Raw genomic sequence first — 96,164 nt, forward strand, 5'->3', positions numbered from 1 at the left:
GCTGCTGGCGCACCTGCTGCGCAGCGGCGGGCACCGCACCGCACTGGCCGGCAACATCGGCCTGCCGCTGCTCGAAGTGCTCGAGCCCGAGCTCGCACCGGCGTACTGGGCGATCGAGCTGTCGAGCTACCAGACCGGCGACGTCGCGGCGGGCGGTGCGCGGCCGCAAGTGGCCGTCGTGCTCAATCTCTTCCCCGAGCACCTCGACTGGCACGGATCGCACGAGCGCTACATCGCGGACAAGCTGACGCTGGTCACCGCGGCGCGCCCGCGCATCGCGGTGCTGAATGCGGCGGATCCGCGGCTCGCCGCTCTCGCACTGCCCGATGACATGGACGTCCGCTGGTTCGGCGACGCGCGTGGCTGGCACCTGCGCGGCGACGTGCTCCATCGGGGCGACGAGCCGGTGATGGACACGCTCGGCTTGCCGCTGCCGGGCCGGCACAATCGCGGCAACCTTGCCGCCGTGCTCACCGCGCTCGAGGCGCTGGGGCTGGATGCGCGCCCGCTGGCGCACGCCGCCTTCGACTTCCGGCCGCTGCCGCATCGACTGCAGACGCTGGGCGTCAGGGACCGAATCACGTGGGTCAACGATTCGATCAGCACGACGCCGCATGCCACGCTCGCCGCGCTCGAGTGTTTCGCGGCCCACGACGTCGCGGTGCTGGTCGGCGGTCATGACCGCGGCATCGATTGGGCGGAGTTTGCCGAGGCGATGCGCGCCGGTGCCCCGCGCGCGATCGTGACGATGGGCGCGAACGGCCCGAAGATCCACGAACTGCTGCGTCCGGTCGCCGCAGCCGGGGCGTTCCGCCTGCTGGCCGCGACGGACCTCGGCGACGCGATGGACCTCGCACGCGCCGCCCTCGCGGGCGCGGCGTCGCCGGTCGTGCTGATGTCGCCCGGTGCGCCCAGCTTCGGCGCCTACCGCGACTACACCGATCGCGGCCGCGACTTCGCGCGTCGGGCCGGCTTCGATCCGGAATCGATCAACGCGATCCCCGGCCTCGGCATCGCCTGACGGGGGCGCCGCAAACGGAAGGCCGCGGGCGGCTCAGGCGTCGCGGTTGACGGCGTAGCGGGCGAGCCCGCGCAGCGCGGCGGTATGCGGGTTTTCCGGCAGTGCGGCGAGCGCGCCTTCGGCGGCGGCTGCGTACTCCATCGCCCGTGCGCGGCTGTAGTCGAGCCCGCCGGTGGCGCGGATCGCGGACACGACGTCGTCGAGCGCGTCCACGTCGCCGTTGGAGACGATGTCCCGAAGCCGTGCCGACGTCGTCGCATCGCTGTGCGCGATCGCGTGGATCAGCGGCAGCGTCGCCTTGCCCTCGGCGAGGTCGTCTCCGAGGTTCTTGCCGAGCACGTCGGCCTCCGCGGCGTAGTCGAGCACGTCGTCGGCGATCTGGAAGGCGTAGCCGAGCGCGAGGCCGTAGGCCTCCAGCGCATCGCAGGTCGGCGCATCCGCGCCTGCCCCCATCCCGCCGAGGCGGGTCGCCGCGGCGAACAGCACCGCCGTCTTGCGCTCGATCACGCGCAGGTAGGCGGCCTCGTCGGTGTCGGGATTGCGGATGTGCAGCAGCTGCAGCACCTCGCCCTCGGCGATGCGGTTGGTGGTGTCGGCCAGCAGCTGCATCACCTCCATGCGCTGCAGTTCCACCATCAGCTGGAAGCTGCGCGAATAGAGGAAATCGCCGACCAGCACGCTCGCCGCGTTGCCCCAGACCGCGTTGGCGGTGCGGCGCCCACGGCGCATTTCGGACTCGTCGACCACGTCGTCGTGGAGCAGGGTGGCCGTATGGATGAACTCGACGACGGCCGCCAGCTGGTGGGCGCGCGCGTCGATCGCGGCCTCGCCGCCGGCCGCGCCGGCCGACAGCAGGAGCAGCATCGGGCGCAGCCGCTTGCCGCCCGCGCCGATCAGGTACTCCGCCACCTGGTTGATCAGCAGCACGTCCGAGGCGAGGCGGTCGCGGATCAGCCGGTCGACGGCGCCCATCGGGCCCCGGGCGAGCGCCTGGATCTCGGGCAGGGACGGGGACGGCATGCGCGTCTCGAACGGTGGGAAAAGGGCCGGCGATTATAGGCGTCCGGCACGGGCCCCCGGACAATTCCGACGGGGCGTCGCGGCCTCGACCGACCCACAACGGCCGCCGGGTATACTCCAATGTCGGTCGTCCCAACGATCCCGTAAAGGAAATTCCATGGCACGCGGCGTCAACAAGGTCATTCTCGTCGGCAACCTCGGCAACGATCCCGAGGTCAAGTACACCCAGGGCGGGATGGCGATCACCTCGATCAGCCTGGCGACCACTTCGGCGCGCAAGGACCGCGACGGCAACATGCAGGAAAAGACCGAGTGGCACCGCGTGAAGCTGTTCGGCAAGCTCGGCGAGATCGCCGGCGAGTACCTCAAGAAGGGCCGCCAGGTCTACATCGAGGGCCGCATCGAATACGGCTCGTACGAGAAGGAAGGCGTCAAGCACTACACCACCGACATCATCGCCGACGAGATGCAGATGCTCGGCGGTGGCGGCGAGGGTGGCGGCATGGGTGGCGGCGGCGGCGATCGTCCGCAGCGCGCCCCGCAGTCGGCTCCTGCGCAGCGTCGCGAGGCCCCGGCCGCGCGCAACAACGACTTCGGCAGCGACTTCGCGGACGACGACATCCCGTTCTGATCGGCGCCGGCCTTCCTGACCTTCCCCCCACTTCAGGGAGCTCCACGCTTGACCACCTGGCTCGTGACCGGCGGTGCCGGTTTCATCGGCGGCAATTTCGTCCTGGACGCCGTTCGCCGCGGCGTCCGCGTCGTAAACCTCGATGCGCTCACGTACGCGGGCAACCGCGACACCCTCGCGTCGCTCGACGCCGACCCGAACCATGTCTTCGTGCAGGGCGACATCGGCGATGCGGCGCTGGTCGCCCGCCTGCTGGCCGAGCATCGGCCCGACGCCGTCGTGAACTTCGCGGCCGAAAGCCACGTCGATCGCTCGATCGACGGCCCGGCCGCGTTCGTGCACACCAACGTAGTCGGTACGTTGGCGCTCCTCGAGGCTGCGCGCGACTACTGGCGCTCGCTCGAGGGCGCCGCCGGCGATGCGTTCCGGTTCCTGCACGTGTCGACGGACGAGGTCTACGGATCGCTCGGCGACACCGGAAAGTTCGCCGAGACCACGCCGTACGCGCCCAATTCGCCGTATTCGGCATCGAAGGCGGCGTCCGACCACCTGGTCCGCGCCTTCCACCATACGTATGGCCTGCCGGTCCTGACGACCAACTGCTCGAACAACTACGGCCCGTACCAGTTCCCGGAAAAGCTCATCCCGCTGATCATCGCGCGCGCGCTCAAGGGCGAACCGCTGCCGGTGTACGGCGACGGGCGCAACGTGCGCGACTGGCTGTTCGTCGGCGACCACTGCACCGCCATCGCCCGCGTGCTCGAAGCGGGCCGGGTGGGGGAGACCTACAACGTGGGTGGCAACGCCGAGCGCGAAAACATCGAGGTGGTGCGTGCGATCTGCCGCCTGCTCGATGCACGGCGTCCGCTCGCCGACGGCCGCGCCCGCGAGTCGCTGATCACCTTCGTCGCCGACCGACCGGGCCACGATCGCCGCTATGCGATCGACGCGTCGAAGATCGAGCGCGAGCTCGGCTGGTCGCCGACGCTCACCTTCGAGGAAGGCATCGAGCGCACGGTCGACTGGTATCTGCAGCACCAACCGTGGGTCGACCGGGTGCTCGACGGCAGCTACCGCCTCGAACGGATCGGCCAGGCATGAGCACGACCGGGCGCAAGGGCATCATCCTGGCCGGTGGCTCGGGCACGCGGCTCTATCCGATCACGCAGGCGATCAGCAAGCAGCTGCTGCCGGTGTACGACAAGCCGATGATCTACTACCCGCTGAGCGTGCTGATGCTCGCGGGAATCCGCGACGTCCTGGTGATCAACACCCCGCACGAGCAGGTGCTGTTCAAGAGCCTGCTCGGCGACGGGTCGCAGTGGGGCATGCGCATCGAATACGCGGTGCAGCCGAGCCCCGATGGCCTCGCGCAGGCCTTCGTGATCGGCGAGGAGTTCCTCGCCGGTTCTCCGTGCTGCCTCGTGCTCGGCGACAACATCTTCCACGGGCCCGGCCTCACCGCGATGCTGCAGGAAGCCGACGCGCGCGCCGAAGGCGCCACCGTCTTCGGCTATTGGGTGAGCGATCCCGAGCGCTACGGCGTGGCGGAATTCGACGACGCGGGGCGCGTGGTCGGGCTCGAGGAAAAGCCGGCGCAGCCGCGCTCGAACTATGCGGTGACCGGCCTTTATTTCTACGACGGACGCGCGAGCCGCTTCGCGTCGCAACTCGCGCCGTCGCCGCGCGGCGAGCTGGAGATCACCGATCTCAATCGCCTCTACCTGGAGGAAGGCTCGCTGCACCTGCAGCGCCTCGGCCGCGGCTATGCGTGGCTCGACACCGGCACCCACCAGTCGCTGCTGGAGGCCTCGAACTACATCGAGACCATCGAGGCACGTCAGGGCCTGCGGGTGTGCTGCCCCGAGGAGATCTCCTGGAACAACGGGTGGATCACGGACGAGGACCTCGTGCGGCTCGCGAAACCGCTGTCGAAGAACGGCTACGGCCACTACCTGCTGAGCCTGCCCGAGCGCGGAGTCGTGCCGTGAACGTGATCGAGACGGACCTGCCGGGTTGCCGGGTGTTCGAGCCGCGTGTCTTCGGCGACGACCGCGGCTTCTTCTACGAATCGTTCAACCGCGACAAGCTGGCCGCCCTCGGGCTGGACATCACGTTCGCGCAGGGCAACGTGTCGTCGTCCGCACGCGGCGTGCTGCGTGGGTTGCACTACCAGTGGCCCAAGCCGCAGGGCAAGCTCGTGAGCGTGCTCGAGGGCGAGGTGTGGGACGTCGCCGTCGACATCCGTCGCGGCTCGCCGACCTACGGTCGCTGGACGGCCGTGGTGCTGAGTGCCGAGAACAGGCGCCATTTCTGGATCCCGCCCGGCTTCGCGCACGGCTTCGCGACGCTCAGCGAGCGCGCGCTCTTCACCTACGTTTGCACGGAGACCTACGACGCCGCGGCCGATGCCTCGATCCGCTGGGACGACCCGGACCTCGCCATCGACTGGCCGGTGTCCGCGCCGCTGCTGTCGGGCAAGGACGCGTCCGCGCCGTTCCTGGCGCAGGTCGAGGACGCCCGGCTGCCGGTGTACCCATGACGGTGCTGGTGCTCGGCGCGACCGGGCAAGTGGGCTACGAGCTCGCGGCGCAGCTTGCGGACCGTCGCGACGTACTGCTGACGACCCGTACCGGTGCATCGCCCGTTCCGGGGCTCGAGTGCCGCGCGCTCGACACGAGCGACCTCGACGCCGTCGCGCGCTGTATCCAGGACGCGGCTCCGCGGGTGGTGATCAACGCGACCGCGCACACGGCCGTGGACCGCGCCGAGAGCGAACCCGAAATCGCCTTCCGGCTCAACGCCGAGGCGCCAGCCGCGATGGCGGCCGCCTGTCGCGCCGCGGGCGCGCGGTTCGTCCACTTCTCGACGGACTACGTCTTCGACGGCAGCGGCACGGCCCCGTACCCCGAGGACGCGCCGACCGCACCGCTCGGCGTCTACGGCACGAGCAAGCTCGCGGGTGAGCGCGCGGTGCGCGAGTCCGGCGCGGACGCGTTGATCCTGCGCACGGCCTGGGTCTACGGGCTGCGCGGCCACAACTTCCTCCGCACGATGCTGCGCCTCGGCGCGGAACGCGAGTCGCTCGGCGTCGTCGACGACCAGGTCGGATCGCCGACGCCGGCGTGGTTCATCGCCGAGTCGACGCTGCGCCTGCTCGACACCGACGCGAGCCCGGGGACGCTGCATGTCGTGACCCGCGGCCGGACCAGCTGGCACGGCTTCGCCGCGGCGATCTTCGAGGAAGCGGTCGCCCGGGGCCTGCTCGCGCGCGCGCCGCGCCTCGACGCGATCCCGACGGCGGCGTATCCCACGCCGGCACGCCGCCCGGCCTTCTCGGTGCTCGACACCGCGGCGCTCGCGGCCCGGGGCGTTCAGGTCCCCGAATGGCGTCACGCCCTGTGTCGCACTTTCGAGCGCGCGCGCGGCGAGGCGGCCGGCATCGGGTAGCCTAGCGGCGGGGCTGCAGGCGTGCATCCCGGGCGCCGGAGGCGCCCCGACTCCGCCTGCGGATCATGGACCGACACGCAGGACACCGAATGAAACACCTCAAGATCGCCGCACTTGCGGCCGCGCTCGCCATCACGCCGCGCGTGCACGCGCTCGACATCGAGCCGTACCTCCGCAAGGACAAGTTCGAGACCATCAAGATCTCGCCGAACGGGGACTACTACGCGGCAAGCGTGCCGCTGGAGGACCGCACGGTCCTCGTCATCCTTCGTCGCAGCGACAACAAGGTCACCGGCAATTTCTCGCTCGGCAAGAATTCCGTCGTCGCCGATTTCGACTGGGTGAACCCCACACGCGTGGTCATGTCGATGGGCGAGAAGTTCGGCTCGCTCGACAGGCCTTCGTTGACGGGCGAGTTGTATGCGATCAACGCCGACGGCACGCAGCCGGACATCCTGGTGGGCTACCGCGTGGCGACCAACACCGGCAGCGGTGCGGGCTCGCACATCCAGGCGAAGAAGGTCGAAGCCGTCGTCGCGTTCATGGTGGACGATCTCCCCGCCGACGATCGCAACGTGATCATCTCGGTGTCGGGTTTCGAGGCCGACGCGTACTCGCGTGCCGAAAAGATGGACGTCTACACCGGCCGCCGCGTCCGCGTCGCTTCGGCGCCGGTGCGCAATGCGAGCTTCGTGACCGACCATTCGGGCGTCGTGCGATTCGCGCACGGCCAGGACGTCGACCTCACGTCAAAGCTCTACTACCGCGAGGGCGATGGCAAGCCGTGGCAGCTCGTCAACGACGAGGGCAAGACGAACCGCGACGAGAGCGCCGTTGGCTTCTCCGCCGACAACGGCACCGCCTACCTGATGGTCGAGTCCGACAAGGGGCCCGACCGCATCGTCGCGTTCGACGTCGCATCCGGTACGCGTAAGGAACTGATGCGCGACGCGGTGGCCGACCCGACGAGCATCGTCCGCCAGCCGGGCACCGGTGCACCCGTGGGCGCCCTGTTCTTCGCCGGCCGGCCCGAGACGCGCTTCTTCGATCCGCAGGGGATGGAGGCGAAGCTGCAGCGCTCGCTCGAGTCCGCCTTCGAGGGCGCGATGGTGACGGTCACCTCCGAGACGGCCGACGGCAAGACGGCACTCGTGCGCGTCGCCAGCGACCGCAATCCCGGCGACTATTACCTGTTCGATACGCAGAAGCTCAAGGCCGACTACCTGCTCAGCAACCGCGACTGGTTCGACCCGGACCTGATGCATCCGACGACGCCGGTCGAGATCAAGGCGCGCGACGGCCTGGTGGTGCACGGCTACGTCACCCGGCCCCGGGGCAGCGAAGGCAAGCGGGTACCGATGGTGGTCATGCCGCACGGCGGCCCGTTCGGAATCCGCGACTACTGGGGTTTCGACCAGGATGCGCAGATGCTGGCGAGCGCCGGCTATGCGGTGCTGCAGGTCAACTTCCGCGGCTCGGGTGGCTACGGCCGCGACTTCCGCTTCGCCGGCAGCCGCCAGTGGGGCGGCACGATGCAGGACGACCTGACCGACGCGACCCGCTGGGCCGTGAACCAGGGCATCGCCGACGGCAGCCGCATTTGCCTGTTCGGCGCGAGCTACGGCGGCTACGCCTCGCTCATGGGCGTCGCCAAGGAGCCCAGCCTGTACAAGTGCGCGGCCGGCTACGTGGGCGTCTACGACCTGCCGACCATGTACACCGAGGGCGACATCAAGGGGCGCGTCTCCGGACGTAATTTCCTTCAGGAATGGCTCGGCCCGCGCGAGCAGGTCGCCGCGGTGTCGCCGTCGCGCCTCGCGGACCGCATCAAGGTGCCGGTGTTCCTGGCCGCGGGCGGCGAGGACGAGCGCGCACCGATCGAGCACAGCAAGCTGATGGAGCGCGCGCTGATTTCAGCGGGCGTTCCGGTGGAGACGCTCTATTTCCCCACCGAGGGCCACGGCTTCTACCTGCCGGAACACCGCCGCGAGTTCTACACGAAGCTGCTCGCGTTCCTGTCGAAGAACATCGGTGGCGAAACGGTGACGCCGCCGCCGGCGAAGTCCGCCACGCGCTGACGTTCCAGCGTCGCATCACGAAAAAAGGCGCCCTCGGGCGCCTTTTTTCTTTCCGTGGGCCGGTCACTTCACCCCGTGCATCCAGCGCTTGAGCAACGGCGACACCAGCAGCGCCAGCACCGCGAAGCCGATGCCGATCCACATCATCAGCCAGAAGAGGTGCGCGTACTTGGCACCGGCTTCGGCCATGTCGATCGTCGTGCCTTCCGGAATGTCGAGCGAGGCGAGCTTGCCGAACAGTGCGGCGAGCGTCTCGGAGAACGCGGTGGCGAGGAACCACGTGCCCATCATCAGGCTCATGACGCTGCGCACCGACAGCTGCGTCACCGCCGACAGGCCGACGGGCGACAGGCACATCTCGCCGACTTCGAGGATGAAGTAGGCCAGCACCAGCCACCACACGCTGGCCATGGCACCGGTCGCGCCCGCCTGTTCCGCCGCCCAGGCGAGCGGAATGAAGCTGAGGCCGCCGAACAGCAGGCCGAAGGCGGACTTCACCGGCTTCGACGGATCCATCCCGCGGCGGCCGAGCGCTGCCCAGATGACGCTGAAGGTCGGCGCCAGCAGCACGATGAACAGTGCGCCGAGGAACGTCAGCGAGCCCGCCGTCTGCGGAAGCACGAGCACGTCGCGCACGAGGAAGACGAGCATCGCGACGACGGACAGGCCGAACAGTGCGCGCGGCGCTGTGGAGTCGGGATTGCGATCGGACAGCGAGGCCGACAGCACGAAGGCGAGCGGGGCGAGCAGCAGCGAAATGATCGACCACGGGGCATTGCGGACGAACTCGCCGAAGGTGACGGCCGGTCCGCCGATGGCCTGCACCTCGGGCACCCGATGGACGAGCGAGGGCACGAGGTCCTTCGTGAGCATGCGGTCGGTGAACGTCACCCACGAGCCGTAGCTCTGCTCGTAGAGGGTGAAGAACACCAGGCACATCAGGATCAGGACGATCAGCGCGTACATCTGCTGGCGCTGCACCGGCGTGCACCGCGTCGCGGTGAACCAGAAGAACCAGACGAGCACGCCGGCCATCACCAGCAGCATGAGCATCAGCGCGAGGCTGACGTGCTCGCCGAGCGAGAACGCGCCGTTCGCCACCGCCCACATCAGTCCGGCGACGGGCAGCAGCGCCAGCACCGCGCCGACGTAGATCGCGATCTCGCGCGGCAGGCCGAACACGCGCTCGCGCAGGCGCGCAGGCTCCGGCGGCTCGGCGAGACCCTGCAGGTACTTCTGGCCCCAGAGGAACTGGCCGAGGCCGAGCGCCATGCCGATGCCCGCCGCGCCGAAGCCCCAGCTCCAGCCGAGCGTCTGGCCCAGGTAGCCGCAGACGATCGACGCGAACAGCGCGCCGAGGTTGATGCCCGCGTAGAACAGCGAGAAGCCCGAATCGCGGCGCGGGTCGTCCTCGGCATAGAGCTTCCCGACGATGGTCGAGATGTTCGGCTTGAGGAAGCCGACGCCCATGATGATCAGCGACAGCGAGAGGTAGAACGCGCGCAGCGAGCTGTCGTCGCGCACCACCTGCCCGCCGACCACGTGCGCCTCGGCGCCTTCGATCGTCATGCCGAGGTGGCCGAGCACCAGCAGGATGCCGCCGAAGATCACCGCCTTGCGCATGCCGAGGTAGCGGTCGGCGAGCATGCCGCCGAAGACCGGGATGCAGTAGACGAGGCCGCCGTACGCGCCGAGCACGTCATAGCCCATGTCGTCGCTGAACAGGTGGTGCTTGAGCAGGAAGAGCAGCAGCAGCGCCTTCATGCCGTAGAACGAGAAGCGCTCCCACATCTCGGTGAAGAAGCAGACGTAGACGCCCTTGGGGTGCCCGAAGAGATCGCGGCGCGGGTCCGCGGCGAGCGCGGCGGAACTCGGGATCGACGACACGCGCGACTCCGGCATGTGAAGGAGCGCCGGAGTATAGCCATGGCGGCCGTTGCGCCTGTGGACCCCGGTGTGCCGGCCCCACGGCCGCTTCGCTTTGCCACCACCGGCCGTGGGCCTACCATCGGCGACCTGCCCCCTCCGCGGAGTTCCGATGTCCCGTCGCCTCGCCCTGCTGCCCCTGCTGGTGGCCGCCGCGCTCCCGTTCGCCGCTTCCGCCGCGCCCCACGGCCTGCAGCCGAAGGAACTCGTCACGCTCGACCGCTTCTCGTCGCCGGTGCTGACCCCGGACGGCCGCACGCTCGTCTACGCGCGTCGCGTCGTCGACTTCGACGCCAACAAGTCGTCCACGGCGCTGTGGGTGCAGGACGCCACCAAGGCGTCCGCGCCGCGCCGGCTCACGCCCGAAGGGTGGAACGTGAACTCGCCGGAGGTCTCCGCCGACGGCAAGCGCGTCTACTTCCTGAGCTCGAAGGGTGGCTCGTCGCAGCTGTATGCCGTGCCGGTCGCCGGCGGCGCACCGGTGCAGGTCACGGCGCTCCCGCTCGACGTCGGCAGCTATGCGATGTCGCCCGACGGCCGTCGGGTCGCGGTGAGCCTCGAGACGTATCCCGACTGCGCGGCCGACCTCGCCTGCAACGCCAAGCGCGGCGAGAAGACCGATCTCAAGAAGGCGAGCGGCGTGACGTTCGACCGACTCTTCATCCGCCACTGGGACGCCTGGAACGAGGGCAAGCTCAATCGCCTGTTCGTCGCGGACGTCCCGGCCGCGGGCAAGACCGTCGACACCGCGAAGCTGGTCGGCGGCAACGTGATCGGCGATGTCCCGTCGCGCCCGTTCGGGGACGCGACCGAGTTCGGCTGGTCGCCGGACGGCCGCCAGCTCGTCTTCAGCGCCCGCGACGCCAACCGCGAGGAGCCGTGGTCGACCAACTTCGACCTGTACCTCGTGCCCGCCGACGGCAGCGCGGATGCGCGCAACCTCACGGCGGGCAACAAGGCCTGGGACACCGGCGGGGTGTTCAGCGCCGACGGCAGGACGCTCTACTACCGCGCCATGAAGCGCCCCGGCTTCGAGGCGGACCGCTTCGCACTGATGGCGATGGACCTCGCGTCCGGCACGACGCGCGAGATCGACCCGAAGTGGGACCGCTCCGCCGACGGCATCACGCTGTCGAAGGACGGCCGCACGATCTACACGACCGCCGAGGACATGGGCGAGCATCCGCTGTGGGCGGTCGACATCGCCTCGGGCGGCGTCACCAAGCTCGTCGGCGACGGCACGGTGACCGCGTTCGACGTCGAGAACGGCGTGCTGGCGTTCTCGCGCAATTCGCTCAAGTCGGGCGACCAGCTGTTCACGGGCGGGCTCAACGGCAAGGGCGTGCGTGCGCTCGGGCCGTCGGCCGGCGAGATGCTCAAGGACGTCCGCTTCGGCGACTACGAGCAGTTCGCGTTCAAGGGGTGGAACGGCGACACGGTGCACGGCTACGTCGTGAAGCCGTGGAACTACGAGAAGGGCAAGACCTACCCGGTCGCGTTCCTGATCCATGGCGGCCCGCAGGGCAGCTTCGGCAACGGCTGGAGCTACCGCTGGAATCCCCAGACGTACGCGGGGCAGGGCTATGCGGTGGTCATGGTCGACTTCCACGGCTCCACCGGCTACGGCCAGGCCTTCACCGACGCGATCAGCCAGCACTGGGGCGACCGTCCGCTCGAGGACCTCCAGAAGGGCTGGGCGGCCGCGCTCAAGAAGTATCCCTTCCTCGACGGCGACAAGGCCTGCGCGCTCGGCGCCAGCTACGGCGGCTTCATGGTCAACTGGATCGCCGGCAACTGGAACGAGCCGTGGAAGTGCCTGGTCAGCCATGACGGCGTCTTCGACCAGCGCATGATGGGCTACACCACCGAGGAGCTGTGGTTCACCGAGTGGGAGCAGGGCGGCACGCCGTTCGGCAAGCCGGCCAACTTCGAGCGCTTCAATCCGGTCAACCACGTCGACCAGTGGAAGGTGCCGACGCTGGTGATCCACGGCCAGCAGGACTTCCGCATCCCGGTCGAGCAGGGCATCGGCGTGTTCACCGCGCTGCAGCGCCGTGGGATCGAATCGAAGTTCCTGTACTTCCCGGACGAGAACCACTGGGTGCTGAAGCCGCAGAACAGCGTGCTGTGGCACCAGACGGTCAACGACTGGCTGCGCCACTACATCGGCCAGTAAGCGCGGCCCCGCATCACCCGACGCCCGGCGCGAACCACGCCGGGCGTCGTCGTTTGCGGCCTTGACGGCCCGTAGCCGCCCGCCCCCGCAGGCTGGCGGCATGAACGACACGCAGAAATGGCCGGATCGCCTGTGGATCGTGCGGCACGGCGAATCGGCCGGAAACGTCGCGCGCAACCTCGCGCAGGCGGCGAGCGCACTGCATATCGACTACGGCACGCGCGACGCCGACGTCCCGCTGTCCGACCTCGGCGAGCGCCAGGCCGATGCGTTGGGCCGATGGTTCGCCGCGCTGCCCGAGGGCGAACGCCCCGATGTCTTCCTCTGCTCGCCCTACGTGCGGGCCCGGCAGACGATGCAGCGCGTGCTGCAGCAATGCGATATCGACTGCGACCGCATCCGTTACGACGAGCGCCTGCGCGAACGCGAGTTCGGCATCTTCGACGGCCTCACGCGCCTCGGCGTGCGCGACCGTTATCCGGACCAGGCGCGGGCGCTCGACCTGATCGGCAAGTTCTACCACCGCCCGCCGGGCGGCGAGAGCTGGTGCGACGTGATCCTGCGGCTGCGCAGCATCGTCGACACGATCACCCGCGAATACCGGTGCGATCGCGTGCTGATCGTGGCGCACCAGGTGACCGTGCTCTGCTTCCGCTACCTGCTCGAGCGCATGAGCGAGGCGCAGGTACTGGAGATCGATCGGCAGAAGGATGTCGCCAACTGCGCCATCACCGGGTACGGCTTCGATCCCGCGCAGGGCCACACGGGCAAGCTGGTGCTGGAGCGCTTCAACTTCGTCGCGCCGCTGGTCGCCGCGGGCGAGACGGTGACGACCGAGCCCGACGTGCCGGCGGGGCCCAAATGAAAACGCCGAAGCCGGTCGCGATCACGCCGGCGCGGTTGCGTCGCTGGCCGCTGCCCATGCCCTCGCACGAGGGCGACAAGGACGCGCGCGGGCAGATCCTGATCGTCGCGGGTGCTGGCGAGATGCCGGGTGCTGCGCTGTTGAGTGCGGTCGCGGCGCTGCGGGCGGGCGCCGGCAAGCTGCAGGTCGCGACGTCGGCGAGCGCCGCGCCGCTGGTCGCCGCGGCGGTGCCCGAGGCGCGCGTGGTGGCGCTGCCGGAAACCCGCGGCGGCGCGCTGGCGACGGCTGCGCGTGCACGGATCGAGGCGATGTCCGAACGCGCCGACGCGATCGTGGTCGGGCCCGGCCTGCTGGAGTCGGACGCGACCGCGCGGATGCTGTCGGGCTGGCTCGCCGCGCTGCACGAGGTGCCGGTGGTGATCGACGCCGCGGCGCTGTGCGCGTTCGATCGCGATCCCGACGCGATCGCGAACGGTGCGGCGCTGCGCATCCTCACGCCGCATGCCGGCGAGGCGGCGCGACTGCTCGGCTGCGGCCGGGACGAGGTGGAAGCCGATCCGCTCGGTCTCGGCATCGCGATGGCGCGGCGCTTCGACGCCGTCTGCGTGATGAAGGGGGCGACCAGCTACGTCATCGACGGGCCGGGGCTCGTAGCGGGGCACCGCGACGCCGTCGCGAGCAATCGTTACGGCAACGTCGGGCTCGCGACGTCGGGCTCCGGCGACACCCTTTCGGGCATCGTCGGCGGGCTCGCCGCGCGCGGCGCGACGCCGTTCCAGGCGATGGCCTGGGGCGTGTACCTGCACGCGGCGGCGGGCGATGCGCTCGCCGAACGACAGGGCGGGCCGCTCGGCTTCCTCGCGCGGGAGCTGGTCGACGAGATTCCGCGCCTGATGAACGCGCTCGCCCGCTGAATCAGCAGCAGCGGCTGCGACCGCGACCGTAGCGGGCCTCGATGCGGTCGCGCAGGAAGGCGGCGCGGTCGGGAACGTCGCGCCCGGGATGATGGCGCCGCACGTGCGCCGCGTAGGCTTCGTAATCGGGGATGCCGACCACGGCGCGCGCGATCGTGCACGCGCGCCGCCACGCCGACCGCAGCTTCGCACTCACGCGGCGGCCCCGGCCGCGGGCCACTCGCGCACGCTCGGCGCGGGATCGCGGCGCGCGGCCAGCGCCGCGCGCAGGCCGAGGACGAGCGTCGCCAGCAGCACCGACATGAAGAGCACGCAGAGGCCCGCGTCAAGCATGTTGTTGAAGGCGATGCGGTGCATGTCGGCCATCGACTTGGCGGGCGCGAGCACGTCGCCGCGCGCCGCGGCGTCGGAAAACTTGCGCGCGGCGGCGAGGAACCCGATCTTCGGATCGGGATGCAGCAGCTTCTGCGTGCCGGCGGTGAGCGTGCACACGAGCAGCCAGACGGTCGCGATGCCGGGAATCCACAGGTGGCGCTCGCGCTTCATCCGCACCATCACCACGCAGCAGAAGACCAGCGCGATCCCGGCCAGCATCTGGTTGGCGATGCCGAACAGCGGCCACAGCGTGTTGATCCCGCCGAGCGGGTCGACGACGCCCTGGTAGAGGAACCAGCCCCAGCCGGCGACGGCGAGGGCCGTGCAGAGCACGTTGCCGGCCCAGCTGTGCGTCTCGCGCAGCGGCGCCCAGGCGAGGCCCGCGATCTCCTGGAACATGAAGCGGGCGACGCGGGTGCCGGCATCGATCGTGGTCAGGATGAACAGCGCCTCGAACAGGATCGCGTAGTGGTACCAGAAGGCCATCATGCCGGTGCCACCGCCGAGGCTCGCGAGAATCTGCGCCATGCCGACCGCGAGCGTCGGCGCGCCGCCGGTGCGCGACAGCACGGTCTCCTCGCCGATCTGCCTGGCCGCCGCGGCGAGCATGTCGGGCGTGATCGCGAAGCCCCAGCCGTTGATCGCGGCGGAGGCCGACTCGAGCGTCGGGCCCAGCGCGGCGACGGGCGAGTTCATCGCGAAGTACAGGCCGGGCTGCAGCACGCAGGCCGCCACCAGCGCCATCACGGCGACGAACGCCTCCATCAGCATCGCGCCGTAGCCGATCATCGGGATGTCGCGCTCGTTGCCGAGCATCTTCGGCGTGGTGCCGGAGCTGATCAGCGCGTGGAAGCCCGACACCGCGCCGCAGGCGATCGTGATGAACAGGAACGGGAACAGCGTGCCCGAGAACACCGGGCCGCTACCGTCGACGAAGCGCGTCACCGCGGGCATCCGCAGGTCGGGCATCGCGACGAGGATGGCGACGGCCAGGCCGACGATGGTGCCGATCTTGAGAAACGTCGACAGGTAATCGCGCGGCGCGAGCAACAGCCAGACCGGCAGCACCGAGGCGATGAAGCCGTAGCCGATGAGCAGCCAGGCGAGCGTGGTGGCGTCGAGCCGGAACACCGCGCTCCAGCGCGGGTCGGCCGCGACGTGCCCGCCCGCCCAGATCGACGCGAGCAGCAGCACGAGGCCGATGACCGACACCTCGAGCACGCGACCGGGCCGGAACCAGCGCAGCCAGGCACCCATGAGCAGCGCGATGGGGATCGTCATCGCGACCGTGAACGTGCCCCACGGGCTCTGCGCGAGCGCCTTGACGACCACGAGCGCGAGCACCGCCAGCAGGATCAGCATGATCGCGGCGATGCCGAGCATCGCGACCACGCCGGCCGCGTTGCCCATCTCGCTGCGGATCATCTCGCCGAGCGAGCGGCCGTCGCGCCGGGTCGAGAAGAACAGCACGAGCATGTCCTGCACCGCGCCCGCGAAGACGACGCCGAACAGGATCCACAGCGTGCCAGGCAGGTAGCCCATCTGCGCGGCGAGGACAGGACCCACCAGCGGCCCGGCACCGGCGATCGCGGCGAAGTGGTGCCCGAACAGCACGCTGCGCTCGGTCGGCACGTAGTCCAGCCCGTCGTTGCGGTAGTGCGCGGGCGTGGTGCGTGACGGATCGAGGCCGATCGCGCGCGCGACGTGGCGCGCATAGAAGCGGTAGGCGAGGAAGAACACGCTCGACGAGGCGGCGACCAGCCACATCGCGCTGAGCGTTTCGCCGCGGTGGGTCGCGATGGTCGCGAGCGAAACGACCGCGAGGATCGCCAGCGCCGCCCAGAACAGTCCTGCCAGTCCCCGCATCGCACGCTCCCCGTATGAGGCCGCGAGCGTCGCTCACGGGGCCCGGGGGGGTCAATGTGCGATGCGGCAGCGCCGCGTGCGGATGGCGTCCGTGGCGCGTCCCACGCCGGCATCGGTTACCCGGGCAGTCGGGCCAACTTCACTGCGATGGCGATCGACCTGACGGCTGCGGGACGAAGGCACCGAGGCTGCCGCCCGGTGCTACAGCCAGCGCGCCTTCTTGAACTTCCAGTACAGCCCGGCGCAGACCGCGGCCATCGCGCCGATCAGGATGAAGTAGCTCCAGCGCCCGTGCAGTTCGGGCATGTGCTCGAAGTTCATGCCGTACCAGCTGGCCACCAGCGTCGGCGCGGCAAGCAGCGACGCCCAGGCGCCGAGACGCTTCACGATCTCGCCCTGCTGCACGGTCACCAGCGACAGGTTCACGCCCACCGCCGCGGTCAGCATTTCGCGCAGGGTCTCCGTGCTCGACTGGATGCGGATCGCGTGGTCGTGGACGTCGCGGAGGTAGGGCTGGATCGCCTCGTCGATCAGCGTGCCCGGCATGCGTGCGAGGTGGCTGACGATGTCCTGCAGCGGCTCGACGGCCATGCGCAGGCGGGTGAGGTCGCGCTTGAGCCAGTACAGGCGCTGCACGGTCTCCTTCCGGAAGTTCTCGGCGAAGACGTCCTGCTCCAGCTCGCCGAGCAGCCGGTCGTACTCGTCGACGATCGGCATGTAGTTGTCGACGATGAGATCGAGCACCGCGTACAGCGCCGCACCCGGTCCGTGCGTCAGCATCGCCTGTTCGCGCTCCAGGCGCGCGCGCGCCGGCGCGTAGCTGCTCGAGGCGCCGTGGCGCACCGTCACGATGTAGCGCGGCCCGACGAAGACGTGCGTCTCGCCGAAGCGGATCGCGCCGTCGGTGAGTTGTGCGGTGTGCACCGCGATGAACAGCGAATCGCCGTAGGCCTCGAACTTCGGCCGCTGGTGCGCGTTGCGCGCGTCCTCGACCGCGAGTGGATGCAGGTCGAACTCCTCCTGCAGGACCGCCAGGACCGCGGCGCCCGGCTCGTACAGGCCGACCCAGACGAAGCTGCCGTCGTCGACGGCGAGCACGTCGCTGATCCGCGCGAGGTCGATGTCGCGGCGCGTGCCGTCGGCGGCGTAGGCCGCGCAGTTGACGACGCAGTCGGCGAAGCGCGAGTCGGTCATGCGCCGAGCGTCGCCGCGGGCGGCCGTCCCGCGCCGCGAAGGCCGGCCCACAGGCCGACGTGGACGGGCAGCAGGAGGGCGACCCAGCGCGCATTGTCCTGGTCGGCGGGATCGAGCCAGACGAAAAACATCGCGAGTAGGGCCAGGCCGGCCAGCAGCGGCAGCATGCGGCGGAACAGCCGGCCCGGCGGGCGGCCACGCAGCACGCGCCATGCGCCGGGCAGCGCGAGCGCGGCCAGCGGGCAGGCGACCAGCACGTTGCGGTTCGCCCAGGCGAACTCGTGCGCGGTGCCGGCCCAGAGGAAGAGCATCAGCGCGCCGAGCACGGTCGCCAGCGTCCAGAACGCGATCGCGACCACGGCGACGACGCGCGGCCGTCGTGCGCCAATGCCGGCGAGCGCGGCGGCGACCGCCAAGCCCGCGAGGAACCACGGCCACCACGGGCGCGGGACGTCGGCGGGCTCGGGGGCGATGCGGTGCGGCAGGATCGGCGACTCGCTCGCGACGAGCGGATGGCCGTCGACCTCCACCTCGCGCAGCGCGGCGGCGAGCCGCATCGGCACAAACGCTTCCTCCCACAGCGTGAGCGGGCGATCGGCGCGCGGGCCGAGGCCGACATCGAACCCGAGCCCCATCCACGCGGCGGGGGAGGCGAGGCGCACGGCTTCGCTGCGGTACGTCGCGCCGCGCGAACGGCCCACGAGCTGGCGATGGAGTTCGCCGCCGAGTGCGCGATCGAGCATGTCGCGCACGCGGGTGGAGCAGTTGTCGCGGAAGTAGTCGTAGCTGTAGACGGCGTTTTCGGGCCGCGCGTTCTCCGCGAGGGCCGCCGCGAGCGCATCGGCTTGTGCGTCGCTGAGATGCAGCCACTGGATCGAGACGCCACGGCCTTCATCGCGATAGGTCGACAGGTCCTGCTCGAGCGGCAGCGCGACCAGCCGGTACCGCATCACGCCGCGCATGAAATCGCCGACGAAGCCGGGCTCGGACGGGTCGAAGAAGCCGTAGTTGTACGAGGTCGCCTGGCCGGTGGCTTCGTCGACCACGACGATCGCGTCGTGGCCGAAGCGTTCCCAGAAGATCTCGCCCGGCTGCATCGTCGCGACGCCGATTCGCGGCGCCGCGAGCGCGCCGAACGGCAGGAGCAGGGCGAGCGCGAGCAGCGCGCCCAGGACGGCGCGCACGCGTCGTGCGTCAGTCGTCGCCATGCACGCCGACGTGGAAGGCATGCACGCGGCGCGCGTCGGCGCCGGCGACGCGGAAGACGAAGCGGCCCAGCGACAGCTCCTCGCCGGCTTCCGGCAGGTGCCCGATCGCCGCGGTCACGAGCCCGCCGATCGTGTCGTACTCGTCCTCGTCGAAATCCGCGCCGAAGCGCTCGTTGAAGTCGCAGATCGGCGTCAGCGCGTCAACCACGTACTGGCCATCGGCCTGGGCGGCGATCAGCGCATCCGGGTCCTGCGCGTCGTCGTGCTCGTCGTCGATCTCGCCGACGATCTGCTCCAGCACGTCCTCGATGGTGATCAGGCCGCCGACGCCGCCGTGCTCGTCGATGACGATCGCCATGTGGTTGCGCGACTGGCGGAACTCGCGCAGCAGAACGTCGAGTGGCTTGGACTCCGGAATCAGCAGGGCCGGGCGCAGGAGCTCGTGGATGCTGGCTGGGCCGTGGTCGCTGACAACGCCTCGCAGCAGGTCCTTCGCGAGAAGCACGCCGAGCACCTCGTCGCGGTCCTCGCCATGCACCGGGAAGCGGGAGTGGCCGGACTCGACCACCATCTTCATCAGGTCGATGAAGCGCGCCTCGGCGGGCAGGGACACCATCTGCGACCGCGGGATCATCACGTCGCCGACGGTCATGTCCGACACCGCGATGGCGCCTTCCATCATGCGCAGCGTGTCGGCCTCGATCAGCCCGTCGTTCTGCGCATCGCGCAGCAGCTCGACGAGGTCCTCGCGGTTGGAGGGCTCGCCCGACAGGGCGGAGCTGATCCGTTCGAACCAGGAGCGGCGGTCGGCGCCGCGGTCGTGGTGGTGGTGGGTACTACTGTCGTCCTCGGACATGTCTTCGTTCAGTGCGCCGCTCGGGGCGGCGGCGCCAGTCTAGCCGGTCGAGGCGACCGGCCCGTGGAGATGGGGATGCCGCCGGGGCCTCTCAAGCGGCCGTCAGTAGGGGTCGGCGACGCCGAGGCCCGCCAGGATCGCGCGCTCGCGGGCTTCCATCGCCTCCGCGTCGGACTCGTCCTCGTGGTCCCAGCCCAGCAGGTGCAGCACGCCGTGGACGGTGAGGTGGGCCCAGTGGTCGGCGGGGCGCTTGCCCTGCTCGGCGGCCTCGCGCGCCACCACCTCGGCGCAGACGACGAGATCGCCCAGTTCCGGCAGCTCGACGCCCTCGGGCAGCCCCTCCGGTCGCTCGGCCGGGAAGCTCAGCACGTTCGTCGCGTAGTCCTTCCCGCGGTACTGGTGGTTGAGCTCGCGCCCCTCGTCCGGGCCGACGATCCGGATCGCCACTTCGGTCGGGGCGTCGCGCCCCTCGAGCGCGGCGGCCACCCAGCGCCCGAAGCTGGTGGAGGACGGCACGCCCTTGCGCGCCGTCGCGTAACTCACGTGCACCTCGACCGCCATCGCGTTCTCCGCGCGGTCAGCCCCGGGTGTTGGCGGGGTCCGCCGCGTCGCGCGCATCGTAGGCGTTGACGATGCGGGCCACCAGCGGATGGCGCACCACGTCGCGCGATTCGAAGAACGTGAAGCTGATGCCCTCGACCCCGCGCAGCACTTCGATCGCGTCCTTCAGGCCGGATTTCGTGCTCTTAGGCAGGTCGATCTGGGTCATGTCGCCCGTCACCACCGCGGTGCTGCCGAAGCCGATGCGCGTCAGGAACATCTTCATCTGCTCGACGGTGGTGTTCTGCGCCTCGTCGAGGATCACGTAGGCATCGTTGAGCGTGCGGCCGCGCATGTAGGCGAGCGGCGCGATCTCGATGACGTTGCGCTCCAGCAGCTTCGCCACCTTCTCGACGCCGAGCATCTCGTACAGCGCGTCGTAGAGCGGGCGCAGGTACGGGTCCACCTTCTGCGTGAGGTCGCCGGGCAGGAAGCCGAGCTTCTCGCCGGCCTCGACCGCGGGCCGCACCAGCACGATGCGCTGCACGCGCGACGCGTTGAGCGCTTCGACGGCGCTGGCGACGGCCAGAAACGTCTTGCCGGTGCCCGCCGGGCCGATGCCGAAGTTGATGTCGTGCATCGCGATCGCGTGCAGGTACTTCGCCTGGTTCTCGCCGCGCGCGCGCAGCATGCCGCGCTTGACGCGGATGACGACTTCCTGCGGTTCCACGTCGTCGGCCATGCGCTGCTCGACACCCGATTCCGACAGGCGCAGGTGGATCGAATGCTCGCTCAACGTCTCGTTGACAGTGTCGTCCCAGAGCTCGTGCACCAGGCGGTCGGCGTGCTGCGCGGCCTGCGCGGGGCCGGTCACGCGGAAGACGTTGCCGCGGTTGGCGATCTGCACGCCCAGCCGCAGCTCGAGCATGCGCAGGTGCGCGTCGAACGGACCGGCGAGGTTGGCGAGCCGCTCGTGGTCGGGCGGATCGAGGACGAAGTCGCGGCTGAGGTGTTCGGCCATGCGGAAAAGGGCTCGTGGACGTGGGGAAACGATGCACCGGCCGGTGGCAGCGGCGCGTGAGCTTGCGGGCCCCGGTGGCTTTGCGCAGAGTCGGCCTCCCGGAGAGGAGAACACGATGCGGATCGCGCGCAGGCATGCGGTGCAGGGGCTCGCCATTGTCGCAGCCCTGTGGACGGGCGGTGCGCTCGCCGGCGTCACGGTGGTAACGGCGAAGACGGTGCACACCATGGACGCCCGTCGGCCGCTCGCCGATGCGTTCGCCTACGACGACACCGGACGGCTGCTCGACGTGGGCCGCCGCGAGGCGCTGCTCGCGGCGCATCCCGGTGCACGCCGGGTGGACTTCGCCGGACGCACGGTGGTGCCGGGCCTGATCGATGCGCATGGCCACGTGGCGAACCTCGGCTACACCTTCCTGCGCGCCGACCTCGTCGGCACGGCGACCAAGGCCGAGGTGATCGACCGCCTGCGCGCGAAGGCGAGCGGCCTCGCGCCCGGCGCATGGCTGCTCGGGCGCGGCTGGGACCAGAACGACTGGCCCGAGAAGGAGTTCCCCAGCGCGTCGGACCTCGACGCCGCGTTCCCCGATCGCCCGGTCTGGCTGCGGCGCGTCGACGGCCATGCGGGCTGGGCGAACACCGCGGCGATGAAGGCGGTCGGCCGCGACCTCGGCGGCGACTGGCAGCCCCCGGGCGGTCGCATCGAGCGCAGCGGTGCGAAGGCGAGCGGGGTCTTCGTGGATGCGGCGATGGAACTCGTCGACCGCGTGGTGCCGGCCGTCGACGAGGCCACGGCCACGCGCGCGCTCGAGCTCGGCATGAAGGCCGCCGTCGAGCACGGCCTCACCGGCGTGCACGACGCGGGCGTCTCCCGCGAGGACCTCGCGCGCTACATCCGCCTCGCCGACGCCGGGCGCATGCCGCTGCGCATCGATGCGATGGCCGACGGCGACCATGCCGCGTTCGCGCAGCTCTGCGAGAAGGGCCTCTACCGCCACCCGGGCGGCCACCTGCAGATGCGCAGCATCAAGCTCTACATCGACGGCGCGCTCGGAAGCCGCGGCGCGGCGATGCTCGAGCCGTACAGCGATGCGCACGACAGCCACGGCCTGCTCGTCATCGAACCCGCGAAGCTGCGCGACGTGGTGGCGCGCGCGAAGCGTTGCGGCGTGCAGGTGGCGACGCACGCGATCGGCGATCGCGGGAACCGCGAAGTGCTGGACGCGTTCGAGGCGGCGCTCGGTGCGAACCCGGGCGACCACCGCTGGCGCATCGAACATGCACAGGTCCTCGCGCCGGCCGACCTGCCGCGGCTCGCGAAGCTCGGCGTCATCGCCTCCATGCAGCCGACGCACGCCACCAGCGACATGCCGTGGGCCGAGGATCGCGTCGGCCCGCAGCGCATCGTCGGCGCCTACGCGTGGCGCCAGCTGCGCGATGCCGGCACGCGACTCGCGCTCGGCTCGGACTTCCCGGTCGAGTCCGTCGATCCGCGCCTCGGGCTCTACGCCGCGGCCACGCGCACCGATGCCGCCGGCCTGCCGAAGGGCGGTTGGCGTCCCGAGGAAAAGCTGACCGCCTTCGAGGCGCTGCGCGGCTTCACGCTGGATGCCGCGTATGCCGGCTTCGACGAGGCCCGTGTGGGCAGCCTCGAGCCGGGCAAGCGCGCGGACTTCGTCGTGCTCGACGAGGATCCGGTCGCGATTCCGCCCGAGCGTCTCAAGGACCTGCACGTCCGATCGACGTGGGTGGACGGCCGCGCGGTCTACGAGGCCGCCAGCGACTGAGCGCGCCGAGCGCCGGGTGGCGCGCGAGTGCCAGCCCGAGCACGGCCGTGGCCGCACCGCCCGCGGCGTCGAGCAGCACGTGCTGGCCGGTCGTCACAATCGTCGGCACCAGGGCGACGAGCAGCAGCCACAGCGCCGGTGCGCCGCGCCGATGCTCCAGCGACCACCCCGCGGCGACCACGAGCGGCAGGGTGACGTGTCCCGACGGAAAGCAGTTGGCCGGGCCGTCCAGCGCATGCAGCACGCGCCACGCCGCATCGGTGAGCGGGTCGAGACCCGTCGGTAGCGGCGCGCGCGGCAGCCGCGTGGGCCAGGCGAGCCACAGGGTCGCGTTGAGTCCGAGCGCGATCGCGTAGGCGCGGAACGTCGCCGTGAATGCCTCCCGGCCGCGGATCCCGAGCGCCAGCCACGGCGCGAGCAGGAGCAGCAGCCAGTAGGGCCAGATCGTCCAGGCGTGCCAGCCCAGCGCCGCGTCGAGTCCGGAGCGCTGCATCAGGTGCGGTGCGTCCACGGCGCGCGCGTTGATCGCGAGGTAGAGTGCGGTGTTGAGCGCCACGGCGGTGCCGACGATCGCGGTGCGGCGCGCGGCCGGGAGCCGGGCGGGGGCAGGGCGGTCGGCGGTCGGCGGCGGGCTCGGCATCGGGCCAGTCTGCCAGTGCCCGTTCGTCCATACTGGCCGCGCTCCCGAGGTGCCGCGTCCGCCCGACCATGTCGCCTTCGCCCGTCCCGCCCGTCCCGCCCGCCCGCACCGCACCGCACCGGCCGCTCGACTGGCGCGTCCGCGTGGCCGGCGTCGGCACGTACCTGCCGCGGCGCCGGGTCGACAGCGCGGAGATCGAGGCGCGCGCCGGGCTTCCGCCGGGCTGGGCGCTGGCCCATAGCGGGGTCGCCACGCGCCATTGGGCCGACGCGGAGGAGCGCGCGACGTGGATGGGCGCACGGGCCGCGCTGCAGGCCTGCGAAGATGCCGGCGTCGATCCCGCCACGCTCGACCTCATCCTCAACGCGTCCGGCTCCGTCGAACGCGCGATTCCCGACGGCGGGCCGCTGCTGCAGCACGAGATGGGGCTCGGCACGTCCGGCATCGCGAGCCTGTCGGTCCACGCCACCTGCCTGAGCTTCCTCGCCGCGGTGGAGGTCGCCGCCGAGCGCATCCACCATGGGCGTATCGATCGAGCGCTGGTCGTGAGCAGCGAGGTGGCCTCCGGCGCGCTCGACTTCACGTCGCCCGAGGTCTGCACGCTGTTCGGCGACGGCGCCGCGGCCTGGGTGCTGGAGCGGGCGGGGGAAGACGACACGGGCCGCGTGCACGCGGTCGGCTGGATCACCGAGGGCGCGCACCACGACCTCACCACCGTCCGCGGCTGCGGCACCTACCGTCATCCGCACGGCCCCGACACCGAGCATCGCGACGCCCTGTTCCAGATGCGCGGCAGCGCGACGTTGCGCCGCGCGAGCCGGCTCGTCGCGCCGTTACTCGCGAAGGTGGGGCTCGGCGCCGCGGACGCGCGCGACGCCGTCCGCTGGATCGCGCCGCACCAGACCAGTCGCGCGGGCATGGGCTTCGCCCGCGCGATGGGTTTCGACCGCGCGCACGTGGTCGACATCCTCGAAGGCACCGGCAACTGCATCGCGGCGTCCATTCCACTCGCGTTCGCGCACGGCGTGCGCGACGGCGCCATCCGCCGCGGCGAACGCGGCATGCTCGTCGGCACCGGCGCCGGCCTGTCGGCCGCGGCGATCGTGATGACGTACTGATGGCCGCGCATGCGCCGCGCATCGTGGTGACGGGCGCGACCGGTTTCCTGGGCGGCGCGGTCGCGCGACGGCTGCGCTGCACGCGGCCCCAGTGGCGGGTGGTCGGACTCGGGCGGGACGATGCGCGCGGCGCCGCGCTCGTGGCCGACGGCGTGGGCTTCGTGCACCTGGACCTCACCGACGCAGCCGGCGTGCGCGAGGCGATCGAGGGCGCGGACGCCGTCGTCCACGCGGCCGCGCTGTCGAGCCCGTGGGGGCCGCGACGCGCCTTCGTCGAAGCGAACGTGCATGCCACCGAGCACGTCGCGCGCGCCTGCGCCGAGGCCGGCGTGCGGCGCCTCGTGCACGTCTCCACGCCCGGCATCTACCACGACGGCCTGCCGCATCGCGGCATCCGCGAATCCGACCCGCTCCCGGCGCACGCCGTGAACCATTACGCGGCGACCAAGCGCGAGGCGGAGCGGCGCGTGCTCGACCTCACCGCCGGCACCGAGACGTGCGCGCTGCTGCTGCGTCCGCGCGCGATCTTCGGCCCCGGCGATACGTCGCTGCTGCCGCGCATCGCCGACGCGCTGCGACGCGGGCGCCTGCCGCGCCTCGGCGACGGCACCTGCACGGTCGACCTCACCTACATCGACAACGCCGTCGACGCAGTTCTCGACGCGCTCGATGCGCCCGCCACGCTGCACGGCCGGGCCTACAACGTCAGCAACGGTGAACCCGTGCGCATCTGGTCGGTCATCGACGGCCTGGCCGACGCACTCGGCTGCGCGCGTCCGAAACGGCGGCTGCCCGCCGGCGCGGCGCGGTTCGTCGCGACCGCGCTGGAGTCGGCCCACCGCATCGCCGCGCCCACGGTCGAGCCCGCGCTGCTGCGCTACGGCGTCGAGTTGCTGACGGTCGACATGACGCTCGACATCGCCCGTGCGCGGGCCGAGCTCGGCTACGTGCCGCGCATCGACATGCGCACCGCGCTGGCGCGCACGTTCGCTGCGCTCGCCGCGCCCCACGCCGCATGACCACCCGCATCCGGCTCGGCGTTTCCGGGCACAGCCACGTCGATCCGCGCCTGGCGGGTCTCCCACACGACGCGCCCGGGCGCGAGGCCTTTCCCGCGGGCTGGGCGCTGATCGAGCATCCGCGGCACGGGCGCCTCCTGTTCGACTGCGGCTACGGTCGGCCTGCACGCGACGCGATGCGTCGCGGCCTGCGTCGCGTCTATCGCCATGTGCTGGGTGCCTGCTGTCCCGAGGCGGGGGATGCGGCGACCCTGCTGGAGGCCTGCGGCATCGTGCCCGGCACGATCGACTGGATCGTCGTCAGTCATTTCCATCCCGACCACGTCGGCGCGCTGCGCGAGTTTCCGAACGCGCGCTTCGTCGCCGATGCGCGTGCCTGGGGCACGGTGCGTCGCGGCCCGCTCGCGCGCCTGCATGCGCAGGTCTGGCGCGAGTTGCTGCCCGACGACATGCCGGCGCGGCTGCGCCTGCTCGGCCCGGTCGATCGGCGACTACTCGAGGGTGACCTGGCGTCGCTCGGCCACGGCGTCGACCTGTTCGGCGACGGCGAAGTCGTCACGATCGACCTGCCGGGCCATGCCGACGGCCAGCTCGGGCTGGCGCTCCGCCACGGGGACGAGCGCGTCCTGCTAGTGGCCGATGCATTCTGGAAGGACGCGCAGCTCGACGCGCCGCTGCCGCTGTCGTGGCTGGCGCGGCGCCTTGCGACGCACGCGCCCATCGCGTACGAGGCCACGCTCGATCGGCTGCGCCAGTTCCGCGGCGAGTCGCCGAAAGCCTGGATCATTCCCTCGCACTGCAACCGCACGCTCGCCGCGTGGCGGTCGCGCCATCCGGACGACGTTCTCGAGGCGCGCGGCTGACCGTGGGCCGGGCGCTCAGGCCGGGACGGCTTCGTCCTGCAGCACGACGCGGCCGCGTAGCGAGTTCGTCATCGCCTCGGTGATCACGACGTCCACGAACTGGCCGACCAGGCGCCGCGGCCCGGCGAAGTTCACCGAGCGCATGTTTTCCGTCTTGCCGGTGAGCTCGTTCGGGTCCTTGCGCGACGGGCCTTCCACGAGGATGCGCTGCACGCTGCCGACCATGGAATCCGAGATGCGCCGCGCGTTGTCGTTGATCGTCGCCTGCAGGCGCGACAGCCGCGCGTGCTTCGCCTCGCTGGTCACGTCGTCCTCGAGGTTCGAGGCGGGCGTGCCGGGGCGGCGCGAATAGATGAAGGAGAACGACTGGTCGAAGCCGACGTCCTCGATCAGCTTCATGGTCTTCTCGAAGTCGGCATCCGTCTCGCCCGGGAACCCGACGATGAAATCGGAGGAGATCGAGATGTCCGGTCGCACCGCGCGCAGCTTGCGGATCTTCTGCTTGAACTCGAGCGCCGTGTAGCCGCGCTTCATGGCCGTCAGGATGCGGTCGGAGCCGGACTGCACCGGCAGGTGCAGGTAGTTCGCGAGCTGCGGCACGTCGCGGTAGGCCTCCACCAGCGAGTCGGAGAACTCGAGCGGGTGCGACGTCGTGAAGCGGATGCGGTCGATGCCCTCGATGGCCGCGATCGTCCGGATCAGCAGCCCCAGGTCGGCGACCTCGCCGTCGCCGTACGGCCCCCGGTAGGCATTGACGTTCTGGCCGAGCAGGTTGATCTCGCGAACGCCCTGGGCGGCGAGCTGCGCGACCTCCACCAGCACGTCCTCGAACGGGCGGCTGACTTCCTCGCCGCGGGTGTAGGGCACCACGCAGAACGAGCAGTACTTCGAGCAGCCTTCCATGATCGAGACGAACGCGCTCGGGCCCTCGGCACGCGGGGCGGGGAGGCGGTCGAACTTCTCGATCTCGGGGAAGGAGATGTCGACTTGCGGCTTGCCGGACTCGCGCCGCGCCTCGATCAGCTCGGGCAGGCGGTGGAGGGTCTGGGGCCCGAAGACGAGGTCGACGAACGGCGCGCGCTTGACGATCGCCTCGCCCTCCTGGCTTGCCACGCAGCCCCCGACGCCGATCAGGACCGGCTTCCCGCCCTGCTTGAGGGCCCGCCAGCGGCCGAGCTGGCTGAAGACCTTCTCCTGGGCCTTCTCGCGGATGGAGCAGGTGTTGACCAGGATGACGTCGGCCTCGGACGCGTCGCGGGTGAGCTCGAGACCCTCCGCAGCGCCGAGAACGTCGGCCATCTTCGCCGAGTCGTACTCGTTCATCTGGCAACCGTGGGTCTCGATGAAGAGCTTGCCGCGCGGCGCGGGCGGGGCGTCCGCGGCCGGATCGGCAACGGGAGGCGACAGGTCGGTCATGGGATTCCGGGGAAGGGCGGCGGTTAGTCCGGGCCGGCCGCTCTAGTCTACCGCGGCGCAACAGGCCCGGTGACCGCGTCCGCAGATCAACAATGTGAGTTGGATCAAGGGCTTGTGAAAGTTCCGCAATCCGGGAATGATGGTCCCATGAAGACGCGCACCGCACTGCTGCTTCTTTCCGGCCTGCTCGCGGCCGGTCCCGCCTTCGCCGGCACCGTCTACCGGTGCGATGTCGATGGCGTGCGCAGCTATGCCAGCAAGCGCGTCGCCGGGGCGCAGTGCACCGTGCTCGGCCGCTTCACCGCCGCCCGCGGTGCGCGACATCGCGCGTCCGCGCCGCCGGTCGCGCAAGGCGCCGTGACGCCCGTCAATTTCGTCGCCGGTTCGCCGGCCGCGGCGTCGCTGCCCGCCGTCGAGGCACCCGCACCGGCTGCGCCCGCCTCGGGCGGCCCGCGCCTCGTGCGCGGCCAGATCTACTCCTACATGCAGGACGGTGTCCGGCATTACTCGAGCCGACGCCCCACCGGCGTCGCCGTCGCGAGCGCCGTCCGCACGATCCGCTACAGCTACATGGAGACGTGCTTCGCCTGCGGCGCGCAGCCGGGCGTCAACTTCTCCAAGCTCCGCCTGCGGCAGGACGCCTACCGCAGCGAGATCGCCTCGGCCGCCGCGCAGTTCGGCGTCGAGGAATCCATCGTCCGCGCGATCATCCACGCCGAGTCGTCCTACAACCCGAACGCGCTTTCGCGCGTCGGCGCACAGGGCCTGATGCAGCTGATGCCCGCCACGGCGCGCCGCTTCGGCGTCTCGAACGCCTTCGATCCCGCGCAGAACATCCGTGGCGGCGTGCAGTACCTGGCGTTCCTGCTCAAGCGCTTCAATGGCGACGTCCGCCTCGCGGCCGCCGGCTACAACGCGGGCGAGGGCGCGGTCGACAAGTACCGCGGGATCCCGCCGTACAACGAGACCCAGCGCTACGTCCAGCGCGTCGCGCTGCTCGCCGACCGCTACCGGTCCTCGACCGTCCTGCGCTGAGCCCGGGCCCGTCGGGGCCCTCCGAACGCCAACGCGTTCAAGCTCCCGGGTTTCCGGCGTCCTGGCGGATTGTCGGCTCGTTCACCGTTCCGTTACACTTCCGCGTCTTTATCGGGCGCCCGGCTTCCGCCGTCGGCGGCCCACGTCGAAATCAGTTTTCGGAGTGCCGGATGGCCAACGAAGGGGTTCACGAGCCCATCAACGAGCCGGTCAACCTCGGCCGCCGTCGGTTCCTCACCGCGACGACCGCCGTCGTCGGCGCGGTCGGGGCCGGCTTCGCCGCGGTGCCGTTCATCAAGTCCTGGAATCCGAGCGCGCGGGCCAAGCTCGCCGGCGCGCCGATCACCGCGGACATCAGCGCACTGCCGATGGGCCAGCGCCTGATCGTCGAATGGCGCGGCCAGCCGATCTGGATCGTGCGTCGCTCGCAGGACATCCTGAAGGCGCTGCCGACCCTGGACGGCCGCCTGCGCGATCCCAAGTCGCAGAACCCGGACCAGCAGCCGAAGTACGTGCTGAAGGGCAACCCGGAATTCCGCGCGATCAAGCCGGAGATCTCCGTGCTCGTCGGCCTCTGCACGCACCTGGGCTGCTCGCCGGAGATGAAGGCGGAGATCCGCCCGGAGCCGTTCGATCCGGAATGGAAGGGCGGCTACTTCTGCCCCTGCCACAAGTCGCGCTTCGACATGTCGGGCCGCGTCTTCGAGGGCGTCCCCGCCCCGACCAACCTCGCCGTGCCGCCGCACCACTACGAAGGCGACAACACCATCGTGATCGGCGTCGATCCGCAGGGAGCCGCCTGACATGGCCATGAGCAACGACCAGAAGTCGGCCCCGAACAACATCGCCAAGGGCCTCATCACCGGTCTGACCAACTGGTTCAACGACCGCGCGCCGAATGCGGGCGTGGCGTACAAGAAGCACATGTCGGAGTACTTCGCGCCGAAGAACTTCAACATCTGGTACTACTTCGGCTCGCTCGCGATGCTGGTGCTGGTCAACCAGATCGTCACCGGCATCTTCCTCACGATGCACTTCAAGACCGACGCCGCACAGGCGTTCGCGTCGGTCGAGTACATCATGCGCGACGTCGAGTGGGGCTGGCTGATCCGGTACATGCACAGCACCGGCGCCTCGCTGTTCTTCATCGTCGTCTACCTGCACATGTGGCGCGGCCTGATGTACGGCTCGTACCGCAAGCCGCGCGAGCTCGTGTGGCTGCTCGGCATGGTGATCTACCTGGTGCTGATGGCCGAAGCCTTCATGGGCTACGTGCTGCCGTGGGGCCAGATGTCGTTCTGGGGCGCGAAGGTCATCATTTCGCTCTTCGGCGCGATCCCGGTCATCGGCAATGGCCTGACCGAATGGATCATGGGCGACTACCTGCCGTCCGACGCGACGCTGAACCGCTTCTTCGCGCTGCACGTGATCGCGCTGCCGATGGTGCTCCTCCTGCTGGTCGTGCTGCACCTGGGCGCCCTGCACGAGGTCGGCTCGAACAACCCCGACGGCATCGACATCAAGTACGGCCCGAAGGGCAACCGCTGGTCGCCGATCGCGCCGAAGGACGGCATCCCGTTCCACCCGTACTACACGGTCAAGGATCTGGTGGGCGTCGGCTTCTTCCTGATGCTCGCGGCCTTCATCATCTTCTTCGAGCCCACCGTCGGCGGCCTGTTCCTGGAGCACGACAACTTCAACGAGGCCAACCGCCTCGTGACGCCGTCGCACATCAAGCCCACGTGGTACTTCACGCCTTACTACGCGATGCTCCGCGTGGTGCCGAACAAGCTCGGCGGCGTGATGGTGATGTTCGGTGCGATCGTCATGCTGTTCCTGGTGCCGTGGCTCGACAAGGGCCGCGTGCGCTCGATCCGCTACCGCGGCCTGCTGGCGAAGGTGATGCTCGGGCTGTTCGCGTTCACCTTCATCTGGCTCGGAAAGATCGGCTCCGGCCCCGGCACGGACATCAACGAGACCTACCTCGGCCGCGCGCTGACGTTCTTCTACTTCATGTTCTTCATCACGATGCCGCTGTGGACCAAGTTCGACCGGACCAAGCCGGTGCCCGAGCGGGTGACGATGCATGACTAAGCCGTCCGTTCCGACCACCCGCCTCCAGCCTGCCGGATCCATGAAGATGCGAGTTCTGCGATCGCTTGCGACGCTCGTTGTCGGCTTCGCCGTGTCGATGCCGCTCTGGGCCGCCGAAGAAGGCCCCGCGCTGCAGCAGGCGGGCACCGACATCGCGGACCGCGCCTCCCTGCAGCGTGGCGCCCAGCTGTTCATGAACTACTGCTCGGGCTGCCACTCGCTGAAGTACCTGCGCTATTCGCGCATGGCCGAGGACCTCGGCCTGAGCGAGGACGAAGTCCAGGCGAACCTCAACTTCACCGGCGCGAAGGTCGGCGAGCACATCGAGGCGAGCATGCCGGAGCAGTCCAAGGACTGGTTCGGCAAGCAGCCGCCGGACCTGTCGCTGATCAGCCGCGTTCGCCAGCCGGACTGGGTCTACACGTACCTCAAGTCCTTCTACCTGGACGAGTCGCGTCCGGTGGGCTGGAACAACACGGTCTTCCCGAACGTCTCCATGCCGAACCCGCTGTGGCAGCTGCAGGGCCTGCAGCACGCCGAGTTCGGCAAGCCGAACGCGGCGGGCGAGCGCCCGGTGCTCGGCCTCAAGATCACGCAGCCCGGAACGCTCGACGCCCAGGGCTTCGACCGCGCCGCGCGCGACATCACTGCATTTCTCGAGTACGCCGGCGAGCCTGCCGCCCTCAAGCGCCAGTCCATGGGCGTCTGGGTGGTGCTGTTCCTGGCCCTGCTCACGTTCCTCGCCTGGTTGTTGAAGAAGGAATACTGGCGCGACGTCGAGCACTGACCGCGCACGCGGCGCCCGGGGACATGGGGCGCCGCATCGTCGCGGCTCGGGACCGTTGGCGACCGCCCGCACGGGGTGGGCGGCGCCCTGCGGCCGGCGGTTTCCGGTCGATCGAGGTCGACGATGGCGGCGAGTCCAAGAATGCGTAATACCCTGACCCTGTTTTCCTCCACCGACTGCGTCCTCTGCCATCGCGTGCGCCTCGTGCTCGCGGCCAAGGGCGTCACGTACGACCTGATCCCCGTCGATCCACAGAATCCTCCCGAGGATCTGGTCGACCTCAATCCGTACCAGTCGGTGCCGACGCTGGTCGAGCGGGACCTCGTGCTCTACGCCGCGAGCGTGGTGAGCGAATACCTCGACGAGCGCTATCCGCACCCGCCCCTGATGCCGGTCGACCCGCTGTCGCGCGCGCGGCTGCGGCTCGCGATGCTGCGCCTTGAGCACGACTGGGTGCCGCAGGTGCAGGCCATCCAGCTGGGCAACAAGGCCCAGGCGGAGGCCGGTCGCAAGCGCCTGAAGGAACTGCTCACGGCCTCGGTGCCGCTGTTCAAGGCGAGCAAGTTCTTCCTGAATCCGGAGATGAGCCTCGCCGACTGCGCGATGGCCCCGATCATCTGGCGCCTGCCGGCGTTGGGCGTGCCGCTGCCGAAGGACGGCAAGGTGATCGAGGACTACGGCAACCGCATCTTCCGCAACCCGGGCTTCGCCCGCAGCCTCACCGAGCAGGAGCGAAAGCTCCGCGACATGCCGGCCTGACGGCCTGACGGCGCGATCGTGATCCGACGAAACCCGCCGCCCGGCGGGTTTCTTTTTTGCGTCCGGTCGCCGCGGCGGGCGACGGGGCCTCGCTTACACTGGCGACCATGACGGACGAATTCGAGATGACCAGCCACCGCCCGTACCTGCTGCGGGCGTTGTACGAGTGGATCGCGGACAACGGGCTGACGCCGCACCTGCTCGTCGACGCGACGCGCCCCGCCGTGCAGGTGCCGCGCCATGCGGTAAAGGACGGACGCATCGTGCTGAACGTCGCGCAGCGCGCGGTTGCGGGATTGGAGATGACGAACGAGCTCATCCGGTTCAACGCGCGGTTCGGTGGCGTGAGCCACGCCGTCTCCGTTCCGGTGAGCGCCGTGCTGGCGATCTACGCGCGTGAGAACGGGCAGGGCATGGCGCTGCCGCCGGAGTCGGACGACGACGAGTCGGCGACGGCCATGCCGATCGAGGACGACGGCGGTCCGTCGCTGGAACTCGTGCAGGACGGGGACGGCGGCGACGCACGACCCGATCCGGGCGACGACGAACCGCCGAGCCCGCCGCGCCGCGGGCACCTGCGCATCGTCAAGTAAGGGCCGGCGGCTTTAGTCGATCAGGTGCCGCGCGGCGGGAAGGCGATCGGCTCGGGCGTGGGCGGGCCGGCAAAGCTCACCAGGCGATCGCCACGCAGCACCATCCGGCCATGGTGGCGATCGGCGCCGTCGAGCGAATAGTCGAAACGGAAGGTCCGTTCCCAGCCGAGCCGTCCGCCGTCGAGGCGACACGGTCGCAGCGCGATTACATGAACGGATTCATCTAGCCACTGCACGCGCGCGATGCGGCAGGCGTCGCGCCCGAGGTCGCGCGCGCGCTCGGCCGCCGCGCGTCCGGCGTTCCAAAAGGCCACCGCCGCAGCTGCGACGATCATCAACACGATCACGGTCGGCATTTTGTTACTGTGGCCGCTTCGGACGGCGGCGGCAAGCCGACGCCACGGAACGACAGGGGACGATCGATGAAGCTGGTATTTCCAGGTGGGGAACATCCGCAGGTGGTGTTGCAGCCGGGCGTGAACAGCATCGGCTCGGCGCCGGATGCCAACATCGTGCTCGACCGCCCCGGCGTGCAACCCCGTCACTGCCAGCTGCACGTCACCGCGAACGGCGTGATGCTCGACGTGCCCGCCGAGGCGGCGGTCACGGTGAACGGTTCGCCGGTGCGCGGCCTGATCGCGCTTCGCGACGGCGACCGTGTCTCGTTCGACCGCTTCGAGGCGCGCCTGACCGGCATGGAGAATCTCGCCGCCGGTCGCGAGGCGCGCGCGGCGGCGCCCGCCAACGACGAACTGTTCGCGACCACGGTGCGCCCGGCGTTGTCGAAGTTCGTGCTGCGCGGCATGACCGGCCAGCTCTTCGGCCGCAGTTTTCCGCTCGCCGGCATGGCGTCCGTGGGCCGCGCGCCGGAGTCGACGCTGCGTCTCGACGAGAACGGCATCTCGCGTGCGCATGCGCGGCTGGTGCCCACCGAGACCTGCATCCAGATCGAGGACCTGGGCTCGACCAACGGCACGTTCCTCAACGGCAAGCGCATCCTTCGCGGCGAAGCGCGGACGGGCGATGAGATCGGCTTCGACACGCTGCGCTTTCGCGTGCTGTCGACCGTGCCGTCCGAAGACGCCGATGCCGTCGAACCGCCGACGGGCATGGACCGCCGCTTGGTCTGGGGCCTCGTGGTCGGCGTCGCACTGCTCGCCGCCGCGATCCTCGTCGCGATCTGAGGCGCGCTCAGCCCGGCCGGCGGCCGAGCTTGAGCGAGAGGTCGATCGCGCGCACGTGCTTGGTCAGTGCGCCGATCGAGATGCAGTCGACGCCGTCCTCGGCGATCGCGCGGATGGTCGAAAGATCCACGCCGCCCGACACCTCCAGCGGAATGCGACCGGCGGCGATGCGCACGGCCTCGCGGCGCATCGGCGCGTCGAAATCGTCGATGAGGATGCGGTCGCACGCGCTGTCGAGCGCTTCGGCCAGCTGCTCGAGCGTCTCCACCTCCACGATGACCGGTACGCCCGGGAACCGCATGCGTGCGGCCTGCACGGCGCCGCCGATCGAGCCGGCCGCGCGGATGTGGTTCTCCTTGAGCATCACGGCGTCGTAGAGGCCCATGCGGTGATTCGTCCCGCCGCCGACGCGCACGGCGTATTTCTGCGCCAGGCGAAGGCCCGGGATCGTCTTGCGCGTGTCGAGAATGCGCGCCCGGGTGCCGGCGACCGCGTCGACATAGGCCGCGGTGACCGTCGCGGTCGCCGAGAGCGTCTGCATGAAATTCAGCGAGGCGCGCTCGGCCGAAACGAGCGCGCGCGCACGAGCCCGGAGCGTCGCGAGAAGCGTGCCCGCCGCGACGCGCGCGCCTTCGGCCACGTGCCAGTCGATCCGCACGGCGGGGTCGAGCGCGAGGTGGCAGCGGTCGAACCACGGGCGCCCGCAGACCATCGCATCCTCCTTGCACAACAGGTAAGCCGTGTCGGCGACGTCGGGTAGCAGGGCGGCCGTGACGTCGCCGCTGCCGAGGTCCTCGTCGAGCGCGCGGCGCACGTCCGCGTCGACCGCGTCGCCGGGCGGCGGTGCCCAGCCCCCGCTCATGCGCCCGCGAGCCCGGCCGCGACGAGGTCGATCGAGTCGTCGGCGATCAGCACCGGGATACCGTCGTCCACGCGGTAGGCGATGCGGCCGTCGGCGGTGACGAGCGCGGCATCCAGCGGCGCGGCCTGGGCGATGCCATCCACCCGATGGACGGTGCCTCCGGGAATCGCGGCATTGAGCTGGCCCAGGACGCGGGCGTCCAGCGGGCGCAGCGGCTGGCGGGTGGCCGGGCAGGCCAGCAGGTCGAGCAGCTTGCGGTCCATGTCGGGGTTCGGCGTGCGGGCCGATTAGAATACGTCTTTGCCCCGGAACCGGACGTATGGCCGCCGTGCAACCGTTGATCGGCATCGTGATGGGCTCGCGCTCCGACTGGGAGACGATGCAGAACGCCGCTTCGAAGCTCGAGGAGCTCGGCGTGCCGCACGAGGTGCGGGTCGTCTCCGCGCATCGCACGCCGGACGTGCTGTTCGACTACGCGGCCACCGCGCGCGATCGCGGACTCCGCGCGATCATCGCGGGCGCCGGTGGCGCGGCGCACCTGCCCGGCATGCTGGCCGCGAAGACCGCCGTCCCGGTGCTCGGCGTGCCGGTGCAGTCCAAGGCGCTCAACGGCATGGATTCGCTGCTGTCGATCGTGCAGATGCCGGCCGGCATTCCCGTCGCGACCTTCGCCATCGGCAATGCTGGCGCATCGAATGCCGCGCTGTTCGCCGCCGCGATGCTGGCGGCCGAGTTCCCCGACATCGCCACGCGCCTCGATGCCTTCCGCGAGCGGCAGGCGGCGGACGTCATGCGCAACGACGACCCGCGCCGATGACCACTGTCGGGATCCTCGGGGGCGGGCAGCTGGCCCGCATGCTCGCGCTCTCGGGCGCGCCGCTGGGCCTGCGCTTCCTGGTGATGGACAACGTCGCCGACGCCTGCGCCGGGCAGTTCGCGCCGATGGTGGTGGGCGACTACCGCGACGAGGCCGCGCTCGCCGAATTCGCTTCGCGTGTCGACGTCGCCACGTTCGATTTCGAGAACGTACCGGCGGAGTCCGCGCGCTGGCTCGCCGAGCGTGTCGACGTCTTCCCGAGCCCGCGCGCGCTGGCGATCGCGCAGGACCGCCTGGCCGAGAAGACGCGGTTCGTCGAACTCGGCATCCCGGTGCCGCCGTTCGCGGCGGTCGACACCTTGGACGGCCTGCGCGAGGCGGTCGCGTCGATCGGCACGCCCTGCATCCTCAAGACCCGCCGGCTCGGTTACGACGGCAAGGGCCAGTTCCGCATCCGCAGCGCCGATGACGTCGCCGCCGCGTGGGATGCGCTCGGCGCGCAGGCGCCGAAGGTCGGCCTGATCCTCGAAGGCTTCGTGCATTTCGATCGCGAACTGTCGGTCGTCGCCGTGCGCGGCCGCGACGGCGAATTCCGCGCCTGGCCGCTCACCGAGAACTGGCACGTCGACGGCGTGCTGTCCGCGAGCCTCGCGCCCGCGCAGGCCGACGCGCAGACGCAGGCGCGCGCGACGGACTATGCGCGCCGCCTCGCCGATGCGCTCGACTACGTCGGCGTGTTCGCGCTCGAGCTCTTCCATCGCGACGGCGAACTGCTCGCCAACGAGCTCGCCCCGCGCGTCCACAACTCGGGCCACTGGACCATCGAGGGCAGCGAGACCTCGCAGTTCCAGAACCATCTGCGCGCGGTGCTCGGCATGCCGCTGGGCGACACGCGCCTCGTCGGCCGCAGCTGCATGCTCAACTGGATCGGCGCGATGCCCGACGCCGCGGCCGTGCTGGACGAGCCGGGCGGGCATTGGCACGACTACGGCAAGGAGTCGCGCGACGGGCGCAAGGTCGGCCACGCCACGCTGCGCGCCGACGATGCGGCGTCGCTGGCGGAGGCGCTGGTCCGCGTCGGCGCACGGCTGGAGCGCGCGGCGCAGGTCGAACCCGTCGTCGCGAGGCTCGGCGAGCGATAGACGTCCGCCTCAGGCCGCGGGCGTCGGGGTGCCGGCGCCGACCGCGCGCATCCGTACGAGCAGGCCGATGCCCTGCGCGAGATAGAAGGTGACGACGGTGGCGCCGATCGCCAGCGTGAGCGGGCTCGCAGCCGGCACGCCGGCGAAACTTCCCGATGTGAAACGCCACGCCAGTCGCCCCACCAGCAGGCCGGTCAGCGCCGCGCCGATCCACGGATTGGGCGTGTAGCCGGCTTGGCCGTCGCGCACGTCGATCTTCATGAGGCGCAGCGACACGAACGCGAGGACGGCGCCGGCCGCCATGCCGACCGCGATCGTCCAGTTCTGCGACGGCTTGAGCACGCCGAGGACGGCGAGCGCAACGAAGGCGATCGCCAGCAGCGCGCTGCGCACCATCGTGCGTTTCGGACGCCACGGCTGCCGTCCGAAATGGCTGCGCACGCGCCGGTAGACGGCGAAGGCGATCCCGGCCGATGCGAGATAGGGCATGTAGCCGGGCAGTGCGGTCACGACCATCGTTGTCTCCCCCTGTTGAAGGCGAGCCTAGCGCAGGCCGCGGGTCGCGCAAACGGAAACGGCCGGGTCGCCCCGGCCGTCGGATCGATCCGCGGTGCAGCGGATCACTTCATGTTCGACGCCACGAAGTCCCAGTTGACGAGGTTCCAGAACGCCTCGACGAACTTCGGCCGCGCATTGCGGTAATCGATGTAGTACGCGTGTTCCCAGACGTCGCAGGTGAGCAGCGGGGTGTCGTCGCCGACGATTGGCGTGTTCGCGTTCGACGTGCTCACCAGCGCCAGCGAGCCGTCCGGGCGCTGCACCAGCCAGCCCCAGCCCGAGCCGAACGTGCCGATGCAGGTCTTGGCGAACTCGTCCTTGAACGTGGCGAAGTCGCCGAAGGCGAGGTTGATCGCGTCCATCAGCTTGCCGGTCGGCTCGCCGCCGCCGTTGGGCTTCATGCAGTTCCAGAAGAACGTGTGGTTCCAGACCTGCGCGACGTTGTTGAACAGCGGGCCCTGCGCGCGGCGGATGATGTCCACCAGCGGCATGTCGGCGTACTCGGTGCCCTCGATCATCTTGTTGGCGTTGTCGACGTACGCCTTGTGGTGCTTGCCGTAGTGGAAGTCGAGCGTCTCGGCGGACATGTGCGGCTCGAGCGCGGCGCGGTCGTAGGGCAGGGGAGGCAGTTCGATGGCCATGCGGCAACTCCGGGTGGGGGCGGGAGGCGTACAATTTTGCATTCTATCCCCACGCCACCGCGGCGATCCGTCGCGGCGGTGCAATGCACAGGAGCCGGCCATGACGATCATGGAGCGCATCCAGGCGGACATCGACCGCCACCCCGTCGTCCTCTTCATGAAGGGCACGCCGCAGTTCCCGATGTGCGGCTTCTCGAGCCGCACGGTGCAGGCGCTGAGGGCGGCGGGCGCGACGACGCTCCACACGGTCAACGTGCTGGAGGACCCGGAGGTCCGCGCCAACCTGCCGCGCCTGTCCAACTGGCCGACGTTTCCGCAGCTCTTCATCAATGGCGAGCTGATCGGCGGCTGCGACATTACGCTCGAATTGCTGGAGTCGGGTGAGCTCGCGCGCATCGTCGGCGAGACGCAGGGCCCGTGAGCACGACGGCTCCGCGCGCGCTCGACGGGCGCGTCGTCCTGGTCACCGGCGCCCACGGCGGGTTCGGCTCGGCCGTCGCACTGGCCTCCGCCGAGGCGGGCGCCACCGTGGTGCTGCTCGGCCACAAGGTGCCCAAGCTCAACCGCATCTACGACCGCATCGTCGCGGCGGGCGGGGCGGCGGCGCTCTATCCGCTCGACCTCGAAGGTGCGTCGCCGGACGATTACGCGCAGCTCGCCGAGCGTCTCGAGTCGGGCTTCGGCCGCCTCGACGGGCTGGTGCACTGCGCGGCGGAGTTCCGCGGCCTGACGCCGGTCGCCCATGCGGACCCGGCCGACTTCGCGCGATCGGTCCACGTCGGTCTGACCGCCCCGTGGTGGCTCACGCAGGCCGTGTTGCCGCTGATGGCCAAGGGCGACGATGCCTCGATCGTCTTCACCGTCGACTCGCCGGACCGCGTCGGCGCGGGCTACTGGGGCGGCTACGGGGTCGCCGCATTCGGCCTGCAGGGCGTGGTCCGCATCCTCCACGACGAGCTGGCCAACGGGCCCGTGCGCGTGGCCGGCCTGGCCCCCGGCGCGATGCGCACCGCGCTGCGCTCGCGCGCCTGGGTGGAGGAGACCGATCGGCAGGCGCTGGACCCCTCGGCCTACGCACCGGCCGCGGTCGAGCTGCTGGGGCCGGGTGGCCGGGCGCATCGCGGCACCGTTTGGGCCCCCACCGCGACGGCCGCGCCATGACCATCGCCTCCGCCGCGCTGCTGCTGTTCCTCATCCTGGACCCGCTCGGGAACATTCCGGTGTTCCTGAGCCTCCTGCGCACGCTGCCGCCTCGGCGCCAGCGCGTCGTCCTCGCCCGCGAGCTGATCATCGCGCTCGGCGTGCTGGCGGCCTTCCTCTGGGGCGGCAAGTACGCGCTCGAGCTGATGCACCTGCGGCAGGAATCGGTCTCCATCGCGGGCGGCATCATCCTGTTCCTGATCGGCATCCGGATGATCTTTCCGCCGCCGGAAGGCCTGATGGGCGAGCTCCCCGACGGCGAGCCCTTCATCGTGCCGATGGCGATCCCGCTGATCGCCGGGCCGTCGGGCATGGCCGCCGTCATGCTCATGGGCAGCAACGAGCCCGGTCGCCTGAACGACTGGAGCATCGCGCTCCTGATCGCCTGGGCGGCCACCGCGGCGATCCTGTTCTCGGCCACCGTGCTGTACCGCTTCCTCGGCAAGCGGGTGCTGACCGCCATCGAGCGGCTGATGGGCATGCTGCTGGTGGCGATTTCCGTCCAGATGTTCATGGACGGGCTGTCGACCTACCTGCGCTGAAGGCTTCAGCCGTTCGTCGGTGCGATGGGCGGGAAAATTTTCACGAGGCTGTCATCCATCCGCACCAGCATGTTAATCTGATGTTAACCACGGCGGGGCGGGGAGCCCCGTCGTGCCTTTCCGTTTGCAGTGACCGTCCATCGAGGCCCTTCGTATGACCCACTCCAGCCGCCTGCGGCTGTCCAAGCTGACGCTTGGCCTGTTCACCGCCCTCGCCGCCGCCAACGCGTTCGCGCAGAACACGTCCGCCGGTGTCAGCGGCGTCGTCACCGACGCCGGTGGCAAGCCGGTCTCCGGTGCCGAAGTCACCATCGTGCACACGGAGTCGGGCACGGTCAGTCGCGTCACCACGGACGGTGAAGGTCGCTACTCCGCGCGCGGCCTGCGCGTCGGCGGCCCGTACCGCATCACCACGAGCTCGGGCGAGACGCGCGACAACGTCTACCTGACCCTCGACAAGGTCAACCAGGTCGACATCTCGAAGGACGCCGGCCCGGCCACCCTCGACACGGTCCGCATCGTCGGTGCCCGCGCGCTGGTGTTCAGCCCGGACCGCATGGGTGCCGGCACCGACATCACCGCGCAGCAGCTGCAGTCGCTGCCGTCGCTGCAGCGCAACCTGCAGGACTACGCGCGCCTCGACCCGCGCCTGTCGCAGACCGACAAGGAGCGCGGCGAGATCTCCGCCGGTGGCCAGAACACGCGCTTCAACTCCGTCACCATCGACGGCGTGACGATCTCCGACACGTTCGGCCTCGAAGCGAACAACCTGCCGACCCTGAAGCAGCCGATCTCGATCGACGCGATCCAGTCGGTGCAGGTCAACATCTCGAACTACGACGTCAGCCAGAAGGGCTACACCGGCGCGAACATCAACGCGGTGACGAAGTCGGGCACCAACGACTTCCACGGCTCGCTGCACTACGTCTTCCGTAACGACTCGCTCGCCGGCGACCGTTACAACCGCACCACCAATTCGTACTTCGCGCCGCCGTCCTTCGAAGAGACCACCAAGGGCATGACCTTCGGCGGGCCGCTGATCCAGGACCGCCTGTTCTTCTTCACCTCCTATGAGGACCTGAAGAGCACGCGCGGTGGCCCGGACTTCGGCCCGCTCGGCAGCAGCCGCACGAATGCCGCGATCACCGACACCGCGATCGCCGGCGCGACCAGCATCGCCAAGACGACCTACAACGTCGATGTCGGCGGCGTGGATCCCGAGGGCGACCCCGAGCTGCGCGTCAAGGACAAGCTGGTCAAGCTCGACTGGAACATCAACGACAACCACCGCGCGAGCCTGCGCTGGAGCAAGACCGAGCAGGCCGAGCCGCTGTTCCCGGACAGCTTCAACAACCTGATCTCGCTGAGCTCGCACTGGTACACCCAGGAAAAGACGATCGAGACGTGGGTCGGCCAGCTGTTCTCCGACTGGTCGGACACCTTTAGCACCGAGTTCAAGGCCTCGTACCGTGACTACGCGAGCACGCCGAACAACAACTCGCGTCTGCCGTCCACGCGCCTGAACTTCACCGGCGCGCTGCCGGCGGGTTCGCCGACGGTCTCGTCGACCTCGGCCGGCCTGATCTTCGGCACTGAGCGCAGCCGTCACTTCAACGACCTCGCCACCAAGACGTGGAACTACTACGCCGGTGCGACGTGGTACGCCGGTGACCACACGGTCAAGTTCGGTGCCGACTACGACGACAACACCGTCTACAACGCGTTCCTGCAGGACACGTTCGGCAACTACACGTTCGCCTGCATCAACACGACCGCGACCTTCAACTACCAGTTCAACGGTGGCGCGGCGCTGACCTGCAACACGGCGACCCGTACGCAGGTCGAAGCGGCGGTGCTCGAGAACTTCCGTCGCGGCCGTCCGCAGAGCTACCAGATCCAGGTCCCGGCCCCGGGCTACACGATCGACCAGGGCGCGGCGAACTGGGACTACCAGAACATCGGCCTGTTCGCGCAGGACACGTGGCAGGTGACGCAGAACCTGTCGCTGATGATGGGTATCCGCGTCGACCAGAAGCGCATGGACACGGCGCCTCTGTACAACGCCGCCGCCGCCGCCGCCGCGGTGCCGGGCGCGCTCACCGGCTCGACCACCCCGCAGAACGGCACGACGGTGCGCGCGACCGGCGGCTTCGGCTACCGCAACGACGTGACCCTGGACGGCCGCTCGCTGGTGCAGCCGCGCTTCGGCTTCAACTACACGTTCGAGTCCGAGCGTCCCATGCAGCTCCGCGGCGGCTTCGGCCTGTTCGAGGGCGCGGCTGCCAACGTCTGGCTGTCCAACCCGTACTCGAACACCGGCCTCGCCACGCGCATCATCGGCTGCGGCATCACCGGCTTCGCGAGCTGCCCGGGCACCGACGGCCTGTACAGCGCCGACCCGAACAACCAGGTCACGAGCTTCACGGGCTCGACGCCGGCGGCCAACGTCGACTTCCTGTCGCCGAAGCTTCGCCAGCCGTCGGTCTGGAAGGCGAACCTCGCGTTCGAGCACGAGCTGCCGTGGGCTGGCCTGATCTTCTCGGCCGAGTACATCCACACCGCGGTCAAGGACGGCATCTACTACCGTCACCTCAACCTCGGCGAGCCGACCCGCGTCGGCGCCGACGGCCGCAACCTGTACTACGCGCCGTACCGCTACAACACCGCCTGCTTCAACAACAACGGCTCGGTGATCACGAACGGCGCGTGCGCGACGCCGACCGGCCAGACGGCCACGCGCGCGCTCAGCAACGCTTCGTTCGCGAACGCGCTGCTCGCCGAGCGCACCGGCAAGGGCGGCGGCGACAACCTGTCGCTCAGCCTCAGCGGCAAGGCGTTCCAGGACTTCACCTGGTCGATCGGCTATTCGTACACGCAGGCCACGGAAGTCAGCCCGCTGACGTCCTCGGTCGCGAACTCGAACTGGAACTCGGTCGCGGTGTACAACTCGAACGAGGAAGTCGAGGCGAATTCGGCCTACCTCGTGAAGGATCGCTTCGTCGGCCAGCTGAACTACGAGCACGCGTTCTTCGGCAACAACAAGACGCGGGTCGGCCTGTTCTATGAAGGCCGCAAGGGCAAGCCGTACAGCTGGATCTACAACAACGACCTCAACGGCGACGGCGTCACGAACGACCTGATGTACATCCCGAACGTCAACGACAACAACGTCGTGTTCCGGGACGTCAACGCGAACGGCTCGTCGGCCGACGAGCAGGCGCTGTTCTTCAGCATCGTCAATGCCGATCCGAGCCTGCGTCGCTACATGGGCCGCGTCGTCGAGCGCAACTCGGCGTTCGCGCCGTGGACCAACACGTTCGACCTGCGCATCAGCCAGGAATTCCCGGGCTTCTTCGACAAGAACAAGTTCACGGTGACCCTGGACGTGCTCAACGTCGGCAACCTGCTCAACAAGAAGTGGGGCCGCATCGACGAGGTGGCGTTCCAGTCGCAGGGTGGCCTGGCGCGCAGCTTCGTGAACTACATGGGCCTCGACGCGCAGGGTCGCTACATCTACGGCGTCAATGGCGAGATCGAGGACTACGTGACCCGCCAGGCCCGCGGCGAGTCGCAGTGGGCGGCGCAGCTGACCGTCCAGTACAAGTTCTGATCCTGCTCCATCGCGACACGGAAACGGCCGGGCTTGCCCGGCCGTTTTCTTTTGTGGGGCGGCCTGCGCTAGAGTCCCGGGGCTCAGACGACGAAGAATCCGCGGAATGAATGCAGTCAGCGACATCGCACCCGGCACCACCCTCCCGACCGTCGACGCGCGCGTGTACCCGCGCAACGGTCTCGACATCCTCTCCCGCGTGGAAGTGGCGCGCCTGCGCGACGCCTCCTCGGGCGGCATGCACGAACTGCTGCGCCGCTGCGCGCTCGCCGTGCTGACCAGCGGCAGCACCAGCGACGACCCGCGCGCCGCGCGTGAGCTCTATCCGCAGTTCGACATCCAGGTCCAGCAACAGGACCGTGGCGTCCGTATCGACCTGATGAACGCTCCGGCCATGGCGTTCGTGGACGGCGAGCTGATCCACGGCGTCGCCGAGCTGCTGGCGGCCGTCGTGCGCGACCTCGCGTTCACCGACATCGAGCTCGGCGCGCAGTGCAATCGCAGCCTCGACAGCAGCGACGGCATCACCGACGCCGTCTTCAGCCTGCTGCGCAATGCGCGCGTGCTCCAGCCGGGCGACCCGAACCTGGTGGTCTGCTGGGGCGGCCATTCGATCAATCGCGACGAATACCTCTACACCAAGCAGGTCGGCTACGAGCTCGGCCTGCGCGGCATCGACATCTGCACCGGCTGCGGCCCGGGCGCCATGAAGGGACCGATGAAGGGCGCGACGATCGCGCACGCCAAGCAGCGTCGACGCCGCATGCGCTACATCGGCATCACCGAGCCGGGCATCATCGCCGCCGAGTCGCCGAACCCGATCGTCAACCACCTGGTGATCATGCCGGACATCGAGAAGCGCCTCGAGGCGTTCGTCCGCATGGCCCACGGCATCATCGTGTTCCCGGGCGGCGTGGGCACGGCGGAGGAGATCCTGTACCTGCTCGGCATCCTGCTGCGCGAGGAAAACCAGGGCCTGCCGTTCCCGCTCATCCTCACGGGCCCGACCGCGTCGGCGCCTTACTTCGAGCAGATCGACCGTTTCCTCCGCCTCACCCTGGGCGAGGCGGCGACGTCGCGCTACGAAATCGTCGTCGGCGATCCCGCCGAGGTCGCGCGCCGCATGTCGAAGGGCCTGAAGCGCGTCCGCGAGAACCGCATCGCGCACCGCGACTCGTTCTTCTTCAACTGGTCGATCGACATCCCGCTGGCGTTCCAGCAGCCGTTCGTGCCGACGCACGAGGCGATGGCCGCGCTCGACCTGCACCACGGCCGTCGGCCGCACGAACTGGCCGCGGACCTGCGACGCGCGTTCTCGGGCATCGTCGCGGGCAACGTGAAGGAAGACGGCATCCGCCGCGTCGAGGAGTTCGGTCCGTTCGAGATCCACGGCGACGAGGACATCATGCAGGCGCTGGATGCGCTGCTCCGCGCGTTCGTGCAGCAGCACCGCATGAAGATCGCGGGCGACTACCGGCCCTGCTACCGCGTCGTGACCTGAGGGTCAGGCGACCGGGTCGAGCGGAAGGTCGATCCGGGTGACGAAGTCGCCACCATCGCGTTCCAGCACGACGCTGCCTCGCCCCCAGGTGGCCGCCTCGATCCGCCCGATCGAGGCGCGCAGGCCGACCCCGTGGCCACTGATCGTCGTTCCCGCCGGCGCGACGGGATTCCGCACCTCGATGCACAAGCGGTCGTCGCACATCTGTGCGTGAACCGACACGACGCCGCCCTCGATGCGCGGCTCGATCCCATGACGGACCGCGTTCTCGACGAGCGGCTGGATGGACAGCGGGGGCACTGCGACGTCCGGCAGGTCGTCCGGCACCTGCCAGTCGATCGACAACCGTTCGCCGAACCGGCTCGCCTCGATACCGAGGTATCGGCGGGTCAGGGCGAGCTCGTCGTGCAACGGGATCAGCGCGTCCTTGCCGAGCGCGGCGCGGAACAGGTCGGACAGGTCGAGCAGAACGCGCTCCGCCTCGTCCGGGCGCGAGTGCACCAGCGCCGTCGCGGTGTTGAGCGTGTTGAACAGGAAATGCGGCCGGATCCGCGCATGCAGCACGTCGAGCTCGGCCTGCTTGGCGCGCACCGCCTGCAGCCGCGCCTCCCAGTGGTTCCGGAACGCCGCCAACGCCAGGCCGCCGACCATCGCCACGATGGCGAGCGTGCGCGCCGCGAGCCCGCCCCAGCCGCCGGGGATGTTCTCGCCGAGCGAGGGCAGGGCGCTCGCCGCGAGCACGAGCACCAGCGCCGTCGACGCGAGCAGGGCGCCGAACGCGATCGCGGCGACGCGGCGCGTGGGCACGCTCGCGAGGCGTTCGCGGGCCAGGTACAGGCCGCCCAGGGCGAGCAGGAGGATCCACTGCAGCGCGAGCGAGGCGAGGCCGAAAAACACCCAGCTGGGACGATCGCTGCCCAGCGCGAGCACCGCGGCAAGGCCTTCGCCGAACAGCACCACGCCGAACAGCGCCCGGGGCGACCACAAGGCCATGAGTGACGCCGATCGCGGATTTGCGGGTTGCGCTGAGGTCATCCGAGCCGTCCAGTCCGGTCGCGGGCCCATTCGTCGGTGCATGGTAGCGCCGCGGCCGCCTTCACTTCTAAGGTGACGTCGGGGTTTTCCGGGAGAGTCGCCGCATGTCCGTCCGCAGTGGTCGCGTTCAACCGAGGGAGGTGAGCCGATCGCCCGGTTTCACGTTGGTCGAGCTCGTGGTGACGATCGCGATCGTCGCCGTGCTCGCCGCGATCGCGTATCCGAACATGACGGGCATGATCAACGGGCAGCGCCTGACCTCGACGACGAACTCCCTGGTCGGTGCCATCCAAATGGCGCGTAACGAGGCGATCCGGCGGAACCTGCGCGTCGTTGTTTGCCGCACTGCGACCGGGACGGCCTGCGCGACGGGCAACGCCCTCTGGGGCCAGTGGTTGGTCGCCGCACAGTCGAAGCCCGGCGGTGCGTTCGACAGCCCGATTCGCTCCGGCGATGTCCCGCCCCAGGTACAGGTCAAGTCGACGGTCGCCGACGACACGCTGGTCTTCCGCGCGGACGGGCTCGGCCGCGCAAGCGCCGCTGCTGGCGCGGACCTGCTGAACACGACACTCACCGTCTGCATTCCGAGCAAGTTGCCTCCCGAGAACCAGCGCACCGTCAGCATCGCTGCGGGCAGCCGCGTCAGCAGCGCGCCCGTCGGCACCGGCACAGGCCTTTGTCCATGAACGTCCGCGTCCCGCGTCCCTCTTTCAACGGCGTCCGCACGCAGCGTGGCGTCGGACTGCTCGAAGTGCTCATCGCCGTGCTGGTCATGGCAATCGGCTTGCTGGGCATCGCGGCATTGCAGGCGACGGCGCTCAAGAGCGCCGAAAGCTCGATGGAGCGCAGCCAGGCGGTGGTCCAGACCTACGCGATCATCGATGCGATGCGTGCGAACCCCGATGCGGCGCGGGCCGGCGCTTACAACTACACGCTCTCCACGGCATGCGCCGCGCCTGGCGCCGGCACGCTCGCCAACAAGGACATCACCAGCTGGATCGATGCACTGCAGAAGTCGCTGGGCGCAGGAGCGTGCGGCACGGTCGCCTGCAGCGCAGCCGGCATCTGCTCGGTGACCGTGCAGTGGGATGACTCGCGGACCAGCGCCCAGTCCGAGGCCACCGCCGACAGCACCTTCAAGATCGTCACCGGAGCGCGCCTGTGAGTGCCAAGCCCTTCCGTCGCATGATGGCGGCTCCGCGCCGTCCGATGGGTTTCAGTCTCGTCGAACTGATGATTTCGCTGATTCTCGGCCTTCTCGTGGTGGCCGGCGCGTCGGGCGTGTTCTTGGCGAACCGTCGCGCCTATGCGAATACCGAGACGTTGGGACGGATGCAGGAAACGGCGCGCGTCGCTTTCGAGCTGATGGCGCGGGACATCCGCGAGGCCGGTGGCAACCCGTGCGGCAAGAACGTTCCCGTTGCCAACGTCCTGAATAACAAGGCGACGGACTGGTGGGCGGGGATGGGCACCGGCGTACTGGGCGGTACCGGCGCCCCGTCCGTGGCGGGGTCGGACTGGCTCCAACTCAGCTCCGCGACGACGGGCGTCGAGTACATCACCCGGACGCCGGGGCAGAACGACACGAAGAACGACAAAGACAAGGGTAACAACCAATCCGCACCGATCTTCATGGCCAAGGGCAAGACGGACATGAAGGACGGCGACATCGTCCTCGCCTGCGACGACACGCAGGCCGCCGTTTTCCAGATCACGAACCTCAATCTCAACGGATCGCAGATCGTCGCGGTGCACAACACGGGTACGGGTACGCCCGGTAACTGTTCAAAGCGCCTCGGCTTCCCGACCGGAAACCCGTGCTCCAACAGCACCGGCAACGCCCACGACTTCACCGGTGGCGCACTGGCTCGGATGACCGGGGTCAGGTGGTTCATCCGCGATAGCGGCCGGGGCAATTCACTCTACCGGTGCACGGCGGACGGCTGCGATACCGGCAAGCTCGACGAGATCGCCGAGGGCGTGCAGAAGATGACGCTCGAATACCTGGTCGCGGGCCAGACCGCTTACCAGACCGCGGCGGCAGTGACGGCCGCTGGAACGTGGAGCCGTGTCACCGCGATTCGCGTCACGCTTGACGTCGAAGCGCGCGCCGGTAGCGACAAGGGCGCCAACATCAGCGGCACCGATACGGAAGCCGGAAAGCTGAAGGTGCTGACCCGAAGCATCACCCACGTAGTCACTCTCCGGAACCGAATGGGATGAACACAAATCGATTCCGCTCGGGCGCGCCCCGCGCGCCGCAGGCTCAGCGCGGCGCCGCTCTCGTCGTCGTACTGATCCTTCTCTTGGTCACGACCCTGCTTGGGCTCGCGAGCCTTCGCGGCACACTGCTCGAGGAACGCATGAGCGCGAATCTCTACGATCGCGGGCTCGCCTTCCAGGCCGCGGAAGCCGCGCTGCGAGAAGGCGAGGCGCTCGTGACCGGCATCGATCCGCTCAGCCTGTTCCCCAGCCGTGGCAGCAACGGCGGGGGCTCGACCTGCACGAACGGCTTCTGCACGTCGCCCACCACCGCCCAGGCTGCGGATCCGCGTTGGCTTCTCGACAGTCCGCCCTGGCGGAACGGCGCGGCCGTCGCGAACGGCACCGCAGGGGGAAGCATCACCCCGCAGTTTTTCATCGAATACATGGGCAAGGGCGCCGGCTGGGCCGGCTGCGAAAAACTGCGCCCACGCAATCCGCAGTGCATGAAGTCCCGTTTCCGCGTGACCAGCCAGGGCGGCGATCCGTCTACCGGCCGCGCGGCCGTTCTTCTGCAGACCACTTTTGCAACGCCCTGACCGGTAGGTAGGCGATCATGACCACTTCCTCCTCGATGACGGAACGCTCGTCCGCCCTGCTCGGGGTCGGCACCGCTGCCGCGCTCGCCGCGGCGCTCGTCGGCTTCGTGCCGCTGCTCAATGCGGCGAACGCCCCGTATCCGGCGGTTGGCGTCTCGATTCCGGACAACCCCATCTTCGCGGTGGCCGAGAACAAGCCCAACGTCCTGATGGTGCTGGACAACAGCAACTCGATGGACGAGGCGCCGAACGGCGCGGCCGCGGGCAGCAACAGCCCCGACAGCAAGTCGGAGTCCGCGCGCGGCGTCATCAAGTCGATCCTGACGAACTACAACGGCCGCATGAGCGTCGGCCTGATGGCCTACGGCCAGAAGAACGTCGTCTCGGGGCACCTGTACACGTCGCCGTACGATTCCAGCTACGACCCCGCGAATTACAACCCGGCGTTCACGGGCGACCGTGCGTCGACGACGAAGCGCTTCCGCTTTCCGAATCCCACGTCGGCCGGCAATTACATCTACTACAACGTCGCGCTCCCGTTCTACGACACGAGCAAGTACGCCGGCGAGTTCTGCTACTCGGCAAACTCGGGTTTCCCGACCGGCCCGAACGGCAGCTATACCTGCTACACGACGAAGACCGGCACGTCCGATGCCGCGCCCGGAACGGCCGGCGCGGGCTACTCGGGCACGTCCCACGGCGCGACGTTCTTCCCGACCGATAGCGACTACGCGCAAGGCATCTCGTCGTTCGGTACGCGGATTTCATACCACTACGTTTCGCCGACCTGGAGCAGCAACGTCTCGCCGGGTCGCGGTTACCTGCACGTGCCGGTGAAGCCGCTGGATGACGCGCAGACGAATACGCTGCTCGCGAAGCTGGCCTGCAACATTCCCGGCGCTCCGTCGCCGTGCACGACCACCGGTATCCAGAACGCGGGCCTGACGCCGATCGAAGGCACGCTGCTGACCGCCAGGGATTACTTCTCGGGGACGTTGTCGCAGGCGACCGAAGGCTTCGCGACGGGCGTTTATCCGTTGCCCGCCACGTGTGCGAAGAACTACGTGATCCTGTTGACGGACGGCCTGCCGTCGACCGACAAGGCGGGTAATGCGACGACGGACCCGGCCGCCGCCATCACGGCGGCCGCCGCGGCCGCCAAGGCGCTCTATGACAGCGGCGTCGCGACGTACGTCGTGGGCTTCGCGCTTCCGTACGGCACGGACCCGGCGACGCTCGACAAGATCGCGATCGCGGGCGGCACCTCGAAGTCGTACCTGGCCAGCGACAAGGCTTCGCTTGACGCAGCGATGAACGACATCTTCTCGGACATCGACGCGCAGTCGGGTTCGAGCGGCGCCGTGGCGACCAATACCACCGGCCTCACGGCGGACACGCGCGTCTTCAAGGCGAGCTTCAATCCGTCCGACTGGTCCGGCCGCCTCGAGGCGTTCCCCGTCACCAACAAGGGCACGGGCGCTACCGCCGACTGGGTCGCTTCGACGCCGGCGGAAGCGTCGCGGAAGATCTTCACCTGGAACGGCAGCAGCGCCGTCGAGTTCAAGTGGGGGGTCATGCCGGCTGCGCAGCAGACCGCCCTCGGTACCGCGGACGTCGTCTCGTACCTGCGCGGCGACCGTTCGAAGGAGGGCACTACCTTCCGGCGGCGCAGCACGACCATCGGCGACATCGTCTATTCGGCGCCGGTGTACGTGCGCGAGAACGTGTCCTACGACGCGCTCGGTAATGCCGTGGCGCCGGCGATGGAGATCGTCGCGATCGGCGCCAACGACGGCATGCTGCACATCTTCAACGCCACGACCGGCGTGGAGAAGTTCGCTTACGTGCCCGCAGGCATCGACTTCGCGGCGCTGAAGTCGTACACCACGACGGGCTACGTGAAGTCGCACAAGTATTTCGTGGACGGGCAGATCGCGATCTCGCTGCGCGAGGACACCGGCGGCAAAAATATCCTAGTCGGCACGCTCGGCCGCGGCGGTCGCGGTGCCTTCGCCCTCGACGTCACCGATCCCGACAACGTCAAGGTGCTCTGGGACAAGACGGGCGCCGCGGCGCCGGACGGCATGGGCTTCGTGCTCGGCGCGCCGTTCATCAGCGACATCGACACCGGCAGCTCCGGGGTCGACGTGGTCTTCATCCCGAACGGCGTCACCCGTCCGGGCGCGCTGTACGAGGGCGGCGACAAGGCTTCCCTGTTCGTACTCAACGCGGTGAGCGGCGGCAACTACTATTCGCGTATCGACGCAATCGACGCGACGGACGTGGCGGGCGTGTCCAACGCGCTGTCGTCGCCTCGCGGCTGGGACGACGACAATGATGGTCTCGTCGACTACGTGTACGCGGGCGACCTGCGCGGTAATGTCTGGCGGTTCACGCTAGGCACGAGCAGCGCGACGGTCCAGCGCCTGTTCCTCGCGACGGATGCCACCAGCAAGCGGCAGCCCATTACGGGCGGCATGTCGATTTCGGTGGATCCGGTCAACTACGACATGTGGGTGCAATTCGGCACCGGTGCCTTCCTCAACAGCAACGATTTCAACAACCGTGACGTGCAGTCGATCTATGCGGTCAAGGACGATTTCACGAAGACCGGCATCACCCGGGCTTCGCTGCAGAAGCGGACGTTCCAGTCGCAGGCGGTCGTGAACGGCTACGTCCAGCGATTCCTGGAGCCGAACGGCACGCTGCTGACAGGCAAGAGTGGGTGGTACATCGATCTGGTGAGCCCGACCACGGGCGCCGAGGGCGAACGGGTCGTGGGTACGCCGCAGGAGCAGGCAGGCCAGTTGCGCGTGTCCTCGGGTATCCCGGGGTCCAACGCCTGCGTGCCTGCAGGTGGTGGCTACATCTACGTGATCGACGCCTTCAGCGGCACGAGCACCCCGTACCAGGCGATCGACACGAATGGCGATGGCGTGGTGGACGTGAGCGATACGAACAACGGCGCCGTCACCGGCGGTATCGGACTCAGCGTCGGCCTGGTCGGCGATACCGTGCAGAATGCGGATCTGCTCACGGCCGGTGGCTCGCTGAACGTGATGCAGTCGTTCAAGGTGCGCGACGACGCGGCGCGTGGCCGCCTGTCGTGGCGCGAAATCATCCGGGACTGACCAGTGAACTCGAATAACGTACGCAACCAGGCTGGCTTCACCCTTATCGAACTGATGGTGGTGGTGGCGATCGTCGCGATTCTCGCGGCGATCGCCGTGCCCTCCTACCAGCAGTCGGTCATCAAGAGCCGGCGCAATTCGGCCGCCGGTTGCATGCTGGGCGTCGCGCAGTATCTCGAGCGCTACTACACGACCAAGCTGACGTACGTGGGCGCCGCGCTGCCGACCGCGCAGTGCCTCAACGATCTTGGGGCGTACTACACGCTATCGCTCGCCACGCCGACGGCCACCACCTACACGGTGACGGCGACGCCCAAGGGGGCGCAGCTAAAGGACACGAAGTGCAACGTGCTGACGATCGATCAACGCGGCACGAAGTCGGTGACCGGCTCGTCCCCGGTCAAGGACTGCTTCTAACGGGTACTGAGTGCCCGTTTCCCGCAACAAAAAAAGGCCTGCATCTCTGCAGGCCTTTTTCATTTCGCGATGCTGGCGCCCGAAGTTGGACTCGAACCAACGACCCCCTGATTAACAGTCAAGTGCTCTAACCGGCTGAGCTATTCGGGCGGAGCGCGCATTTTAGCCATTCGGTCCCGGGGGTCAAGTGGACGGGCAGGGCGATTCGTCGCGCTCGCTGCGGACGCGACCCGCATTGTTCATGACGACCTTGGTCAGCCGGGCGCTGCCGACGCAGACGCTCAGTGTGAGATTCGTGCCCGAGGCCCAGCCCGTGGCCAGGTAGCGGACCCGCGTGCGGCCGGCCGACGACCTGATCCGCACGCCTTGGGGAAGCGGGCCGTGGACGATGAACAGGTCCGCGGGATCGCGCGGGGCGCGGTCGCTGGCATCGCCACGGAAGGCGATCCACCCGGCGGTCCAGTCCGATCCATCGCTGCATCCGCGGCCGTCCTGGGACGGGCAGATCGTGGTGCCGCCACGCGTCACCGCATGAATGCGGGCGCTCGCGAGCGTCGCCGTGAGCTCGGCGGCGGCGGACTGGGCCCGGAGGCGGGCCAGCAGGTCTCCGAATGCCGGCGCCGCGAGGCCGAGGACGATGGCGAGTACGGCGACGGCCGAAACGAGTTCGACGAGGGTGAAACCGGATGCGTTCCTTCGCATGGGGCGGTCCTTGGCGGGGTGCCGACAGTCTGGCGGCGCCGCGACGGCGCCTGAATCGGGCGGCTCCGTTCTGCATGGTCGGACATTTCCGATCTTGTCTTCATACGGGCTGGCTACACTTCCAAGGCATGAATGCACGCCTCGCAGAGAGCGCCCCGCCGAGCGGCCGCTTCCAGCTCGTCAGTCCCTATTCCCCGGCGGGCGACCAGCCGCAGGCCATCCAGCGCCTGTCCGCCGGCTTCGAGGCCGGGCTCGCGCACCAGACGCTGCTCGGCGTGACGGGCTCGGGCAAGACCTACACGATCGCCAACGTCGTGCAGCAGATCCAGAAGCCGACGATCGTGATGGCGCCCAACAAGACGCTCGCGGCGCAGCTGTACGGCGAGTTCAAGTCGTTCTTCCCGCACAACGCGGTCGAGTACTTCGTCAGCTACTACGACTACTACCAGCCCGAGGCCTACGTCCCGTCGAGTGACACCTTCATCGAGAAGGACAGCTCGGTGAACGAGCACATCGAGCAGATGCGGCTGTCGGCCACCAAGGCGCTGCTCGAGCGTCGCGATGCGCTGATCGTCTGCACGGTCTCGGCGATCTACGGCCTCGGCGACCCCGGCGAGTACCACCGGATGGTGCTGCACATGGTCCGCGGCGAGCGCATGGAACAGCGTGAGCTGATCCGCAAGCTCACCGAAATGCAGTACTCGCGGAACGACACGGAACTGCGCCGCGGTACCTATCGCGTGCGCGGCGAGGTGATCGACGTGCACCCGGCCGAGAGCGAGAACGAGGCCCTGCGCGTCGAGCTGTTCGACGGCGAGATCGAGCAGCTGTCGGCCTTCGATCCACTCACGGGCGAGGTCTTCCGCAAGCTGCCGCGGTACACCGTGTATCCGAAGTCGCATTACGTCACGACGCGGAAGACGGTGCTCGAGGCGGTCGACACCATCAAGGACGAACTGCGCGAACGGCTGGAGCAGCTGTACGCCCAGAACAAGCTGGTGGAGGCGCAGCGCCTGCAGCAGCGCACGCAGTTCGACCTGGAGATGCTCGCCGAAGTCGGTTTCTGCAACGGCATCGAAAACTATTCGCGGCACATGACGGGGCAGCTGCCGGGCCAGCCGCCGCCGTGCCTGTTCGATTACGTGCCCGCGGACGCGCTGCTGGTGGTGGACGAATCGCACGTCACGGTTCCGCAGGTCGGCGCGATGTTCAAGGGCGACCGCTCGCGCAAGGAGACGCTGGTCGAATTCGGCTTCCGGCTGCCGTCCGCGCTCGACAACCGGCCGCTGAAGTTCGAGGAGTGGGAGAACCGCGCGCCGCGCGCGATCTACGTCTCGGCGACGCCGTCGAAGTACGAGCTGGAGAAGTCCGAAGGCGAAACCGTCGAACTCGTCGTGCGCCCGACCGGCCTGATCGATCCCGAGGTCGAAGTGAGGCCCGTGGCGACGCAGGTGGACGACCTGCTCGGCGAGATCAACAAGCGCGTGGCGATGGGCGATCGCGTGCTCGTCACGACGCTGACCAAGCGCATGGCGGAGAACCTGACGGAGTACCTGACCGAGCACGGCATCAAGGTGCGTTACCTGCACTCGGACATCGATACCGTGGAGCGCGTCGAGATCATCCGCGACCTGCGGCTCGGCAAGTTCGACGTCGTGGTCGGCATTAACCTGCTGCGCGAAGGCCTCGACATGCCCGAGGTCTCGCTCGTCGCGATTCTCGACGCGGACAAGGAAGGCTTCCTGCGCTCGGCCGGATCCCTGATCCAGACGATCGGTCGCGCCGCCCGCAACCTGCGCGGCAAGGCCATCCTCTATGCCGACGTGGTGACGCGGTCGATGAAAATCGCGATCGACGAGACGGACCGACGGCGTGCGAAACAGGTGGAATACAACACCGAGCACGGGATCACGCCGCAGTCGGTGGTGCGGCCCATCAAGGACATCCTGGAGGGTGCGCGCAGCGAGCCCGAGGATGCCAAGGGCAAGGGCAAGAAGGGGCGGAGGATTGCCGAGCCGGAGACCGACTACGCGTCGCTCAGCCCGGTGCAGATCGCATCGCGCATCAAGGCGCTGGAGCAGCAGATGTACCAGCACGCGCGCGACCTCGAATTCGAGGCGGCGGCGAACGTGCGCGACCAGTTGCGCAAGCTCAAGGAAGCCGGCTTCGCGGGCTGAAGGGAGGCCGCATCCTCGTGGCATGATTTGTCTCCTAGGAATGCACGGGGGCAGGGATGCGCAAGGCGAAATGGTGGCTGGGGTGCGGCCTGTTCGCGGTCGTGGCGGCGACGTCGTGGTCGTTGGCCGGGCGACAGGGCGTCGGCGCACCTCAGGGGCATGCAGCATTCGACGCAGCGTCCGGTTCCGCCACGCCGTCGAGTCCGTCACCGGTGATCCCGCTCCAGCCGAGCGCTGCGCCTATCGCGATTGCGCTGGACCCCGATGTGCTCGATCGTGCGCATCGCGCGAAGCGTCTGGCTTTCGTCGCGCCTGGCGGCCGGCCGTTCGTTTTTCGATTGGATGGGCGTGAGCCGGCCCCGGGCGGCGCGACGACACTCACCGGCCGCACGGCCACGCGGCTCGGACCGCAGTCGCTCGTGCTGACCTACCGCGGACGCGCCGTATTCGGCGTCGTGCCGCTGCCGGACGGGCGCCAGTTGCAGGTCGAGACAAGCCGCGGTCGCGTCACGGCGCGGCTGGCGCGCGGGTTGATCCCGGCCGGGGCCGCGTTGCGCGATAGGGCGATCGACGACTTCGCCATTCCGGACCAACGTCGACCCGCGGTTGCCGGTGCTGTCGGCCAGGTGGCTCTTGATCGGCCAGGAGGCGACGTCCACGTCGCGGGCTCCGCTTCGCGCGCCGTCGCTGAACTACCGGTCACACCCGTCAGCATTGACGTACTGGCCGTGTATTCGGACGACCTGGTGACGCTGCGGGGCGACGTGGCGACGGCGGAGACCGACATGGCAAGCCAGTTCGCGGTCGCCAATCGCGCGCATGACGACAGCGCCACCGGAGTCCGGTTCCGCGTCGCCGGCATGCGCCGAGCCACGATCGACCCCGCACGCACCAACGACCAGGTACTCCGCGACGCGACGAACAATGTCGTTGCGGGGCTCGACATCCACGCCCTACGGAACGAGGTTTCGGCAGACCTCGTCGCCGTGATCAGGCCGTACCACGCGGGTGACGGCACCTGCGGCATCGCGTGGTTGAACGGTGCGGCACTTTGGCCGGAAGGGATGTCGGATCGCTACGGTTTCGCGGTCGCCGACGTCGACGGCTGCGGTGCCTACGTGCTGGCGCACGAGCTCGGCCACTCGCTTGGTTCGACGCACGACCGCGCGAACGTGCCCACCAACGGCGGGACGCCTCAATACGGGGCGTACGCGTTTTCCTTCGGTCATCGCCAGGACGGCGCGGTACCGTTTGCCACGGTGATGGCGTATGCGCAGGGGGCGCCCTGGCTCGGTCGGTTCTCCGACCCCGCGGCCAGCGCATGCGGCGCACGGTGCGGGATCCCCGACGAGGCCGACAACGTTCGCAGCATCCGCCTGACGGCGGCCCGGGTGGAGGCGTTCCGCGGACGGCCGGGCACGCTGTCGATCGGCGACGGTTCCATCCTCGAGCCCGACCCGGGCGCGGGCACGACCCTCGTCTTCACCGTCCGCTATTCCGGTGCCGCTCCGGCCGGCGGCATCCGGTTCGATGTCGAGCGCGTCGATGGCACCGCCACGCCCGACGTCGACTACACCGGTTTCCCGGTCCGCGACGTGGTGATTCCCGAAGGGCAGAGCGAAGGATTCGTCTACGCCAACGTGCAGGGCGACGAACTGATCGAGCCGGACGAAACGATCGTGCTGCGGCTCGCCAACGTGCGCGGCGCGGACGTGGAACGCGCGGAGGCGAGGGGAATCATCATCAACGACGATCCACGCGCGCAGATCCGCGGGCGCATACGGTTTCCGGAGGGCGCCACGCTGCCCAACAGCAACGTCCTGCTGAAGATCATGGCGGACGGGCGGGTCGACTCCTACGCCAGCGCTTATCCGCCGGACTTCACCTACCGTGCGTCCGTCGTCCCGGGTAGCGCGGTGACGATCGTCCCCGAAGCGGTGCCCAGCCCGTTCGTGGCGGAGGCCGTCGCGCTCGGGCGCGTCGACCGGTCGCGCGAACGGGACCTGTTCGCCACGCGCGGATTGCGGGTCTCGGGCCGTCTCGTGTTCTCGGACGGCGTCGCGGCCGGTCCGGTGCAGCTGGAGGCCAGCGCTTCATCGGACGGCGTGGTGACCCAAGACCGTTTCTTCCAGCTGGATCCGGCAAATCCGGAGTTCGAGATCAGCGTTGCTCCGGGCGCCTGGGTCCGGTTGAAGGCGGACCTAGCCGGGGACCCGACCCCCCCGCACCTCGCGATCGATACGGACGTTCGTGCCGACTGGCGCCACGATGTCCTGTTGTCGACCTTGCCGAGCATCACCGTCTGGAACACGCCGCGCCTGCCGGAAGGCGCTCCGGGCACGCACGGATCATCCGCCCTCATCGTTCAGTTGTCGGCGCCCGCGCCGGCCGGCGGCGTCGGCGTCCGGTACCGCACCGTGGACGGTCGGGCCAAAGCCGGCGAGGACTACCGGGCCGTCGCCGGCGAGCTGACGTTCGCCGAGGGCGAACGCGTCAAGTCGATCGAGCTGGAGTGGTACGGCGACGACCGCGTCGAGCGCGATGAGGACTTTTTCGTCGAGTTCGACGGCCTGCGCGGCGCCACCGCGGGCAACCTTCACCAGCGGCAGACGATCTTCGAGCCGACGCCCGACGCCTCGACGCCCCTGCCGGCCCTCCGGCTCGGGCCCTGAGCGTTGCCACTCCACGGCCGGCCTGCTAAAGTTCGCGGCCTGCTCCGGCGACGGAGTACGGGCGGTTAGCTCAGCGGTAGAGCACTACCTTGACATGGTAGGGGTCACAGGTTCGAACCCTGTACCGCCCACCACCTACGTGGTCAGACGGCGCGATCTACGGATCGCGCCGTTTGCTTTTTGGGGCCGGCGTGGCGCGGTTCCGATGCGTGCAGTCGACGGTGGGCCGGCCGCCGGGCCGCTGCACGGCGCCGTGCATGGCGCTCCAGCCGCTCCGCCGCGCGGCCCTCGACGTCCAGAAGCGCCAGCCAGCCGATGAGGCAGATGGCGGCAGCCACGGCGGCCATCGCGCGTCCGCCCGCATGCAGCCGACAGGCGGCGGCGATCAGCGCGGCGGTGACGAAGCCCAGCAGAGCGAGCAGGCGACGAAGGCGGCGAAGCGGCCGGGGCGTCGGCGTGGGATGGGGCATGACGGGCTCCTTGCGGTCGCGGTCATTGTTCGAACCGCCCATGACAAGCGGGTGAGCCGGCGCTGAAACTTCGATGACAGCGTCCGCGCGGTCGCGGCCGGTGCATCCGCGAGGCGTTAAGCTGCGTTTCCCCAGAGTCCGCCGGTCGCCCGCCGGCGGCGGAAGGAGTCCGATGTCCCTGCTGTCCGACCCGTTCGGTCGAACGTTCCCCTACCTGCGGCTCTCGCTCACCGAAGCGTGCAATTTCCGGTGCGGCTACTGCCTGCCGGACGGGTACGTCGCCGATGCACCGTCCCGGTTCCTGGACCGCGACGAGGTGCGCCGCCTCGTGGCCGCTTTCGCCGGCGTCGGCATGCGCAAGGTGCGGCTCACGGGCGGCGAGCCGACGCTGCGCAAGGACCTCGTCGACATCATCGACGACGTCGCACGCGTGCCGGGCGTGTCGTCGATCGCATTGACCACCAACGGGACGCGGCTGCCTGCGCACGTCGGGCCATGGCGGCGTGCGGGCCTGACTTCGCTCAACGTGAGCGTCGACAGCCTCGACCCTGCAGTCTTCCATGCGGTGACCGGGCACGACCGGCTGCCGGAGATCCTCGACGGCCTCGACCGCGCGCTCGCGCTCGGGTTCGCGGCCGTCAAGCTCAATGCCGTGTTGCTCAAGGGCGTGAACGACGAGACGCTGCCGCAGTGGCTCGACTACGTGCGCGACCGGCCGGTGAGCGTGCGCTTCATCGAACTCATGCGCACGAACGACAACGTGCCGCACTTCGAGCGCCACCATGTCCGCGCCGAGGCGATCGAACGCGAACTCACGCGGGGCGGTTGGCTGCGCATGATGCGCGCCTCCGATGCGGGCCCGGCGGTCGAGTACCTGCATCCGGACTTCGCCGGACGCATCGGGATCATCGCGCCCTATGCGCGCGACTTCTGCGCGGGCTGCAACCGCCTGCGCGTCACCGCACGCGGCGACCTGCGCCTCTGCCTGTTCGGCGAGTCCGGCGTGCCGCTGAGGCCGCTGCTGCAGCGCGACGAGGACCGCGACGCGCTGGTCGCGCTGATCGTCGACCAGCTCCGCCTGAAGGCGTCCGGCCACGGTCTGCACGAGGGCCTCAGCGGCATGACGCCGCATCTCGCGTCGATCGGAGGCTGAGTGGCGAACGAGGCGTTCCACATGGCCGACATCCGCGGCAAGCGGCCCACGCGCCGCCGCGCCGTCGCCGTCGGTGAACTCCACGCGGGTGCGGCGGCGTTCGCCGCCATCGTCGAGCGTCGACTTCCCAAGGGCGACGCGATGGTCATGGCGGAGATCGCGGGGCTGCAGGGCGCGAAGCAGGCGTCGAACCTCATGCCGCTCTGCCATCCGCTGCTGCTCGAACTGGTGCGCGTGCGTTGCGTGCCCGTCGAATCGCGCCATGCGATCCGCGTGTACTGCGAGGTCGCGACGGAAGCGCGCACCGGCGTCGAGATGGAAGCGCTCGCCGGCGCGACCGCGGCGCTGCTCACGCTGTACGACCTCACCAAGCCGGTCGAGCCCGCGCTCTCGATCGAGGCGGTGCGGCTGCTGTTCAAGGAAGGCGGCAAGAAGGGGCTGTGGCGGCATCCGCTCGGCATGAGCGACGAGGAGACGCAGCACTACAGGCCGCGCGAGATCGCACGGCTCGACGGCGTTCCCTGCGCGGTGATCACGCTCAGCGACCGCGCCGCGGCGGGCGAGGTCGACGACGCGTCCGGCCCCGAACTCGTCGCGGCACTCGAAGCGCTGGGCGCGCAGGTCCGCATCGAACTTCTGGCCGACGGCATCGAACCGCTGCGCACGCGACTCCGGGCGCTCGCCGACGACGGCGTCCGCCTCTGCCTGACCACCGGAGGCACCGGGCTCGGCCCGCGCGACTGCACGCCCGAAGCGCTGCTCCAGGCGGGCGGTGTCGACGTCGAGGGACTCGCCGAGATGTTCCGCAGCGAGAGCCGCCATTTCACGCCGCTCGCCTGGCTCAGCCGCGCGCGCGCGGTGCGGCTCGACCGCATGCTCGTCGTCGCGCTGCCGGGCAGCCCGCGCGCGGTCCGGCAGGGCTTCGGCATTCTCGCGCCGCTGCTGGCGCACGCGCTGGCCATGATCGACGGAGACGGGCACGCGTGATCGATTACGACGTCGCCCTGCAGCGGCTGCTCGAGCTGGCGCGCACCGGCGCGGTCGAGCACGTCGCACCGGAGTCCGCACGCGGCCGCGTGCTCGCCGCGCCGCTCGTGTCCGCGGAATCGCTGCCACCGTTCGACAACTCGGCGATGGACGGTTTCGCCGTGCAGTGCCGCGGTTCGACGTTGCAGGCCGGTGCCGAGTTCGACGTCGTCGGCGCGAGCGCGGCCGGCGACGGCGCGGGCAGGGCGGCGGGCGGCGCGTGGGAAATCATGACCGGCGCGCCCCTTCCGGCGGGATTCGACGCGATCGTGCCGGTCGAACAGGTGACTGCGAGTGGAGAGGGCCCCGACGGTCGCGCCGCGCGGATCCGCCTCGATGCGGGCGTCACGCCGGGCCAGCACGTGCGCCGCGCAGGCGAGGACGTCGCGGCCGGTGAGGTGCTCGCAGGCGCGGGAACGATCGTCGACCCTGCACTCGTGATGCTCTGCGCCGCGACGGGTGTCGCACGGCTGGCCGTCCACCCCCGGCCCCGCGTGGCACTGATCAACACCGGGCGCGAACTCGTCGATGATCCGTCGCGACCGCTGGCGGCCGGCGAGATCCGGAACTCGAACGGCCCGTTCCTTGCCGCGCGCCTCGAGTCGGCCGGCGCCAAGGTGGTGGCGCGTGCCACGGTCGGCGACGACATCGACGCCTTCCTCGACGCGCTCGAGGCCGCCACGGGTGCCGATCTGATCGTCAGCACCGGCGCGGTGTCGATGGGACGTTTCGACTTCGTGCCGGACGCGCTCGCACGCGTCGGCGCGCGCACGCTGTTCCACAAGGTGCGCATCCGTCCGGGCAAACCCATCCTCGCCGCGGTCCTCACGTCGGGCGCGTTGTTCTTCGGACTGCCGGGCAATCCGGCCTCCACGGCAGTGGGCCTGCGCTTCTTCGTCGAGCCCGTGCTGCGCGCGATGTTGGGGCTGCCGGTCGAGCAGGTGCGGCGCCTGCCGCTGCTCGCGCCGTATGCCAAACGCGTGCCCCTGCGCATGCATCTGAAGGCGCGCGTGGCGCTGGACAGCGCCGGTCGCGCCGCCGTCGAAATCCTCGGCGGGCAGGAATCGTTCCGCATCCGTCCGTTGCTCGACGCGAACGCCTGGGCCGTGGTCGACGCCGACGTCGATGCACTCGATGCCGGCGCGCCCGTGCAGGTGGTCACGCGCGGCCACCTCGACGCGCTGGAAATCGCGGCATGAGGTTCGAGATCCAGCTCTTCGGCGCCCTGCGCGAAGCCGAACCGGGCGCGCGGCTGGTGCTGGAGTCGCCTGCGACGACCGTCCGGGAGCTGCGCGCGGCCGTCGACGCACACGCCAACACGCAGTGGACGGCGGCGGCCCGTGCGCTGCTCGCGCGTTCGGCGTTCGCGAACAGCGACGCCGTCCTGCGCGATGCGGAACCGCTGCCCGCCGACGGCCACCTCGCCCTGCTGCCGCCCGTGAGCGGAGGCTGAGATGACGGCCGTGCACACCGCCATCGTCGAGGCCGGCGAGCGTGCGCTCGACATCGGCGCCGCCTTCGATTTCGTCGCGGATTCCGGCTTCGGCGGCTATACCGCGTTCGTCGGACGGATCCGGGACCTCAACCGGGGCCGCGTCGTGCGGGCCGTCGCCTACGACATGTTCGACGCGCTCGCGCTTCGGCGTTTCGACGAGATCGCCGCGGAAGCGGTGACGTCGTTCGGCCCGGACGTGCGCGTCTGGATCGAGCACGCGAAGGGACGGGTGCCCGTCGGCGGCGTCGCAGTGGTGGTGGCGGTGGGAACCCCGCATCGCGACGAAGCATTCCGGGCGTGCCGGCAGGTGATCGAGGCCGTGAAGCACACCGTGCCGATCTGGAAGCAGGAGCAGTACGCGGACGGCAGCAGCGAATGGAGCGAGGGCTGCTCGCTCTGCCACGACGCATGAGCCGCGATTTCGCCGGGATCGTCCTGGCGGGCGGGCGCTCGCGTCGAATGGGTCGCGACAAGGCGATGCTGCTGCTCGATGGCGAAACGCTGCTCGACCGTGCGATCGCGACGCTGCGGGCCGCCGGTGCGGTTGAGGTGCGCGTCAGCGGGGATCGGCCGTCGCACGACGGGCTCCCCGATGCGCAGCCCGAGATGGGGCCGGTGGGGGGACTTGCCTCGGTCCTCGCGCACTGCGCCGACGGCGTTGCCCTGGCCGTCGCCGTCGATCAGCCCCGACTGGACGCCGGGACGCTCCGTCGGCTCCTCGATGCGCTCGAAGGTGCCCCCGCGGCGGCCTACGCGGGCCATCCGCTGCCGCTCGCGCTGCGGGTGGACGCCGTGAGCCGGGAGACTGTCGCGACCGCGGTTCGCGCGTCGCCACGCGGGCCGTCCATCCGCGACCTGCATCGCGCACTGGGCGGCGTCGAGCTGCCGCCGCCGCCGGGCGACGCGCTGTTCAATGCGAACACGCCGGATGACTGGGCCGAGGTCGAGTCATGAAGCTGCAGTTCGACGAGGCCGGACTGCGCATACGGGTGTCCCGCAGCGAGTTCGCCGCTTTGCGGTCGGGCGTGGCCTTGGCCGCCGATCTGGAGTGGCCGGCGATGCCCTGGCGCCTGTCGGTCCGCTCCGGGGCGCAACTCGCGGTCCGCCATGAGCACGGCCGCGTCGTCCTCGATCTTCCGGATGCCGACCTGGCCGCGCTCGCCGGCCGGCTGCCTGCGCGCGACGGCCTCCGCTATCCGCTCGACCTGCCGGCGGGCCCGGTCGAGGTGCGATTCGAGGTGGACTTCCACGACGGCCGCGGCCGCCCGCGTTGACGCGCGCGGCGATCTCGCCAACCATGGACGGCCTGCGCGGGGCCTCGCCCGCGCCCGAACGAGGTGGCCCGCGGGAACGCCGGCCGAGCGTGCGACATGAGCACTACCATCGCCCCGCGCTGATTCCTCCCGCACCGGCGCGCGCCGGTGTCGCGTTTCCTGCCGCCCCCGGCACCGCTTTTCCGGACATCCCATGATCGCCATCACGCTGCCCGACGGCTCGCGCCGCGAGTTCGACCATCCCGTTTCCGTCGCCGACGTCGCGGCCTCCATCGGCCCCGGCCTCGCGAAGTCGACCGTCGCCGGCCAGGTCGACGGCAGGCTCGTCGACGCCTGCGACGTCATCGACCACGACGCGTCGCTGCGCATCATCACGCCGAAGGATCCCGAAGGCGTCGAGATCATCCGCCACTCCTGCGCGCACCTCGTGGGCCACGCGGTGAAGCAGCTCTATCCGAACGCCAAGATGGTGATCGGCCCGGTGATCGAGGACGGCTTCTACTACGACATCTGGAACGAGCGCCCGTTCACGCCGGAGGATCTCGAGGCGATCGAGAAGCGCATGGTCGAGCTGATCGACAAGGACTACGACGTCGTCAAGAAGGTGACGCCGCGCGACGAGGTCATCGCGACGTTCAAGGCGCGCGGCGAGGACTACAAGCTGCGCCTCGTCGAGGACATGCCCAACGAGACCGCGATGGGCCTGTACCACCACGAGGAATACGTCGACATGTGCCGCGGCCCGCACGTGCCGAACACGCGCTTCCTCAAGGCGTTCAAGCTCACGCGCATCAGCGGCGCCTACTGGCGCGGCGATTCGAAGAACGAGCAGCTGCAGCGCATCTACGGCACCGCCTGGGCGGACGCCAAGCAACTCAAGGCCTACATCCAGCGCATCGAGGAAGCCGAGAAGCGCGACCACCGCAAGATCGGCAAGCAGCAGGATCTCTTCCATATCCAGGAAGAGGCGCCGGGCCTGGTGTTCTGGCATCCGAAGGGCTGGTCGATCTGGCAGGTGGTCGAGCAGTACATGCGCCGCGTCTACCGCGAGAGCGGCTACCAGGAAGTGCGCTGCCCGCAGATCCTCGACGTCTCGCTGTGGCAGAAGTCCGGCCACTGGCAGAACTACAAGGACAACATGTTCTTCACCGAGTCCGAAAAGCGGACCTACGCGCTGAAGCCCATGAACTGCCCGGGCCACGTGCAGGTCTTCAACCAGGGCCTGCACAGCTACCGCGACCTGCCGATCCGCTACGGCGAGTTCGGCGCCTGCCACCGCAACGAGCCGTCGGGCGCGCTGCACGGCATCCTGCGCGTGCGCGGCTTCACGCAGGACGACGGCCACGTCTTCTGCGTCGAGGACCAGGTCGAAGGCGAGGTGCGCGCCTTCCACCAGCAGGCGCTGAAGGTGTACGCCGACTTCGGCTTCGAAGACATCCAGATCAAGATCGCGCTGCGTCCCGACAACCGCCTCGGCGACGATGCGACCTGGGACCGTGCGGAGGACGCGCTGCGCACGGCACTGCGCGCCGCGGGCGTCGAATGGGAGGAGCTGCCGGGCGAGGGCGCCTTCTACGGCCCGAAGATCGAGTACCACCTGCGCGATGCGATCGGTCGCACGTGGCAGCTCGGCACCATGCAGGTCGACTTCATGATGCCGGGCCGCCTGGGCGCCGAGTACGTCGACGAGCATTCGCAGCGCCGCCATCCGGTGATGCTGCATCGGGCGATCGTCGGCTCCATGGAGCGCTTCATCGGCATCCTGATCGAGCACCACGCCGGCGTCTTCCCGAGCTGGCTGGCCCCGATCCAGGCGGTGGTCATGAACATCACCGACGCCCAGGCGGATTACGTCGACGGCGTCCGGAAAACCCTTGTGAATCAAGGCCTCCGGGTCCATTCCGATTTGCGGAACGAGAAGATCGGCTATAAGATCCGCGAGCACACGCTGCAGCGCGTGCCGTACCTGCTGGTGGTCGGAGACCGCGAGAAGGAGAACGGCATGGTGGCCGTGCGGACCCGCGGAGGGGAGGACCTGGGCTCGATGACCCTCGACCAGTTCGCCGCGAGACTGCAGGGCGAGGCCCTCTGACGGGCCTGGCTGCCGAATCGACCGGCCGTTCCGACGGCCGGTTCCATCACCGGAGATCGCAACATCAGTACCGCCGAAAAGCCGAATCGCAAGAACGCTGAAATCCGAGTCCCGCGCGTCCGAGTCATCGGAAGCGACGGTGAAATGATCGGCGTGCTCTCGCGCGACGAGGCCCTGAACATGGCCCAGGAGGAGGGCCTCGACCTGGTCGAAATCCAGCCGAACGCGGACCCGCCGGTCTGCAAGATCATGGATTTCGGCAAGTTCCGCTTCGAGCAGCAGAAGAAGGCCAACGAGGCCAAGAAGAAGTCGAAGCAGGTCGAAATCAAGGAAATGAAGTTCCGCCCCGTCACCGACGAGGGGGACTACCAGATCAAGCTGCGCAACATGCGCCGCTTCCTGGAGGAAGGCGACAAGATCAAGGTCAACATCCGCTTCCGCGGGCGCGAGATGAGCCACCAGGAGCTCGGTCGCGAGATGGCGAACCGGATCGAGAAGGACCTGGGCGAGGACATCGTCATCGAGTCCCGGCCGCGCCTCGAAGGCCGCCAGATGGTGATGATGATCGCGCCGAAGAAGAAGCAGCCGTAAGGCGCTTCGTGGTGCAGCAGGCGGCCCGCTTCGGCGGGCCGTCGGCGTTTGGGCGGTCGCTCGGGGGCGGTCAGTAGGCTCCGCGTTGGGTCGGTGGCCAACGGCCAAGGCTCCGGCCCGGCGGCCGTGTCGCCCCGTCCCCGCGGGCCCGCGCGATGCCAAGCCACTGATTTGCACCGCTTTAACGCCTCGTGCACAATATGCGGCCCGGTTCGCGCCGGGTGGTATCAGGACCCGTCACGACCGGCTCGGCCGGCTCGTCGACCACACGCCGGTATGGGCAGGACGGAAAGCGTGGCGCAGGCCACCGCCCAGCCAGTCAGAAACTCCGAACGGACATCGATATGCCCAAGATCAAGACCAATCGGGCGGCGGCCAAGCGCTTCCGGAAGACCGCTTCCGGCAAGTACAAGTGCGGCCACGCCAACAAGAGCCACATCCTCACCAAGAAGGCGACCAAGCGGAAGCGCAACCTCCGGCAGACGAACCACGTTCGTGCCGAGGACGCGGGCCGTCTGGACCGCATGCTTCCGTATCTCTGAGGAGGGCTAGAAAATGGCACGAGTTAAGCGTGGCGTGATGGCGCGTCGCCGTCACAAGAAGGTCCTCGCCCAGGCGAAGGGTTACTACAACGCGCGTCGCAAGGTCTTCCGCGTTGCCAAGCAGGCGGTCACGAAGGCGCTGCAGTACGCGTACATCGGCCGCAAGCAGAAGAAGCGTCATTTCCGCACCCTGTGGATCGCGCGTATCAATGCCGCGGCCCGCATGAACGGCATGAGCTACAGCCGCTTCATCAACGGCCTGCTGAAGGCCGGCATCACGCTCGATCGCAAGGTGCTGGCCGACATCGCCGTGCACGACGCGGCGGCGTTTACCACGCTGACCGAGAAGGCGAAGAGCGCGCTCGCGGCGTAAGAAGCATCAGCGGAGCCCGCGCGCCATGCGTGGGCTTTCGCGGAAAGCCTCACGCATGGGGGAAGGGCGCAAGTCCTTCCCCCATGTTCGTTTTGGAAGCACCGGGCCGCGGCCCTTGGTCGGAACGGAGAGGTGGATCGCGGCCGCGATCGCGCCGTCTGCTGACGAGGGCGTCTGTCGACGGCACCGCATAATTCTCCGAACGGTGCCCCGTGCCGGCCGGAACAATGGAGAGTGGTGGTCCATGAGTGAGATCCAGTCGCTGACGGAACAGGCCCTCGCCGACATCGCGGCGGCGACGTCGCCGGAGTCGATCGAGGCGCTGCGCGTCGCGTTGCTCGGCAAGTCCGGCAGCATCACCGGCCAGCTCAAACAGCTCGGCGTCCTCCCTCCGGATCAGCGCAAGACCGCCGGCGAGGCGATCAACGCGGCACGCGACACGGTGACCGTCGCGCTCGCCGCGCGCCGCACGACGCTGGAATCCGCCGCGCTCGATGCACGCCTCGCCACCGAATCGATCGACGTCACGCTGCCCGGTGCCGACGTCGCACGCGGCGGCCTGCATCCGGTCAGCCGCACGCTCGAGCGCATCGCCGAGATCTTCGGTCGCCTCGGCTACCGGCTCTCGGACGGACCGGAGATCGAGGACGACTGGCACAACTTCGAGGCGCTGAATTTCCCGCCGCACCATCCGGCGCGCGCGATGCACGACACGTTCTACTTCGGCGACGGACGCCTGCTGCGCACGCACACCTCCGGCGTCCAGGTGCGCTTCATGCAGGAACACCAGCCGCCCCTGCGCATGATCGCGGCGGGCAAGGTCTACCGCAGCGATTCCGACCAGACGCACACGCCGATGTTCCACCAGGTCGAAGGCTTGCTGGTCGACGACCGCGCGAGCTTCGCCGACCTCAAGGGCACGCTCGTCGAGTTCGTTCGCGCCTTCTTCGAGGACGACCTCGAGATGCGCTTCCGCCCGAGCTATTTCCCCTTCACCGAGCCGTCGGCGGAAGTCGACATCGCCTGGAAGCAGCCCGACGGCAGCACGCGCTGGCTCGAGGTGCTCGGCTGCGGCATGGTGCATCCGAACGTGCTGCGCAACGTCGGCATCGATCCGGAGAAGTACACCGGTTTCGCATTCGGCCTGGGCGTCGAGCGCTTCGCGATGCTGCGCTACGGCGTCGACGACCTGCGCAGCTTCTTCGAGAACGACGTGCGCTTCCTGCGCCAGTTCGCCTAAGGCTTTTCTCCGATTCCTGATCCGCCGGCGGCAGGCCGGCGCGACGAGCGAGATCCCGATGAAGTTCTCCGAAAACTGGCTCCGCCAGCATGTCCCGACGCAGGCCACGCGCGACGAGCTCGCCGCGACGCTCACCGCGATCGGCCTCGAAGTGGAAGAGGTCACGCCGCTGGGCGACGCGCTGGACGGTGTCGTCGTCGCTCGCATCGTCCGCGCGGAGCGCCATCCAGAAGCCGACCGCCTGCAGGTCTGCGACGTCGACATCGGGCAGGGCGACACGGTGCAGATCGTCTGCGGCGCGCCGAACGCGCGGGTCGGCCTCGCCGCACCCTTAGCCACGGTCGGCACGACGCTGCCGGGCGGCATCGCGATCAAGGCGGCGAAGCTGCGCGGCGTGGAGTCGTTCGGGATGCTGTGCTCGGCGAAGGAGCTCGGCATCGATGCCGATGCGTCGGGGCTGCTCGAACTGCCGGACGACGCACCGATCGGCGCGCCTCTGGCGGATTTCCTCGCCTTGCCGGACGCGAGCATCGAGATCAAGCTCACGCCGAACCGTGCCGACTGCTTCAGCGTGCGCGGCATTGCCTTCGACGTCGCGGCGGCGACCGGTGCGCAGGTCGCGCCGCTCGACATCGCGCCGGTTCCGGCCGAAACGACGTCGACGCTCGCCGTCGAGCTCGACGCCGGTGCCGACGCGCCGCGCTACTGCGGCCGCGTGATCGAGGGCGTGGATGCGGCGCGACCGACGCCGGCCTGGATGGCCGAACGCCTGCGCCGCAGCGGCATCCGCCCGGTGTCGTTCCTCGTCGACGTCACCCAGTACGTGATGATCGAACTCGGTCAGCCGATGCATGCCTTCGACCGCGCAACGCTTCGCGGGCCGGTCGGCGTGCGCGCCGCGCGGGATGGCGAGTCGCTCAAGCTGCTCGACGGACGTGACGCCGCGCTCGACGCGCAGTTCCTCGTCGTCACCGATGCGGATCGCCCGGTGGCGCTCGCGGGCCTCATGGGCGGGCACGACACGCGCGTCACCGATGGGACCCGCGACGTCTTCCTCGAGTCGGCCCACTTCGCGCCAAGCGCCATCATCGGCCGCGGCCGCAGGCTCGGCCTGCATACCGATGCCTCGCATCGCTTCGAGCGTGGCGTCGATCCGGCGCTGCCGCGCACCGCGATCGAATACGCGACGCGCCTGATTCTCGACGTCGCGGGCGGCCGCCCCGGTCCGGTCGTGGAGGCCGCGCTCGACGAGCACCTGCCGCGTCCGGCCGCCATCGGCCTGCGACGTGACCGTCTCGCCCGCCTGCTGGGCACGCAGGTCGCGGACGCGGAGGTCGGACGCATACTCGGCGCGCTCGGGCTGCAGGTGGAGACCGTCGCCGACGGCTGGCGCGTGACGCCGCCGAGCCGGCGCTTCGACCTCGCGATCGAGGAGGATCTCGTCGAGGAGGTCGCGCGAATCCACGGTTACGACGCTGTGCCGGCCACCCTGCCGTCCGGCGTCGTGCCCCTCGCGCCGGCTTCGGAGACCCGCGTCGACGCCGCGCACCTGCGCCGGGCGATGGCGGTACGCGACTACCTCGAAGCGATCAACTACGCCTTCGTCGACGCGGCGTGGCTCGACGCCTGGTCGCTGCAGGACGGCGCCGTCGCGCTGGCCAATCCGCTCAGCGCGGAGCTCGCCGTCATGCGCACCTCGCTGCTGCCGGGCCTCGCGGCCGCGCTCGGTCGCAATGCCGCGCGCCAGCAGCCGCGCGTGCGCCTGTTCGAGCTCGGCAACGTCTTCCATGCGGCGGGCGAGGGCGAAATGCCCCGGCACACCCAGCGCGTCGCCGCGGTCGCCTGTGGCGACGTCGCGGGCGAGCAGTGGAGTGGCGCGTCGCGTCCGGTCGGCTTCCATGACCTGAAGGGCGACCTCGAAAGCCTCGCCGCGGTGTCCGGCGCCCGCCTAACCTTCGAACGCTCGACGAGGCCTTGGGGCCATCCCGGTCGATCGGCCGACGTGCTGCTCGGCGGGCGGGTGGTCGGCTGGATCGGCCAGCTGCATCCGCGCCTGCAGCAGGCGATCGGATTGGACGTCGATGTCGTCGCGTTCGAGGTCGACCTCGACGCCGTGCAACGGCGCGCGTTGCCGAAGGCGGAGGCCCTGTCGCGCTATCCGTCCGTCCGGCGCGACCTCGCGTTCGTCGTCGCCGACTCGGTGCCGTGGAGCGCGCTCGAGGCGGCCGTGCGCGGTGCCGCGGGGCCGTCGCTGCGCGACCTCGTGCTGTTCGACGTCTACCGGGGCAAGGGTGTCGAAACCGGTTTCAAGAGTGTGGCCATGGGCTTGATCCTGCAGGAAAAAACCCGCACTCTGACCGACCGCGACGTGGACGCCGTCGTCGGCGACGTGGTCGCCGAACTGCAGCGTGAGCACGGCGCGACGATCCGCAGCTGAGCCCGAGGAAACGCACCGATGACGCTGACCAAGGCCGAGATGGCCGAGCGACTGTTCGACGAGGTCGGCCTCAACAAGCGCGAGGCGAAGGAGTTCGTCGATTCGTTCTTCGACGTGCTGCGCCAGGCGCTCGAAGGCGGTCGCCAGGTGAAGCTCTCGGGCTTCGGCAATTTCGACCTGCGGCGCAAGAACCAGCGGCCGGGCCGCAATCCGAAGACGGGCGAGGAGATTCCGATCTCCGCGCGCACCGTCGTGACGTTCCGCCCGGGCCAGAAGCTGAAGGAACGTGTCGAGGCGTATTCCGGAGCGGCCGACCATGCTTGATCCGGGCAGCAACAAGGAACTGCCGCCGATCCCGGCGAAGCGCTACTTCACGATCGGTGAAGTGAGCGAGCTGTGCGACGTCAAGCCGCACGTGCTGCGCTACTGGGAAACGGAATTCCCGACGCTCAATCCGGTCAAGCGTCGGGGCAACCGCCGCTACTACCAGCGTCACGAAGTGCTGATGGTGCGCCAGATCCGCGGGCTGCTGTATGAGCAGGGCTACACGATCGGCGGCGCGCGCCTGCGACTCGAAGGCGATGACCAGAAGCAGGAATCCGCGCTCAGCTCGCAGATTGTGCGGCAGGTGCGGATGGAGCTCGAGGAAGTGCTGCAGCTGCTGCGTCGCTGAGCGGTCGCAGTACGCGCTACGGCGCGTGGCGGATTGCCCTCGGGTACGGACGCCAGCGTTTCGATTGATTGCATCCATCCCGCAGGCGCGCGGGCGTCGAGCAGCTGCGCTCGCACGCGGCGCGCATCCGCGAGCGTCAGTGTCGACGACGTGCGCATCCCGCCGCAGACACCCTCGCGACCCTCGAAACGCCGGTCGACCCGCGGCGACCGGTTGCGTGGCACCTGCACGCCGATACGCCGCGATGTTTCGGCCGGTCGGACCTGCGACGTGCCGCCTTCAGCCAACCGGGGACGCAACCGCTGCGGCGCGCTATACTGCGCGCCCGCTTCGGCGGGAGGCTTTCGGGGTATAGCGCAGCCTGGTAGCGCACCAGTCTGGGGGACTGGTGGTCGTCGGTTCGAATCCGGCTACCCCGACCAATTCGATGCATCGCGACGCCCGGCCCCGTGCCGGGCGTCGTCGTTTCCGGCGTCCCGAACGTAGGAAGGCCGCATGGCACATGCAGCGGGTCCGATCGATCGTGAAGATCGCGGAACTTCACGCGCCGCCTCGCGTCTGAGCGGCAGTCCTCTTCATGAACAGGGAATGCTATGCGTTCGATTCCGCTCGTCCTCGCCGCCGTGCTCGTGCTCGCGGTGGGCACCACGTCCGCGCAGGCGCCGCCTTCCGCGACCGCGCCGGCCGATTCCGGTGCCGTGCTCGAGACCGCGGTCGTGCGCGCGCCCGGTCCCGGCATGTGGAAGGTCCAACGCGGCGACCACACCCTCTGGATCCTCGGCACCGTCTCGCCGCTGCCGGCCGGCATGGTGTGGAACTCGGCGCGCATGCGCCGGACCGTGGCCTCGGCGGACGCGGTGCTCTATGGCCCGATGGTGGTGGTCGGGACCGACGTCGGGTTCTTCGGCAAACTCGCGCTGCTGCCGTCCCTGGTGGGCATCCGCGAGCTGCCCGACGACCGCCGCCTGAGCGATGTGCTGCCACCGGCGACCTATGCGCGCTGGGCGAGCCTCAAGCGCCGCTACATCGGCAATGACGCGGCCGTCGAGCAATGGCGCCCGATCTTCGCCGCCGGCAAGCTCTACGAGGAGGCCCTCGAGCAGCGCCACCTGTCCCAGAAGAGTGTCGTCGGGCCGGCGCTGACGGAGGCGCTGAAGGCACGCGGGATGAAAGGCATCTCGCCGGCCGCGAAACTGACGATCGCGAACCCGAAGAAGGTGATCAAGGAATTCAAGGGCACGCAGCTTGCCGACGTGCGCTGCTTCGAGCACCTGCTCGACCGCGTCGAAAACGATCTGGACATGCTGCAGGCCCGTGCGCAGGCTTGGGCGTCGGGCGACATCGCCACGCTGCGCGCGCTCGATCGCGGCGAGCCCGGCGAGGATTGCGAGGACGCGCTGCTCAGCGGTGCCTTCGCGAAGAAGTACGGCCTCGATACGCTGCGAGCGCAGGCGCGCACCAAATGGATCGCCGAGGCCGAGGCGAGCCTCGCGAAGAACCGCGTGACGTTCTCCACGCTGCAGATGCACGAAGTGCTGTCGCCGCGTGGCGTGGTGGCGGCACTGGCGGCGAAGGGCTACGTGGTGGAGGCGCCGTCCGACGTTTCCGCGCCATGAGCGACGACGTGCTTCTCCACGACAGGACGGTGCTCGCGGGATACGCATCCGCTACGCTGCCCGTCGCGTATCTCGACCGCCCCTGATCGGAGAACCGGATGAAAACGTCGCTGCTGCTCCCCTCCCTGCTCGTCGGCCTGGTCGGGGTGGGCGCTGGATGCTCGCGCACGACGCCCGCGCCCGCCAGCGCCGCGGATACGCCGCGCGTCGCGCGTACGGCCGCGCCCGTGCAGGCGCAGGCGCCGGCCACGTCGATGGATCCCTGCGCGATCCTCGACCTCTCCGACGTACGGCAGGTGCTGCCCGACGCGCAGGCGGGTGTCCGGGATCGCGGCGACGAGGCCAACGGCGTGATGCTCTGCAACTGGACGGGTGCCGGGGGCCGGGTGTCGTTGCAGCTCCACGATTCGCCGCAGGGCGCGATCGTACGGGAGGTGCAGGAGCTGGCCCTGGGCCTGGTCGACCTGAAGAACCCGAAGGCCGCGGATGCGGTGCGGGTCGAGGCCGTGCCGAAGGTCGGGGACGCGACCTTCGCGGTCGCCGAGAAGGTCGCTGCGGGGCGTGGCATCCGCCGGGCCGATGCGGTCGTCGCGACGCAGAAGGGCTTCCGCGTTGTGATCATCTCGGCGCCGGTCCTCGCGGCGGGGGATCGTACCGTCGCCCTGTCGAAGCTCACGGGCCTCGCGCAGGCGGCCGTCGCGAAGTTGTAGCGCCGTGGCGCGGGACATGGCCGTGTGGCGCCATGGCAGCGCACGGCGTCGACCCCTGAAAGTGTAAGCCAGTGGCTTCGTGCACGTGGTGCTAGGTAAACCGGTCCACGTGTCGGCAGCGGCATTGTCACGCTGCGTTTGACGGGGCTTCTCCGCAGTGGGCAGCCACTTCAACTCGATGGGGCTGCTTCCTAGCAGGATGCAGCTCCGGGACAGCGGCACCTCTCGCCTTCGTCGCGTACGTGAAGCCGAAGCGGCCCATGGCATGCACGGGCACCGCGAGTACCCACCGACCCTGTTTCAGCCAACGCGTTGCACGATCCAGTACGCCGCGAGTGCGGCGATGGCCAGCGACGCCCCGGGCAGCACGCGCGTCGGATAGCTCCGCACGCCGCGGATGCCGTACAGCACGGGCAGCACCACGGCGACGATCGCGAGCTGGCCGGCTTCCACGCCGAGGTTGAAGCCGAACAGCGCCGTCGCGTTGTCGCCCGGAGGCAGCCCGATCTCGCCCAGCGCGCCCGCGAAACCGAAGCCGTGGACGAGCCCGAAGCCGAAGGCGAGCAGCCACGGTCGACGCGTCACCAGCGGCCACACGTTGTTGAGCGCGGCGAGCAGCACGCTGGCCGCGATGGCGATCTCGACGGGCCGTGGCGCGGGCTGGACCAGACCCAGCGCGGCGAGGCTCAGCGTCACCGAATGCGCGACCGTGAACGCGGTGACCAGTGCGAGGGTATGCCCGAGCGCCTCGCGCGCGGAGCCCACCGGCCGCCATCGGCCCGCGTTGCGCGACAGCGCGGCGGGCAGGAGCAGCGACAGCAGGAAGGCGATGTGGTCGTAGCCGATCAGGATGTGGTGCACGCCTTCGCGCAGGAAGGTGAGGAACGTCTGCAGGCGGCCGCCGGTGCCGGACGCGAAATGCGCGACGCGGGCGCCGTCGCGCGCCACTGCACTGCGCGTGCCCTCCGCCGCGCGCAGCGTGACCAGCGCCGCGTGCGACGGTTCCTCGTCGGCCAGCAGGCGGAAGTCGACGTCGAGGCCTGCGGAAACGTCGCAGGATCCCACCAGCTGAAGGCTCGCGTGCGCGACGCCTTCGCGCGTGCGCGTGGCGAGCCCGTTCGGATGGAGCGGGCAGCGTCGACCGCCGGCGCGCAGGGCGACGGTGCGGGCGACGCGCGCTTCGAGCAGAGGCTGCATCGATCGCAATTCGCCCCAAGTGATCGCGTCGTCCGCGTTCGCGTCGAGCGGTAGGGCGAAGGCGAGGTCACGCAGCGGCACGTCGATGTCGACGGTGACGTCGCGCGTGCGTGCATCGATGTCCACGTGCGAGACCGACAGCGTATGCGCGGCCAACGGGCCTGCGAGCAGTAGCAAGGCGGCGAGGGCCGCGAAGTGCCTCATCGCGCGTCCGCCTCGGGCACCGGAACATGTTGCGACGCGGCCCATGCGCGGAGCCCGTCCAGGGCGCGCGGGCGACGGGCTGCTTTGGCCGTGCGAACGAGCAGCTCAACGTCCTCGGCGTCGCGCTGGCTCTCGAAGTTGCGTAGCGCCAGGTCGAGTGCCCGCGCAGGATTCCGCTGCAGGCTCAACTCATACTCGGCCTCGTCACGCAGCTCCGTCGGTTGGCCCGTAGCGTGTGCAAGCGCGAACCGTCGCCCGAGTTCCGCGCGCAACGCCGCCACCTCCGGAGCTTGCACGTGCTGTGCAGCGAGTGCGTGCTCCAGCAACAGGGTGTCGGTCAACGGTGCCGCGCGGAGCATTTGGATCGCGGCCATGTCGCGCCCATTGCGGCGCAGGTGCCTGGAGAACGCGGCAATAGAACGCACGTCGCCTGAGCCCAGGGTCATGGCGTGCGTGAACCAGCGGTCGGCGTCGGGCTCGCCTGCGCGCGACGCGATTTCACCGCGCAGCAACAGACCGTAGCGCCGCAGCGCGGGATCACCTCCTGCGGCCGAGAGCCAACGATCGGCAAACGTGGCCGCTGTAGTCCATTGCTGGAGACGCAACGAAAGCGACGCGGCGCACAGCATCCCGAGGCCGGCGTCGATTTGCAGGCTCAGCCGTCCGCAGTCCACCCGTGTCCTATCGACGCGGCCCTGAACCAGCTGTATCTGTGCACGGGATAGCAAAGCATCGCCGTCACGGGGAGACAGCGCGAGGAGCCGCTCGAGCTGCATCAGGGATTCGGCGAAATCGTGCCGGTGCTGCGCCGCGAACGCGCGCGCGCGCACGATTTCCGTGTTGGGGGTGTTGCGGGGATAGGCGTCGAGCAAGCGCTGCGCGCGTTCGGACAGGCGTGTGTCACCGGTCGTCGCGGCGAGCGCGAGCATGGACAGGATCTGCTGCGGCGGCGCCGTGCGCCCCGGACGGTGCGCCGTGGCCGCGCTGAACCCCGCCGGGAGACGTTCGAGAACTTCGTCCGGGTTCGAGGGGATGCGGGCGGGTGGCCGCTGGGCGCGCGCCTGTCCGGACGATGCAAGCGCGATGCAGGCCACGAGGAAAAGGATCTGGCGCATACGATGTCCGACTTTGCACAGAAAGACGGCGACGCAGGAGCGTCGCCGTCTGGACGATACGGATGCGCCGGGTTACGGCGCATCCGGAATGCTTATCGGAGGACGCCGTTCTTCTCGTTCGGCGAGCCCGGAAGCGGGTGCTGCAGGTACGGGAACGCATTGCGGAAGTACGTACCGTCGACGTAGGTGCCGTCGGTGTACGGAAGATTGCGCGACGGCGCTTGCGCGTCCGTGAGAAGCACGCCCATCGCCACGCGGAGCTCGATGTCCACGACATCGTCGCCCGGTCGACGCCCGTTCGGGAAGCCGGCGTTGTCGCCCGCGATCACGCCAAGCTCGTTCTGCGAAGTTCCGGGTACCGGGGCGATGCTCGTGTTAAGGCGCATCATCTCCGACGCACGCACGTTCGCCGGCTGGTTGAGCCCCGGGACACCGGTGAGGAACGCAGCCACGAGGTCGGTACGGGGGAACAGGTTAGGTGCCTGCACACCCGGAAACAACAGTTCAATCAGCTCCGGCAGCACCGGATTGGTCACGTACGTCGCGAACTGTCCGTCGTTGACCGGCATCGATGCATTGAACTTGTCCTTGTCGGGCAGCCCGATCACGATCTCATTCACCAACGGGTTCGCGAGACGCGACAGCTGGTCGGGACCTTCCGGGTTCGGTGTACGCGCCGTCGTCCATGCGCCGATGATGGGCCCATTGCCGCCGGCGGTGAGGCAGGAGATCGGCACTTCGATCGCAAGCGTGCTCACGTTCTTGTTGAAGAGCGCGTTGGGTTCGGAGTTGCGGCCGCCGACGGGGTTTAGGTTGATGAGGTCGAAGATCTCGCCGACGTTCACTGCGAAGCCTTCCCGGCGTTGCCCGACGAACACGCGAGCTTCCTGGGCGCAGCCCGGCAGCTGGGTGCGGTAGATGAAGCGATCCGCGTAGCTGGGGTAATCGGGAATGGACTTGTTACCGATGTTGTCGGTCGGCTTGATGAAGATGTCAGAGCCGTTTCGGATGTTGCGCGCCTGCGAGCGCGCGATGCCATCGCCTCGCACGGAGAGCTGATACACCTCGAAAACGTTCTGATTGTCGTGCAGCTCGGAATTACCGAACTGGCCGACGTTGATCAACGGTACAGGAACGTTCTGACCGTTCACCGGTACGGCAAGGTTGCGGAAGATGTTCGCGAACTCGAACTCGTAGACGATATCGGCGACAGCGTCACCGTCGTTGTCGATGTTGATCTCGTAGCTCGCGCGATCGTCAAACATGAAGAAGTTCGGGGCGCCGTACGGATCCTGCAGGGGCTGGTAGTTCGCGAGAATGGTCACGTACCCCTCGCGGCCCGGCTCGTAGCTGCGGAACATGTAAAGGTCCGTGCCGTCGACTTTCGGGTACTTCGTGATAAGCGGTGCTTCGCGATGGCTGGAAGCGCCAGCGCCGCCGATGGAGCCAAGGGCGATGGTCGCCAAGGCTGTAGCAATGAAGAGACGTTTCATGATGGACACCTGTGGTGCGGGGGGGGGCGGCTTGGCAGCCGGCGGACGTCGGCTGACCTCTTCGGTCGGTCGACACGAACGGTGCCCAACGGGATCCGTCCATCTTCAACTACGGTTCATATCGCCGGGCGGATGCAGGGAGGGTGACGAAAGATTCGCCGTCAACGGAGGGTGAATCCGCACAGGCTGTTGGTGCGTATGCTCCTAAGTTGTTCAGCGCCCGTTTCACAGACCGGCCCCGCCGTTGTATACGGAAAGGAAACTTTTCATGCGCCCCTTGCTGCTGGTTCTCGCTGGTGCACTGCTGTTGTCCGCCTGTGCCAAGCCGGGCGAGCCCTCGACTGACGCCGCCCCCGTCGCAGCCTCCGCTACCCCGGACTCCGCCGCGAGTGTCGACCCTCCGCCGACTGCCCGCCTGCGGGAGCGCGCGGCGCACATCGTCCTGCCGGTGCCGGTTGCGACCGGTCCCGGGGACGGCCCGATTTCAGCGAAATCCCTCGCCTTGAGGCCTGAGACCGTCCAGAAGGCGATCGTCGGGGCACTCGGCGAGGGCGCAGCGGGGGTCGACGTCAGCGTCGATCGGGGTATCGTGCATCTGTCGGGCGAGGTGCAAACCGAAGCGGACTACCAGCGGGCGAACTACGTGGCGCGCGCGGTCGACGGTGTCATCGAGATCGATCAGAGCCAGTTGCGGGTCGCGCGCTAACGGAGCGCAGTGAGCGTCGCTACCGACATGAGCCTGCAGCCCCTCGATGTCGTCTTCCGGCTCGCCCGGAGCGACCTGTCGCTCGCGAGCGTGCGTTACCGCGGCCTGGCTCCGGCAATTGCATTGCGCGACCGCGGCAGGCGCGTCGGACTGTCCACCGCGGGAGGCGGCGGCGGGCCGGAGGCGCGGATCGGAGTAGCGGTCAAGCCGCTCACGCAGGCGGATGCCGATTGGGCGGCGCGCCGTCGCGACCGTGCCGAGCCGGTGGTGGTCGATCTCTGCGACAACGTCTTCGTGGACGGCTACGGGGGCGACGGGGGGCGCGCATCGCGCCGCATCCGTGCCTTGCTTCCCGGCTGCCACGTCACGGTACCCACCCACGCGCTGCAGGATGTGGTGGTGCGCGAATGCTCGGTGCCGGCGGACACGGTATCGGTGGTGCCCGACATCGTCGAAACACCCGCCCTGCTGGCCCGCGAGGCCGCGTTGGTGGGCGCCCGTTCCTTTCACCGGGGTGATTTTGGGCGGCTCGGATCTTGGCTCGCGCGCATGCGACGGATGCGGCTGGGTCGCGGCGCAGTGCTGCTGTGGTTCGGGAACGCCGGTGCGCCGTGGGCAGCTTCAGGGCTCTCCGACCTGCTGCTGCTCGAAGATGCGTTGCGCGATACGGCGCGCCGTCATCGGGTCGAGCTTTGGATCGTGAGCAACGACGCTGCCCGCTATCGGGAAATCCGTCCTCGCCTGCCGGTGCCCACGCGTTACTTCGAGTGGTCGCCAGCGCGCCTGGACGCCCTGTTGCCCGCGGCCGATATCTGCCTCGTACCGAACAGCCTCGATCCCTTCTCGCGGACCAAGTCGGCGAACCGCGCAGTGAAAGCGCTGGCGGCCGCGGTACCGGTCGTGGCCACGCCTACGGCCGCTTGTCGCGCACTCGAAGGCGCAATCTGGCTCGACGACCCGGCCGCGGGTATCGACCGCTATCTGCAGGACCCCCCGCTGGTCCGTCAGCACCTGCAGGTCGGCCGTGCGCTGATCGCCCGCGACTACTCAATGAGCGCACTCGGCGCTGCAATGGCCGCGGTCGTGCGCGGCGCGCTGGAGGCCGCATGACGCATGTCGCAAGGCCACTCCTGGTGGTGTCGTTCTATGACCGACGCCCGGCCGAGTCTCTGGAGGTGCTGCTGGACAGTCTCGATCGTCGACCCGCTGGCGTCCCGTACGACCGCGTGCTCTGTGTCAATGCGACCGGCGCCGCGGTGCTGTTCGCGTCGATCCGTTGCCGGTTCGACGATGTGCTGGAACGGCCAAACGATGGCATGAACATCGGGGCCTGGGACGCGGCCTGGCGTCGGTGGCCGGGGCGGTCCGCCTATCTCTTCGTCCAGGATGAATGCCGTGCGATCGCGGACGACTGGTTCGCACGGTACCTGCACATCCTCGACCAACCGGGCGTCGGACTGGTCGGCGAGTGCTTCAACGCGGCTTGGGATGCCGCGTGGGACTCGCTGCGCAACGGCCCCGGGCGCGACCGGCTGCCCGAGCATAGGCTCGACGGCCGTGACGCAAATCGCGTCGACGTCTACCTCGATGCGATGCGCCGCTTCGGCATCGAACCCGGTCCGCGCGGACGCCACCTCCGCGCACTGACTTGGGCCGTGTCGGGAACGACGATGCAAGCGATCGGCGGTTTTCCGTCCGGGCGCAACTACGGCGAATGTATCGCCGCCGAGATCGCGGTGTCGAGGGCGGTCGAGTCGCAGGGCCTGGCCCTGCGGCAGGTGGGCGATGCCCCGTTCGACGTCTTCCGACACCGGGAATGGAACCAGGAGCACGCCGGTGGTGCGTTCACACATCGCGCCGTGTACCTGCGCGAGCGCGACGCCCTTCGCGAACAACTCGCCCGGCTGCAGCGTGAAGCGGCGCCGGATTGGCGGCGGTGGCTGCGCGCGGTGTTCGCACGGGCCGGCGGTGACGTCGGATGAACCGCTGGCCTCCCGAGGGGCTCGAGGAGTTCGCCGCGGCGCTGCCGTTCGGGCACCTGTTGCGCGGACGCCCGCCGATGGAGGCGGTCGCACGGTGGCGCTCCGAGTCGGATGCCTTCACCAGAATCGCGGCGCCCCGCCGAGTCGCGCTGCTGGTCGAGCCCACGGGTGACGACGCAGCACTGGCCGCCACGCTCGCGAGCTGGCGCCTGCAGACCTGGCCGGATACGCCATGGATCCTTTGTGATGAGGCGCCATGCTGCGGCGATTCGCAGCCCCTGCCGCTGTTCACTAGGCCGGCGCCGGATGCCGTCGAACTTCGCGCCGCCCAAATCGACTGGGTGATTCCGGCCGTGGCCGGCGATGTGCTGCATCCATCGCTTGCCGGCATCGTGGCGCTCGCCGACGGTGACGCGGACCTCGTCGGCTGGGACTGGCTCGACGCACAGCGTGATGCTGCGGGTGGGCTGAGGCCCGTCCGATTGAGGCGCGCACCGGCGCGCGATGGCGTCGCCGAGCGGCATCACGATCGCCGCGGCCGCGCGTTCGCGATCCGCGCGGCGAGCTGGAAGGGACGTCCGCGCGCCGATGCCTGGCACTGTCGCATGGCGCCCGTCGCCTTGCGGGAGCACGTGCACGCGGAGCCACTGTCGCTCCACGCGGTCATGCAACCCGTGCCACCTGTGGACGCCGCGGTGCTCGCGGCATACTGGATGCACCCGTTCGATGTCGCGTCGGACGGTGCGCTCCATCCCGTGCACGACGACACGTCGGTATCGGTGGTCGTCATGTTCCGTGACCAGTCGGAGCTGACCATCGCCGCCATCCGCTCACTCGTGCGCCAGCGCCTGGTGGGCACGCTGGAGTTGATCCTCGTCGACAATGGCTCCTCCGACGCCTCGCGCGATGCTGTCGAGCAAGCCGTGCGCAGCGAATGTACGGGCGCCGTTCGGTTCGTCCACTATCCGGGACCCTTCAACCACAGCGCGCAGGCCAATGCCGCTGCGCGAGCCGCGACCGGCGAAGTGCTCGTCTTCCTCAATAACGATGCCGAACTGATCGACGACGATGCATTGGACCGACTCGCCCGCTGGGCGCTGTTGCCGTGCGTGGCGACCGTCGGCCTGCAGCTGCTCGACGCGGATGGGGCGTGCATCGGTGGCGCTTTCCATGCCCGGGCGCGTCCCGGCCACGAAACGGATTCGCCGGTCGAGGAAGTGCGTGGCGAGAGCGGCGCGCTGTCGCGTGAGGTGGTGGGTAACACGTTCGCCTGCGTTGCCATTCGCCGCGAAGTCTTCCAGACACTTGGCGGGCTCGACGAGGTGGCGTTCCCGGCTGGCTACAACGACGTTGACTTGTGCCTACGGGCCCGCGCGCTGGGGTGGCGGCATGTGTACCTCGGGGACGTGCGTGCACAGCACCGCGTCGGCGCCTCGCGCGCGCGGCAGGACGAAGTCGCGCAGAAGCTCCTGCTGCGGCGGCGCCATCCCGGCCTTCAGGTAGATGCCCTTCGGCAGTACGACGCAGTCCCGGTGGCGCTGCCGCCGCTCGCTGCGGTCGCTCCCGCACCATTCTCCGAGGCCACGACCGTTCCATGACCGACATCCCCGACATTATCGAATGGTCCCGCAGCCAGCGCATGGGCGAGCGCCCCTGGCTGATGCTCGGCAAGGGCCCGTCGTTCCGGAAGCTCGCAGGCGTAGACACATCGGCCTTCGGGCTCCTCGCGCTGAACCACGTGGTCCGCGAGCGCCCGGTGGACATCGCGCACGCGATCGACCTGGACGTCGTGCGCGACTGCGGGGATGCGATTCTCGCCAACGCGAGCGTGTTGTGGATGCCTATGCATCCGCACGTGGAATGCAAGCCGTCGCGCCGCACACTGTACGACTGGGCGGCCGAAATGCCGGTGCTGCGCAGGCTCGTCGACGAAGGGCGACTGGCTTGGTACAACGCGGCCAGTTCGAAGATCCGCGTGCCGGGATCCCCGGTGGTCAACGTGCGCTTCTTCAGCGCGGAGGCCGCGCTCTATGCGCTGGCTCTGTGCGGCGCACGTACCGTTCGCTCGCTGGGCATTGACGGTGGCGCGAGCTATGCGGCGGAATTCGACGACCTTCGGGATTCCACGCTGCTGGCGAACGGCCATCCCTCGTTCGACCGCCAGTTCGCGCAGTTCGCCGCGATCATCCGCTCGACCGGCGTGTTCTACGCGCCGCTACACGTGCATGCCCCGGTGCGGGTCTTCGTCGGCACCGATCGGACGCAGCAGATCGGCTTCCGGGTGCTCGAGTACAGCATCCGACGGCACGCGAGCATGAGTGTCCAGGTCCAGGCCATCGACGACACCGACATCCCCATGCCGCGCGATCCCGCACAGCGGGCCCGCACGGGCTTCTCGTTCTCGCGCTTCCGCATCCCCGAGCTGTGCGGCCACCGTGGTCGTGCCCTGTACATGGACGCGGACATGCAGGTGTTCTCGGACGTCCTGCGCCTGTGGACGATGCCCTTCGAAGGCGCCCGCGTGCTCTACGCGGAAAGCGATGCGGCGGGCCAACGGTCACCGCAGTTCAGCGTGATGCTGCTCGACTGCGCGGCACTTGACTGGGACGTCGCGCGGATCGTCGGCGGGCTGGATAGCGGCGAGTACGGGTATGCCGACCTCATGCAGCAGCTGTGTATCGTCCCCGAAGCGGCGAAACGGGCCGGGCTCCCACCCGAGTGGAACTCGCTCGAGCATTACCAGGCGGGCCGGACGCACCTGCTTCATTACACCGATATGCCGACTCAGCCCTGGATTTGCCGCGGCAACCGCAACGGCGCGCTGTTCTACGCGGCGCTGCGCGATGCAGTAGACGAAGGGGCGATCGAGCGCGAGCTCATTTACGACGAGGTAGCGCGGGGCCATGTCTCCCCCGATCTGCCCAAGTGGATCGGTTTGCCGCCGGTGCACGACGACGCAAGGCTGCTTCGCGAATGGGTGCCGCCATACAAGCGACTGCTGGCGCCGTCCCGCACGGCCTCGGGGCAGGCGGCGTGAACCTCTACGACCTGCTGGCACGTGGCGACCGCATGGTCGATGCCCCGCGCGCTGGCGTCTCGGCCTGTGTGCTGAAGTTGCCGGCAGGCACGCAGCGTGCGGTGCACCTGGAGGACGGCGCCATGCTCCGCCTGCGCGGCGCGCATGAGGCAACGGCGCTGCGTGCGTTCCCATCGTCGCTGGATTGGCGTTGCCACTTAGGCCCTGGTGCCTCGCTGGCAGTCTGGATCGAAACGGCCGGCGGCGACCGTCATAGGTTGGCAGACGTCGCTGCGCCGCCGGCCGTGAAACCGCCGGAGCCCGCTCGCGGGCGGTGGTGGCCGCGCTCAGCGATCACACCCTTGCCTGCGGCGCCGGGGACTTCGTCGCGTGACGTCACGCTGGACTGGCCACTGCCCGTGCCGCCCGCGTTCGACCTCTGCCTGGAGCCGAAGGGGGGCGGCGTGGACCTCGCTGTCGGAGCCCTCTTCGACGGTCGGCTGCGCCTTCTGCCCATGCTGCGCGGGCATGGCATCGAGATCGGTCCGGGTCTGCATCCAGCCGTGCGGCCCGACGCGACGCGCACGGTCAAGTACGTCGAGAAATGCACGCCCGTTCAGTGGGAAGCGATGTATGCGAAGCAGGGTCTCGACACGGATCAGCGTGCGCTCTGGGACGACTACATCGTGGATTCCGCGGAGCGGCTCGATTCCTTCGACGATGCCTCGCTTGACTTCGTCTTCAGCAGCCACGTCGTCGAGCACCTGGTCAATCCTGTTGGCGCGCTGGAGACGTGGTGGTCCAAGCTGAGGCAGGGGGGCGTGATCGCAGGCATAGTGCCCGACGCGCGATACACCTTCGACCTGCGGCAACCGCTCACCACGCTCGACGAGCTGATGGCGCAGCATCGTGATGGCCTCGACCGGCCCACCGCGGCGATGTACGCGCGCTGGTGCCGGTACACGGCAGTCGACAGCCGGCCGGGGTCGCTCGCCGAGCGCGACTATGCCATCCACGTCAACTACTTTTCGCCTATGGTGTTCCGCGCGCTGCTCGACGCGCTCGCCGAGCTGAGCGGTGGCACCGCGGGCGTCTTCATCGAGTCCGTTCCCAACGGAAAGGACTTCGGTTTCGCGGTGGTGAAGCCATGAGTGCGCCGGGCTTCGTGCGGAGCGCCCCGAAACTCGACCGGTGTCTGCCGTGGGCCGAGGCACGTGTGTTGCTGCTCACTGCCTGCGATCGCGGCTACCTGCCCCATGCGCTGGCTCTCGCGCGCAGCCTCGACGCATTCAGTCCGGGCGCGCACCTGATGCTGCATCTGGTCAATCCGGACGAGCCCGCGCTGGCGCTGATCGAAGCCGAACGCGGCTTGCTGGCACAGACGCAGCTGCACCTGTCGACGGAAAAGGTCGCGCTTCCGCCGCGCGTGCCCAAGGCCGCCTACTACGCGAGCGCGCGGTTCCTTCGCATGGCCGAGCTCCTCGACCTTCGCAGCAGCGTGCCGGTGCTGGCCCTGGACGCCGACACCATTGCGGTCGCCCCGCTTACGTTCGACTTCAGTGACAAGCCCGAGGCGGAAATCTGCCTGCGCATGCGGGGCGAGGACGTGCCGGGGCACCTGCAGGTCGCGGCCGGGGCGGTCTGGGCACGTTCAACGCCGAGGTCACGCGAATTCTTCCAGGCTGTCGCCGGGGACCTCGTCGAAGCCTTTGCGTCGGGGGAGGCGCGCTGGTTCGTGGACCAGGTGGTGCTCGCCCGCCACGTTGCCGCAGGCACCGCAGCCGCCAAGGTGCGCAACCTGAAGACCCGTTTCGCCGACTGGGACCTCGGTGATGACGCGGTATTCTGGATGGGCAAGGGCGATCGCAAATACAGCGATGTCCGCTACCTGCTTCTGCGCGACGGATTCGATGCCGATCCGGCGCTTCGCGAGGCCGGTCGGCTGCTGCATGCACGCTGCCTCGCACGGCTACCTTCGGCGGACGCCGGCGCCGTGATGGAGCGGGCCGGGCGCCACTTCGCCGCCTCGCGCCCCGTCCAGGCTGCGATTTTCCTGCCACGACTCGACCTCCCATGGAAGCCCGAAAGCCTGCGTCCCGGCAAACCGCCGCCGGATCTCGCGCCCGACACGCTGGAGCTCCGGCTGTGGTGGAAGCGTTTCGCGATGACGCTGGCCGCGTCGCTGACCGGCCGTGGCGTCGACGTCCGGATCGTGGAGATCCCGGCCTGGGCAATCACCCCGGAGCGGGTTGACGCAGAAGGCGTCGATATGGCGTTCGTGCCCCACCGCAGCCACCTCGACTTCGGGCCCACGCGCACACTGCGGCGCTTCTACATGCAGCAGTACCTCGCGCAAGTCTTTGTCCTCGACCGGTCCGGCTGGGGCCCGGCGTCCTCGCGCTACCCCGTCCGGCCAGAAACGCTGCCCGCGGCGGTGCTGGGTGCCTGGGACCAGTACACGTCCACGATGGCGACAGGAACGCTGGCGTCGAAATTCGCCCAGCGACCCCGCCAGTCGCGGTCGGCGCTTCTCGCCCGCGGGCAAATACCCGATGCACCGTTTCTGTTCTTTCCGCTCCAGCTACCGCACGACCGTGCGATTGCGCAGTTCAGCGACGTATCCATGGAACTGGCGTTCGACGCGGTCGTCGCATTCGGCGCCAGGCGTGGGCTTATCGTGGTCGCCAAGGAGCACCCCGCGAACCGCGCCAGCATGCAGCCGTTTCGCGAACGTGCGAATGCCTTCCCGGTGCTGTGGTCGGAAGCGCACGTCCACGATCTCCTGTGCCATGCCGGGGGCATCGTCACAGTGAACAGCGGGGTGGGCTTCGAGGCGCTGCTCGCGGACCGGCCTGTCGTGTGCCTCGGACGCGCGGACTACGACAGGGTGGTGCACTCCACCGGGCCCGATGGTCTCGACACCGCCTGGGACAACGCACTTGCGGAAGATCCCTCGCGCCGCCGTGCGCGTTATGCGCGTTTCGTCGATTGGTTCCTGGGCCGGTACGCCGTCGACCTTTCGCGGCCGGCGACATCCGCTGCCGTGCTGCGTCGTGAAATCGACGCCGTGCTGGCCGAAGCGATGGGCCGCCGCGCTGGGCACACCTCCGACGGGCTGCCCGCGCATCACCTGGAGTTCGCTGGATGAGCAGCTTGGTCCTTCCGCGCCACGCGGGCCGCGTATCCCGCGCCCTGTCCACCGCATGGCTCCTGGCCTCGCGTGAGTGGCTCGGCGACTATCGCCGTTCACGCACGAACGCGATCTGGCCACTCCTGCATCCGATCGCCTATACCGCGCTCTTCGTCGCGCTGCGACCGGTTATCGGGCTCCGGAACGGCGACGTCGCCGGATATGCCCTGTTCGTCTTCATCGGCTTTTCGCTGTGGCAAGGCTGGATCGACGTCCTGCGCACGCAGCTCAACGGGATCAGGAGGCACCGGGCGCTCGTCGTACGGGGGGAGCTCGGGCTGGGCACGCTGATGCTGTCGACCACGATGCTGTCGGCGATCGCGGTGCTGCCGAGGCTGCTCGTCGCGGCCGTGGCGGCCTGTGCGATGTTTCAACCGCCCGCCGCGGGAATCGCAGCCCTTTTCGTTGCCGGTGGGCTGCTGCTCGCGAACGGATCACTCATCGGCGCGGTCCTGCAGCCTTTCGCAACGCTGTCGCCCGCGGTCGACCGTGTCGTGCAGGCCGCAATGCTTGCGCTGTTCGTCACCGGAGGCGTGTTCACGGCGGCCCCTGCGTCGGCCGCACCGGCGCTGCGCGTGATCCTCGCGGTTAATCCGCTGGCTTCCCTGATCGATGCTGCACGTGCGCCACTGTTCGGGGAGGCGCCGGAACATGTCGGGGTCGCGATCGGCTGGTCGCTCTGCACGTTGGTGGGCATCGTGGGATGGCCGCGCCTCGGGCGCCGCCTCGTGCCGATCGTCGTCGAGCGACTGGGAAACTGACATGGCCGACGTGCTGGTCACGGCCGATGGCCTCGGCAAGAAATATGCGCGCAGCCTGAGCCGCGCGCTGCAGTACGGCACGCGCGACCTCCTATCGGCGACTTTCGGTCGGGCGCCCGGTACGGTTCTGCGGCGGGACGAGTTCTGGGCGCTGCGCGACGTGGGCTTCGAACTCGCGCGCGGCGAATGCCTTGCGGTGCTCGGCGCCAACGGCGCTGGCAAGTCGACGCTGCTTAAGCTGCTGTCCGGCGTATTGCGCCCAGACGCGGGCCGCGTGGAATGTCGCGGCCGCGTAGAGAAGATGATCGAACTGATGGCCGGGTTGGCGCCTTCCCTGAGCGGCCGCGAGAATGTGCTGCTGCGTGCACGGATGCTCGGGCTCGGTGCGACTGAAGCCCGGCGCCGCCTGGATGAGGTCGTGGCCTTCGCCGAGCTCGACGACGGCATCGACATGCCTGTGACCTACTTCAGCTCCGGCATGAAAGCGCGCCTCGGCTTTGCGCTGACCGTCGTGATGTGCCCGGACGTCCTGGTGATCGACGAAGTGCTCGCGGTCGGCGACCTTGGTTTCCGGATGAAGTGCTACCAGCGCGTCGACGACATGCGGCGGGGCGCGGCGGTTGTGCTGGTCTCCCACGGCATGAATCACGTCGCGCGCATGGCGACGTCCAGCCTCGTGCTGCAGAAGGGTCGCCCGGTGCTGCTGGGCTCGCCGCAGGCCGGCATCGCCCTGTACCAGGAGCTGTCAGGAGCACAGGGAGCCGCGCGGGAGCTCTCGCATTATCCCGAACGCGTGGATTTCGAGATGCTCGTCGAAGGGCGTCGAGCGGAAGACGCCGCGACGGTGCCTTACGGCGCCGCGATGTCGATCGAGGGCGTGCACGGTTTCGACGCGCCGCTCGCGCTTAGTATCGTGCTTCACGAGGGCAACGGCCCCGCGCTCGCCGACTGGCATTCCGCGCGGCAGGCGTTCCGCGTCGGGCCGGGACAGCGCTTCCGCCTCGAGGCGGGGCCTGCGCACTTGTGTCCGGGCCGATATCGATGGGTCGTGGTCGGCGTCGGCGAAGACGGCACGCAACATTTTCTCAGCCGGCCGCTGCACTTCAAGGTTTCCGGTCTCCACCTCGGGACGACACGCTGGCAGCCACAGGGGCATTGGTCCGCAGCCGCCAGGACATGCGCGCCGGCGGAACCGGCAACGCCCATGGTCGCAATAGGTGGGCCATGAGCACCATCGGCCCACGACGCCCATTGCCGGTCCTGAGCGCTCGTGCTCTGCAGGACGTGAACGACGCGCTGCCCTGGTTTGCGGCCACGGCGCTCCCCGACGGGCGCATCGTCGGCCGCGTCGCGACCCGCGAGAACAAGCGCGATACGCTCCAGCCAGTTCCGGACAAACGCATCATACGGCTGCATAACGAACTCGACCTTTCCGACAAGCGCGTGCTCGAAGTCGGCTGCTTCGAGGGCATCCACACGCTAGGCCTGCTGGAGTTCTGCAGCGACGTAACCGCGGTCGACGTGCGACCGATCAACGTCATCAAGACGCTTGCGCGGCTGTCGGTTCATGGGCGATCCGCTCGGGTATTCACGCTGGATATCGAGCAGCACGGCGTCGGCGCGCACTACGACGTGATCTTTCACTGCGGTGTTCTCTACCATCTGGAAGATCCGGTTACGCACCTGCGGTCAGCACTTGCCGCGTGCGACGCGATCTATCTCGACACGCACATCGCCGCGGCGGGTCGTGACGTGGATGTTGCCGTTTTGGACGGTCGCGAGTATCTGGGTTATCGGCATACCGAAGGTGGCTGGAGCGATCCATTTTCGGGTCGTGCAGGCTCCGCATTCTGGCTGCGTCGCGAGGATATCGACGCCCTGTTCCATGAGGCTGGCTTCTCGAGCGAGACCTGGAGCGAGCGCGACGAACGCAATGGGCCACGCATCGGCCTGCTAGGGCGGCGGCAATGGAGCACGTCCCGGTGATCGGTCTCCGGCGAACAGCGACGCACGCACTCGGCGATGCCGAGACGCCGACGACGAGTGCCTGCGTTCCCTCCCTGGTGTCCACTCGTCCCGTTGCATCGTTCGACACGGGAACCGCCAGGGCCATGGAGCCAGGCTGGTATTTGTGGGTCGCACATGCCAAGGACGCCTCCCGGCCGGTTCCGCCGCTGATGGCCGACCTGGGTGAGGGCTTTGTGCCGCTCGACGCTGCAACACCGCTGTTCCCGGATGCCCGCGGCATGTTGCGCAGCGTCGTGGTGTTCGATTCGGCACCGCGTGCACTCGCCTTCGCCCCCGGGCGTGGACATGCGGCCGCGATCGACCGCGTGGAGATTCGGCGCGTCGGCAGGGTCCGCGCGCTCGCGGAACTCGTCCGCGGTATCGCGGCGGCGGCCCCGCGTGATCGCATGCGCGTTGCCGCCTGGACCATCGCGTCATTCGCGCACGACCTTCTGCGGGGCGGCCCCCGGCATGCCGCGACCCGTTTGCGCGGCCGCTACGTGAAAGCGCGAAACGACGCCAGCAGCACCTATGCCGGTTGGCTCGCGCTATTCGACGATGCAGCTAGATGCCACCAACCCGCCGGCCATGCGCAGCCACGTTTCGATGACGCGGTGCATGTCGCGGTGGGGCTCTCGGTCGTGGTGGTTCTTGATCGGGCGGCGCCGGCGCACGTGACCCGCCTGTTGGCGAGCATCCGTGCCCAGGACGGAGGACCGTGGGACACGTGCATCGCGGTGCGCGAGGACGCGCCTCTTGCAGTGCGTAGGGCTCTCGGAGCGATCGCCGGCTCCACGGCTCTCCGCATAGTGGTACGACCGCCGGGAGCGACGGCGGCCGCGCTGTTCGAGGCCGCGGTCGATGCCGCACGCGGCAGTCTGCTCGCGCTGGTCGATGCGTCGGACGTGCTGGCTCCAGCCGCCCTGGCGGCGCTGGCCACGGCGCATAATTCGCATCCGGGGGCGGTGCTGTTCTACACGGACGATGACATCATCGATGAAGACGGCCGTCGGCATTCCTCGCATCTGAAGCCGGACTGGGGCCCGGACCTTTGGCTGTCGCGCAAGATGCTTGCCGGGCTGGTGGGCGTCGATCGCGCCTGTGCATTCCGCTGCGCGCGGCAGGCTACAGAAAGCCTGGCGTGGCGTCGTGAACTCCTGCTCGGCATCCTCCGTGAAGCGTCACCCGGGCAGGTCGTGCACCTTCCGCGGGTGCTGTGCCATCGGCACGATGCACCGGCGCCGCGTGGGGCAGCGCGCGATGCGGAAACACGCGCCGTCGAGCGCCACGCACGCGTGCTCGGCTTCGAGGGACATGCCGAGCCCCGCTGGCCGTACGGCCATGTCTTCCGCCATACCACGCCCGCTTCGCGTTCCCGCGTCGACATCATCATCCCCACGCGCGACCAGCCCGAGCTGCTGGCGCGGTGCGTTGGGAGTTTGCTCGAGGGTACGGACTACCCGTCGATCCGGATCCTGATCGTCGACAACGGTTCGCGACGACCGGAGACACTCGATCTGTTGCGCTGTCTGCGCACCGAAGGCAGGGTGCATGTCGTCGAAGCGCCCGGGCCGTTCAATTTCTCGCGACTTGTCAACCGCGCGATGGCTTCGACGGACGCTGCGGTCGCCTGCCTGCTCAACGATGACGTGGTCGCATTGTCACCCGACTGGCTCGACGACATGGTGGCCCATGCACTGCGCGATGAGGTCGGCGCGGTCGGCGCGATGCTCTATTTTCCGGACGGCCGCATCCAGCATGCCGGCGTCGTCACGGGGCTGCGTGGCGTTGCGGCTCATGTCCACTATGGCGAGCCGCGCGGCAGCTCGGGTTACCACGGCCGAGCGGTGCTCGCGCAGAATTATTCGGCGGTCACCGCAGCCTGCATGGTGTTTCGCCGCGCGCGCTTCGAAGAGGTCGGCGGCTTCGATGAGCGTTTGGCCGTGTGCTACAACGATGTCGACTTCTGCTTACGTCTGCGTGAACGCGGTTACGCCAATGTCTGGACGCCGCGCGCGGAGCTGCTGCACTACGAGTCCGCTTCGCGCGGCCCAGACGACTCCCCGGCCAAGCGGCGTCGTCATCGGCTTGAACAGGCGCTCATGCTGGCCCGCTGGAACAAAGTGCTCCGCCGCGATCCCGCCTACAACCCGCAGCTCGCCCTCGATGGTCCGGGGTTCCAGCTGGCGTACCCGCCACGTCGTTAAGGCCATTCGAAATCGCGTTTGCCAAACGGTTTGGCGCGGTAGCGGTCGCGCCGCCCTTTCGTAAGCTTCTCGGACGCGCGCGCCTGGCAATCAGGCGCCAACCTTGCGCAGCGCTTCTGCGGGCCAGCGGCGCAGAACCGCGTCGCGGATCCCCGCGGCGTCGAGCCCGGCCTCGGCGAGCAGCTGCTCGCGGCTCGCATGGTGCTGGAATTCATCCGGCAGGCCGAGGTGCAGCGCGGGCATCACGATGCCTTCGGCGGCGAGCAGTTCCGCGACCCCCGAGCCCGCGCCGCCGGCAACGACGTTGTCCTCGAGCGTCACGAAGCCCTCGTGCGTGCGTGAGAGGTCGAGCACCAGGTCGCGGTCGAGCGGCTTCACGAATCGCATGTTGACGAGCGTCAGGCCGAGTTCGGCAGCGACCGCGTCGGCCGCCGGCACGATGGCGCCGAAGGCGAGCAGGGCGATGCGGGCACCGCGACGCCGCAGTTCCGCGCGACCGATCGGCAGGGTGTCGAGCGTCGGTTCGATCGCGACGCCGGGACCGGTGCCGCGCGGGTAGCGCACGGCGGCGGGGCCGGCGTACTCGAGGCCGGTGCTGAGCATCTTGCGGCACTCGTTCTCGTCCGCCGGCGCCATCACGACCATGTTCGGCACGCAGCGCAGGAACGACAGGTCGAGGTTGCCGGCATGCGTCGCACCGTCGGGGCCGACCACGCCGCCGCGATCGATCGCGAACAGCACGTCGAGGTTCTGGATCGCGACGTCGTGCACGAGCTGGTCGTAGCCGCGCTGCAGGAACGTGGAGTAGATCGCGCAGACCGGCTTCGCGCCCTCGCAGGCCATGCCCGCGGCGAGCGTCACCGCATGCTGCTCCGCGATCGCGACGTCGAAATAGCGCTCCGGGTATTCCCGGCTGAAACGCACCAGGCCCGAGCCTTCGCGCATCGCCGGCGTGATGCCCATGACGCGCGGATCCGCCGCAGCGATGTCGCAGAGCCAGTCGCCGAAGACATCCGTGTAGGTCGGCTTCTTCGCGCCGCTCTTGGCGACCATGCCGAGCGCCGGGTCGAACGGCGAGACGGCGTGGTAGCCGATCTGGTCGCCTTCGGCGGGCTCGTAGCCCTTGCCCTTGGTCGTGATGATGTGCAGCAGCTGCGGGCCCTTCAGGCCCTTGAGCGTCTTCAGCGTCGCCACGAGCGCCGGCATGTCGTGGCCGTCGATCGGGCCGGTGTAGTGGAAGCCCATTTCCTCGAACAGCGTCGAGGGCACGAACATGCCTTTCCAGTGTTCTTCCCAGCGACGCACGAAGCGCGCGGGGCCCTTGTTCTTGTCGCCCAGCAGCTTCTTGCCGCCCTCGCGCAGCGCGTTGAGCGTGCGGCTGCCGCTGAGGCGGCCGAGCATCTTGGTCAGGCCGCCGACGTTCTCCGAAATCGACATCTGGTTGTCGTTGAGGATCACCAGGACGTTCGGCTCCGGCTCCATGCCGCCGCCGTGCATCAGCGCCTCGAAGGCCATGCCGGCGGTCATGGCGCCGTCGCCGATGACGGCGACCACCTTGCGGTCGTCGCCACGCGCCTGGAGCGCGATCGCCATGCCGAGTGCGGCGGAGATCGATGTCGACGAGTGGCCGACGCCGAACGTGTCGTATTCGGATTCCTCGCGCTTCGGGAACGGCGCGACGCCGTCCTTCTGCTTGACCGTCGCGATGGTGTCGCGGCGCCCGGTCAGGATCTTGTGCGGATAGGTCTGGTGGCCGACGTCCCAGACCAGACGGTCGACCGGCGTCTCGAACATCCAGTGCAGCGCGACGGTGAGCTCGATCACGCCGAGGCCCGCGCCGAAGTGGCCGCCGACGAGGGCGACCTGCTCGATCAGGTACGCGCGCAGTTCATCGGCGACCGCCTGCAACTCGTCCTCGCCGAACTGCCGGAGGTCGGCCGGCGTGGCGATGCGGGAAAGGCGCGGGTAGCGCTGCGGGTCGATCATGGAAGCAGCCGGCAAAGCGAACCCCGCATTGTCCCGCCGCGGCATGGGCAGCGGCAAGGCATCGATGCGGGTGCCGGTTCAGCGGCCGCGCAGGCGCCCGAACAGGCCGCCGCGCGCGGGCGCATCGGGCTCGGGTTCGGGTTCGCGATGCGGCTCGGCGAAACCGGTCGCGAGCGAGGCGTTCACGAAGTCCGCGACGTCGGGCTCGGGCACGTTGCTGGCTTCCGCGATCTCGGCGAGCGTCGCCGGCCCCTTCATCATCGCGGTGGCGATGCGGAAGTGCTTCGGGAACTCGCGCTCGGTCTGCGGCCACTTCAGCAGGCGGAAGCGCTCGGCGGCGTCGAAGCCGGGTGCGATGCGGCCGCCGCCGGCCAGCAGTGCGCCGAACCAGACGAGGCGGGCGAGCGGCTGCGCGGCGCCGAGGGCGGCGGTCTGCGCGGACCAGACGTCCGGCGAGACGGACTCGAAGTCCGCCAGCGCGGCGTCGCGTTCGAACAGGGGGGCGATGGGCTTGAGCGCCGATGGGCCGAAGTACTGGCGCTGGTCGGTATCGAGCAGCACCGACGACTCGCCGTGCGCGAAGCGCAGGCGGCCGCGCAGGCGGCCGGAGGTGAGCCATTCGGCGAGCGTCTGCGGCTCGGCGTTGCGCAGCGGCTGCGGCGGCGCCGGCGTGGGTGCGGCCACCGGGGCGGGCTCGATGCTCGCTGCAGGCGGCAGCACCTTGCCGACGGCGACGCTCGGAGGCTCGTCCGCGGGCGCGGTCGGCTCGGTGATGGCTTCGGGATTCGCCGGAAGCTCGGTCGCCTGCGCCATGGCCGGGAGCTCTTCCGGCAGCTGGTCCATCGGCTGCGGCGAAGGTGTCATGCCGGACGGGCGCGGGGCCGGCGGCGCGACGGGAGCCGGCGGCTCGGCGACGGGTGCGGGCGTCGGTGCAGGGGCCGTTGCCGCTGCCGGCGGTACGGGGGCGACGGCGGCCGGTGCGACGGCCTCGATTCCGTTGCCGACGCGGATGTCGCGCAGCAGCGCGGCCAGCTCGTCGGGCTGCACGGGGCGGCCGAGCCGGTACGGCGTCTGCGTGCGGGGTGCGCCGGTGAGGCCGACCACGTGCTTGCCGGCGGCGTGCAGCCGGAGCCAGCTCATCGGCCCGTACATGCTGTCCATGTCCACCACGACGTAATCGGCATGGGTGTCGGCGACGAGCTGCCAGCCGCCGCCGGACGGGGCGAGCGCCTGGTCGAACGCGCGGCGGAGTTCGCTCTCGGTCGACGCGTCCATGCCGGTAAAGCCGAGGGTGAGTGCGGACATGGGTCTCTGCCTGGTATTTGGTCCGAGTGTTGCGAATGGGTCCCGGCGCGTCAACGCGCATCGCACCGCAAGGCCTGCCGCCGACGCGGTCGGCACGTCGAATCGTGAACAGGGACCCAGTCCGGCGGGCTCAGGGCAGCGCGCGGCGCTCGCGGCGCGGCAGGTGCGCGCGGAGGAATTCCATCTGGTCGGCCAGGATGTGCCGGTTCGACAGGATCAGGTGTTCGATCCAGCTCGGCCGGTACGGCACCGCCAGCAGCGGCATGCCCGCCTGCTGCGGCGTGCGGTTGCGCTTGCGCGAGTTGCAGGGGAAGCAGGCGGCGACGACGTTTTCCCAGCTGTCGCGTCCGCCCTTCGAGATCGGCATGACGTGGTCGCGGGTGAGCTGGCTGCGCGGGAAGGCCTCGCCGCAGTAGAGGCAGAGATGCGCGTCGCGCGCGAACAGGGCGGGGTTGGTCAGTGCGGGCGTCGGGTTGAGTGCATGCGCCCGCGCGCGGCCGCGCGAGGCGACGATCGGGTGCATCTCGATGAGGCTGCGCTCGCCGGTGCGCCGGCACATGCCGCCATGCACGCGCAGGCAGGGCTCGCCGAGCGTCCAGGCGACCGCTTCACGCGCGTAGAGGCAGGCGGCTTCCTGCCAGTGCAGCCAGTCGAGCACGTGGCCGTGGGCGTCGAGCGCGAGCAGCCGGACGCCGTCGAGCGGGAAGCCGCCCGGAGGCGGCGTCAGCGGCTCCGCCACCGCGAGGGAACCACGGTCCACGAGACGCAGGCGGGCAGGAGAAGGCGCCATGGCCCGAGCTTATAACGCCACGGTGACGAGCGCGCGCCGGTGCGACACGGCGCGCGACGGGGCGGTTCAGCGGCCGGCGTCGAAGGCCGTGGCGTCCAGCGCCATCAGGGGCGTCGCGCCGCTGCGGATCGCCGCGACATGGGCGAACGTGCGCGGCAGCAGGCGGTCGAAATAGAACCGCGCGGTGGCGCGCTTGGCGTCGGCGAACGCGGGCGACGGTGCGCCTTCACGAACCGCGGCGACGCTGCGGGCCCACCAGTAGGCGAGCGC

The 96,164-nt window shown here is 69.3% G+C and carries 90 protein-coding genes and 3 tRNA genes; 66 read left to right on the top strand and 27 right to left on the bottom strand.

Annotation, left to right across the window (positions count from 1 at the left end; all coding sequences use genetic code 11):
- Positions 1–1,021 (top strand): UDP-N-acetylmuramoyl-L-alanine--D-glutamate ligase (gene murD, locus ACY35P_RS02560; RefSeq protein ID WP_462114262.1); only part of this gene is annotated, 1,021 nt, incomplete at its 5' end.
- A 33-nt stretch (positions 1,022–1,054) separates the two neighbouring features.
- On the opposite strand, the gene ACY35P_RS02565 is transcribed toward murD, so the two are convergent.
- Complete coding sequence (locus ACY35P_RS02565; protein ID WP_462114263.1) at positions 1,055–2,041, bottom strand: polyprenyl synthetase family protein; 987 nt, start codon at positions 2,039–2,041, stop codon at positions 1,055–1,057.
- 157 nt (positions 2,042–2,198) lie between these two features.
- Between ACY35P_RS02565 and ssb the strand changes: the two genes are divergently transcribed.
- From ssb to ACY35P_RS02595, 6 genes are all read left to right on the top strand, one after another.
- Entirely contained in the window at positions 2,199–2,672 is a 474-nt protein-coding gene (gene ssb / locus ACY35P_RS02570; RefSeq protein WP_462114264.1) for a single-stranded DNA-binding protein, read from the top strand.
- A 48-nt stretch (positions 2,673–2,720) separates the two neighbouring features.
- Positions 2,721–3,773: a dTDP-glucose 4,6-dehydratase gene (gene rfbB / locus ACY35P_RS02575; RefSeq protein WP_462114265.1), complete on the top strand. Its 1,053-nt coding sequence runs from the start codon at positions 2,721–2,723 to the stop codon at positions 3,771–3,773.
- Entirely contained in the window at positions 3,770–4,663 is an 894-nt protein-coding gene (rfbA, locus tag ACY35P_RS02580; protein ID WP_462114266.1) for a glucose-1-phosphate thymidylyltransferase RfbA, read from the top strand. Before rfbB ends, rfbA begins: the two co-directional genes overlap by 4 nt.
- On the top strand, positions 4,660–5,214 hold the full coding sequence (rfbC, locus tag ACY35P_RS02585) for a dTDP-4-dehydrorhamnose 3,5-epimerase (RefSeq protein ID WP_462114267.1): 555 nt from the start codon (positions 4,660–4,662) through the stop codon (positions 5,212–5,214). Before rfbA ends, rfbC begins: the two co-directional genes overlap by 4 nt.
- The gene (rfbD, locus tag ACY35P_RS02590) at positions 5,211–6,122 is read left to right on the top strand and encodes a dTDP-4-dehydrorhamnose reductase (protein WP_462114268.1); all 912 of its coding nucleotides are present in this window, start codon (positions 5,211–5,213) and stop codon (positions 6,120–6,122) included. The genes rfbC and rfbD overlap by 4 nt, the downstream gene beginning before the upstream one ends.
- An 89-nt stretch (positions 6,123–6,211) precedes the next feature.
- Entirely contained in the window at positions 6,212–8,200 is a 1,989-nt protein-coding gene (locus ACY35P_RS02595; RefSeq protein WP_462114269.1) for an alpha/beta hydrolase family protein, read from the top strand.
- A gap of 63 nt (positions 8,201–8,263) precedes the next feature.
- Here ACY35P_RS02595 and ACY35P_RS02600 read toward each other — a convergent pair whose 3' ends face one another.
- On the bottom strand, positions 8,264–9,991 hold the full coding sequence (locus ACY35P_RS02600; protein ID WP_462114347.1) for a peptide MFS transporter: 1,728 nt from the start codon (positions 9,989–9,991) through the stop codon (positions 8,264–8,266).
- A gap of 247 nt (positions 9,992–10,238) precedes the next feature.
- Here ACY35P_RS02600 and ACY35P_RS02605 point away from each other — a divergent pair, with 247 nt between their 5' ends.
- From ACY35P_RS02605 to ACY35P_RS02615, 3 genes are all read left to right on the top strand, one after another.
- Positions 10,239–12,302: a S9 family peptidase gene (locus ACY35P_RS02605; RefSeq protein ID WP_462114270.1), complete on the top strand. Its 2,064-nt coding sequence runs from the start codon at positions 10,239–10,241 to the stop codon at positions 12,300–12,302.
- A gap of 100 nt (positions 12,303–12,402) precedes the next feature.
- Positions 12,403–13,167 carry a histidine phosphatase family protein gene (locus tag ACY35P_RS02610; RefSeq protein ID WP_462114271.1) on the top strand — a complete coding sequence of 255 codons (765 nt, stop codon included), beginning with the start codon at positions 12,403–12,405 and terminating at the stop codon, positions 13,165–13,167.
- Positions 13,164–14,081 carry an NAD(P)H-hydrate dehydratase gene (locus ACY35P_RS02615; protein ID WP_462114272.1) on the top strand — a complete coding sequence of 306 codons (918 nt, stop codon included), beginning with the start codon at positions 13,164–13,166 and terminating at the stop codon, positions 14,079–14,081. The genes ACY35P_RS02610 and ACY35P_RS02615 overlap by 4 nt, the downstream gene beginning before the upstream one ends.
- A 1-nt stretch (position 14,082) precedes the next feature.
- Here the strand turns inward: ACY35P_RS02615 and ACY35P_RS02620 are convergent, their stop codons facing one another.
- The 7 genes from ACY35P_RS02620 to ACY35P_RS02650 form a co-directional block, all read right to left on the bottom strand.
- Positions 14,083–14,277 carry a YbdD/YjiX family protein gene (locus ACY35P_RS02620; protein ID WP_462114273.1) on the bottom strand — a complete coding sequence of 65 codons (195 nt, stop codon included), beginning with the start codon at positions 14,275–14,277 and terminating at the stop codon, positions 14,083–14,085.
- Complete coding sequence (locus ACY35P_RS02625; RefSeq protein WP_462114274.1) at positions 14,274–16,322, bottom strand: carbon starvation CstA family protein; 2,049 nt, start codon at positions 16,320–16,322, stop codon at positions 14,274–14,276. The genes ACY35P_RS02620 and ACY35P_RS02625 overlap by 4 nt, the downstream gene beginning before the upstream one ends.
- Positions 16,323–16,523: 201 nt before the next feature.
- Entirely contained in the window at positions 16,524–17,516 is a 993-nt protein-coding gene (locus ACY35P_RS02630) for a magnesium and cobalt transport protein CorA (protein ID WP_462114275.1), read from the bottom strand.
- Positions 17,513–18,724 carry a lipoprotein N-acyltransferase Lnb domain-containing protein gene (locus ACY35P_RS02635; protein WP_462114276.1) on the bottom strand — a complete coding sequence of 404 codons (1,212 nt, stop codon included), beginning with the start codon at positions 18,722–18,724 and terminating at the stop codon, positions 17,513–17,515. Before ACY35P_RS02635 ends, ACY35P_RS02630 begins: the two co-directional genes overlap by 4 nt.
- A complete protein-coding gene (locus tag ACY35P_RS02640) occupies positions 18,711–19,580 on the bottom strand; it encodes an HlyC/CorC family transporter (protein WP_462114277.1) in 870 nt (289 codons plus the stop codon). The genes ACY35P_RS02635 and ACY35P_RS02640 overlap by 14 nt, the downstream gene beginning before the upstream one ends.
- Before the next feature lie 102 nt (positions 19,581–19,682).
- Positions 19,683–20,141, bottom strand: a complete 459-nt coding sequence (gene ybeY, locus ACY35P_RS02645; protein ID WP_462114278.1) for an rRNA maturation RNase YbeY — start codon at positions 20,139–20,141, stop codon at positions 19,683–19,685.
- 16 nt (positions 20,142–20,157) lie between these two features.
- Positions 20,158–21,141 (bottom strand): PhoH family protein, encoded by a 984-nt coding sequence (locus ACY35P_RS02650; RefSeq protein WP_462114279.1) that lies wholly within the window; start codon positions 21,139–21,141, stop codon positions 20,158–20,160.
- Positions 21,142–21,256: 115 nt separating this feature from the next.
- On the opposite strand from ACY35P_RS02650, the gene ACY35P_RS02655 reads away from it, so the two are divergent.
- Complete coding sequence (locus ACY35P_RS02655) at positions 21,257–22,927, top strand: amidohydrolase (protein ID WP_462114280.1); 1,671 nt, start codon at positions 21,257–21,259, stop codon at positions 22,925–22,927.
- Here the strand turns inward: ACY35P_RS02655 and ACY35P_RS02660 are convergent.
- Positions 22,860–23,567: a phosphatase PAP2 family protein gene (locus ACY35P_RS02660; protein WP_462114281.1), complete on the bottom strand. Its 708-nt coding sequence runs from the start codon at positions 23,565–23,567 to the stop codon at positions 22,860–22,862. The genes ACY35P_RS02655 and ACY35P_RS02660 overlap by 68 nt on opposite strands.
- A gap of 68 nt (positions 23,568–23,635) precedes the next feature.
- Between ACY35P_RS02660 and ACY35P_RS02665 the strand changes: the two genes are divergently transcribed.
- From ACY35P_RS02665 to ACY35P_RS02675, 3 genes are read left to right on the top strand one after another with little or no spacing between them, the layout of a single operon-like run.
- A complete protein-coding gene (locus ACY35P_RS02665; RefSeq protein ID WP_462114282.1) occupies positions 23,636–24,685 on the top strand; it encodes a 3-oxoacyl-[acyl-carrier-protein] synthase III C-terminal domain-containing protein in 1,050 nt (349 codons plus the stop codon).
- Positions 24,685–25,704: an NAD-dependent epimerase/dehydratase family protein gene (locus tag ACY35P_RS02670; protein WP_462114283.1), complete on the top strand. Its 1,020-nt coding sequence runs from the start codon at positions 24,685–24,687 to the stop codon at positions 25,702–25,704. The genes ACY35P_RS02665 and ACY35P_RS02670 overlap by 1 nt, the downstream gene beginning before the upstream one ends.
- Positions 25,701–26,567, top strand: a complete 867-nt coding sequence (locus ACY35P_RS02675; RefSeq protein WP_462114284.1) for an MBL fold metallo-hydrolase — start codon at positions 25,701–25,703, stop codon at positions 26,565–26,567. Before ACY35P_RS02670 ends, ACY35P_RS02675 begins: the two co-directional genes overlap by 4 nt.
- Before the next feature lie 15 nt (positions 26,568–26,582).
- Here ACY35P_RS02675 and miaB read toward each other — a convergent pair whose 3' ends face one another.
- Entirely contained in the window at positions 26,583–27,983 is a 1,401-nt protein-coding gene (gene miaB, locus ACY35P_RS02680; RefSeq protein ID WP_462114285.1) for a tRNA (N6-isopentenyl adenosine(37)-C2)-methylthiotransferase MiaB, read from the bottom strand.
- Positions 27,984–28,130: 147 nt separating this feature from the next.
- Here miaB and ACY35P_RS02685 point away from each other — a divergent pair, with 147 nt between their 5' ends.
- From ACY35P_RS02685 to ACY35P_RS02710, 6 genes are all read left to right on the top strand, one after another.
- The gene (locus ACY35P_RS02685) at positions 28,131–29,018 is read left to right on the top strand and encodes a lytic transglycosylase domain-containing protein (RefSeq protein ID WP_462114286.1); all 888 of its coding nucleotides are present in this window, start codon (positions 28,131–28,133) and stop codon (positions 29,016–29,018) included.
- Positions 29,019–29,188: 170 nt separating this feature from the next.
- Positions 29,189–29,821 (top strand): ubiquinol-cytochrome c reductase iron-sulfur subunit, encoded by a 633-nt coding sequence (gene petA, locus ACY35P_RS02690; protein WP_462114287.1) that lies wholly within the window; start codon positions 29,189–29,191, stop codon positions 29,819–29,821.
- Position 29,822: 1 nt separating this feature from the next.
- On the top strand, positions 29,823–31,112 hold the full coding sequence (locus tag ACY35P_RS02695; RefSeq protein WP_462114288.1) for a cytochrome b: 1,290 nt from the start codon (positions 29,823–29,825) through the stop codon (positions 31,110–31,112).
- Positions 31,113–31,209: 97 nt separating this feature from the next.
- A complete protein-coding gene (locus tag ACY35P_RS02700; protein ID WP_462114348.1) occupies positions 31,210–31,899 on the top strand; it encodes a cytochrome c1 in 690 nt (229 codons plus the stop codon).
- A gap of 123 nt (positions 31,900–32,022) precedes the next feature.
- Positions 32,023–32,658 (top strand): glutathione S-transferase N-terminal domain-containing protein, encoded by a 636-nt coding sequence (locus ACY35P_RS02705; RefSeq protein WP_462114289.1) that lies wholly within the window; start codon positions 32,023–32,025, stop codon positions 32,656–32,658.
- Positions 32,659–32,765: 107 nt separating this feature from the next.
- On the top strand, positions 32,766–33,251 hold the full coding sequence (locus tag ACY35P_RS02710; protein ID WP_462114290.1) for a ClpXP protease specificity-enhancing factor: 486 nt from the start codon (positions 32,766–32,768) through the stop codon (positions 33,249–33,251).
- Positions 33,252–33,271: 20 nt separating this feature from the next.
- On the opposite strand, the gene ACY35P_RS02715 is transcribed toward ACY35P_RS02710, so the two are convergent.
- Positions 33,272–33,607: a DUF3301 domain-containing protein gene (locus ACY35P_RS02715; RefSeq protein ID WP_462114349.1), complete on the bottom strand. Its 336-nt coding sequence runs from the start codon at positions 33,605–33,607 to the stop codon at positions 33,272–33,274.
- Positions 33,608–33,673: 66 nt separating this feature from the next.
- Here ACY35P_RS02715 and ACY35P_RS02720 point away from each other — a divergent pair, with 66 nt between their 5' ends.
- A complete protein-coding gene (locus ACY35P_RS02720; RefSeq protein WP_462114291.1) occupies positions 33,674–34,435 on the top strand; it encodes an FHA domain-containing protein in 762 nt (253 codons plus the stop codon).
- A gap of 7 nt (positions 34,436–34,442) precedes the next feature.
- Here the strand turns inward: ACY35P_RS02720 and nadC are convergent, their stop codons facing one another.
- Complete coding sequence (gene nadC, locus ACY35P_RS02725) at positions 34,443–35,297, bottom strand: carboxylating nicotinate-nucleotide diphosphorylase (protein WP_462114292.1); 855 nt, start codon at positions 35,295–35,297, stop codon at positions 34,443–34,445.
- Positions 35,294–35,560 carry a Trm112 family protein gene (locus ACY35P_RS02730; protein ID WP_462114293.1) on the bottom strand — a complete coding sequence of 89 codons (267 nt, stop codon included), beginning with the start codon at positions 35,558–35,560 and terminating at the stop codon, positions 35,294–35,296. Before ACY35P_RS02730 ends, nadC begins: the two co-directional genes overlap by 4 nt.
- A gap of 56 nt (positions 35,561–35,616) precedes the next feature.
- On the opposite strand from ACY35P_RS02730, the gene purE reads away from it, so the two are divergent.
- A complete protein-coding gene (gene purE / locus ACY35P_RS02735) occupies positions 35,617–36,114 on the top strand; it encodes a 5-(carboxyamino)imidazole ribonucleotide mutase (protein WP_462114294.1) in 498 nt (165 codons plus the stop codon).
- Complete coding sequence (locus ACY35P_RS02740) at positions 36,111–37,256, top strand: 5-(carboxyamino)imidazole ribonucleotide synthase (protein WP_462114295.1); 1,146 nt, start codon at positions 36,111–36,113, stop codon at positions 37,254–37,256. The genes purE and ACY35P_RS02740 overlap by 4 nt, the downstream gene beginning before the upstream one ends.
- 9 nt (positions 37,257–37,265) lie before the next feature.
- On the opposite strand, the gene ACY35P_RS02745 is transcribed toward ACY35P_RS02740, so the two are convergent.
- The gene (locus tag ACY35P_RS02745; RefSeq protein ID WP_462114296.1) at positions 37,266–37,772 is read right to left on the bottom strand and encodes a hypothetical protein; all 507 of its coding nucleotides are present in this window, start codon (positions 37,770–37,772) and stop codon (positions 37,266–37,268) included.
- A gap of 104 nt (positions 37,773–37,876) precedes the next feature.
- Positions 37,877–38,455 (bottom strand): superoxide dismutase, encoded by a 579-nt coding sequence (locus ACY35P_RS02750; RefSeq protein WP_462114297.1) that lies wholly within the window; start codon positions 38,453–38,455, stop codon positions 37,877–37,879.
- A gap of 100 nt (positions 38,456–38,555) precedes the next feature.
- Between ACY35P_RS02750 and grxD the strand changes: the two genes are divergently transcribed.
- The 5 genes from grxD (at position 38,556) to ppnN (ending at position 45,308) form a co-directional block, all read left to right on the top strand.
- Positions 38,556–38,876, top strand: coding sequence for a Grx4 family monothiol glutaredoxin (gene grxD, locus ACY35P_RS02755; RefSeq protein ID WP_462114298.1), 321 nt, complete (start codon positions 38,556–38,558; stop codon positions 38,874–38,876).
- Positions 38,873–39,616, top strand: a complete 744-nt coding sequence (locus ACY35P_RS02760) for an SDR family NAD(P)-dependent oxidoreductase (RefSeq protein WP_462114299.1) — start codon at positions 38,873–38,875, stop codon at positions 39,614–39,616. Before grxD ends, ACY35P_RS02760 begins: the two co-directional genes overlap by 4 nt.
- Positions 39,613–40,197, top strand: coding sequence for a YhgN family NAAT transporter (locus tag ACY35P_RS02765; RefSeq protein WP_462114300.1), 585 nt, complete (start codon positions 39,613–39,615; stop codon positions 40,195–40,197). Before ACY35P_RS02760 ends, ACY35P_RS02765 begins: the two co-directional genes overlap by 4 nt.
- Positions 40,198–40,351: 154 nt before the next feature.
- Positions 40,352–43,807 (top strand): TonB-dependent receptor, encoded by a 3,456-nt coding sequence (locus ACY35P_RS02770; RefSeq protein WP_462114301.1) that lies wholly within the window; start codon positions 40,352–40,354, stop codon positions 43,805–43,807.
- Between the two features lie 106 nt (positions 43,808–43,913).
- Positions 43,914–45,308, top strand: a complete 1,395-nt coding sequence (gene ppnN / locus ACY35P_RS02775) for a nucleotide 5'-monophosphate nucleosidase PpnN (protein WP_462114302.1) — start codon at positions 43,914–43,916, stop codon at positions 45,306–45,308.
- A 3-nt stretch (positions 45,309–45,311) separates the two neighbouring features.
- Here ppnN and ACY35P_RS02780 read toward each other — a convergent pair whose 3' ends face one another.
- On the bottom strand, positions 45,312–46,301 hold the full coding sequence (locus ACY35P_RS02780) for a sensor histidine kinase (protein WP_462114303.1): 990 nt from the start codon (positions 46,299–46,301) through the stop codon (positions 45,312–45,314).
- Between the two features lie 146 nt (positions 46,302–46,447).
- Here ACY35P_RS02780 and ACY35P_RS02785 point away from each other — a divergent pair, with 146 nt between their 5' ends.
- The 6 genes from ACY35P_RS02785 to ACY35P_RS02810 are packed head-to-tail and all read left to right on the top strand — an operon-like array spanning position 46,448 to position 52,692.
- Positions 46,448–47,029: a GspH/FimT family pseudopilin gene (locus ACY35P_RS02785; protein ID WP_462114304.1), complete on the top strand. Its 582-nt coding sequence runs from the start codon at positions 46,448–46,450 to the stop codon at positions 47,027–47,029.
- Positions 47,026–47,508: a type IV pilus modification protein PilV gene (gene pilV / locus ACY35P_RS02790; RefSeq protein ID WP_462114305.1), complete on the top strand. Its 483-nt coding sequence runs from the start codon at positions 47,026–47,028 to the stop codon at positions 47,506–47,508. The genes ACY35P_RS02785 and pilV overlap by 4 nt, the downstream gene beginning before the upstream one ends.
- The gene (locus ACY35P_RS02795) at positions 47,505–48,566 is read left to right on the top strand and encodes a PilW family protein (protein ID WP_462114306.1); all 1,062 of its coding nucleotides are present in this window, start codon (positions 47,505–47,507) and stop codon (positions 48,564–48,566) included. The genes pilV and ACY35P_RS02795 overlap by 4 nt, the downstream gene beginning before the upstream one ends.
- Positions 48,563–49,144: a pilus assembly PilX family protein gene (locus tag ACY35P_RS02800; protein ID WP_462114307.1), complete on the top strand. Its 582-nt coding sequence runs from the start codon at positions 48,563–48,565 to the stop codon at positions 49,142–49,144. Before ACY35P_RS02795 ends, ACY35P_RS02800 begins: the two co-directional genes overlap by 4 nt.
- A 17-nt stretch (positions 49,145–49,161) precedes the next feature.
- Positions 49,162–52,275, top strand: coding sequence for a pilus assembly protein (locus tag ACY35P_RS02805; RefSeq protein ID WP_462114308.1), 3,114 nt, complete (start codon positions 49,162–49,164; stop codon positions 52,273–52,275).
- Positions 52,276–52,278: 3 nt separating this feature from the next.
- Positions 52,279–52,692 (top strand): type IV pilin protein, encoded by a 414-nt coding sequence (locus ACY35P_RS02810; protein WP_462114309.1) that lies wholly within the window; start codon positions 52,279–52,281, stop codon positions 52,690–52,692.
- Between the two features lie 73 nt (positions 52,693–52,765).
- Here the strand turns inward: ACY35P_RS02810 and ACY35P_RS02815 are convergent.
- Positions 52,766–52,842 (bottom strand) — tRNA-Asn (locus ACY35P_RS02815).
- 33 nt (positions 52,843–52,875) lie between these two features.
- Positions 52,876–53,394, bottom strand: a complete 519-nt coding sequence (locus ACY35P_RS02820; protein WP_462114310.1) for a GspH/FimT family pseudopilin — start codon at positions 53,392–53,394, stop codon at positions 52,876–52,878.
- A 128-nt stretch (positions 53,395–53,522) separates the two neighbouring features.
- On the opposite strand from ACY35P_RS02820, the gene uvrB reads away from it, so the two are divergent.
- The 3 genes from uvrB to ACY35P_RS02835 all read left to right on the top strand — a co-directional run bounded on the left by uvrB (position 53,523) and on the right by ACY35P_RS02835 (position 58,377).
- Positions 53,523–55,571 carry an excinuclease ABC subunit UvrB gene (gene uvrB / locus ACY35P_RS02825; RefSeq protein WP_462114311.1) on the top strand — a complete coding sequence of 683 codons (2,049 nt, stop codon included), beginning with the start codon at positions 53,523–53,525 and terminating at the stop codon, positions 55,569–55,571.
- Between the two features lie 56 nt (positions 55,572–55,627).
- The gene (locus ACY35P_RS02830) at positions 55,628–58,243 is read left to right on the top strand and encodes a Calx-beta domain-containing protein (protein ID WP_462114312.1); all 2,616 of its coding nucleotides are present in this window, start codon (positions 55,628–55,630) and stop codon (positions 58,241–58,243) included.
- Positions 58,244–58,302: 59 nt separating this feature from the next.
- Positions 58,303–58,377: transfer RNA gene (locus ACY35P_RS02835), tRNA-Val, on the top strand.
- A gap of 9 nt (positions 58,378–58,386) precedes the next feature.
- Here the strand turns inward: ACY35P_RS02835 and ACY35P_RS02840 are convergent.
- Positions 58,387–58,713: a hypothetical protein gene (locus ACY35P_RS02840; protein WP_462114313.1), complete on the bottom strand. Its 327-nt coding sequence runs from the start codon at positions 58,711–58,713 to the stop codon at positions 58,387–58,389.
- A 172-nt stretch (positions 58,714–58,885) separates the two neighbouring features.
- Between ACY35P_RS02840 and moaA the strand changes: the two genes are divergently transcribed.
- From moaA to ACY35P_RS02930, 18 genes are all read left to right on the top strand, one after another.
- Entirely contained in the window at positions 58,886–59,866 is a 981-nt protein-coding gene (gene moaA / locus ACY35P_RS02845) for a GTP 3',8-cyclase MoaA (protein ID WP_462114314.1), read from the top strand.
- A gap of 21 nt (positions 59,867–59,887) precedes the next feature.
- Positions 59,888–60,853, top strand: coding sequence for a bifunctional molybdenum cofactor biosynthesis protein MoaC/MoaB (gene moaCB / locus ACY35P_RS02850; protein WP_462114315.1), 966 nt, complete (start codon positions 59,888–59,890; stop codon positions 60,851–60,853).
- A complete protein-coding gene (locus tag ACY35P_RS02855; RefSeq protein ID WP_462114316.1) occupies positions 60,850–62,091 on the top strand; it encodes a molybdopterin molybdotransferase MoeA in 1,242 nt (413 codons plus the stop codon). Before moaCB ends, ACY35P_RS02855 begins: the two co-directional genes overlap by 4 nt.
- Positions 62,088–62,345, top strand: coding sequence for a MoaD/ThiS family protein (locus tag ACY35P_RS02860; RefSeq protein WP_462114317.1), 258 nt, complete (start codon positions 62,088–62,090; stop codon positions 62,343–62,345). Before ACY35P_RS02855 ends, ACY35P_RS02860 begins: the two co-directional genes overlap by 4 nt.
- Before the next feature lies 1 nt (position 62,346).
- Positions 62,347–62,799, top strand: a complete 453-nt coding sequence (locus ACY35P_RS02865) for a molybdopterin synthase catalytic subunit (protein WP_462114318.1) — start codon at positions 62,347–62,349, stop codon at positions 62,797–62,799.
- Entirely contained in the window at positions 62,796–63,341 is a 546-nt protein-coding gene (mobA, locus tag ACY35P_RS02870; RefSeq protein WP_462114319.1) for a molybdenum cofactor guanylyltransferase, read from the top strand. The genes ACY35P_RS02865 and mobA overlap by 4 nt, the downstream gene beginning before the upstream one ends.
- The gene (locus ACY35P_RS02875) at positions 63,338–63,661 is read left to right on the top strand and encodes a hypothetical protein (protein WP_462114320.1); all 324 of its coding nucleotides are present in this window, start codon (positions 63,338–63,340) and stop codon (positions 63,659–63,661) included. Before mobA ends, ACY35P_RS02875 begins: the two co-directional genes overlap by 4 nt.
- Positions 63,662–63,854: 193 nt before the next feature.
- Positions 63,855–65,753 carry a threonine--tRNA ligase gene (gene thrS / locus ACY35P_RS02880; protein ID WP_462114321.1) on the top strand — a complete coding sequence of 633 codons (1,899 nt, stop codon included), beginning with the start codon at positions 63,855–63,857 and terminating at the stop codon, positions 65,751–65,753.
- Positions 65,754–65,816: 63 nt separating this feature from the next.
- The gene (gene infC, locus ACY35P_RS02885; protein WP_462114350.1) at positions 65,817–66,344 is read left to right on the top strand and encodes a translation initiation factor IF-3; all 528 of its coding nucleotides are present in this window, start codon (positions 65,817–65,819) and stop codon (positions 66,342–66,344) included.
- Between the two features lie 344 nt (positions 66,345–66,688).
- Positions 66,689–66,886, top strand: a complete 198-nt coding sequence (gene rpmI / locus ACY35P_RS02890) for a 50S ribosomal protein L35 (RefSeq protein WP_027083463.1) — start codon at positions 66,689–66,691, stop codon at positions 66,884–66,886.
- Positions 66,887–66,899: 13 nt separating this feature from the next.
- Positions 66,900–67,259 carry a 50S ribosomal protein L20 gene (rplT, locus tag ACY35P_RS02895; RefSeq protein WP_462114322.1) on the top strand — a complete coding sequence of 120 codons (360 nt, stop codon included), beginning with the start codon at positions 66,900–66,902 and terminating at the stop codon, positions 67,257–67,259.
- A 244-nt stretch (positions 67,260–67,503) separates the two neighbouring features.
- Positions 67,504–68,499 carry a phenylalanine--tRNA ligase subunit alpha gene (gene pheS / locus ACY35P_RS02900; protein WP_462114323.1) on the top strand — a complete coding sequence of 332 codons (996 nt, stop codon included), beginning with the start codon at positions 67,504–67,506 and terminating at the stop codon, positions 68,497–68,499.
- 58 nt (positions 68,500–68,557) lie between these two features.
- Positions 68,558–70,936, top strand: a complete 2,379-nt coding sequence (pheT, locus tag ACY35P_RS02905) for a phenylalanine--tRNA ligase subunit beta (RefSeq protein WP_462114324.1) — start codon at positions 68,558–68,560, stop codon at positions 70,934–70,936.
- Between the two features lie 18 nt (positions 70,937–70,954).
- Positions 70,955–71,260, top strand: a complete 306-nt coding sequence (locus tag ACY35P_RS02910) for an integration host factor subunit alpha (protein ID WP_462114325.1) — start codon at positions 70,955–70,957, stop codon at positions 71,258–71,260.
- Complete coding sequence (locus ACY35P_RS02915; protein WP_462114326.1) at positions 71,253–71,609, top strand: MerR family transcriptional regulator; 357 nt, start codon at positions 71,253–71,255, stop codon at positions 71,607–71,609. The genes ACY35P_RS02910 and ACY35P_RS02915 overlap by 8 nt, the downstream gene beginning before the upstream one ends.
- 345 nt (positions 71,610–71,954) lie before the next feature.
- Positions 71,955–72,031, top strand: a tRNA-Pro gene (locus ACY35P_RS02920).
- Between the two features lie 171 nt (positions 72,032–72,202).
- On the top strand, positions 72,203–73,225 hold the full coding sequence (locus tag ACY35P_RS02925) for a TraB/GumN family protein (RefSeq protein WP_462114327.1): 1,023 nt from the start codon (positions 72,203–72,205) through the stop codon (positions 73,223–73,225).
- A 98-nt stretch (positions 73,226–73,323) separates the two neighbouring features.
- Positions 73,324–73,935 (top strand): DUF3558 family protein, encoded by a 612-nt coding sequence (locus tag ACY35P_RS02930; protein ID WP_462114328.1) that lies wholly within the window; start codon positions 73,324–73,326, stop codon positions 73,933–73,935.
- A 300-nt stretch (positions 73,936–74,235) separates the two neighbouring features.
- On the opposite strand, the gene ACY35P_RS02935 is transcribed toward ACY35P_RS02930, so the two are convergent.
- The 3 genes from ACY35P_RS02935 to ACY35P_RS02945 all read right to left on the bottom strand — a co-directional run bounded on the left by ACY35P_RS02935 (position 74,236) and on the right by ACY35P_RS02945 (position 77,944).
- Positions 74,236–75,336, bottom strand: a complete 1,101-nt coding sequence (locus ACY35P_RS02935) for a HupE/UreJ family protein (RefSeq protein WP_462114329.1) — start codon at positions 75,334–75,336, stop codon at positions 74,236–74,238.
- Positions 75,333–76,451 (bottom strand): tetratricopeptide repeat protein, encoded by a 1,119-nt coding sequence (locus tag ACY35P_RS02940; RefSeq protein WP_462114330.1) that lies wholly within the window; start codon positions 76,449–76,451, stop codon positions 75,333–75,335. The genes ACY35P_RS02935 and ACY35P_RS02940 overlap by 4 nt, the downstream gene beginning before the upstream one ends.
- Before the next feature lie 92 nt (positions 76,452–76,543).
- Entirely contained in the window at positions 76,544–77,944 is a 1,401-nt protein-coding gene (locus ACY35P_RS02945) for a DUF4331 domain-containing protein (protein ID WP_462114331.1), read from the bottom strand.
- A gap of 268 nt (positions 77,945–78,212) precedes the next feature.
- Between ACY35P_RS02945 and ACY35P_RS02950 the strand changes: the two genes are divergently transcribed.
- The 11 genes from ACY35P_RS02950 (at position 78,213) to ACY35P_RS03000 (ending at position 91,813) form a co-directional block, all read left to right on the top strand.
- Positions 78,213–78,650: a BON domain-containing protein gene (locus ACY35P_RS02950; RefSeq protein ID WP_462114332.1), complete on the top strand. Its 438-nt coding sequence runs from the start codon at positions 78,213–78,215 to the stop codon at positions 78,648–78,650.
- A gap of 27 nt (positions 78,651–78,677) precedes the next feature.
- Positions 78,678–79,760 carry a hypothetical protein gene (locus tag ACY35P_RS02955; protein WP_462114333.1) on the top strand — a complete coding sequence of 361 codons (1,083 nt, stop codon included), beginning with the start codon at positions 78,678–78,680 and terminating at the stop codon, positions 79,758–79,760.
- A gap of 146 nt (positions 79,761–79,906) precedes the next feature.
- On the top strand, positions 79,907–80,632 hold the full coding sequence (locus tag ACY35P_RS02960) for a hypothetical protein (RefSeq protein WP_462114334.1): 726 nt from the start codon (positions 79,907–79,909) through the stop codon (positions 80,630–80,632).
- Positions 80,629–82,230 carry a glycosyltransferase family 2 protein gene (locus ACY35P_RS02965; RefSeq protein ID WP_462114335.1) on the top strand — a complete coding sequence of 534 codons (1,602 nt, stop codon included), beginning with the start codon at positions 80,629–80,631 and terminating at the stop codon, positions 82,228–82,230. The genes ACY35P_RS02960 and ACY35P_RS02965 overlap by 4 nt, the downstream gene beginning before the upstream one ends.
- Entirely contained in the window at positions 82,227–83,669 is a 1,443-nt protein-coding gene (locus tag ACY35P_RS02970) for a glycosyltransferase (protein WP_462114336.1), read from the top strand. Before ACY35P_RS02965 ends, ACY35P_RS02970 begins: the two co-directional genes overlap by 4 nt.
- On the top strand, positions 83,666–84,799 hold the full coding sequence (locus ACY35P_RS02975) for a methyltransferase domain-containing protein (protein ID WP_462114337.1): 1,134 nt from the start codon (positions 83,666–83,668) through the stop codon (positions 84,797–84,799). Before ACY35P_RS02970 ends, ACY35P_RS02975 begins: the two co-directional genes overlap by 4 nt.
- A complete protein-coding gene (locus ACY35P_RS02980) occupies positions 84,796–86,796 on the top strand; it encodes a capsular polysaccharide export protein, LipB/KpsS family (RefSeq protein ID WP_462114338.1) in 2,001 nt (666 codons plus the stop codon). The genes ACY35P_RS02975 and ACY35P_RS02980 overlap by 4 nt, the downstream gene beginning before the upstream one ends.
- A complete protein-coding gene (locus tag ACY35P_RS02985) occupies positions 86,793–87,599 on the top strand; it encodes an ABC transporter permease (protein WP_462114339.1) in 807 nt (268 codons plus the stop codon). The genes ACY35P_RS02980 and ACY35P_RS02985 overlap by 4 nt, the downstream gene beginning before the upstream one ends.
- Position 87,600: 1 nt before the next feature.
- A complete protein-coding gene (locus tag ACY35P_RS02990; protein WP_462114340.1) occupies positions 87,601–88,827 on the top strand; it encodes an ABC transporter ATP-binding protein in 1,227 nt (408 codons plus the stop codon).
- Complete coding sequence (locus ACY35P_RS02995; RefSeq protein WP_462114341.1) at positions 88,824–89,585, top strand: class I SAM-dependent methyltransferase; 762 nt, start codon at positions 88,824–88,826, stop codon at positions 89,583–89,585. Before ACY35P_RS02990 ends, ACY35P_RS02995 begins: the two co-directional genes overlap by 4 nt.
- A gap of 77 nt (positions 89,586–89,662) precedes the next feature.
- Positions 89,663–91,813, top strand: coding sequence for a glycosyltransferase family 2 protein (locus ACY35P_RS03000; RefSeq protein WP_462114342.1), 2,151 nt, complete (start codon positions 89,663–89,665; stop codon positions 91,811–91,813).
- A 90-nt stretch (positions 91,814–91,903) separates the two neighbouring features.
- Here ACY35P_RS03000 and dxs read toward each other — a convergent pair whose 3' ends face one another.
- The 4 genes from dxs to ACY35P_RS03020 form a co-directional block, all read right to left on the bottom strand.
- Complete coding sequence (gene dxs / locus ACY35P_RS03005) at positions 91,904–93,799, bottom strand: 1-deoxy-D-xylulose-5-phosphate synthase (RefSeq protein WP_462114343.1); 1,896 nt, start codon at positions 93,797–93,799, stop codon at positions 91,904–91,906.
- A gap of 78 nt (positions 93,800–93,877) precedes the next feature.
- A complete protein-coding gene (locus ACY35P_RS03010) occupies positions 93,878–95,104 on the bottom strand; it encodes a hypothetical protein (RefSeq protein WP_462114344.1) in 1,227 nt (408 codons plus the stop codon).
- A 130-nt stretch (positions 95,105–95,234) separates the two neighbouring features.
- Positions 95,235–95,894 (bottom strand): HNH endonuclease, encoded by a 660-nt coding sequence (locus ACY35P_RS03015; protein WP_462114345.1) that lies wholly within the window; start codon positions 95,892–95,894, stop codon positions 95,235–95,237.
- Positions 95,895–95,960: 66 nt separating this feature from the next.
- A partial coding sequence (locus tag ACY35P_RS03020; RefSeq protein WP_462114346.1) for an acyl-CoA dehydrogenase C-terminal domain-containing protein occupies positions 95,961–96,164 on the bottom strand: 204 nt, incomplete at its 5' end.

Source organism: Lysobacter xanthus, assembly GCF_047159895.1.

Bases quoted from the DNA above. Each gene is read 5' to 3' on its own strand.
- pheS (WP_462114323.1), top strand. From the start codon at position 67,504: ATGAGTGAGATCCAGTCGCTGACGGAACAGGCCCTCGCCGACATCGCG.
- ACY35P_RS02780 (WP_462114303.1), bottom strand. From the start codon at position 46,301: ATGGCCTTGTGGTCGCCCCGGGCGCTGTTCGGCGTGGTGCTGTTCGGC.
- ACY35P_RS02565 (WP_462114263.1), bottom strand. From the start codon at position 2,041: ATGCCGTCCCCGTCCCTGCCCGAGATCCAGGCGCTCGCCCGGGGCCCG.
- ACY35P_RS02665 (WP_462114282.1), top strand. From the start codon at position 23,636: ATGTCGCCTTCGCCCGTCCCGCCCGTCCCGCCCGCCCGCACCGCACCG.
- ACY35P_RS02930 (WP_462114328.1), top strand. From the start codon at position 73,324: ATGAAAACGTCGCTGCTGCTCCCCTCCCTGCTCGTCGGCCTGGTCGGG.
- ACY35P_RS02985 (WP_462114339.1), top strand. From the start codon at position 86,793: ATGAGCAGCTTGGTCCTTCCGCGCCACGCGGGCCGCGTATCCCGCGCC.
- ACY35P_RS02635 (WP_462114276.1), bottom strand. From the start codon at position 18,724: ATGGCGACGACTGACGCACGACGCGTGCGCGCCGTCCTGGGCGCGCTG.
- ACY35P_RS02820 (WP_462114310.1), bottom strand. From the start codon at position 53,394: ATGCGAAGGAACGCATCCGGTTTCACCCTCGTCGAACTCGTTTCGGCC.
- ACY35P_RS02700 (WP_462114348.1), top strand. From the start codon at position 31,210: ATGCCGCTCTGGGCCGCCGAAGAAGGCCCCGCGCTGCAGCAGGCGGGC.
- ssb (WP_462114264.1), top strand. From the start codon at position 2,199: ATGGCACGCGGCGTCAACAAGGTCATTCTCGTCGGCAACCTCGGCAAC.
- ACY35P_RS02950 (WP_462114332.1), top strand. From the start codon at position 78,213: ATGCGCCCCTTGCTGCTGGTTCTCGCTGGTGCACTGCTGTTGTCCGCC.
- ACY35P_RS02935 (WP_462114329.1), bottom strand. From the start codon at position 75,336: ATGAGGCACTTCGCGGCCCTCGCCGCCTTGCTACTGCTCGCAGGCCCG.
- ACY35P_RS02770 (WP_462114301.1), top strand. From the start codon at position 40,352: ATGACCCACTCCAGCCGCCTGCGGCTGTCCAAGCTGACGCTTGGCCTG.
- purE (WP_462114294.1), top strand. From the start codon at position 35,617: ATGGCCGCCGTGCAACCGTTGATCGGCATCGTGATGGGCTCGCGCTCC.
- rfbD (WP_462114268.1), top strand. From the start codon at position 5,211: ATGACGGTGCTGGTGCTCGGCGCGACCGGGCAAGTGGGCTACGAGCTC.
- nadC (WP_462114292.1), bottom strand. From the start codon at position 35,297: ATGAGCGGGGGCTGGGCACCGCCGCCCGGCGACGCGGTCGACGCGGAC.
- ACY35P_RS02655 (WP_462114280.1), top strand. From the start codon at position 21,257: ATGCGGATCGCGCGCAGGCATGCGGTGCAGGGGCTCGCCATTGTCGCA.
- ACY35P_RS02705 (WP_462114289.1), top strand. From the start codon at position 32,023: ATGGCGGCGAGTCCAAGAATGCGTAATACCCTGACCCTGTTTTCCTCC.
- miaB (WP_462114285.1), bottom strand. From the start codon at position 27,983: ATGACCGACCTGTCGCCTCCCGTTGCCGATCCGGCCGCGGACGCCCCG.
- pilV (WP_462114305.1), top strand. From the start codon at position 47,026: ATGAACGTCCGCGTCCCGCGTCCCTCTTTCAACGGCGTCCGCACGCAG.
- ACY35P_RS02915 (WP_462114326.1), top strand. From the start codon at position 71,253: ATGCTTGATCCGGGCAGCAACAAGGAACTGCCGCCGATCCCGGCGAAG.
- ACY35P_RS02685 (WP_462114286.1), top strand. From the start codon at position 28,131: ATGAAGACGCGCACCGCACTGCTGCTTCTTTCCGGCCTGCTCGCGGCC.
- ACY35P_RS02595 (WP_462114269.1), top strand. From the start codon at position 6,212: ATGAAACACCTCAAGATCGCCGCACTTGCGGCCGCGCTCGCCATCACG.
- ACY35P_RS02710 (WP_462114290.1), top strand. From the start codon at position 32,766: ATGACGGACGAATTCGAGATGACCAGCCACCGCCCGTACCTGCTGCGG.
- pheT (WP_462114324.1), top strand. From the start codon at position 68,558: ATGAAGTTCTCCGAAAACTGGCTCCGCCAGCATGTCCCGACGCAGGCC.
- thrS (WP_462114321.1), top strand. From the start codon at position 63,855: ATGATCGCCATCACGCTGCCCGACGGCTCGCGCCGCGAGTTCGACCAT.
- ACY35P_RS02955 (WP_462114333.1), top strand. From the start codon at position 78,678: ATGAGCCTGCAGCCCCTCGATGTCGTCTTCCGGCTCGCCCGGAGCGAC.
- rfbA (WP_462114266.1), top strand. From the start codon at position 3,770: ATGAGCACGACCGGGCGCAAGGGCATCATCCTGGCCGGTGGCTCGGGC.
- ACY35P_RS02715 (WP_462114349.1), bottom strand. From the start codon at position 33,607: ATGCCGACCGTGATCGTGTTGATGATCGTCGCAGCTGCGGCGGTGGCC.
- ppnN (WP_462114302.1), top strand. From the start codon at position 43,914: ATGAATGCAGTCAGCGACATCGCACCCGGCACCACCCTCCCGACCGTC.
- ACY35P_RS02740 (WP_462114295.1), top strand. From the start codon at position 36,111: ATGACCACTGTCGGGATCCTCGGGGGCGGGCAGCTGGCCCGCATGCTC.
- ACY35P_RS02970 (WP_462114336.1), top strand. From the start codon at position 82,227: ATGACCGACATCCCCGACATTATCGAATGGTCCCGCAGCCAGCGCATG.
- ACY35P_RS02605 (WP_462114270.1), top strand. From the start codon at position 10,239: ATGTCCCGTCGCCTCGCCCTGCTGCCCCTGCTGGTGGCCGCCGCGCTC.
- grxD (WP_462114298.1), top strand. From the start codon at position 38,556: ATGACGATCATGGAGCGCATCCAGGCGGACATCGACCGCCACCCCGTC.
- moaA (WP_462114314.1), top strand. From the start codon at position 58,886: ATGTCCCTGCTGTCCGACCCGTTCGGTCGAACGTTCCCCTACCTGCGG.
- ACY35P_RS02610 (WP_462114271.1), top strand. From the start codon at position 12,403: ATGAACGACACGCAGAAATGGCCGGATCGCCTGTGGATCGTGCGGCAC.
- ACY35P_RS02720 (WP_462114291.1), top strand. From the start codon at position 33,674: ATGAAGCTGGTATTTCCAGGTGGGGAACATCCGCAGGTGGTGTTGCAG.
- dxs (WP_462114343.1), bottom strand. From the start codon at position 93,799: ATGATCGACCCGCAGCGCTACCCGCGCCTTTCCCGCATCGCCACGCCG.
- ACY35P_RS02865 (WP_462114318.1), top strand. From the start codon at position 62,347: ATGACGGCCGTGCACACCGCCATCGTCGAGGCCGGCGAGCGTGCGCTC.
- ACY35P_RS02980 (WP_462114338.1), top strand. From the start codon at position 84,796: ATGAGTGCGCCGGGCTTCGTGCGGAGCGCCCCGAAACTCGACCGGTGT.
- ACY35P_RS02940 (WP_462114330.1), bottom strand. From the start codon at position 76,451: ATGCGCCAGATCCTTTTCCTCGTGGCCTGCATCGCGCTTGCATCGTCC.
- ACY35P_RS02765 (WP_462114300.1), top strand. From the start codon at position 39,613: ATGACCATCGCCTCCGCCGCGCTGCTGCTGTTCCTCATCCTGGACCCG.
- ACY35P_RS02910 (WP_462114325.1), top strand. From the start codon at position 70,955: ATGACGCTGACCAAGGCCGAGATGGCCGAGCGACTGTTCGACGAGGTC.
- ACY35P_RS02640 (WP_462114277.1), bottom strand. From the start codon at position 19,580: ATGTCCGAGGACGACAGTAGTACCCACCACCACCACGACCGCGGCGCC.
- petA (WP_462114287.1), top strand. From the start codon at position 29,189: ATGGCCAACGAAGGGGTTCACGAGCCCATCAACGAGCCGGTCAACCTC.
- uvrB (WP_462114311.1), top strand. From the start codon at position 53,523: ATGAATGCACGCCTCGCAGAGAGCGCCCCGCCGAGCGGCCGCTTCCAG.
- ACY35P_RS02625 (WP_462114274.1), bottom strand. From the start codon at position 16,322: ATGCGGGGACTGGCAGGACTGTTCTGGGCGGCGCTGGCGATCCTCGCG.
- ACY35P_RS02660 (WP_462114281.1), bottom strand. From the start codon at position 23,567: ATGCCGAGCCCGCCGCCGACCGCCGACCGCCCTGCCCCCGCCCGGCTC.
- ACY35P_RS02925 (WP_462114327.1), top strand. From the start codon at position 72,203: ATGCGTTCGATTCCGCTCGTCCTCGCCGCCGTGCTCGTGCTCGCGGTG.
- ACY35P_RS02730 (WP_462114293.1), bottom strand. From the start codon at position 35,560: ATGGACCGCAAGCTGCTCGACCTGCTGGCCTGCCCGGCCACCCGCCAG.
- ACY35P_RS02840 (WP_462114313.1), bottom strand. From the start codon at position 58,713: ATGCCCCATCCCACGCCGACGCCCCGGCCGCTTCGCCGCCTTCGTCGC.
- ACY35P_RS02785 (WP_462114304.1), top strand. From the start codon at position 46,448: ATGTCCGTCCGCAGTGGTCGCGTTCAACCGAGGGAGGTGAGCCGATCG.
- ACY35P_RS02800 (WP_462114307.1), top strand. From the start codon at position 48,563: ATGAACACAAATCGATTCCGCTCGGGCGCGCCCCGCGCGCCGCAGGCT.
- ACY35P_RS03015 (WP_462114345.1), bottom strand. From the start codon at position 95,894: ATGGCGCCTTCTCCTGCCCGCCTGCGTCTCGTGGACCGTGGTTCCCTC.
- ACY35P_RS02615 (WP_462114272.1), top strand. From the start codon at position 13,164: ATGAAAACGCCGAAGCCGGTCGCGATCACGCCGGCGCGGTTGCGTCGC.
- ACY35P_RS02830 (WP_462114312.1), top strand. From the start codon at position 55,628: ATGCGCAAGGCGAAATGGTGGCTGGGGTGCGGCCTGTTCGCGGTCGTG.
- ACY35P_RS02750 (WP_462114297.1), bottom strand. From the start codon at position 38,455: ATGGCCATCGAACTGCCTCCCCTGCCCTACGACCGCGCCGCGCTCGAG.
- ACY35P_RS02995 (WP_462114341.1), top strand. From the start codon at position 88,824: ATGAGCACCATCGGCCCACGACGCCCATTGCCGGTCCTGAGCGCTCGT.
- ACY35P_RS02990 (WP_462114340.1), top strand. From the start codon at position 87,601: ATGGCCGACGTGCTGGTCACGGCCGATGGCCTCGGCAAGAAATATGCG.
- ACY35P_RS02945 (WP_462114331.1), bottom strand. From the start codon at position 77,944: ATGAAACGTCTCTTCATTGCTACAGCCTTGGCGACCATCGCCCTTGGC.
- ybeY (WP_462114278.1), bottom strand. From the start codon at position 20,141: ATGGCGGTCGAGGTGCACGTGAGTTACGCGACGGCGCGCAAGGGCGTG.
- ACY35P_RS02745 (WP_462114296.1), bottom strand. From the start codon at position 37,772: ATGGTCGTGACCGCACTGCCCGGCTACATGCCCTATCTCGCATCGGCC.
- ACY35P_RS03010 (WP_462114344.1), bottom strand. From the start codon at position 95,104: ATGTCCGCACTCACCCTCGGCTTTACCGGCATGGACGCGTCGACCGAG.
- ACY35P_RS02670 (WP_462114283.1), top strand. From the start codon at position 24,685: ATGGCCGCGCATGCGCCGCGCATCGTGGTGACGGGCGCGACCGGTTTC.
- rpmI (WP_027083463.1), top strand. From the start codon at position 66,689: ATGCCCAAGATCAAGACCAATCGGGCGGCGGCCAAGCGCTTCCGGAAG.
- ACY35P_RS02630 (WP_462114275.1), bottom strand. From the start codon at position 17,516: ATGACCGACTCGCGCTTCGCCGACTGCGTCGTCAACTGCGCGGCCTAC.
- ACY35P_RS02650 (WP_462114279.1), bottom strand. From the start codon at position 21,141: ATGGCCGAACACCTCAGCCGCGACTTCGTCCTCGATCCGCCCGACCAC.
- ACY35P_RS02860 (WP_462114317.1), top strand. From the start codon at position 62,088: ATGAGGTTCGAGATCCAGCTCTTCGGCGCCCTGCGCGAAGCCGAACCG.
- ACY35P_RS02805 (WP_462114308.1), top strand. From the start codon at position 49,162: ATGACCACTTCCTCCTCGATGACGGAACGCTCGTCCGCCCTGCTCGGG.
- ACY35P_RS02965 (WP_462114335.1), top strand. From the start codon at position 80,629: ATGAACCGCTGGCCTCCCGAGGGGCTCGAGGAGTTCGCCGCGGCGCTG.
- mobA (WP_462114319.1), top strand. From the start codon at position 62,796: ATGAGCCGCGATTTCGCCGGGATCGTCCTGGCGGGCGGGCGCTCGCGT.
- ACY35P_RS02600 (WP_462114347.1), bottom strand. From the start codon at position 9,991: ATGTGGGAGCGCTTCTCGTTCTACGGCATGAAGGCGCTGCTGCTGCTC.
- ACY35P_RS02695 (WP_462114288.1), top strand. From the start codon at position 29,823: ATGGCCATGAGCAACGACCAGAAGTCGGCCCCGAACAACATCGCCAAG.
- ACY35P_RS02675 (WP_462114284.1), top strand. From the start codon at position 25,701: ATGACCACCCGCATCCGGCTCGGCGTTTCCGGGCACAGCCACGTCGAT.
- rplT (WP_462114322.1), top strand. From the start codon at position 66,900: ATGGCACGAGTTAAGCGTGGCGTGATGGCGCGTCGCCGTCACAAGAAG.
- moaCB (WP_462114315.1), top strand. From the start codon at position 59,888: ATGGCCGACATCCGCGGCAAGCGGCCCACGCGCCGCCGCGCCGTCGCC.
- ACY35P_RS02875 (WP_462114320.1), top strand. From the start codon at position 63,338: ATGAAGCTGCAGTTCGACGAGGCCGGACTGCGCATACGGGTGTCCCGC.